This is a genomic window from Flavobacterium poyangense, from assembly GCF_011751075.1.
In the GTDB taxonomy this organism is placed as follows: Bacteria; Bacteroidota; Bacteroidia; order Flavobacteriales; family Flavobacteriaceae; genus Flavobacterium; species Flavobacterium poyangense.
The window spans coordinates 115344-230686 of sequence record NZ_JAALLN010000009.1; the positions used below are offsets into that span (position 1 = coordinate 115344).

General features: G+C 34.4%; 55 protein-coding genes and 2 pseudogenes (2 of these 57 cut by a window edge). 38 read left to right on the forward strand and 19 right to left on the reverse strand.

Annotated features, from left to right (window positions below; genetic code table 11):
- From G3A47_RS24755 to G3A47_RS15090, 19 genes and pseudogenes are all read left to right on the forward strand, one after another.
- Positions 1-1696 (forward strand): annotated as a pseudogene (locus G3A47_RS24755) (non-ribosomal peptide synthetase) (its annotated part extends 1712 nt beyond the left edge of the window); the annotation flags it as partial.
- 680 nt (positions 1697-2376) lie between these two features.
- Complete coding sequence (locus tag G3A47_RS15005) at positions 2377-8760, forward strand: non-ribosomal peptide synthetase (RefSeq protein ID WP_166923722.1); 6384 nt, start codon at positions 2377-2379, stop codon at positions 8758-8760.
- A gap of 8 nt (positions 8761-8768) precedes the next feature.
- On the forward strand, positions 8769-12164 hold the full coding sequence (locus tag G3A47_RS15010) for a non-ribosomal peptide synthetase (protein WP_166923724.1): 3396 nt from the start codon (positions 8769-8771) through the stop codon (positions 12162-12164).
- 1 nt (position 12165) lies between these two features.
- Positions 12166-16638 carry a MupA/Atu3671 family FMN-dependent luciferase-like monooxygenase gene (locus G3A47_RS15015; RefSeq protein WP_166923726.1) on the forward strand — a complete coding sequence of 1491 codons (4473 nt, stop codon included), beginning with the start codon at positions 12166-12168 and terminating at the stop codon, positions 16636-16638.
- Positions 16639-16690: 52 nt separating this feature from the next.
- Positions 16691-21094 carry a type I polyketide synthase gene (locus G3A47_RS15020; protein WP_166923728.1) on the forward strand — a complete coding sequence of 1468 codons (4404 nt, stop codon included), beginning with the start codon at positions 16691-16693 and terminating at the stop codon, positions 21092-21094.
- Between the two features lie 9 nt (positions 21095-21103).
- Positions 21104-24496, forward strand: coding sequence for a non-ribosomal peptide synthetase (locus tag G3A47_RS15025; RefSeq protein ID WP_166923730.1), 3393 nt, complete (start codon positions 21104-21106; stop codon positions 24494-24496).
- Positions 24497-24651: 155 nt separating this feature from the next.
- Positions 24652-29022: a type I polyketide synthase gene (locus tag G3A47_RS15030; RefSeq protein WP_166923732.1), complete on the forward strand. Its 4371-nt coding sequence runs from the start codon at positions 24652-24654 to the stop codon at positions 29020-29022.
- Positions 29023-29043: 21 nt separating this feature from the next.
- A pseudogene (locus G3A47_RS15035) lies at positions 29044-35400 on the forward strand (amino acid adenylation domain-containing protein); the annotation flags it as partial.
- A 255-nt stretch (positions 35401-35655) separates the two neighbouring features.
- A complete protein-coding gene (locus G3A47_RS15040; protein ID WP_166923736.1) occupies positions 35656-46758 on the forward strand; it encodes a non-ribosomal peptide synthetase in 11103 nt (3700 codons plus the stop codon).
- A 38-nt stretch (positions 46759-46796) separates the two neighbouring features.
- A complete protein-coding gene (locus G3A47_RS15045; protein WP_166923738.1) occupies positions 46797-50423 on the forward strand; it encodes a beta-ketoacyl synthase N-terminal-like domain-containing protein in 3627 nt (1208 codons plus the stop codon).
- Positions 50424-50480: 57 nt separating this feature from the next.
- Entirely contained in the window at positions 50481-52871 is a 2391-nt protein-coding gene (locus tag G3A47_RS15050) for a TonB-dependent receptor domain-containing protein (RefSeq protein ID WP_166923740.1), read from the forward strand.
- A 44-nt stretch (positions 52872-52915) separates the two neighbouring features.
- Positions 52916-53641 carry a thioesterase II family protein gene (locus G3A47_RS15055; protein WP_166923742.1) on the forward strand — a complete coding sequence of 242 codons (726 nt, stop codon included), beginning with the start codon at positions 52916-52918 and terminating at the stop codon, positions 53639-53641.
- A gap of 26 nt (positions 53642-53667) precedes the next feature.
- Positions 53668-55305 (forward strand): cyclic peptide export ABC transporter, encoded by a 1638-nt coding sequence (locus G3A47_RS15060; RefSeq protein ID WP_166923744.1) that lies wholly within the window; start codon positions 53668-53670, stop codon positions 55303-55305.
- Between the two features lie 105 nt (positions 55306-55410).
- The gene (locus G3A47_RS15065; RefSeq protein ID WP_166923746.1) at positions 55411-59856 is read left to right on the forward strand and encodes a non-ribosomal peptide synthetase; all 4446 of its coding nucleotides are present in this window, start codon (positions 55411-55413) and stop codon (positions 59854-59856) included.
- 38 nt (positions 59857-59894) lie between these two features.
- Positions 59895-61835 (forward strand): alpha/beta fold hydrolase, encoded by a 1941-nt coding sequence (locus G3A47_RS15070; RefSeq protein ID WP_166923748.1) that lies wholly within the window; start codon positions 59895-59897, stop codon positions 61833-61835.
- Positions 61836-61906: 71 nt separating this feature from the next.
- Positions 61907-63277, forward strand: a complete 1371-nt coding sequence (locus G3A47_RS15075; protein ID WP_166923750.1) for a hypothetical protein — start codon at positions 61907-61909, stop codon at positions 63275-63277.
- Positions 63278-63304: 27 nt separating this feature from the next.
- Positions 63305-63958: a 4'-phosphopantetheinyl transferase family protein gene (locus G3A47_RS15080; RefSeq protein ID WP_166923752.1), complete on the forward strand. Its 654-nt coding sequence runs from the start codon at positions 63305-63307 to the stop codon at positions 63956-63958.
- 562 nt (positions 63959-64520) lie between these two features.
- The gene (locus G3A47_RS15085; RefSeq protein WP_166923754.1) at positions 64521-65708 is read left to right on the forward strand and encodes an FAD-dependent oxidoreductase; all 1188 of its coding nucleotides are present in this window, start codon (positions 64521-64523) and stop codon (positions 65706-65708) included.
- A gap of 13 nt (positions 65709-65721) precedes the next feature.
- Positions 65722-67485, forward strand: a complete 1764-nt coding sequence (locus G3A47_RS15090; RefSeq protein ID WP_166923756.1) for a flavin monoamine oxidase family protein — start codon at positions 65722-65724, stop codon at positions 67483-67485.
- A gap of 200 nt (positions 67486-67685) precedes the next feature.
- Here G3A47_RS15090 and G3A47_RS15095 read toward each other — a convergent pair whose 3' ends face one another.
- Both G3A47_RS15095 and G3A47_RS15100 read right to left on the reverse strand, forming a co-directional pair.
- Complete coding sequence (locus G3A47_RS15095) at positions 67686-68711, reverse strand: hypothetical protein (protein WP_166923758.1); 1026 nt, start codon at positions 68709-68711, stop codon at positions 67686-67688.
- A 141-nt stretch (positions 68712-68852) separates the two neighbouring features.
- Positions 68853-70385, reverse strand: coding sequence for a sulfatase-like hydrolase/transferase (locus G3A47_RS15100; protein WP_166923760.1), 1533 nt, complete (start codon positions 70383-70385; stop codon positions 68853-68855).
- A 986-nt stretch (positions 70386-71371) separates the two neighbouring features.
- Here G3A47_RS15100 and G3A47_RS15105 point away from each other — a divergent pair.
- Positions 71372-72268: a cyclase family protein gene (locus G3A47_RS15105; protein WP_166923762.1), complete on the forward strand. Its 897-nt coding sequence runs from the start codon at positions 71372-71374 to the stop codon at positions 72266-72268.
- Between the two features lie 320 nt (positions 72269-72588).
- Here G3A47_RS15105 and G3A47_RS15110 read toward each other — a convergent pair whose 3' ends face one another.
- A complete protein-coding gene (locus G3A47_RS15110) occupies positions 72589-72858 on the reverse strand; it encodes a hypothetical protein (protein WP_166923764.1) in 270 nt (89 codons plus the stop codon).
- 126 nt (positions 72859-72984) lie between these two features.
- On the opposite strand from G3A47_RS15110, the gene G3A47_RS15115 reads away from it, so the two are divergent.
- Complete coding sequence (locus G3A47_RS15115) at positions 72985-73311, forward strand: helix-turn-helix domain-containing protein (protein ID WP_166923766.1); 327 nt, start codon at positions 72985-72987, stop codon at positions 73309-73311.
- Positions 73312-74205: 894 nt separating this feature from the next.
- Here G3A47_RS15115 and G3A47_RS15120 read toward each other — a convergent pair.
- A complete protein-coding gene (locus G3A47_RS15120; RefSeq protein ID WP_166923768.1) occupies positions 74206-74892 on the reverse strand; it encodes a DUF4386 domain-containing protein in 687 nt (228 codons plus the stop codon).
- Between the two features lie 537 nt (positions 74893-75429).
- On the opposite strand from G3A47_RS15120, the gene G3A47_RS15125 reads away from it, so the two are divergent.
- Together G3A47_RS15125 and G3A47_RS15130 are read left to right on the forward strand one after the other, a co-directional pair.
- A complete protein-coding gene (locus G3A47_RS15125; RefSeq protein ID WP_166923770.1) occupies positions 75430-76773 on the forward strand; it encodes a hypothetical protein in 1344 nt (447 codons plus the stop codon).
- Between the two features lie 763 nt (positions 76774-77536).
- Positions 77537-78184 (forward strand): M15 family metallopeptidase, encoded by a 648-nt coding sequence (locus G3A47_RS15130; protein WP_166923772.1) that lies wholly within the window; start codon positions 77537-77539, stop codon positions 78182-78184.
- A gap of 266 nt (positions 78185-78450) precedes the next feature.
- Here the strand turns inward: G3A47_RS15130 and G3A47_RS15135 are convergent, their stop codons facing one another.
- The 9 genes from G3A47_RS15135 to tsaD all read right to left on the reverse strand — a co-directional run bounded on the left by G3A47_RS15135 (position 78451) and on the right by tsaD (position 86919).
- Positions 78451-79020: a hypothetical protein gene (locus G3A47_RS15135; protein ID WP_166923774.1), complete on the reverse strand. Its 570-nt coding sequence runs from the start codon at positions 79018-79020 to the stop codon at positions 78451-78453.
- A 2-nt stretch (positions 79021-79022) separates the two neighbouring features.
- On the reverse strand, positions 79023-80204 hold the full coding sequence (locus tag G3A47_RS15140; RefSeq protein ID WP_166923776.1) for a THUMP-like domain-containing protein: 1182 nt from the start codon (positions 80202-80204) through the stop codon (positions 79023-79025).
- A gap of 2 nt (positions 80205-80206) precedes the next feature.
- Positions 80207-81298 (reverse strand): AI-2E family transporter, encoded by a 1092-nt coding sequence (locus G3A47_RS15145; RefSeq protein WP_166923778.1) that lies wholly within the window; start codon positions 81296-81298, stop codon positions 80207-80209.
- A 111-nt stretch (positions 81299-81409) separates the two neighbouring features.
- Positions 81410-82372, reverse strand: a complete 963-nt coding sequence (locus G3A47_RS15150; protein WP_166923780.1) for a zinc metalloprotease — start codon at positions 82370-82372, stop codon at positions 81410-81412.
- Positions 82373-82771: 399 nt separating this feature from the next.
- Positions 82772-83734: a zinc metalloprotease gene (locus tag G3A47_RS15155; RefSeq protein ID WP_166923861.1), complete on the reverse strand. Its 963-nt coding sequence runs from the start codon at positions 83732-83734 to the stop codon at positions 82772-82774.
- Positions 83735-83894: 160 nt separating this feature from the next.
- A complete protein-coding gene (locus G3A47_RS15160) occupies positions 83895-84389 on the reverse strand; it encodes a TrmH family RNA methyltransferase (RefSeq protein ID WP_166923782.1) in 495 nt (164 codons plus the stop codon).
- Between the two features lie 10 nt (positions 84390-84399).
- Complete coding sequence (locus G3A47_RS15165) at positions 84400-85038, reverse strand: DUF4159 domain-containing protein (RefSeq protein WP_166923784.1); 639 nt, start codon at positions 85036-85038, stop codon at positions 84400-84402.
- 145 nt (positions 85039-85183) lie between these two features.
- Positions 85184-85894 carry a 16S rRNA (uracil(1498)-N(3))-methyltransferase gene (locus tag G3A47_RS15170; protein ID WP_166923786.1) on the reverse strand — a complete coding sequence of 237 codons (711 nt, stop codon included), beginning with the start codon at positions 85892-85894 and terminating at the stop codon, positions 85184-85186.
- Between the two features lie 2 nt (positions 85895-85896).
- The gene (tsaD, locus tag G3A47_RS15175; protein WP_166923788.1) at positions 85897-86919 is read right to left on the reverse strand and encodes a tRNA (adenosine(37)-N6)-threonylcarbamoyltransferase complex transferase subunit TsaD; all 1023 of its coding nucleotides are present in this window, start codon (positions 86917-86919) and stop codon (positions 85897-85899) included.
- Positions 86920-87122: 203 nt separating this feature from the next.
- Here tsaD and G3A47_RS15180 point away from each other — a divergent pair, with 203 nt between their 5' ends.
- From G3A47_RS15180 to G3A47_RS15200, 5 genes are all read left to right on the forward strand, one after another.
- Positions 87123-91610, forward strand: a complete 4488-nt coding sequence (locus tag G3A47_RS15180; protein WP_243860471.1) for a translocation/assembly module TamB domain-containing protein — start codon at positions 87123-87125, stop codon at positions 91608-91610.
- Positions 91611-91919: 309 nt separating this feature from the next.
- On the forward strand, positions 91920-92906 hold the full coding sequence (pfkA, locus tag G3A47_RS15185) for a 6-phosphofructokinase (protein ID WP_166923790.1): 987 nt from the start codon (positions 91920-91922) through the stop codon (positions 92904-92906).
- Positions 92907-92988: 82 nt separating this feature from the next.
- Complete coding sequence (gene gap / locus G3A47_RS15190; protein WP_166923792.1) at positions 92989-93993, forward strand: type I glyceraldehyde-3-phosphate dehydrogenase; 1005 nt, start codon at positions 92989-92991, stop codon at positions 93991-93993.
- Positions 93994-94124: 131 nt separating this feature from the next.
- Positions 94125-94976, forward strand: coding sequence for an N-acetylglucosamine kinase (locus G3A47_RS15195; protein WP_166923794.1), 852 nt, complete (start codon positions 94125-94127; stop codon positions 94974-94976).
- A 9-nt stretch (positions 94977-94985) separates the two neighbouring features.
- Complete coding sequence (locus G3A47_RS15200; RefSeq protein ID WP_166923795.1) at positions 94986-95345, forward strand: methylglyoxal synthase; 360 nt, start codon at positions 94986-94988, stop codon at positions 95343-95345.
- Positions 95346-95698: 353 nt separating this feature from the next.
- Here G3A47_RS15200 and G3A47_RS15205 read toward each other — a convergent pair whose 3' ends face one another.
- Both G3A47_RS15205 and G3A47_RS15210 read right to left on the reverse strand, forming a co-directional pair.
- Positions 95699-96079 (reverse strand): RidA family protein, encoded by a 381-nt coding sequence (locus tag G3A47_RS15205; RefSeq protein WP_166923797.1) that lies wholly within the window; start codon positions 96077-96079, stop codon positions 95699-95701.
- Between the two features lie 78 nt (positions 96080-96157).
- Positions 96158-98875 carry a putative LPS assembly protein LptD gene (locus G3A47_RS15210; RefSeq protein ID WP_166923799.1) on the reverse strand — a complete coding sequence of 906 codons (2718 nt, stop codon included), beginning with the start codon at positions 98873-98875 and terminating at the stop codon, positions 96158-96160.
- 82 nt (positions 98876-98957) lie between these two features.
- Between G3A47_RS15210 and G3A47_RS15215 the strand changes: the two genes are divergently transcribed.
- The 7 genes from G3A47_RS15215 (at position 98958) to G3A47_RS15245 (ending at position 106113) form a co-directional block, all read left to right on the forward strand.
- Positions 98958-100085: an N-acetylmuramoyl-L-alanine amidase family protein gene (locus G3A47_RS15215; RefSeq protein ID WP_166923801.1), complete on the forward strand. Its 1128-nt coding sequence runs from the start codon at positions 98958-98960 to the stop codon at positions 100083-100085.
- Between the two features lie 50 nt (positions 100086-100135).
- Positions 100136-101101, forward strand: a complete 966-nt coding sequence (locus G3A47_RS15220; protein ID WP_166923803.1) for an MlaD family protein — start codon at positions 100136-100138, stop codon at positions 101099-101101.
- A gap of 5 nt (positions 101102-101106) precedes the next feature.
- Entirely contained in the window at positions 101107-102444 is a 1338-nt protein-coding gene (locus G3A47_RS15225) for a (Fe-S)-binding protein (RefSeq protein WP_166923805.1), read from the forward strand.
- Positions 102445-102541: 97 nt separating this feature from the next.
- On the forward strand, positions 102542-103333 hold the full coding sequence (locus tag G3A47_RS15230) for a (Fe-S)-binding protein (RefSeq protein ID WP_166923807.1): 792 nt from the start codon (positions 102542-102544) through the stop codon (positions 103331-103333).
- Between the two features lie 150 nt (positions 103334-103483).
- Positions 103484-103966 carry an ABC transporter ATPase gene (locus G3A47_RS15235; RefSeq protein WP_166923809.1) on the forward strand — a complete coding sequence of 161 codons (483 nt, stop codon included), beginning with the start codon at positions 103484-103486 and terminating at the stop codon, positions 103964-103966.
- A gap of 560 nt (positions 103967-104526) precedes the next feature.
- The gene (gene bshA / locus G3A47_RS15240) at positions 104527-105663 is read left to right on the forward strand and encodes an N-acetyl-alpha-D-glucosaminyl L-malate synthase BshA (protein ID WP_166923811.1); all 1137 of its coding nucleotides are present in this window, start codon (positions 104527-104529) and stop codon (positions 105661-105663) included.
- A gap of 27 nt (positions 105664-105690) precedes the next feature.
- Positions 105691-106113 (forward strand): protease complex subunit PrcB family protein, encoded by a 423-nt coding sequence (locus G3A47_RS15245; protein ID WP_166923813.1) that lies wholly within the window; start codon positions 105691-105693, stop codon positions 106111-106113.
- Positions 106114-106508: 395 nt separating this feature from the next.
- Here the strand turns inward: G3A47_RS15245 and G3A47_RS15250 are convergent, their stop codons facing one another.
- Positions 106509-107006 (reverse strand): hypothetical protein, encoded by a 498-nt coding sequence (locus G3A47_RS15250; protein WP_166923814.1) that lies wholly within the window; start codon positions 107004-107006, stop codon positions 106509-106511.
- Positions 107007-107406: 400 nt separating this feature from the next.
- Positions 107407-108231 (reverse strand): UDP-2,3-diacylglucosamine diphosphatase, encoded by an 825-nt coding sequence (locus G3A47_RS15255; protein ID WP_166923816.1) that lies wholly within the window; start codon positions 108229-108231, stop codon positions 107407-107409.
- 188 nt (positions 108232-108419) lie between these two features.
- Here G3A47_RS15255 and aroC point away from each other — a divergent pair, with 188 nt between their 5' ends.
- From aroC to G3A47_RS15270, 3 genes are all read left to right on the forward strand, one after another.
- Positions 108420-109478: a chorismate synthase gene (gene aroC / locus G3A47_RS15260; protein ID WP_166923818.1), complete on the forward strand. Its 1059-nt coding sequence runs from the start codon at positions 108420-108422 to the stop codon at positions 109476-109478.
- Between the two features lie 55 nt (positions 109479-109533).
- Positions 109534-110820 (forward strand): dicarboxylate/amino acid:cation symporter, encoded by a 1287-nt coding sequence (locus G3A47_RS15265; protein WP_166923820.1) that lies wholly within the window; start codon positions 109534-109536, stop codon positions 110818-110820.
- A gap of 657 nt (positions 110821-111477) precedes the next feature.
- Positions 111478-113586, forward strand: coding sequence for a response regulator (locus tag G3A47_RS15270; protein WP_243860473.1), 2109 nt, complete (start codon positions 111478-111480; stop codon positions 113584-113586).
- On the opposite strand, the gene G3A47_RS15275 is transcribed toward G3A47_RS15270, so the two are convergent.
- Both G3A47_RS15275 and G3A47_RS15280 read right to left on the reverse strand, forming a co-directional pair.
- Positions 113583-114833 carry a DEAD/DEAH box helicase gene (locus G3A47_RS15275; RefSeq protein ID WP_166923824.1) on the reverse strand — a complete coding sequence of 417 codons (1251 nt, stop codon included), beginning with the start codon at positions 114831-114833 and terminating at the stop codon, positions 113583-113585. The genes G3A47_RS15270 and G3A47_RS15275 overlap by 4 nt on opposite strands.
- Before the next feature lie 284 nt (positions 114834-115117).
- On the reverse strand, positions 115118-115343 hold the 3' end of the coding sequence (locus tag G3A47_RS15280) for a formimidoylglutamase (RefSeq protein ID WP_166923826.1). The gene runs 812 nt beyond the window's last position; only the last 226 of its 1038 coding nucleotides appear in the window; the start codon falls outside the window, past its right edge; the stop codon is at positions 115118-115120.

Consider the following 115343-nt stretch of genomic DNA (forward strand, 5'->3'; position numbering starts at 1 on the left):
CAATAAAAAAGCCAATCTACAGACGCGACGAGTTGCCTTGCTTTTAAATCACAATGAAACCTGTGTAATCGGAATGTTGGGAGTTCTTAAAGCGGGATATGCTTATGTGCCTATAGATGCCAACAGTCCGTTGAGCAGAATTCAGTACCTTATTGAAGATTCGGGTTGTACGCTTCTGGTTTGTAATGCGACTACCTTAGAAAAAGCCCGACAATTAGAGCAGGAAGTACCACAATTAGCTGTTATAAAGATATCTGAAAATTATAGTCTTCCCAAAATCTCAAATCCAGAGAATAGTACAAATGCTTCAGCAGAGGCTTATGTTTTGTATACTTCCGGTTCAACAGGTTTGCCAAAAGGTGTTTTGCAGAATCAAAGAAATGTACTTCATTTTATAAGAATCTATACTAATAATGTTCACATTGCCATAAAAGACAACTTAAGTGTTTTTTCTACTTATACATTTGATGCTTCCGTAAAAGATATTTACGGTGCTATTTTAAATGGTGCTACGGTTAGCATTTACGATATCGTCGAAAATGGACTGGATCCACTTTCAGATTGGTTATTTACTCAGAATATCACCATTATACATATGGTACCGACAATCTATAGGAATTTCTTAAAAGGACTGGGAGAAGACAAAGTCTTACCGACAGTACGATTGATTGATTTAGGAGGAGAGTCGTGTCATAAACCCGATTTGGATTTATTTAAAAAACACTTCCTTGAAGGAGCCTTTTTAGTAAACGATTACGGGCCAACCGAATCTACTATTGTGGCCCAGAAATTCTTAAAGCACAGCTCACAATTAACGAGAAATAATGTGCCATTAGGGAAAGTAGTAGCAGAAACGGGTATTTTCTTATTGGGTGAAAACAATCAGCTAAGAGGGGTTTATCAAACCGGAGAAATTGTTTTCAAAAGCGACTATCTTTCGTTGGGATATCTAAACCGACAGGAATTAACAGAGCAGGTTTTTAGAACAGATCCGGTTACAGGAGAAGGAAGAGTGTATAAATCCGGCGATATCGGAAAGCTGCTTCCTACGGGTGAAATTGAATTTTTGCAACGTAAAGATTCTCAGGTCAAAATCAACGGATTTCGAATTGAACTATCTGAAATAGAATATCAATTAGAACAAATTGAATGGATAAAAGAAGCCGTAGTTTTACTTAAAGAATTAAACGGAAATAACCATATTACGGCATATATAAAAGTAACTGAAGTTATAGAAGTAGCTAAAATAAAAGCGCTTTTAGGGCAAATATTACCTAAATATATGATTCCGACAATCTATATAACCCTCGAAGAATTTCCATTAACAAGAACCGGAAAAATAGAGCGAAAATCATTGCCGGACCCTAAGGTATCTGATTTGAAGACCGTGCCTTATGTAGCTCCCAAAAATGATATAGAACATACATTGGTCACTATTTGGGCTGAGGTTCTGAAACTCGATTCGGAGATCGTAGGTACAGAAGATAATTTCTTTGAATTGGGCGGAAACAGTTTACAGGCAGTTGTTCTGATCAATAAAATAAATAAAACGTACAACACGGTCTTTTCGATAGCAAATCTTTATGAAACTCTGAATATTCGGGATTTATCGGCCTTACTGAATTTCTCTATACTACAGAACAATGAAGATGATTCTGTTTTTCAGGAGTTGGATCAGGACGAAATTATTTTGTAAGCTGAACTCGATTGTTTCTAAGATTTTTTTTGCCACTAATTGCACGAATTTGCACGAATTGTTTTGTTTTTATTCTGCCACAGATTAAAAGGATTAAAGTGATTTTTTAAGTTTTTAAAACCTAATTCGTGGAAATTCGTGCAATTAGTGGCTATTTCTTTTTTGCTGCGATTTTGATTGTTTACTACTCAACGAATAATTGAATTTTGGTTTGTAAGTTTTTTCTAGAATAAAATTCAGTTTTTTTCTTAATTCTTAAAAGAATTGATTTTTTTTGGGCGCAATTTGCATGTTTATTTGATTGATTGTTAGTGATTTATAGGCTACAGTGAAAAGACCGTAAATTACACATCAAAAGTCCGTAATTTTTATAGATAGCTTACTGATATTTTTGGGTAGAGTATTTTATGAGTAAATATTTGAAAGGATTTTTTGAAATCAACTTGTTGTAAATGAAGTTGATAAGTTTTTTTTTGAAGTTTGAAATTTTGCATAATGGCAAGTTTACAAGGGTTGATATTTTGATATAAGTTAACGTTTGTAGGAAGTAAAAAGCTTGCAAAGTTTAAAAAGGCATCAGTTATTTTTTAACAATAGTTAAAAAATAAAGTAAATGAAAAAGAAGAAAATAATCTGGAAAATAGAATACAATACAAGGCTAGATTTAAACTGCTTTTTTTATGAAAAATGAAATTATTAATAAGCTTCTTTCTTTAGGAGTTCAGTTGAAAATAATTGACGGAAATCTTAAGGTGAATGCTCCAAAGGGAGTATTGACAAAAGAGTTGCTGGAAGAGATCAAAGAACACAAAGCATACTTAATAAGTTTGATCTCTTCAAATACTTCAATTTCTAAAGCGAAGGTACTAGAAAGTTACCCTTTGACCCCGACACAATACTTTATGTGGTTTACACATGAATACCTGGGAGGAAACCGGGCTTATAATATTACTTCAACACTGAAGTTGTGCGGAAAACTTGATGCGGCACTTCTGGAAAAAGCATTTCAGAAGGTTATTGCTCGACATGAATCGCTCAGAACCATTTTTAGAAAAAATCAAGAAGAAGAAATACAACAATACATCCTGGCTAAGGAAGAAGCCAATTTTAAGCTTCAGATCGTAGCTTCGGAGGACTCGTCTGTAGAGCAGTTTCATAATCAGATAAAACAAGAATATCAAAAAGCTTTTGATCTGGAGAAAGATCTTTTGCTGAGCGCTACTTTATTCAAAAGAAATGAGGAAGAGCACATACTTTTATTTGTATTACATCATATTATAGGCGATGGCTGGTCTTTACAAATTCTGACCAGAGAAGTAATGCTGGTTTATACGAGTTTAGCCAACAAAGAAGAAATTAAGTTAGCCGAACTGTCTATACAATACAAAGACTATAGCGAATGGCTCAACGAAAAGTTGACAAGCCCTGAATATTCCAACAAATTAGACTATTGGAAACAACAGTTTGAAACCAAATCTCCGGTACTGAATCTTGTTCCCGGAAAACGTCCGGTTATGAAAACCTATAACGGGAATATTCGTCAGCACGAATTTTCAAAACCGTTTTTAGCAACATTAAATGCATTTGGTAAAGAGCAGCAAATGACCTTGTTTATGCTCTTGGTTGGAGGTCTTAATGGATTGTTTTCCAGATACACAACTCAGACCGACATTACGCTTGGTACTACAGTTGCAGGAAGAGAGCATTCTGATTTTGAGAATCAGATTGGTTTATACTCTAATGCTTTGCCAATTCGGACGCAATTTAATAAAGAAGACAGCTTTTTGGAGTTGATGCAGAAACAAAAGCAGACACTTATTAAGGCCTATGAAAATAAAGAATACCCTTTTACCGCACTTGTAAATCAATTAGCTCTCCCGAAAGACCAAAGCAGATCGCCCTTGTTTGATATAATGGTGTTATTGCAAAACCATCAGGGATTGGAACTAAACGATCAAAAAGGAATAGATGGGATTACCGCTACCGAATACAGCGAAATAGAAAGAGGGGTTAGCCAACTGGATATTAGTTTTGTATTTGTAGAAAGTGAAAAAGGATTAACCCTAAACGTAGAGTACAATACAGATATCTATACGGAAGATTTTATAGGTAATTTGTTAGATCATTTCGAAGCATTTTTAACTGCAGGTTTGAGAAAACCGGAGCAGGCCATCCATGCGATTGAAATTGTATCTCCGGTGGAAAAAAATAAAATTCTTAACGAATTCAATCCGATTGTAACGCCTTATGATGCTTCTTTGACGGTTGTAAATCTTATACAAGCAGAGGCTAAGGAAAACCCAAATCAAGCTGCATTTGTACATCAGGGAGAGAAAATCAGTTATGCACATTTAGAAGAATACAGTACTAAACTGGCCAATTGTCTCGCACAACAATTCAATATTAAAAAAGGTGACTTTGTTGGAATTGAGCTGGAAAGAAATCCGTGGATGATTATTGCAATCATAGGCGTATTAAAAGCAGGAGCGGTCTACGTACCCATAGATCCTGCTTATCCCGAAGCAAGAAAGAATTATATACAACAAGACAGCGAATGCAAACTTGTTATCAATACAGAGATCGTAAACGAGTTTAAAAGTAATTTAGATAAGTATGCCGAGGAATCTTTTGTGACAATATCTCCAAAAGATCTGGCCTATGTGATTTACACTTCGGGATCGACCGGAAATCCGAAAGGAGTTCAAATTACACATGAATCTTTTGTGGATTATGTGTTAACGTTTAAAAATCATTTTCAATTAACGGCTCAGGATAGCGTGGTGCAACAAGCCAGCATTTCTTTTGACACCTCTATAGAAGAAATATTTCCGATTCTTATTAGCGGAGGAACCTTGTTTTTTCACGATGATAAAGGTGATTTTGAAGCCTTGTTCAGACTTTGTGAACAACATCATATAACCGTTTTGAGTACGAATCCGTATGCCTTGCAATACCTGAACGATGTATACGATCAGTACAATCTTAGTCTTAGAACACTGATTAGCGGTGGTGATACTTTACAAGCAGACCATATTAGTAATTTATGGGACAAGTTTGCTGTATTTAATACTTATGGTCCGACAGAAAGTACTGTTTGCGCAACCTATTACCAAATAACAAAAAAAGAAACTGTTATTCCGATTGGGAAACCGATTGTAAACAGACAAGTCTATATTTTGGAGTCTGATACCACTCAATTAACTCCGGTTGGAATTATTGGTGAGCTCTGCATTTCCGGAAAAGGAGTAGCAGCCGGTTATTTGAATCAGCCTGAATTAACCAAGGAAAAATTTGTAACCAATCCTTTTAAGACTGATGCGGTGATGTATCGCACAGGAGATCTTGGCTATTGGATGTCGGATGGGAACATAGGTTTTATAGGCCGAAAAGATCATCAGATAAAAATTAGAGGGTATCGTGTAGAATTGGGTGAGATTGAACATGCTTTGCAAGAAGATCAAACCGTAACAACAGCAGTAGTACTGGCCAAAGAGCGTGCAGGAGAACTAGTTCTCGTGGCCTATGTGGTGGGTGTAAATATAAATATTGAAGTTTTAAAAAAATCTTTAAGATCAAGTTTGCCGGAATATATGATTCCGGGATTTTATGTTGAATTGGAGTCAATTCCTTTAACATCTAATGGGAAAATAGACAAAAAAGCGTTATTGGCTATTGAAGATCTTGGGGCAAAAAATATCGAGTACGTTGCCCCAACGAGCGATCTCGAATCTCAAATGGTTTTGTTGTGGGAAGAGATTTTAGGAATATCCAAAATCGGAATTACCACCAGCTTTTTTGACCTGGGAGGACACAGTTTGAAAGTGATAAGACTCATAAACAAATTAGAAAAACTAGGTTACAAATTAAAAGTCAAAGATGTTTTTGAGTCCCCAACGATATTGGGAATTATAGAAAAATTACAACAGTCTTCGAGCGCACAAATTATCAAAGTACCAGAGCAGGAATTTTATCCGGTGACTTCTTCACAAAGACGTTTATGGACTTTAAGTCAGTTTGAGGGAGGAAACGCGGCGTATAATATTGCGAATGTGTTGGAATTGAAAGGTAAATTAGATCTGTCCTTGTTTCAACAATCTGTAGATAAACTTATTGAGCGACATGAAAGTCTTCGTACCGTTTTTAAAGCAAATGAATCCGGAGTATTGAGCCAATACGTTTTGGGTACACAATCGGTTAACTGTCCGATTGTAGTACATCACGGATTAAACGAGGAAGAGATAGCAGAAACCGTAAACCGTCATGTAAACCATGCTTTTAATTTGGGTGTAGCACCACTGTTAAAAGTAGAAATTATAAGCCTTAACGAGGCACATCATTTACTGTTGTTCAATCTTCACCATATTGTTGGAGACGGTTGGTCTATGGAAATTTTATCCAGAGAAATAGTAGCAGAATACAACAATTTAAAGCAGGCTTCAGGAATCAAATTAGCGGAGCTGCCAATTCAGTATAAAGATTACGCACATTGGTATAACAGCGCGGCAAATCAGGAAAAAGTAGCAACATCAGGAAACTATTGGCGTGAGCAATTTGCCGGTGATCTTCCGGTATTGGAACTGTCGACAATGGCAACGCGACCAAAAGTAAAAACGTACAATGGTGCTAATGTTTCACATACTTTTTCTATAGATTTTATCTCTAAAGTAAGAAGTTTTTGCCAACAAAACGAAGCTACTTTGTTTATGGCTTTAATGGCAGGATTAAACGGATTGTTTTACAGATACAGCGGACAAACGGATATCGTACTCGGAACTCCCGTTGCCGGAAGAGCGTATCCTGATTTAGAGGATCAGATCGGACTTTATCTGAATACATTGGCGATTCGAACTCGTTTTGAAGTTGCTGATACTTATGCAAGTCTGGTAAAAAAACAAAAAAACGTACTGCTGGACGGTTATGATAATCAGTCGTACCCATTTGATGTTCTGGTAGAAGAATTGCAATTAAAGCGTGACCTTTCAAGATCGGCATTATTTGATGTGATGGTTGTTTTACACAATCAGCAAGATCTATTTTCTGAGGAAGAGACTTTCGCAGAAATAGAAATAGCGCCTTATAAAAAAATACAAAAGACTACAAGTCAGTTTGATTTGAGTTTCTCTTTTGCAGAAGGAAAAGAGAGTTTGAGTCTGACATTGAACTATAATACCGACATCTATACCGAAGATTTTGTACAAAAACTGATACAGTATTTAGAAAGGTTTATTGCTGAAGGTATAGAGAAACCGGCTCATAACATTGCTAAAATCGACTTTGTTCCTGCGGAAGAAAAACAACGTTTGTTGTACACGTATAATGCAATTGATACAGATTATCCGAAAAACAGAACAATAGTAGATTTAGTAACCTCTCAAACCCGTAAAACACCGGATGCCATTGCTCTTGTTTGTGAAGATAAAACGATTACATACAAAGAGTTGGCTGAAAAATCAAATCAGCTCGCACAATATCTGTTGCATCACAGTTCGGTAAGTCCGGGAGATTTTGTAGGTATAAAAGTAAAAAGAGACGAATGGTTGGTGATAGCCATATTAGCGGTATTAAAAGCCGGGGCGACCTACGTTCCTATAGATTTAAATTATCCCGAAGAACGAATCGCTTATATAGAACAGGATAGTTGTTGTAAAGTTGTCATAACGGAAAAATTGTTGCAGGATTTTAAGCAGGCAGTTATACCGGTGGCAGACTTAGCTGAAATTAAAATAACTTCTGATTCATTAGCATACCTAATCTATACTTCGGGTTCTACCGGAAAGCCAAAAGGAGTTATGTTAACTCATGATAACGCTGTGGCCTTTTTAGATTGGAGCATGGAAGAATTTGCAACTGCTGATTTTGAGATTCTGTATGCCGCAACCTCACACTGTTTTGATTTATCGGTATTTGAAATGTTTTATCCTTTGAGTACCGGAAAAAAAATCAGAATCATAACAAATGGATTATCCATTGCCGATTATGTAGACCAAGACGAAAAAATACTAATAAACACAGTTCCGTCTGTCGTTGATAATTTACTGGAAAGAGAGATTTCTTTAAAAAATGTTTCGGTACTAAACATGGCGGGAGAACCTATTCCGATTGCCTTGAGCAATGCCCTGATTAAATATCCGATTGAGATAAGAAATTTATACGGTCCGTCTGAAGATACAACCTATAGTACTTGTTACAGGATCGACAAAAGACACGAGCATTCGCTTCCGATTGGAAGGCCAATTTCTAATACCCGTTTTTACATCGTATCGGAAGAATTGGCATTGCAGGGAGAAGGCTTAATAGGCGAGATCTGTATTTCCGGAAGAGGATTAGCCGTAGGTTATATGAATCAACCCGAATTGACTACAGAGAAATTTATACCCAATCCGTTTGATTCCGGAACCCTAATGTACCGAACAGGAGATTTGGGCTATTGGATGCCGGACAAAAACCTGGGTTTTGCCGGTCGAAAAGATGATCAGATAAAAATACGCGGATACCGTATAGAACTTGGCGAAATAGAGCATGCTTTACAAGAAGAAGAAAACATAAGCAATGCAGTAGTCCTCACTAAGGAACATGACGGAGAAAAGCAAATAGTTTCTTATTTAAAAGGCGAAAATATTGATATCCAGCAAATACGCAGCAAGCTGTCAAAAAAAATACCGGGTTATATGCTGCCAACCTGTTATCTGTTGTTAGACGAAATACCCTTAACAGCTAATGGAAAAGTAGATAAAACGGAACTTTTAAAACTGGAAGTCTTTAAAATTAAAACTTCAGATTATGTAGCGCCAAGTTCAGAAACAGAAGCGAGAATAGTCGAAATATGGCAGGAAATTCTTGGTTTGGAAAAAATAGGCGTAACAGATGATTTCTTCGATTTGGGCGGACACAGTTTAAAAGCTACAGAACTATTATCGGTTCTGCAGAAACAATTTGATGTATCGATCAATATTCAGGAATTATTTATGCGTCCTACCATTCAGAATTTGGCCGTAAATATTGAAAATGTAAAATGGCTCGAAGAAATGAATAACGAGCAGTCTGTAAAAAAAATACTAATATAAAATTACACATGGAAACAATCTTTTTAATAAAAGAACTAAGAGAAAAAGGGGTAGCGGTAAAGCTAGTCGAGAATCAGTTAGAAGTATCTCTGTTAAAAGAGAATGTGGAGGATGAGGTAGTGGAAATAGTAAGAAACAATAAAGAACAGATCATAAGTTATCTACAGTCTATTTCGATCAATAAATTTAAGGAAATACCTAAAGCAAAAGAAGCACTTAGTTATCCTGTATCTAATGCACAGTTTAGAATTTGGTTTGAGTCACAGTCGACTGCGGCTTCTACTGCCTATCATATTCCTTTTGAAGTTCAGTTAGAAGGCGATTACGATAGAAATCTTTTAGAAGAAGCCATACGTTATGTAATCAACCGACATGAGATATTACGAACCGTATTTCGCCTGAATTCAGACGAAGAAGTACAGCAGCATATTCTGTCGGTAGAGGAGTTAAATTTTAGTTTAGCTTACCAAGATTTTACAGCAGTTGAGGATTCTTTGTACCAAGTAAATCAATACATCAAGGAAGATTTAAATATCTCTTTTGATTTAGAGAATGGACCGTTGCTTAGAGCAGCTTTATTAAAATATGAAAATAATAAGTACCATTTCTATTGTAGTTTACATCACATTATCTGTGACGCTTGGTCAATTCCTATTTTAAAGAGCGAAATACTAACGGTTTATACGGCTTTACAAACGAATAAGGTGCCGGCCCTACAAGAATTAAGAATTCAATATAAAGATTATACGGTATGGAGTTTAGAAAACTTGAAAGGAGAATCTTCTTTAAAACAAAAGACCTACTGGTTAGACAAACTTTCGACTGAAACACCGATTTTAGAATTACCTGTTACCAGTACGCGCCCATCCGTAAAAACATATAATGGACAAACGCTGAAAACGTATTTTAATACCAACATTTCTAATGCGGTAAATGCCTATCAAAAAAGCAACGAAGGTTCTTTGTATATGGTCATGTTAACCACATTACATATCATGTTGGCGAAGTATAGTAGAACTAAGGATACTATTATAGGAAGTCCGTTTGCGGCCAGAGAGCATATGGATTTAAACAATCAAATTGGGTTTTATACCAATACTCTGGCAATTAGAAACAGAATAGAGCAATCAGACTCATTTGATACTTTTTTTGCGGCTGTAAAACAATCCGTATTAGAAGCACATAATAATCAGCAATATCCTTTTGAAGAAGTAGTAAGGGATTTGAATCTAAAAAAGGATGCTTCCAGAAATCCTCTTTTTGATGTGATGTTGGTGGTTTTGCCAAAAGAAGGAGCAAAAAATAGTGAACAGTTTGACAGTGAGGCCTCTTTAGATACAATTACAGTCGAAAAAAATACCACCAGTAAATTTGATTTATTAGTATATGTAGAAGAGACCGAAAATGACTTGTTATCGCTTAAGGTAGAATACAATACCGATTTGTTTGAAGAAAAATTTATAGCGCAGTTTATAACGCATTATAAAAATTTGGTTCATTTATTATTGACGCAACATACAGAAAGAATAGGAGCACTAAACTATCTTACTGAGAATGAAAGCGTACTTAAGCAGGAAGCTGAAACGGAAAAGTATTTAAAAAACTGCGTGATAGAATTTTTTGAAAATCAAGTAAAACGCACGCCTGAAAATGTAGCTGTTCAGTACGAAGATATTTCATTAACGTACAAAGAAGTAAACGAATACACCAATCAATTAGCACATTGCTTAAGAGAAAAATACAACGTAACTCCACAAACCAATGTGGGAGTAATTTTGGGACGTTCGCATTTAAATGTTCTGGCAATGATAGGCGTTATAAAAGCCGGAGGATGTTATGTTCCAATTGATCATAAATACAATGTTGAACGTAAGAAGTATATCTTAGACGATGCCGAAATAAAAACGGTAGTTTCAACAACAGATTTATTTGACGAAGAATTATCAGAAAAGGCAGCCCTAATCAATTTAGATCAATTTGTTTTTTCTGAATGGAATGGCAGTAATCTGAATATAGTAAATCAATTAGATGATCCTTCCTTTGTTATTTACACCTCAGGATCTACCGGGCACCCTAAGGGGGTTGTACAAACCCATAGAATGTTGAGTAATTTAATTCAATGGAATATTTATGATTCGGGTATAGAAGCCGGATTAAGGCATTTGCAATATACCTCCTTTAGTTTTGACGTTTCTTTACAGGATTGTTGGTTTGTGTTAAGTAGCGGAGGGATACTGTTTATAACCCCGGAATCATTGAAAACGGATTTCAGCATGCTTTTAGATTACATTGTTGTCAATGCTATCGAAGTGTTGTGTTTTCCATTTTCAGCCCTGACTAACTTTTTTGATTTTCCAAAAGAAACACTTGTTAAAAACCATAAGATAAAACACATTATATCTTCCGGTGAGCAATTATTGGTGAATAGCACCTTACAAGAATTTTTGGTGCAAAACCCTAAAGTAAAACTGCACAACCATTATGGGCCTTCCGAAACCCATGTGGTGACCAGTTTTACAATGAGTAGTGAAGAAAGCGAGATTGTAACGTATGCGCCAATAGGAAAACCTGTAGCCAATACGACTGTATACATCTTAGATAAGGATCAGCAACCGGTACCTAAAAAAGTAATAGGGGAGATCTATATTGGAGGGGAACATGTAGCGCATGGATATTTAAATTTACCTGATCTGACTAACGAGCTATTCATTGCAAATCCGTTTGAAAAAAACGAGCGTTTATACAAAACAGGAGATCTAGCCTATGAAGATTACACAGGCAATATTATTTATTTAGGCAGGAATGACAATCAAGTAAAAATTAGAGGATATAGAATCGAATTAGAAGAAATCAAAAATGTTATTCTGGTTCAGGAGCATATAAGTCAGGCTTTTGTTGATGTGGTGAATAAAGAAAATGAGCAACTGATAGTGGCTTACATTGTAACAAATGAACCCATTGACAGGCTTCACCTAAAAAAGCAATTAAGCAAGGTTCTTCTGGACTATATGTTACCTTCTCATATCATATTATTGGATGAGATTCCGCTTACATCTAACGGTAAAATCGATAAAAAAGCATTACCTGAGATTGATGACCATGCATTAGTTACTGCACAATATACAGCTCCGGAAACCATCATAGAAAAGCAATTAGCAGAAATCTGGAAAAACCTGTTGGGGGTTGATAAGATAGGAATTCACGATAATTTCTTTGAGTTAGGAGGGCATAGTCTGAGGATGCATAAGCTGTTAAATCAGATAAAGTCAGAGCTAGCTACTGAAATATCATTCGAATTGTTTTTAAGTAATCCAACTATTGAATCTGTAGCGCTACATATTGAAAATTTAAAGTCGTTACAAAATCCGGTAACATTAACAGAGAAGAAAAAAATTCTTATATAAAATGAAAGCAGCCTCTATTTTAAAAGAAATAAGATTAAAGGGTTTAGATGTGAAACTATCCGGGGAAAATCTTGAATTGATTTTTCAGGAAGAAGATATCGATAATTCGCTCATTGAACTGGTAAAAGAAAATAAAGAAAGTATTCTCGATTACTTAAAGAAAATAACATTAGTTGGTTCTCCTAATAAAATTCTTAAAGCAGCTAAAAAAGAGTTGTACCAGGTAACCTCTTCTCAATTGCGATTTTGGATTTTATGCCAAATGGAAGAGATCAATAGTGCCTACAATCTGCCTCTTGTTTTAAAACTGGAAGGGAATATAAATACCGACAAATTACAGGAGGCTGTTAATGAGCTTGTGATGCGACATGAGGTTTTAAGAACGCATTTTGTAACACAGGAAAATGGCGAAATAGCGCAAAGAATTTTAGAAGAGAGTGATTTTCAAATGGAAATCAAAAACAATTGTTCAGATGAAGAAATTAAAGTTACGGTAACTGATTTTATAAAAGCACCGTTTGAACTAAAAGAAGCTTCTTTTCTAAAAATGCTGTTACTGCACAAAAGTAACAATGAATATTATCTAGGGATTAAAATTCATCATATTATATCTGACGGAGCCTCGTTAGAAATTTTGCTGTCTGATTTAGCACAAATCTATAATAATTTAGTTTCCGAAAATTTGGTTGATTTACCGGAGCTGACGATACAATTTAAAGATTATGCCGAGTGGATTAGTGATAAAGAAAATGTAAAAAGTGAAGAAAAATATTGGTCAGAAAAATTTTCAGGAGAATTACCGGTCATTAACTTACCAACATACCAAACCCGACCATCTTTAAAGACCTATACCGGATCTAGTTATACGCATACAATAAGTCAAAAAAATCTAAAAAGCTTACGAGTGTTTTCAAGCGAAAACAAAGGAACTCTTTTTATGGCATTGATGGCTTCTGTAAATGGATTATTGTATCGATATACCTCTCAAACGGATATTATTTTAGGGACTCCTGTTTCCGGAAGAAATTATGCTGAACTTCAAAACCAAATTGGCTTGTATATTAATACGTTGCCGATACGTATGCAATTTCAGGAAGATAGTTCTTTTTTGGATTTATTCAATCAGCAAAAACAAACCTTAGAAGAAGCGTATTCAAATGCAGGTTATTCGTTTGGAGACCTGGTAAATAAACTGAATTTAACCAGAGATGTAAGCCGCTCTCCTTTATTTGATATTCTGGTGGCGCATCAACAAAAAAATGACGAATTAAGTAGTGCTGATTTGTTTTTTGAAGGGGTACAATGCTCCTTTTATAACAATTTTGAGAGTGCAGTCAGCAAGTATGACTTAACCTTTACTTTTTTTGAAGACGAAAACAATTTAAGCCTATCTATAGAGTACAATACAGATCTCTTTCAGAAAAAATTTATTGAAGACCTGGCTGTAAACTATGAAAACTTCATAGAACAAAGTGTCAAAGAGCCACAATTGCCTATTAAAAGCACCAAATATTTGGATAGTAAGCAAATAGAGGAGCTTTTAAATCAATTCAATGCAACTGCACATCAGTATGATACAAAAGAAACAATTGTTTCTTTGTTTCAAAAGCAAGCACTGCTGTTTCCTGATAAAATTGCTCTGGTATGCGAAGGAAAAGGGATGACGTATAAAGAACTTGATGAAAAATCGACAAGATTGGCGTCTTATCTTCACAAACAGAACGTATTATCCAATACTACAGTAGGGGTTTGTCTGGGGCGTTCTACAGAAATGATGATTGCTATTCTTGGAACATTGAAGTCAGGAGCTTCTTATTTGCCATTAGATCCATTTTACCCGTTGGATAGGATTGATTATATCATAGAGCACAGTAAAACAGAAATTGTTTTAACAGACCAACAGACTCAAAATATAATTTCTAAAAACGTTAAAACCATTTCCGTTGCTGCATTGGATATGGAGTCATCAGAAGAGTTTTACTTACCTGAAATTGAAAGTACATCATTGGCCTATGTTATTTATACATCAGGATCTACCGGTAAACCAAAAGGGGTAAAAGTATCCCATAGGAATCTGGTAAACTTTATGGAGGGAATGAATCTGAAGTTTAATCAGACAAGTCAGTCTGAAGTGTGGTTAGCGATGACCAGTATAAGTTTTGACATTTCAATTCTCGAATTGTTATGGACCTTAACGCGTGGAAGTAAGGTGGTACTTCATTTAGAAAGACCGGTTCCTATTCTTCCTAAACCTGCAATGGATTTCAGTTTGTTTTACTTTCCTACCGGAACAACTTCTGAAACCAATAAATACAAATTACTTATTGAAGGGGCTGGTTATGCCGATAAAAATGGGTTTGAAGCGATCTGGGTTCCGGAGAGACATTTTCATGATTTTGGAGATCAATTCCCGAATCCGTCTATAGCAGCCGCGGCAGTTTCGACCATTACAAAAAATATAAAACTTCGTTCAGGAAGTGTGGTATTGCCGCTACATGATCCTGTAAGAGTTGCCGAAGAATGGTCAATGATTGACAATTTATCGGAAGGAAGAGTAGAATTATCAATTGCTTCCGGATGGCATCCAAACGATTTTGTTTTAGCACCCAATGATTATCAGAATCGTCATCAATTGATGCATGAAAAAATTGATGTTCTAAAAAAGTTATGGAGAGGAGAATCCTTAACCCGAAAAAACGGAATAGGGAAAGACTTTGAATTTAAAATACATCCTACACCGGTACAAAAAGAACTTCCAATCTGGGTAACAGCCGCAGGAAGTGTAGAGACGTTCAAATATGCAGGACGCATTGGTGCCAATGTACTGACACATTTGTTAGGTCAGAGTATTGAAGATTTAGGAGAGAAAATAGAAGTATACAGACAAACGCTTAAAGAAAACGGATATGATCCGCAGAAAGGAAAAGTAGCATTGATGTTACATACTTATGTAGGAGATAATGTTGATGAGGTAAAGGCTATAGTAGAAGAACCCTTTAAAAATTACCTAAGGCATTCGCTGGATCTTCTAAAGCCTCTTGCAGAAGAGCAAGGGTTAAACTTAGACAGTGACCAGGACACATTATTAGATATGGGTTTTCTGAGGTTTTACAAAAGCAGTAGTTTGTTTGGAACTCCGGAAAGCTGTTTAGAAATAATAAACCGTGCTTACAATATTAATGTTGATGAAATAGCCTGTTTGATTGATTTTGGAGTAGATGAAAATAAAGTACTGGAAAATCTGGATCATTTACACAGCTTAAAAGAATTGGTAAGAAGAGCTAAAGTTCAGCATGACTTTATTGTAAATCGCATGGATAGATTGACGTCTGAAGAAGAGGCGACAACACTTATTCAGCAACATGAGGTTACACACCTGCAATCGACACCATCGTTTTACGAAGAATTTTTGTTGAATACCAAAGGAAAAGAAGCACTACAGCAAATAAAAACTCTTTTAGTTGGCGGAGAAGCATTAAAAAAAGCGCTTGCAGAAAAGTTGCTTAGTGAAGTGAATAATGATATTTATAATATGTACGGACCTACAGAGACAACTATTTGGTCTGCTGTAAAAACCGTAGCAACAAGCAACGATGTAACGTTAGGAAAGCCTATTGCCAATACAAAAATTTATATCCTGGATGCTTACAACCAGTTATGTCCGGTTGGGGTATCAGGAGAGTTATGCATAGGCGGAGATGGGGTGTCTTTAGGGTATTTGCATAATGAGGAGTTAAGCTTATCAAAATTTATCGATAGTCCTTTTGAAGACAACCAAAAAATATACAAGACAGGTGATTTGGCTTGTTGGCTTTCTAATGGAGAGCTGGTATATCAGGGAAGAATAGATAGCCAGGTAAAAATTAAAGGGCACAGAATTGAGTTAAAAGAAATAGAAAATGTAATTCTTGAGCACGAAATGGTAACTCAAAGTGCTATTTCGACTTTCGAAAACAAAGGACAAACTTTTCTTGTTGCTTATATAAAAACAGCAAGTTATACAGAAGAAGACAGGATCAAAGAATTCTTAAGATTGCGTTTGCCTCACTACATGATACCGCAATATGTAATAACACTTGATGACTTTCCGCAAACACCAAATGGCAAAATTGATTATAAAAAACTACCTCTTCCCAATGAAGAAATTAGTGTAAGTAAAAACTATGTTGCCCCAAGGAATGAAACGGAAGAAAAGCTGGCAACGTTATGGGGTGACTATTTAAAACTGGAGCAAATTAGTATTGATGATAACTTTTTTGAAATTGGAGGTAACTCAATGAAAGCATTTCAGTTACTGGTACTATTGAATACCGCTTTGAATACAGATCTAAAAATTATATCCTTTTTTCAATACCCTACGATACGAACTTTGGGTGAATACCTGAATCAGAGTAAATTATCCAATAAAGTGAAAATAGAAGAAAATGAAATGGAAGATGTTGAGGAATTGATGGATTTTATGAGCGATTTATAAGAGCAATAAAAAAACTGGCGAATTGATTGAAAAATCTAATGTTACTTACTAAATGAAAAAAGATATAGCTATAATTGGATTGTCCGGAAGGTTTCCAAAATCAGAAAATATAGAGGAGTTTTGGAAAAATCTGGTTGAAGAAAAAGAATTAATACATTTTTTTACCGACGATGAGTTGGAAGAAAAAGGTATTGATAAAAAAGTATTTACCCGTAAAAATTACATAAAAGCGGCCTCTTTTGTAGCCAATACGAATTTCTTTGACTACCCGTTTTTTAAATATACATTGGACGAAGCGAGAATAATGAATCCACAAACAAGAATGATGCATCATTTGGTTTGGGAAGCTTTAGAAGATGCGGCATGTGATATAGAGCGATATACTAAAAAAATCGGAATCTTTTTAGGTGCCAACAAGGATTTAAATTGGAGTTTATATACCTCTTTGACACATGATGTTAATGTGGATGAATTGACTAAGAGCAAGATGTCTAACCCAAATTTTATGACCTCTCTGATAGCGCATAAATTAAATTTCAAAGGACCTTGTTATTTTATTGATACTGCTTGTTCAACATCATTAAGTACGGTGCATCTGGCTTGTCGTAGTTTGCTTTTAAACGAATGCGGATCTGCCGTAGTGGGTGGTATAAGATTACTTTCAGAAAATGATTACGGCTATAAATATCAGGAAGGATCGATCATGTCAATCGACGGACATAATCGAAGTTTTGATAGTAAGTCATCGGGAACAATTGGTTCTGATGGTGCCGGTGTAGTCATTTTAAAAAGATTGGAAGAAGCGATTAAAGATAACGATACTATCTATGCCGTTATAAAAGGTTCTGCCATGAATAATGACGGAAGTGCTAAAGCCGGATATACAATGCCGAGTGTTGAGGGACAAATAGAATGTATAAAGCTGGCTCATAAGGTAGCGGGAGTTGTGCCGGAAGATATTTCTTATATAGAAGCTCATGGTACAGGGACAAAAATTGGAGATCCTATCGAAATAGAAGCTCTTAATATTGCATTTAATAATACGACTAGCCATAAGTGTGCTATTGGTACGGTAAAATCAAATATGGGGCATGCTGACGAGGCAGCAGGGATTACAGGATTAATAAAAACAGCTTTGTCGCTAAACCACAAAACGATTCCGGCAAGTTTGTATTATGAAAGTCCAAATCCAACGATCAATTTTAATGAAGGCCCGTTCTATGTAAATCATTCTTCTAAAAAATGGGAAAATGTTGATGGAAAAGCTCTTACGGCCGGTGTTAGTTCGTTGGGAATTGGCGGAACAAATATTCATGTCATTCTTCAGGAAGCACCCGTAAACGAAAATAAAAAAGTAAAATCTAGCTATAAATTAGTTCGATACTCTGCTCAAACAGAAAATGCTTTAGAGGGGTATGAAGAGAAACTTTTAAAATTTGTTGAGAATAAAAAAGAGCTAAGTATCGAAGACTTGTCTTATACCTTACAAATTGGAAGAAAACAATTTGATTTTAGAAAATATCTGGTAGTAAAAGATAGTGATGATTTGATCAGATCGCTCAAGGATAAGAATATATTTTCGACAGCTATTCCTCCTAAAAATCATGTCATCTTTATGTTTTCCGGTCAGGGAAGTCAATATGTGAATATGGGTAAAGATCTTTATGAAACCTACCCTTTATTCAAAGAAACTTTAGACCAGGGGTTAACGTATTTAAATGAATTTAACGATTTTGATTATAAAAGTATCCTGTTTAATTCCAGTGAAGTAGCGGATACGAGAATAAACGAAACGTTGTTTACGCAACCGATTCTCTTTTTGTTTGAATACGCACTCGCTCAATTACTGATTTCTTTTGGTGTTAGACCTAATTACATGATTGGTCACAGTCTGGGCGAATATGTGGCAGCTACCATTGGAGGGGTTTTTACCTTTAAAGATGCTTTGAAAATTGTCGCTAAAAGAGCGGAATTAATGTCAAAAGTGCCAAAAGGCGAGATGTTAAGCATAGGAATATCAATTAACCAAATTAAAAAAGAAATAATTGAAGGCGTTTCTGTGGCGGCAATAAATTCTCATGATTCTTTTGTTGTTTCCGGAACAGAAACAAGTATAGCTTCAGTAAAAAAACAATTAGAAAGCGAAGAAATTCCATTTGTAGTATTAAAAACCTCACATGCATTTCATTCCACAATGATGAATGAAATACTGGAAGATTTTGAAAATGAATTAAAAAGCATAACACTCCAAAAGTCTGAAATACCATTTATTTCGAACCTAACCGGAAAGTTTATAACAGATGAAGAAGCCACTTCAACAAAATATTGGTCGAATCATATAGTAGAAGCCGTACAATTCGAAAAAGGAATCAAAGAACTTATAACACGCAATAATTCTTTATTTATAGAAGTGGGGCCCGGCAGAACACTGGCAACATTCTACAAAAAGAGTCAGAATACCAATTTGGATAATGAAGTAATAACGACAATAAAACACCATAAAGAAACAGGAGATGACGAAAAGTATTTTGTAGATTTTCTAGGGCAATTATGGAGCAATGGAATAGACATTAATTGGGATGTTTATTATGAGGCAGGAAAACCAAACAGACTTTCAATTCCTACCTATGAATTTGATCGTTATGATGTTCCGTCTAAAGTAACTATAGATGAAAATTTTCTAAAGAGAGATACTTTGGAACAGAGAAAAAAAGAAATTTTTGAATCTTTCTATACGCTTTCATGGAAATATGTGCCAAGAAGTAAAAACAAAGGAACTATATTTTCTAAAGCAGAAAACTATCTTTTTTTTAATGATGGATCAGCATTTAACAATGAATTGATAAAAAAATTAAAGGCAGAGGGAAAAGCTGTAATTGAAATTATCAAAGGAGAACGGTTTGAAGAAGAAAATCCTAATAAGATAATTATAAATCCTGTTACGCCAGGAGATTTTGATGCAATTAACTCGTATTTAGGAGCAGTAAATTTCAAGTTTGATTTTATTATTTATGCTTGGGAATTATCTCCTAAAAATGCTGCGAAAGTACATAGTAATTATCAGGGCTATAACCTCAAGTATAATACGATTCTAACAATTATTAAGACTTTTAAGTTAGACGAAACAACTGAGCCTAAGAAAATAGTTGTCATTAATGATAAAAATAATATAGTTACCGGAGCTGAAAACAGTACTAATATCAATCAACATACCGATGCGATGTTAAACGTTTTAACTCAGGAGTTTGTGGATCTGTATGGTACTTCTATAGATATTGATGTAAATGATAATCTCGAAAAAACAGTTCTGGAAGTATCCGCAGAATTAGAACTGGAAACCAAATATCATAAGGTAGCCTTCAGAAATGGTCGTAGATGGATCCCGAATTACGAATCTTTAGATATAGGACAAAATGATAGTTATAGAACGTCAATCCTAAAAGAAAAGGGGAATTATTTGATTGTAGGAATGTTAGATGATATCGAATATGCTTTGGCCTCTCATCTTTTAGAGGAGTATCAGGCCAATGTAATAATCTTGTCTAATACATCTCACCAACAATGGAATGAGAAACAGAGACAATTGTATGAAAAACTAAAAGAGCATTCCGGGTCCATAACTGCTCTAAATGCTGATATAACAGATTATGAAAGTTTTTTACTGGCATTTGAAAGTATTGAAAGCGAACATGGAACTATTCATGGTATTGTGCATACGGCCAGGAATATGGATATAACAGAAATAGCATTAGTAAATAATATTACAGACCACATAATAGAAAAGCACTTTTCGCCAAGAGTAAACGGATTTTTAAATATTGAAAGAGTTACCAGAGACAAAAAAGTTGATTTTGTAAAAGTGATTTCAAGTCTGTCTTCCTTTTTAGGTGGAATATCTTATGGTGCCTATGCTTCTGCGTCTGCCTTAATGGATAGTATAGCACTGCAACAGACTAAGGCAAATTGGTCTATTATTAATCTGGATAGAGTACAGGAAGAAGAGCCTTGGATAAATCAAAAAGAATTGGTGACCATTTTTCATAACTCATTTATTTATGAGGATATAAAACAAATTATAATCTCCAAAAGGGATATTCATAAGCCAATAAGTACCAATAAAAAGGAGGTTACGCCTACAATAAATGCTGAAATAAACAGAAAAACACTTAAAACCAGCTATGCAGCACCCAAAACGGAACAGGAATTTCAAATTGTGAAACTCTTTGAGGATTTATTTGGTTTAAAAGGAGTGGGAACACAAGATGATTTTTTCTCATTAGGAGGTGATTCATTAAAAGCGATGGTGCTTATTAATTTATTGAGGAAAGAAACAGGGATCGCAATTACAATTTCTGAAATCTTTTCAAATAAAACGGTATATGACCTTTCGTTGTTAATAGAAGAGAAAAAATGGTTACAAGAAGATAAAATACAGGTTAATCAATTGATAATTTGAGGCTAAGCAATGAAAAATTTATTAAAAGAATTAAGAGAAAACGAAATTTATATTTCATTAGACGGAGAGGATTTAAAACTAAAATTTAACCAGCAGGAAATACCGCAAGAGCTTATTTCCAGAATCAGAAAAGATAAAGAGGCTTTAGTTTTATACTTAAAAGAGCAAATAACAGCTAGTGATACAGAATTGGCAATTGCTCCGGCACCGGTATCTGTTGATGGTTACGAGTTATCATCGTCACAACAGCGTCTTTGGGTATTAGATCAATTCGAAGAAGGCCTGGCTTCCTATAACATAACACATCAGGCAGAATTAAAAGGCGACTATGATATAAAGCTTTTTCAAGATGCCGTATTTGCCGTTATAGAACGTCATGAAATTTTAAGAACCGTTTTTAAAAAGAACAGTAAAGGCCAAATAGCACAATGGGTTCTGAATAGTGATGAGGTAGATTTTTTTATTGGGTATGAAGATTTTTCAAATGAAGACCAACCAATGAATGCCGTATCCTCCTATATAACAGAAGATAAAGCGAAGACATTTAATTTAGAAAAAGGACCTTTATTAAGAGCCGCAATACTTAAGACTTCATCAGATCAATATGTTTTTCATTACAATATGCATCATATTATTGGTGATGGTTGGTCTATGGGCGTATTAGCAAACGATGTCATGGCATTTTATAAAGCCTTTACGACCAAAGAAAAAGTGCAATTAGCACCGCTATCCATTCAGTACAAAGATTACGCAGCTAATCAGGTAAAAGAATTGAACAAACCGGAAAAGCAAGGGCATAAAAAATATTGGTCAGAGGTGTTGTCGGGAGAATTACCAATAATAGATTTACCAAGCAGTACAACAAGACCGCCTGTAAAAACTCAAAATGGGAATACTTTAGAGGTCTATTTGTCAAGTGAGTTAACTACTGCGCTAAAGTTTTTTACAAAAGAGCAGGAGGGGAGTTTATTTATAAGCCTACTGGCACTTTGGAATGCTTTGGTTTACAGATATACAGGACAGGATGACCTTATTATGGGGACTCCTGTGGCTGGTAGAAATCACATCGATCTGGAAAATCAAATCGGATTTTATGTAAACACCTTGGTGTTGAGAAACAAAATTAATCCGGAAGATGATTTCTTAACGCATTACAAGAAAACCAAAGAGCAGGTATTAGGTGCTTTCTCACATCAGGAATACCCATTTGATCAGATTTTAAATGACTTAAATACCAAAAGAGATATCAGTAGAAGTGCCATTTTTGATATGATGATTGCGCTTCAGAATACCGGCGAAAAAATTAAAGAGGTCTATGCTATCGAGACGAATACTATTGTAGATAAGGGTGAAGAGTTATCTAAAATGGATTTGGAAATCAACTTTGCCGAAATTGGCGATAAGTTGCTTTTTAAACTAAACTACAATACCGATATTTATAGTAAAGTCACTATTTCCGGACTAATGAAACATTTTATTCAATTGGCTGAAAATAGTATCCTGACGCCAAATGTTCCGGTAAAGTCATTGAATTATTTGAGCACATCTGAAAAAAGTCTGTTAATTAATCTTTTTAACAAAACAGAGGTCCCTTTCCCTAACGAAAAAACAATAATCGATTTATTCTCTGAGCAAGCCTTAAAATATCCTGAGAGAATTGCTTTAACGTATGAGAATTTCTCCTACACCTATAAAGAATTAGATGAATTGTCAAATCAACTTTCGCACTATTTGATTGACAACTATGTTATTCAGCAAGAAGATTTAATAGGTCTTTTAGTGGAGCGAAGCCAATGGGTGGTGATAGGAATACTGGCAATATTAAAAACCGGTGCTGCCTATCTGCCTCTAGGAATCGATTATCCGACGGAACGATTGAATTATATTAAAAAAGATAGCGGTATAAAAGTATGTATCGATGCTGAGGTGCTTGCTAAATTTGAAAAGGAGAAAGACAAATTTGCCAAGACCGGTCTTGATAAAAAGATCAATCCAAATAACTTAGCCTATGTTATTTACACCTCAGGAACAACAGGTAATCCTAAAGGTACTTTAATAGAACATCGCAACGTAGTTCGCTTATTTTACAATAGAGACTTTCAGTTCGATTTCAACGAAAATGATGTTTGGTGTCTTTTCCATTCTTATTATTTCGATTTTTCCGTTTGGGAAATTTTTGGAGCTTTATTGTTTGGTGGTAAGGTAGCGGTTGTGACAAAAGAAGATACAAAAGATTTTAATGCTTTTGCGAACTTCATATCGGAGCAAGGTGTAACTGTATTGAACCAGACGCCAACAGCTTTTAAACATCTTCAAAAAATAGTTTTAGCCTCAGATAAATCTTTTAGAACTCGTTATCTTATTTTCGGAGGAGAAGCTTTGATGACATCTTCTGTAAGAACCTGGAAAAATCAGTTCCCTGATTGTAAAATAATCAATATGTACGGTATTACAGAAACAACCGTGCATGTAACGTATAAGGAAATAACTAAAAAAGAAATTGATTCAATCGAAAGTAATATTGGACAGCCGATACCAACATTAGGCTGTGTGGTATTAGATAAATTTCAACAAATAGTGCCTTTTGGAGTCGTTGGGGAATTACATGTTTACGGAGAAGGATTGGCAAGAGCCTATCTAAATAATAAAGAGCTTACCGATACTAAGTTTGTAACTCAGGAAATTGAATCGATTGGTAACGTTAGACTGTATAAGACCGGAGATCTGGTTAAATGGTCAGAAACAGGCGATTTAATTTATCTGGGAAGAAAAGACAATCAGGTTAAAATTAGAGGGCATAGAATCGAATTAGAAGAGATAGAGCATTATTTGATTGAAAAAGAGGATATTGAAGAGGTTAAGGTCATTGTGAATAAAAACAACGAATCAGAAAATGAGTTAATTGCCTATTTCGTTTCGGGTAAAACTCAAAATACCTCGGACCTTAGAAAATACCTTGCAGCCAGAATACCGGATTATGCTATCCCTTCCTATTTTGTTCAGTTAAATGGTTTTCCTCTCACTTCGAACGGAAAAATTAGTCATAAAGATCTTCCGGATCCTAAAGATTATAAGGTAGCTACTAACGAAAATTATGCAGCAGCCAGAAATGAAACGGAACAAAAATTAGTTGAAATTTTAGCCAAGGAACTCGAAAGAAGTCAACAGGAAGTAGGAATTCACGATAACTTTTTCGACCTGGGAGCAAATTCTATTAAGCTTATCAAGATATTGAATGAGATTAACACACAGCTTAATACCACTATTAAACCTGTTTTATTATTTCAATATGCTACTATAAGTGATTTAGTGGAGCATGTATTCCATCAATCAGAAGAGGAAGATGAAATGGAGAAAGCCTCTTTTTCTGATGAAATCGATGAAATTATAGATTTTCTATAGGAACAATTTTGCGAGTGAGAGCAAATCATAATATTAAAATTTTAAACCCCGTTTTTTTTATTTATCAAAAGTAAATGCTAAAAAACAGATTGTAAATGTGCATCGTAGATTCTATCTGCTGATAAATTAATTTTTATAAAGACCTTCTTCTAATAATGGAAAGTAAATTAAATAGTGTAAGAAAAAAAGATATTGCGATTATTGGAATGTCCGGTAAGTTCCATAAGTCAGAAAATATCGAGGCTTTTTGGAATAATCTTGTAAAGGGTCAGGAACTGATTCATTTTTATAGTGATGAAGAATTAGAAAAATTGGGTATCGGCAAAGAGTTGCTAAAAAATCCTAATTACATTAAGTCAAATGCCTTTATGGACAATTCCGAAAGTTTTGATTATTCTTTTTTTGGTTATACAAAAGAAGAAGCAGAACTTATGGATCCCCAAATAAGAATCATGCACGAACAGGTTTGGTTGGCATTAGAAGATGGAGGCTATAATCTGGATCAATACAAAGAGAAAATTGGGTTGTATTTATCTGCATCAGATAACCTAAACTGGAGAGCCGAAACGTTACTAAATCCAAATAGTTCTGTAGGTTCTTTTATGACAGCGAGGCTGGCAGATGAGAATTTTATTAGTACGCTAATTTCATATAGTTTAAATTTTAAAGGGCCCAGTTATTACGTAAATACAGCCTGTTCCAGTGCCTTAACATCTTTGCATATTGCCTGCAGAAGTTTGTTGTTGAAAGAATGTTCAACGGCTTTGGCAGGTGCGGTAAGCATCAATACTACAACGGAGTACGGTTATTTGTATGAAGATGATTTGATATTTTCAAATGACGGTCACTGCAGAACATTCGACAAAGATTCCTCCGGTACTACTTTTGGAGATGGAGTGGGTGTTGTTGTTTTAAAAAGACTGGAAGATGCTTTAAATGATAAGGACCATATTTATGCCGTTATCAGAGCAACTGCCGTAAATAATGATGGTAAAAGAAAGGTAGGATATACGGCACCAAGTGTTATCGGTCAGGCGGATTGTATCAAATTAGCACATAGTTTTGCGGGAATAGCCCCTGAAGATGTCAGTTATATAGAAGCACATGGAACCGGAACCAAATTAGGAGATCCTGTTGAAATAGAAGCTTTAAACAAAGCCTTTAATTATAACACAAACCATTCTTGCGCCATTGGCTCTGTTAAATCAAATCTGGGCCATCTTGATGCGGTTGCAGGGATTGTTGGCGTTATAAAAACGGCTTTGTCACTCAAAAATAAAATGCTGCCTCCTTCTATAAATTATAACGAAGCAAACCCGGAAATCAATTTTGAATCGGGACCCTTTTATGTAAATAATACACTGCAAAAGTGGGTGTCTGCAAATGACCAATTATTAAATGCCGGTGTAAGCAGTTTTGGTATTGGAGGCACAAATGTTCATGTTGTTCTGGAAGAAGCTCCGGAATTAAAAGAGAATTTCGGTTCAAACATATACCAGTTAATTACTTTTTCTGCTAAAACCAAAACAGCGCTTAAAAATTATGAAACAGCGCTTAGAATTTTCCTGGAAAAGAAAGAAGAGGTTAAGATTCCGGCTCTGGCCTATACGCTAAACACGGGGCGTAAAGATTTCAGATACAAAAATTATATCGTTTGCAAAAATAAAGAAGAAGCGATAAATCAATTGATGCAGCTTGAGAAAGCTCCGGAGAAGACGATTGGCAATAACAAGAAAAGAAAAACAGTTTTTATGTTTTCCGGTCAGGGCAGCCAGTATTTTGGTATGGCAAAACAAGTGTATTTAGATAATTCTTTCTTTAAATCAGTAATTGACGAAGGCTTTAAAATACTAACAAAATTAACCGGAATAGACTATAGTTTAATTTTAGGATATACCGACAGCGAAACCGTTACTAAAGAACTCATTAATAATACTTTTTATACACAGCCATTATTATTTTTAGTAGAATATGCTTTTGCAAAACTCTTATTAAGATTAGGTGTTAAGCCTGATAATATGATAGGCCATAGTTTAGGAGAATATGTAGCGGCTTGTATCAGTGAGGTTTTTTCATTTGAAGATGCTCTGTATGTACTTACAAAAAGAGCGGAGTTAATGGCAAAAATCGAAGAAGGGGATATGATTGGTATTGGGGCAAATCTGGATGAGATTAACCATTTATTCCCAAAAAATGTGTCTGTTGCTGCGGTAAATACGGCAAATTCATTTGTCGCGTCCGGAACAAAAAAGGCTATTTCAGAGTTTACGGAGGTACTTATTCAAAATAACATTAGTTATGTGCCTTTAAAAACCTCTCATGCTTTTCATTCCGATATGATGGATAGTATACTTGAAGAGTACGAAGAAGTTATTAAAAAAATAACGCTTTCTTCTCCTAAATATTCCTTTATATCTAATCTGACCGCCAAAGTAATAACCAAAGAGCAGGCGACTTCAGCAAAATATTGGGTTGACCATTTAAGAGGGACAGTGAATTTCTTTGAAGGTATAAATTACTTATTACAAGAAGGCGACGGAATCTATATAGAAATTGGCCCTGGTCATACTTTGACTTCTTTTCTGAAACAAAATCAGTATTACAATTCAGATCAGATCGCTATTGATTCTATCAGGCATATAAAAAATGATGTCGATGATTATAAGTATTTTAACGAGTCTTTAGGCCGCATGTGGGAACACGGCCTTGAGGTGGACTGGGAAGCGTATTATGATTATCAAAAGCATTATAAAATACCGGCTCCTACTTATGTATTCGACAAAACAACATTACCCGTTAAAGTAAGTCCGATTTTGCAATTGATGCACAATGGAGGTGCTTTTAAAAATGCAGAAAGAAGCCTTTTCAATTCCTATTATGTAAATAATTGGAAAAAATCGTTAATCGAGATCTCAGAAAAAACTTCCGAAGAAAAAGGAGCTTATCTGATCTTTTCGAATAATGGAAAAACCATAACAGCTGCAGAAAATCTAATTCGATCGCTTGGTAACGAGGTTGTTATTGTGAACAAAGGCTCCTCGTTTGTTAAATCAGATTCCGGTATTTACAGCATCGACCCTACTAATCGTACTAATTTTCAAGAGTTGTTTGATGATTTAAAAACAAATAAAATTAAAGTTGTAAACATCGTATATAACTGGTTGACTGATTGTTCAAAGGAAGATGATGTAAATTACAACCCAATAAAGTTCTTGTACGAATTGGTAAATCAATTTTCAATAAAAGTAACTTTCTTATCTAATTTCAATACCAAAGTATTAGGAAATGAAGTAAGCAATATTGCAATGGACATCACCATAAAGACGATGGATTTATTTGACAGTAAAGAAAGACTGTTTACTACTTATACACTAGATGTAGATCAAGATCAGGATAATCCGGTACTGATTGAAAGTATAGTTAATGATATATTATTTAACGAAAAAGATAGTAGGGTTGCCTATAGAAACAACAATCGTTGGGTATCCTTTTTTGAAAACATAAAATTAAACAGTACCAAAAAAAGCACTGAATTTGAAGGAGATAAAAACTACCTGATACTTAATTCTGTAGGTGGTATTGTGAAACCGATTATAGATCACCTGTCTTCTTTATCAAATAACATCAAAGTTATAGTGCTTAGCGGTACTACTGACTCAAATGATGATCAAGCAGCTGAAAACGTAGTAAAATATCAGACCAATTTAGAGTGCCCAAAACAATTTAAAGAAACGGTTGACTTCATTATTAAAGAACATGGCAGTATTTCCGGAATACTATGTAATCCTGAACTTTGGAACGATGAGGTTGTTTTAGAGACTTTAAATGCAGCTGATTTTGCAGCTGAAGTTAAGACTAAAACGATGTTTATTGATAATCTTTACGCTGCTATCAAAAATATAGATATCGATTTTGTTTGGTTGCCTCTAAGACTTTCTTCACTAATAGAACAGTCAACCTATAGACCGGGTATTTTATCTGAAGTCTACACAACTTTATTGAAGGAACAAAAGAGCGATGAACTTAGCCATTGGATCACAGTTTACTTGGATGATTTAACCGGTAAAAAATTAACCGATGATGAAATTATTACGGTGTTTAAAAACTCATTTTTGACTAAAAATATTTCGAGTTTAGTAGTATCTCATCGTGATCTGAATCACATCATAGCAACATCTAAGAAAACCGAAGAGCCGGAAGTAAATGCTAAAAATAGTGTAGAACGTCCAATCGTAGTGACTGCCTATATCGCCCCTGAGACCAAATTGGAAGAGGAATTATGTGAGATGCTACAAGATTTCTTTAATTATGAAAAAGTTGGAATTACAGATGATTTCTTTGAGTTAGGAGGAGATTCTCTAAAAGCCATGACTTTTCTGAAACGAATTGAGAAACAATACAATATTCAATTGGATTTGCAGGATTTTTATCAGAAAGCAACGGTAAAAATGATTGCAATGGAGATCGATTTGGCGACCAAGATCCTGAATGTTCAAACAGCTAAAACTAATATGATTAAGATATAAATTATGGAAATAATTGAATTAATAAAAGAAATTACCGATCATCAGATAAGCTTAACCTTAGATGGTGATGATTTACAAATAAGTTTTGACGGGGATCAATTGGACCCAAATATCATTGCAAAATTAAAAGAACACAAAGCAGAGTTAGTAGCCTACTTTAAAAAATATTCTTCAGTTAAAAAATTTGAAGAAATCAAAAAAATCGAAATTCAGGAAAGTTATGCCTTATCGCATTCTCAGGAGAGACTTTGGATTTTAAGCCAGATAGATAATGGTTCAATTGCTTATAATATGCCCTCCTCTATAGAATTAAAAGGGAATTATAATGTCGAAAATTTTAGTAAAGCGATACTTTCGGTAATAAAAAGGCATGAAATACTTCGTACTGTGTTTAGAAAAGACAGTAACGAAGAAATCAGACAATGGGTTATACCGGCTGAAAAGTTTGTTTTTAAAGTTGATTATCATGATTACAGATCAATTGAAAACAAGGAAGAAAACATAAGAACATACATTGAAAAAGATTCTTTTCGACCTTTTGATTTGATAAATGGCCCTTTATTAAGAGCAACTTTACTGCAAACTTCAGATACAGAATTTACTTTCTATTATAATATGCATCATATAATAAGTGATGGCTGGTCTATGAGAGTTCTTAGTGAAGATGTTCTGAAGTATTACAGCAGCGCTGAAGCAGGTATAAACCTTGAACTGGAGGAATTACCTTTTCAGTATAAAGATTTTGCAGCTTGGCAAACTAATAAATTTGTTAACACGTCAAAGGATACACTTATAGGTCATTGGAAGGACTTATTGTCAAATGATGTACCTACAATCAATTTGCCTTCTAATTTAACGAGACCAAATATTCAAACGTATAACGGACAACTGGTCGAAACTATTATTTCTAAAGCACTTACGGAACGCTTAAAACAATTTTCAAATCAAAATAAAGGGAGCCTATTTACTACTTTGTTAGGAATTTGGAACATATTGATTTATCGATATACGAATCTTAAAGACATAACTATTGGAACTCCTACAGCCGGAAGAGACAATGCTGATCTTGAAAATCAAATAGGACTTTATGTAAATACAATATTATTTAGAAACCAAATTAATCCGGAAATTGATTTTGATACTCATTATGAAGATTTTAAGTCAGGTACAATTGAAACATTAAGAAATCAATGTCCATTTGATTTCTTATTAGAAGAATTAAAAATAAAGAGAGATATCAGTAGAAATGCCATTTTTGATATCCTTTTTGCCGTACAAAATCAAGCAAAATCAGATGATAAATCAGATTTAGAAAATTTGGTCAATAAGATTGATCATAAAGGGAAGGCAATGGCAAAAGTGGATCTGGAAATAAATTTCTTTGAACAAGGAGATTATCTGTCTTTTCAATTAATTTATAATTCGGATGTTTATGAAAAAGAGATGATCTCGAAGTTAATGACTCATTTTATCTTGTTATCCGATGCCTTGCTGGAGTCTAAAACAGCAATTGGGAAAGTGAATTTTTTAACTGTTGAAGAAGAAAATTTTTATAGCAATTTAAACATAGAAAATGCAGGTTTTTATTCAGACAAAACGGTAGTGGATTTATTTTTGGATCAAGTAGCAAATCACCCTTCTAAAATTGCTGTTGGTTATCAGTCCAATTCTTTATCCTATTCAGACTTAGACAAAGTATCCAATCAGTTTGCCAATTTCCTACATCAGACATACAAGTTAAATCCGGAGCAATTACTGGGTATCATGTTGGATAGAAGCGAATGGCTGGTTGTCTGCATTCTGGGCGTTTTAAAATCCGGTTGTGCTTACTTGCCTTTTGATCTTAATTCTCCACCACAAAGAAAAGCCTATATTCAAGAAAACTCTAATTGTGAGACTATTATTGACCAAACGGTATTAGAAGCGTTTCGTAAATCTATAGATAATTTTGATACTACTTTTAATGGGAAAAAGCCAACCTCTACAGATTTAGCCTATGTGATTTACACATCCGGATCAACGGGCAATCCTAAAGGAGTGATGATCGAACACAGAAATGTTGCTTCTTTTTTTGATAAAATAGACACGCAGTTAGGATACAATAAGTACAATATTGTAGGAGCAACAACTAATATATCTTTTGATATTTCAATTCTTGAACTTTTAGGAACGCTATGTTTAGGAAAACAGTTGATTGTATTTGATGATAAAGAAATATTAGATGTGAAACTTTTTATGGAAAGAGTTAGACTATCTGAAATTGAAGTATTGCAGTTGACGCCTTCAAGAATAAAGCAATTGTATAGTGATTTAATTGAAAATAAACCGGAATCACTTCGTTGTCTAATAGTGGGAGGTGAGCCATTTCCGGCAGAATATTACCAGAATTTTAAAGAAAATAAAGAGCTGTCCGTAGTAAATGTATACGGGCCTACAGAAACCACTATTTGGAGTACTTATTTGAATATAGGTTCAAGTAGCAGACTCAATATCGGTAGCCCTTTAGCAAATGAAAAAGTCTATATTCTTAACGACTATGGCGCAATTCAACCAATTGGGATAGTGGGAGAAATACATATAGCCGGATCCGGATTGGCAAGGGGATATATAGGAGATTTAAATTTGTCGAATCAAAAATTTATTCAAAATCCACTAGATAAAAACGAAATAATATACAAAACCGGAGATTTAGGAAGTTGGAAGAAAGACGGAACAATCGATTATTTCGGGCGTAAAGACGATCAGATAAAACTTAGAGGATACAGAATAGAGCTAAGCGAAATAGAGTATCATATACAACAGATATCAAAAATTAGCCAGGCAGTAGTATTGTTAAAAGAAATACAAGGAGAGAAAGAATTGGTTGCCTATGTAACTGCTGAAAAAAATACGACAATTAAGGAGCTAAGAGCCATTTTGAAAAATGATCTGCCCCAATATATGATACCTTCAAAATTTATCTTTATTGATTCAATGCCCTTACAGGCAAGTGGTAAGATCGATAAGGTTCTTTTAAAGCAGAGGGAAAATTATGAAAATGCTTCAGAAAGCATAAAAGTAAAGCCATCAAATAAGATGGAAGAGAAAATAATTGAGATCTGGACAAAAATCTTAGGAGGTGCTGAAATTAGCATGAACGATGATTTTTTTGATCTAGGTGGACATAGTTTAAAAGCAACTAAGCTCATTTCAGAGTACCAAAAAGAATTTGGGAAAGAGATTAGTTTAATTGACCTTTTTACAAATACAACAGCTATTTCGCATGTCAATCTTATAAACGAAGGGAGCGCTAAAAAATATGCCGAAATTCCGTTGGCAGAAGAGGCAGAATGTTATCCTTTGTCTGATGCCCAGAAATCAATTTGGCTTATGTGTCAACGTCCGGAGGGTGCGTTGTCCTATCACATTCCTATAGCTCTGGATTTTGAGATTGAAGACTATTCTTTGATAGAAGAAGTGGTGCAGAAGCTAATGAACAGGCATCATATATTAAAGACCGTTTTTAAAAATGATAAAAATGACGAAATTAAACAATGGATCTTAAACGATTTAGAAGTTAAAGTTAAGTATGACGACTTTAGAGGCGTAGAAAATGCTGAAGAAAAAGCGCGTGAGATTATTTTCAAAAAGGAGCTCTTTGTTCACTTTGATCTGGAAAACGGACCTCTTTTTAAGGTAGGTGTGTTTCAACTTGAAGCGAATAAATATCTGATTTATATGATTATTCATCACATAATTACAGATGGACTTTCTATGAATATTATATTTAATGATGCTTTTAGTATTTATCAATCATTATTAAACAATAGTGACGAAAGTTTACCAAATCTTCCTATCCAATATAAAGACTTTTCGGTTTGGCAGCAATCAGAAAACAGCAAATTGGAATTGCAGAAAAAATACTGGTCAGAGAAATTATCCGGAGAGTTAACTCTTTTGGAATTGCCTAGTTCAAAAGTTAGACCAGGCATAAAAACGTACAATGGCGAATATCTGAATACCTATTTTGACAAAGTTCAAACGGAAAAATTAAGGGATTTTAGCAAAAATATGGGAGGAAGTGTTTTTATATCCTTAATGACAGTCTGGAACATATTAATACACAGATACAATAATAAAAACGATATTGTAGTAGGTACAGCTTTGGCAGGAAGAGATCACCTGCAGTTTGAAAACATGATCGGATGTTTTGTAAATAATCTTGCCATCCGTAATGAGATTTGTCCTACTGACACCATTATCGAGTGTTATAAAAAAATCCAAAAATCAATATTAAATGATTTTGAGAATCAATTATATTCTTTTGATAAAATTGTTGAAGACCTGGATATTAAAAGGAATTTGAGCCGAAGCCCGGTTTTCGATTTTATTTTGGTTCATCAAAGAATGAATGAAAATCAAAAAGATATTAATCTGGATTCTAATGAGAAAAATCAAATCATAAGTTTGGGAGATCGATATGCCAGATATGATGTTGAGCTTGGTTTTTTTGAAATGAACGAACGCTTAATGTTCAGAATAAAATACAATAAGGATATCTATGACAGGAGTATGATTGATCGCCTGATGTTGCATTTTATAAAATTGACGGAAGTAATTGGTGATAATCCTAAACAAAAAATAAAAGAAGTTGATTTTCTTTTAGAAGAGGAAAAATATAAACTTATTAATGAATTTGTTAGTAAGGATAATCGTGATAAGAGTAAAATTGTATCTGTTGTTGATAAATTTAGAGAACAACTGATTCTAAACCCAAATAAAAATGCCTTAGTATATAATGATACTAAACTTTCCTATAGTCAATTAGATGAAGTTTCAACTCAACTGTCCCATTTTTTAATTCAGAAACATGGTATTGAGTCTAATGATCTTGTGGGGATTAAACTGGAGCGAAACGAATGGACTATTATTGCTATTCTCGGAATATTAAAAGCAGGTGCTGCCTATGTGCCTATTGATATTGAATATCCAAAAGACAGAATTGCTTTTATTGAATCAGATGCCAATTGCAAAGTTCTTATAGATCAGGAAGAATTAGAGGATTTTAAAAATAACTTAGATCGTTATTCTAAAAATTACTTAGAGAAGCAAATTGATTTTGAAAGTCTGGCTTATGTAATTTATACGTCGGGATCTACCGGAAAACCAAAAGGGGTTATGATTACACATTCTAACTTGGCACATTCTAACAATGCCAGATTTTTAACTTATGGTAATTTAAATTCTTTTTTACTGACGTCACCTATTGCTTTTGATAGTTCTGTAGCAGGTATATTTGGAACTTTATGCAGCGGAGGAACTTTGCATTTAAGCAATAAAAACTTGCTGGATAGTGTTGTTGGTATCACCAATTATATCGTACAAAATAGAATTTCTCATCTTTTGTCAATTCCGTCTTATTTTAAATTAGTACTGGAGGAATTAGCAGATAAAGCGAATAGCTTAGAAGGGGTTATCGTGGCTGGCGAAACCTGTCCTCTTTCTTTAATAGATCTTTTTCATGATACACAAACGCTTGAAAAATGTAATTTGTTTAACGAATATGGACCAACCGAGTGCAGTGTTTGGAGTACAGTACACCAATATGACAGAAACGAAAAAGCATTTTCTACAATTGGAAAACCAATTATTGGAAGCAAAATCTACATTTTTGACGAAGAAATGAGATTGTCTCCTAATGGCCATTTTGGAGAAATGTATATCGGAGGAGCCGGAGTAGCAAAAGGGTACCATAACCAAGAAATACTGACCGCAGAAAAATTTGTTAAAAACCCTCTTAATACAGAAGAAGTTTTATATAAAACCGGAGATATAGCTAAATGGCTTAAAAATGGTGAATTAGAGTTTTTGGGTAGAAAAGATGATCAGGTTAAAATTAATGGGTACAGAATTGAGTTAGAAGAAATTCAAAAGCAACTCGAATTACATCAGGATGTTAATTTAGCGATAGTCTTAATTAAGGAAGGAAACACAGCAGATGATAATCAGATTGTGGCATGGGTAAATTCAGATATTCAAATCAATATCGATGAATTAAAGGAATTTATAGCTAAAAAAATTCCGCACTATATGATTCCGGCCGTAATAAGTAATATAGAAAAAGTACCATTAACTCCCAATGGCAAAATTGATAAAGCAAAACTATTAGGATCATTAGTTATTACTAAAGAAACGGAAATAGTTAAACCAACTAATCAAACAGAAGAGTCTTTGCTTGACTATTGGAAAAAAGTACTAAACCGGGAACAAATAAGTACAAAAGATAATTTTCTGGAATTGGGAGGGAACAGTATTAAAGCGATCAAATTACTGTCTGAAATAAACAAACATTTTGAAACGAATATCAATTTAGGGGATCTGTTTAATAACCTTACCATTCAGCAGTTAAGTGTAGTTGTTGAGAATTCTCTCAAAGAAAACGAACTGCGATTAAATAAAGATAATTTGATGGAGATAGAATTGTAACCTAACGTATGAAATCTAAAAAAATGAATAAGGCTACACAGTAGGCAATCTGAATAAATAATTCGCAAGAAACTTTGTAAGTCAATGTGCGCATAAGGAATACGTCCAAAGACAAAAGACGCAAATAATGATATATCTAAAAACAATATATAAAAATTTCAAAAAGCAATGAATAATCTAGTAAACGAACTTGTCGAGGCAGGCATATTGCTTGAAGTTAAGGATGGGAAATTAAAAATGTTCTCTGCTAATCCCACTATAAATGAGGACTTGGTAAATAAAATTCGTGAGAACAAACAATCTTTAATCGATTATTTAAATGCAAAAAGTCAAAAAACAAATTCTGAAATCGATACAGCTGATATAGCCGATTTGTATCCTGTATCTTATGCTCAGAAAAGAATGTGGATTTTAAGTCAGCAAAGTGAAGCTTCTTTAGCTTATTCTATGCCGATGACTTTTAATCTGAATAATGAAATAGATATAGAAAAGTTTGAGAAGGCTATAGGTTCAGTTATTAAAAAACATGAAATACTTAGGACCGTTTTTATACAAAAGGATCTGGAAGTTTTTCAGAAAGTAGTGCCTTATGAGAATAGTAACTTTAAATTGAGATTTATTGATTTAAGTACCGGTAAAGATTCGGAAGAGGAATTTAGAAAAATGGTGCAATTTGAAAATTCGATAATCTTCGATTTAGAGAATGGACCTTTGCTGAAAGCTATTTTATTTAAACTTTCAGATGCCAGATACATATTTTATTACAATATGCATCACATCATATCTGATGGATGGTCACAAGGTATTATTATAAAAGATGCCTTGGCGTTTTATGAATCATATAGCAACGAAAATTTACCGGAAATTTCTGAATTAGACATTCAATATAAAGATTTTACGCTATGGCAAATAAAAGAGCTTAAGAAAAACCAATCCGGACATATTTCTTTTTTTGAAACCTATCTGGAAGGAGATTTACCAAGAATACAACTGCCCGGTACTACAGGCAGACCAAAAATAAAATCGTACAATGGTACTATTTTAAGAACTTTATTGCCTGCTGAATTGACTGATAAGGTGCATTTGTTTTGCAAAGAAAATGACAGTACGCCATTTAATCTTTATTATGCACTTTTTAATGTTTTATTGTATAAATATACCTATGAAACTGATATCGTAATGGGGACTCCTATTGCCGGAAGAAGTCATCATCAATTACAGAATCAAATCGGATGTTATATCAATACGATGGTTTTAAGAACCAAACTAGATCCGGAAGCTGCATTTATAGACAATTACAAAAGCATTAAAGCAAATGTGCAGTCTGTTTTTGAGCACGAAAATTATCCTTTTGACTGTTTAGTTGAAGATTTAAATATTAAATCAGATCCTAGCAGGAATTTGCTATTTGATATACTATTTGTTTATCAGAATTTTAATGAGAACAATACAAAGAAAGAGGCAGTAAGAAAAGAAGGAGTCCAAAATTTAGGGGAGTCAAAATCAAAACTGGACTTAGAAATTGTTTTCATTGAAGAGGAAGGAAGCTTAAGTTTAAATATCAATTACAATGTTGATTTATATACCGGAGAAGTCATTACTTCTTTGATGAATCACTTTATCAAAATTTGCGAAGTTGTAATTGAAAATCCGAAAATAGAACTAAAAAACATTACTTTTTTATCGGAATCAGAGCAGATTGAATTGTTAAACGAATTTAATACGACTACTGTACCCTACCCAAAAGATAAAACAGTTGTTGAATTGTTTGAAGAACAGGTTAGAAAAAATCCAAAAGGAATTGCTGTAATGGCAAATGATTCTATCATTACCTATGAGGAGTTAAATGCGAAATCGAATCAGTTAGGAGCCTATTTGCGAGAAAAGTATAATGTAGTTCCGGATGATATCGTTGGTGTTGCGTTGCAAAGATCAGAAACTCTTATGCTGGCAATATATGGGATTTTAAAAGCCGGGGCAGCCTATGTGCCAATAGACCCAAAATATCCAAGTGAGAGAAGATTGTATATTGAACAAAATTCAAAATGTAAATTAGTTATTGATGATAGTTTTATAAAGGAATACGAAACAGAATCAGAATGCTATGCTACAGATAATTTAGAAATAAATTGCAATCCTAATTCTTTACTCTATACTATTTATACCTCTGGGACAACAGGTAATCCTAAAGGAGTAATGATAGAAAATCATTCTTTAATAAACCGATTGATCTGGATGCAGAAGGCCTATAGTCTTGATGAATCTGATGTTATCCTGCAAAAAACAACTTTTACTTTTGATGTTTCCGTATGGGAATTATTTTGGTGGAGTATTTTTGGCTCTAAAGTTTGTTTGTTAGCGCCGGACAAAGAAAAAGAACCAAGCGCAATCATTGATACTATCGCGTCTAATAAAGTCACCGTGATGCACTTTGTACCTTCTATGCTGTCTTCTTTTTTAGAGTATTTAGTTCATTTCCCTGAGGAGGTAGTCAAACTAAAGTCATTAAAACAGGTTTTTACAAGCGGAGAAGCACTTTCTAAAACAGACAGCGATTTGTTTTTTGATTTGCTGCCGGAAGTTTCATTAATGAATTTGTATGGCCCAACAGAAGCAAGTATAGATGTTACTTACTATGATTGCGGAATTAAAAGAAATGATCAGATAATACCAATAGGAAAACCTATTGATAACACGCAAATTTTAATTTTAGATTCTTATGGAAATATAGTTCCAAAAGGAGTTAAAGGCAGATTATATATTGCAGGAGTCGGTTTAGCAAGAGGTTATCTTAATAATGAAAAACTAACGAAAGAAAAATTTATTAGTAATCCTTTTAAAAAGAATGAGCTAATTTATGATACCGGAGACGTAGCCGAATGGTTAGAGGACGGAAATATTAATTTCCTGGGTAGAATTGATGATCAGGTTAAAATAAGAGGTTTTAGAATAGAACTTGGTGAGATAGAGTATTATTTAAAATCTAAAAATGATATTGATAACGCTGTGGTTCTGGCTAAAGAAACTGCAGGTGGAGAGAAAAGTTTAGTGGCCTATATTGTTTCTCAAAAAGAGCAAAACGTATCCGATTTAAGAAACTTTTTGATGGATAAGTTGCCTAATTATATGATTCCTTCTCAATTTATACAAATTGAGCAAATTCCGTTGAACGCTAGTGGAAAGGCCAATAAAAAAGAATTATTACTATCAGATCAAACAGAGTTAACTAACAATGTTCTTTATGCAGAAGCTGAAAGTATCGAAGAAAAAGCGCTTATAGATGTCTGTAAAGACATTTTAAATAAGGAAAAAATTAGTATCAATGATAGTTTTTATAATGTTGGGGGAGATTCTATAAAGTCAATTCAAATCGTATCACGTTTAAAACAAATGGGATATGCATTAAAAGTTGAAGATGTTTTGAGAACGCCAATTTTAAAAGAATTAGCAGCACTTTTGAAAACCGATGTGCAAAAGATTGATCAGTCAGAGGTTTTTGGAAAGGTAGATTTAACGCCTATCCAACATTATTTGTTTGAAACTTTTGAGCTGCCTCACCATTTCAACCAATCTATTTTACTCAAAAGTAAAAATCAGGTCAATGTAGAGTTGTTGCGTCAAAGTTTAATAATGATGTTAACAAACCATGACGCATTGAGAATAACTTTTAATCAAAACAATGACGGATGGGAGCAAATTAATGGTTCCTCTGAAAGTATAGACCTTCAAATTCCGACATACGATTTAACGACTTCGGAGGATCCATTGAACAAATTAAAAGGGATAGCCGAAGAACTTCAATCATCGTTTAATCTCAGTAGCGGATCTTTAATTAGAGTGGCACATTTTAAACTCAACGATGGAGATCGAATTGCCATTATAATACATCATTTAGTTGTAGATGGTGTTTCATGGAGAATATTGATTGAAGATCTTTTTGCACTATACAAACAAGGATTGGCAAATGAAACGTTTAAGTTGCCTTTAAAAACGGACTCTTTTCAGCGCTGGGCTCTACTTCAAAAAGAGTATGCTTACAGCAGCGAAGTATTGAGTGAAGCAAAGTATTGGGAAGCAATTTGCGAGAAAAATATAGCTACAATAAAGAGTTTTGATAAACGAAAAGAGCAAATCAAAGAAAAGATAGACTTTAGTTTAGATGAAACAAGCACACAATTGCTGCAAACTAATTTTCATCAAATTTACAATACCGAAATCAATGATGTTTTGCTGGCCGGACTTGGTTTGGCAATAAAAGAGATCTTCAATTGCAACCAAACCATTTTAAAAATGGAAGGGCATGGTAGAGAAGAAATCATTGACAAAGTAGATATCAGCAGAACAGTGGGATGGTTCAGTACTTTTTACCCTGTAGTGTTAGATTTGACTAATACGAGTGATGCCGTTGAGGTTTTAACAAAGGTGAAAGACGATTTAAGAAAAATACCTAATAAGGGAATTGGTTTTGGAATTTTAAAATATTTAAATGAATCCTACCATCATTTATCCTTTTCTCCTTCCGTTCTGTTTAATTTTCTGGGTGACTTTGATTCTTCTTTTAAATCAAATAATAATGACGCCGAGTTTGTTTATTCTAATGAATCAATAGGTCAGAATATTTCCGGGAAAAATACAGATGGTGTTCTTCTTGATGTATCAGGTTCAATAGTATCAGGTAAATTGTATATGAGTGTTACTTTTGATACGGCCAGTTTTGTCAGAGAAGAAATAATATCCTTAATGGCAGCTTACAAAAAGTATCTTACTGATCTTATCCAAAACGTTTCAAGTAAAAAACACAGCAGCAAGACTCCTTCTGATTTAACGTTTTCTGATTTGACAAGCAAAGAATTAGAACTGATAAATTCAGATGGTACTATTGAAGATGTATATGAGTTATCTCCTTTACAAAAGGGAATATATTTTCATTGGTTAACCAATAGTTCTAAATCGTTGTACTTTGAGCAGATTTCTTATAAACTAAAAATAAGTCAGATTGGAATTGACGTTATTGCTGACGCCTATCAGAAATTAGTTGATTCTCATTCCGTATTGAGAACTCATTTTAATAATGATCTGGTGGATATTCCTTTGCAAATTGTTCGTAAAGAAGTAAAGGCAAATTTTATCTTTGATGAGGTAGATCCTAATTTAAAGGGAAGTAGTCTTGAAGATTATATCGAAAAGTATAAGGTTGAAGACAGAGAAGAAGGCTTTAATTTGTCTGATGATTCATTGATGCGCCTAAAAGTGCTTAGTTTAGGAAACAACCAATTTGAATTTATATGGAGTCATCACCATATTCTTATGGACGGATGGTGTATGAGCAAATTAATCGGCGATTTTAACCTAATACTAAAAGCAATAAATCAAGGTATTCCGGCTGATATCCCGAAACCTAAACCCTATTCAGATTATATTAAGTGGTTAAGAAAAGTAAATACAGTCGATTCTTTTGCCTATTGGAAAAATCAACTTCAGGATTATAGTAACAGTGCCGCTATTCCGTTCGTTAAACAAAAAGCGAATAAGGAGTATAGAGATGCTATAGTAGCACTAAAAATAGAGGGTAAGTTATTTAAACAAATAGATGAATTGTGTAAAAAAATATCGGTTACACAAAATGTATTCTTACAAACTGCCTGGGGAGTACTTTTATCAAAATATAGCAATGATAATGACGTTGTTTTTGGATCAGTAGTTTCGGGTCGACCTGCGCATTTAAACGGAGTTGAGAATATGATAGGATTGTTTATTAATACAATTCCGGTCAGAGTCAAATACGAAAACGAAAGTACGCCTGTACAACTTTTGGAAGAAATACAAAAAGAAGCTATTGATAGCAATTCACATCATTATGTCAGTTTAGCCAAAATTCAGTCTCAAAGCGAATCAGATTCAAGTTTGATTAATCATATAATGATTTTTGAAAATTTTCCGATAGAAGAAACCGTATCGGCTTCAGGATCTGATATTGGGACTGAAGAAAAAATAACAATTGAATCTGTTGGTGTATTTGAGCAAACAAATTATGATTTTAATATTCTTGTAGTACCGTCAAAGGAGTCTTTACAAATTCAATTTAAATTTAATAGCAATAAATTTGATGAAGAGTTAATGCAAAATCTGTCAACACATTATTCTAATGTTGTGCATTATTTTGTTGATTCTGCTAATAAAGCAATAGGGGATATTGCCTGCATAACCGATGATGAAAAAGACATCATTTTTAATAGATTTAATGCTACCGAAACTGATTTTGGAAGAAACCAAAAGAGTCTTTTCTCTACTGCAAATAAGGAAAACATTTCTGGCAAAACAGCTGAAATAAATACTTTCCCGGAAGAGAAAGAAATCACTTTATTAGACCTGTACAAGGTTACAGTTTCTAAATTTCCAAATAAAACAGCAGTTTCTTGTAGCAAAACTGTATTAAGTTATTCTGAACTGGATACGGTTACAAGTCAATTAGCAAATTATCTTCGAACACTTCATGCTGTTCAATCAAATGATTTAGTAGGGATAAAACTGGAGCGCAGTTCCAATATGCTTGTTGCAATATTAGGAATTTTAAAAGCAGGTGGGGCTTATGTTCCTGTAGATACAAGTTACCCTGAGGAGAGATTAGAATACATCAAATCAGACAGCGGATATAAACTCTGCATAGATGATGAATTCCTGAAAACTTTTGAAATCGAAAAAGACAATTATGCAAAAACAGTTGAGGGTATCAGCATTTCCGGAAGCAATACGGCTTATGCTATTTACACCTCAGGGTCGACCGGTAATCCAAAAGGGGTATTAAATAACCACTCAGGGCTTTACAACAGATTATTATGGATGCGTGATGATCTTAAAATTAGTCCGGAGGATGTAATTTTACAAAAGACACCTTATACTTTTGACGTATCGGTCTGGGAACTTTTAATGCCGTCTATTACAGGATCCTGCCTGGTATTTGCAGAACCCGAAGGGCATAAAGATCCGTCCTATATTCAGGATTTGATAGCGCGTTCCCAGATAAGTATCATGCACTTTGTTCCTTCGATGTTAGGAATTTTCCTTGAAGAGTTAGACGCAGAAAAGTGTAGGAGCTTAAAACATGTGGTTTGCAGCGGAGAAGCCTTACCGGGTATTATGGTAGAGGAGTTTAAACAGAAATTACCAGGAGTTCATATTCATAATTTATATGGCCCGACTGAAGCGGCTATTGATGTTACTTACATCGATTTAACAAATGTAGACACAAATGAGTCAGGAGTTACTATAGGTAAACCGGTTGCAAACACTAGTATATATATAGTTGACAGGCAGCTGTCACTTCAACCGATAGGAGTTCCGGGCGAATTGCTAATAGAAGGCGTACAGGTTGCTCAAGGTTATCTGAACAGACCTGAGCTGAATGCTGAGAAATTTATTGCCAGTCCTTTTAAGGAAGGAGAACGAGTATATCGCACGGGAGATTTGGCTAAATGGCTACCAAATGGCGAAATACTTTATATGGGCAGGATCGATAACCAGGTAAAAATAAGAGGTAATCGAATAGAGCTTGGAGAAATAGAAACCAGAATATTAGAATCCGGCTCTGTTGATAATGTTGCTGTTTTAGTTAAGGGAGAAGAGCTTGCAAGAAAGTATCTCGTTGCTTATGTGATCCCAAAAGAAGGATACCAGCAAGAAGAGTTATTTACTTATTTAAAGGGGCGATTACCGGAGTACATGCTACCGGGGGTGGTAATCGAGATGGATAGTTTTCCATTAACGTCGAGTGGTAAACTCGATAGAAAACTGTTGCCTGAATCCAATCGGGGGGATTTGTTTTCAGAATCATTTCAGGCACCAAGAAATCAGATAGAATCAGAATTGGCAGCTATTTGGGAAGAAGTTTTAAAATTAGATAAAGTAAGTATTCGCGATAACTTCTTTCGTATAGGAGGTGATTCTATTGTTTCTATACGACTGATCAGCAAGATTAATAAAGCGATTAAAAATAAAATTACAATCGGAGATTTGTACGAAAACAATACGATAGAAGCTTTAAGTAACTTAATAGCTAAAACGGAAGGGATTTCGAATCAGGATGATCGTTTAAGCGCGCAAATCATTGAGAAAGTTGAGAAATTAAAATACGAGGTATTAAATGTAATTGAAGATAGTGACTTAATCGAAGACATCTATCCGATGCATGATATTCAGAAAGGGATGGTCTTGTTGTCGTCAATTAATCCGACGAATGGAACTTATCATGATCAGTTTGTATTTCAGATTCCAAAAGTTGATTTGCAGTTATTTGAGCAAGCCTTATCAAAATTAGTAGCTAAACATGCTATTTTGAGAACCGGTTTTGATTTGGTAAATTATAGCGAAGAAATTCAAATTGTCCGAAAAGAAGTTGATTTTAAAATCATTCAATCAGATATTCAAACTCTAAATTCAAAAGAACAGGAAGTATTTGTTAATGATTTTATGGTTTCAGAACGTAAAGTTCCTTTTGATGTTACGGCTGCGCCACTTTGGCGAATTAATTTATTTACTGTTTCACCTTTTAATGAAGTGTTATTGTTTCAATTCCATCATTCTATTTTAGATGGATGGAGTGTTGCTTCTCTTTATACGGAGTTGTTTCAGATTTACAAACAAGTATCAAACAACCCTGATTATCATGTAGATGCTCTAAAAATGTCTAATAAAGAGGCTGTCATTGAAGAGTTGTTTAAAAAGCAATGTCAAAAAAATATCGAATTTTGGGGTAATGAAATTAAAAGTGTTCAAAACCTTAACATTTTTAATACTAAAGCTACTTACCAGCAATTTTCAAAAAGTTACGATGTAGCTATTAAAGAAAAATTGCAGAAAAAATGCAAGGAAGATCATATTTCACTAAAAACTCTAATTTATGGTGCATTGGTATACACTATAAAATTGCTGTCTACTGAGAATGATTTTATGATTGGTTTAGTAGGCAATAATCGTCCCTCACTTGAAGATGGAGATAAAGTATTAGGGTGTTTTTTGAATACGATACCGGTTAGAAACAAACTGGAGGATATTGACAACATTAGCTGGAAAGAATATTTTAGAAGTATTGATGACAAATTAATTAGTTTAAAAAGTTATGAAGATTTGACTTTTTTAGAAATTAATAAACTGGCTAATGCAGCAGCAGGGAATCAATCACAATTAGTTAATGTGCTTTTTAATTATGTTGATTTTCATATTTATGATGAATTGGAAACTAATGTAGTTGATAAAAAGGACCAGAAAACGACTCAAAATTATTTGAATATTAAGTCGCACGAGACAACCAACACTTATTTTGACGTAGATGTAAATGCTTCAGGAAACAGGTTTGTGGTAAATTATACTTTGCAAAGAGAATTTAAGAATGATTTCACCTTAGAAAGAATTCATAATTTTATTGATAACATTATTTTAAGTTATATCGATGCTTCTGAAAATACAGTAGATAAAACCGCTCTTATTTCTCGTGAAGAAGAACATGAAATTTTAACTGTTTTTAATAAACCATCCATACCTTACACGCAGAACACCATATTGGAATTGTTTAGTGAGAGTGTTCGTAAGCATCAATCGAATAAAGCGATTATAGATAGCAAGGTCACATTTACCTATAGCCAACTTGATAAAGAGATAAACCAATTTGCCAATTTCTTAAAAGAAAAATTTGAAATCTCTAATGGAGATGTAGTTGGAGTTGAGTTGAATAATGATAGCGCGATGCTTATATCTTTTCTGGCAATTCTGAAAACAGGAGGTGTTTATTTGCCAATAGACATTGATTATTCTGCTTCGAGAAAAGAGTTAATTTATGCAGACAGTAATTGTAAAGTAGTTGTTCAGGATCAAATTCTTCAGGATTTTAGAGACCATAAAGAGGACTATAAAGAGGAATTTGAAATAAACGTCAATTCAAATGATACCGCTTATATTATTTATACGTCGGGTTCAACAGGAAAACCTAAGGGAGTGCCTATTTTACACAGATCATTAGTTGATTATGTACTAACATTTAAAAATTATTTCGGCATTAATGCTGACGATTGTATTGTTCAGCAGTCAAGTACATCATTTGATACTTCAATTGAAGAGATTTTTCCAATACTTATTAGCGGAGGTTCATTGGTAATGAATGAATCGAGAAAAGATATTAATCATTTATTGGATTTATGCGAAAAACACAACGTTACTGTGTTAAGTACAAACCCTTTTGTTATCCAGTATATTAATGAAGTATACGATAATTATAATTTCAAATTCAGGGTTTTGATTAGTGGTGGAGATGTTTTAAAACCGAAATATATTGACAGGATATGGGACAAAATTAAAACATACAATACTTATGGTCCTACCGAAACTACGGTTTGTGCTACGTACCATGAAGTAAAAGACTTAAACACTTTTATTTCTATCGGGAAACCAATTGACAATCGTCAGATTTATATTTTTTATCCGGAATCTACCCATTTGACCCCTATTGGTTTATTCGGTGAAATTTGTATTGGGGGAGAAGGAGTATCATTAGGTTATTTAAACAGAGCAGATTTAACTTCAGAAAAATTTATTGATAACCCTTATAATTCTGAAACCAAATTATACAGAACCGGTGATTTAGGGCGCTGGTTACCCGATGGTAGCATCGAATTTTTAGGAAGAAGCGATTCTCAGGTCAAAATAAGAGGATTTAGAATAGAACTGGAAGAGATTGAACTGGCTATTCTTAATTCAGGCTATGTTAAAAATGCTGCAGTACTAACAATTGGTGATGAAGAAAATAAGCGAATTGTAGCTTTTGTTGTTCCGTTAGAGGGATACAGCAAGGAAAGTACAATAGAATATTTAGCGGCTCATCTTCCGGAATATATGTTGCCAAGTTTGATACTTAGCAGGGAAACTTTACCATTAACCATTAATGGAAAGTTAGATAAGGACGCATTGAAATTACCGGAAATAGATGATTTGTTTGCCGATACTTATGAGCCACCAAGCAATGATGTGGAGAGGAAATTGGTTGAAATATGGAAAAATTTACTGCAGGTTAACAAAATAGGAATAAATGATAATTTTTTTGAAATAGGAGGTAACTCTATTATGGTCGTTAAACTTCAAAATGATTTACAGAAAGAATTTGAAACTTTAATTAATATAGTTGAATTGTTTAATAATGTGACTATTAAAAAACAAGCATTCATACTCCAGAAAAACCTTAAAACAGATCAGGAAGAGGAAGTTGTAAAAACAATGAGTTTTTAGATTTTATCTTCTGGTATTAAATTATAATTCAATAAATTATGCAAGAATCAATAGCAATAATTGGAATGTCTTTTGAATTTCCCGGGATTAAAAACTGGAAAGATTTAACAGCGTCTCTTACAGACAGTAAAACATATATAGATCATTTGTCGTCTAATCGTTTAGAAGATATTTACAATAGATTTGGGAATTTAGAAATGTCTAAAGGCGGGTACCTGCCTCATATAGACCAGTTTGATAATAAATATTTTGGAACCACTGAACGCGAAGCCATAAAAATGTTTCCTGAGCACCGATTATTTTTATTGCATGCTCTAAGATCATTTTATGATGCCGGATATGTAGAAGAGGATTTAAAAGGCTCTAATACAGGGATTTTTTACACAGCATCTAAATCTGCCTATTCTAATTTTTCAGAATTATCTTTTAATGAATTTGATGCCTTATTTGGAATTGAAGGAACCAGATTAGCAAATTTTCTGGATCTGCGTGGACCGGTTATAGCTGTTGACACCACTTGTTCTTCTTCTTTGGTTGCTGTAAACAATGCAATCCACAGTTTAAATTTTAATGAATGTGACAAGGCTTTAGTTGGAGGTGTAAAATTTAGCGCAATTACTAAAGAAGCTGCTGATGAATCAACTGTGGTTTCCAAAAAACAGCATTGTAAGCCCTTTGATGAGGATGCAGATGGGTTAATGAATGGGGAGGGGGCAGTTTGTATTGTGCTGAAACGTCTAAAGGATGCAGAAAGAGATAAAGATCCAATTTATGCTATTATTAAAGGAAGTGGTATAAATCATGGAGGAGCCAGAATTTCAAGTTTAACAGCTCCAAGTTCAGATGCTCAGAAAGATGTAATTATAAAAGCATGGCATAATGCCCAGGTTTCTTCCAATGAGATTAAATTTATTGAAGCCCACGGAACGGGAACAATTCTGGGGGATCCTATAGAATTTGAGGGACTGAAAGCTGCTTTTTTAGAAGATAATCAATTCAACGCACTTTGCTCCATAAGCTCATTTAAGGGACAGGTAGGGCATTTAGATTATTTAAGCGGGTTAGCGGGTTTAATTCGTTTAGTAGCCGCCTTAAACAATAAAGTTCTGCCTGTACAGGCGAACTTCAAAAAATTAAATAAACACCTCAATACCGAAAATAGTCCGGTTAAAATTCAGGATACTACTGGTCGTTGGGAAAGTACAAATGGAGAACGAACAGGTGGCGTTAGCAGTTTCGGATTGACAGGGACCAATGTACACCTGGTGGTTTCCCAAAAAGAAATAATAAGACAGCCTAATAATCAAGAATTTTTCTATCTGCAAATCAGCGAGGACACTAAGGAAAGATTCGATAATTTAAAAAAGCAAATTTTAACAAAGGTTGAAAATTTAAACTTAGAGCAAATAAGTCAATTTTGCCATAAAACAAATCGTTTGTTTCAGTTAAAAGACAAAAATCAGGCCTATGTTTTCTCTTCGTTGGATGCACTGAAGAACGATTTAAAAGCAGATGAAAAGAGTACTTCTAAAAATGCTGTTTTTTATATTCTTGATTTGGATGTATTAGAGTATAACAGAGAGATAATTACGACGATACTCGAGGAAAATGAATTGATTAGCCTGCAATGGGATAAAAACATAGCCTATTCAATAGATGCGATAACGAATAAAAAAGTTCTTACTGTACTTTTTCAGTTTGTTTTATATAAATATCTGATAGCTAATCTGAATAAAAAAATAAATTTTATTACCAGAAAAGGAGAAGGTATTATCGAACAGTTGATAAATAAAAAAATAACTCCTCTTGAACTCCTTTCTAATCCTGAATTATACATTACTAATGATAATTTTTTCGATGAAGAAGCATTCAAAAAATATTTAGAGACAGCCAATTCCTCAGATAAAGTAATACTGCTGGATTTTTCAAATAAAAATCCTGATCGATTCGATGATTTAAAGTTAGAGGTAGTAAATATAAGCGGTACACTAACCGATTTGCAACGTTTTAAGCTTTACAGCGAAATAGTAATAGCGGGAGCCAGTGCTCTTAAAAGTAAAATTAATCCGTTGTTTCATGATTCAGAGCTTCCTTATTTTGATTTAAAAAGATTTTGGCCGGAGACAAAACAAATTGTTCAGGAAAAAGTGAGTTCAACTATTGTTACAGGAATAACAAAATATGAACTATCGCAAGTTACAGAGATTGTCAAAGAGGTTTGGTGTGAAATACTGGAAACCACAGCAATTGAAGTAGAGGATGATTTTTTTGATTTAGGTGGAACATCTCTTACAGCATTAGATATGATGAGTGAGGTGGAAAGTAAAATTAATGGAGTTAAGATTTCTTATGAAGAAATGTACAATCATACCACTATCAAAGGATTGTCTCAATTTATTTTGAATCAGATAAATGCTAAGGATTTAGTTAAAACGGTGAAGAAAGAGGTTGTTAATGTGACTGATGATGAAATCAGGAAGAATGATTACGAACTGTTAAACAAAAAGATCGAAGTTGAAGAGTACAGCAAAATTATACCGAAAAAAATAGTAGTCACAGGTGCTACAGGTTTAGTCGGCTCATTTTTGACAGAGTATTTACTTAAGAATACTAACGCTCAAATTGTATGCTTAGTAAGAGGAGACGATAACAATTCGGTGCATGATAAATTTTGGACGATATTGAATCAGAATTTTAAAATTCAACATAGTTCAAGAATTCAAATTGTCAAAGGAGATTTAGCATTAACCAATTTTGGGGTTGAACAAAACGATTTACTTGCAAATGTTGATACTGTTTTTCATGTGGCAGGTTCACCATCTTTTGTCAGTCAATACAAAGCTGAAGATCATATCAATTTCATAGGAACCAAAAATTGCATCGATTGGGCAAATGCCAATAACGTTCAAAACTTCAATTTTATCTCAACGATAGGAATAGTAGGTCAAACAATGCCAAAAGAAATTAAAAATTTCTATGAAACAGATTTAAATGTCGGTCAGGAGACAAGTGGCTTAATTCACGCTTCTTCAAAATTATTGGCAGAAGAGTATCTTAAAGATAATTTTAAAAATAATGCAAAGGTATTCCGTATTCCAAACGTAGGAGGAAGATATGAGGATGGATTTACTTCTTCGGATTTAAGTAAAAATTTAATGAGCCTTAAGTTAAAATATTTTCATGACATGGGGTATTACTCAAATGAAATTCTGAAATGGTATCCGGGAATCATTTTTACTCCTGTTGATCATTTGGCAGGTTTAATTGTAGAAATGGCCCTAACTAATATTAGCTCCCTTAAAACCTATCATCTCAATATAGAGAAAGGTTTTTCATTTGGTGAAATTGTATCTTCTTTTCTGAAAAATGATATTTATCTTGAGAAAATTGAAGATCATGAGCTTGTTCAAAAGCTAGAGCAAATAAAGAAAAATTCTATGAACGTCGGGTTAAATTTATATAGAATTGGACAAAGTGAATCGGAAGAGGAGCATAATTTTAATTTTCAGAATGAAGCTACGATGAAGATAATTGCCAAGCTCGATATGGCTTTTGTAAACAGTTATGATCGTCTTCACTATTTAGACAATATTGTTAAATTCAATCTAAAAGGAGACCTTAAAAATGAAAATAAAAATGAGGTATCTGAAGTCAAAATTTTATAAAAAGCTATAGATAAAAAAGCATTTCGGCAGTATCAACAATAAAACGCAAAATTTAAAATGAATTTATTTAAAGGAACAATAATCACAGTATTTTTTTTCTTATCACTAAGCGCTAATTCGCAAGCAATCAAATCGATATCAGGTACAGTTCTTAATTCAAAAAATGAACCGGCTTTCGGAAATGTAGTAGCACTTTCGGTAATTGATTCTACAATTATCAAAGGGAGTAGTTTCTTAGATGGGAAATTGTTACTAACGGACATAAACAGTGAAGAGGTAATTATTAAACTATCTTCAATAGAGTTTGTCGATACTTTTATAAATGTCAAAAATCAAGGTAAAGCTAATATTGAATTGGGAAACATTAAGGTAAAAGACGGCGCTCTTAAGCTTAATGAAGTAACAGTGAGTTCAAAAACTCCTTTGGTTAAACAAAAAGCAGACGGAACACTGGAAGTTAAGGTTGCCAATACGGTGCTTGCGGCCAGTAACTCTCTCAATGAAATATTGAGTAAATCACCAAGTCTAATTGTAGATGCAAGTGGAGTTTCAGTTTTTGGTAGAGGTCAGGCAGTAATTTATTTAAATGGCGTAAAAATTACCAGCGAGCAATTTTCTGCTATAGCGGTCTCTCAGATAGATAAAATAGAAATTATATCCAATCCTTCTGCCAGATACGATGCAGAAGGAAATGCTGTTGTGAATATTAGAACAAAAAGAAATACCGATGCAGGGTATAAAGGCTTAGTAAATCAGAATGTTTCTTATTCAGATTTTGCCGGATTCAACACTTTTACAAGCTCTAACTTAAATTATAAATCGGGTAAACTTTCTTTATTGGGTAACTATTCTATTCAGTTGGGGAGGGACCGTGAAATATTAAAGACTACAAGAAAAAGAGATGCTCAGGCAGACTTTTTGATTTCTGACTTAAAAACAGAATTTAACAGGAACTTAGATAACTATTCTAATTACGGAGTAGGAATGCAATACGATATCAATGATAAAAACTACATCTCTGCAGAATATAGCGGCTATCTTGAAAAATTAGGAGGAAATCAGGAAAGTGTTAATAAGATTACAAACAATTCCGGTGTGGGGTTATATACGAGTGATATTAGAAAAAATAACGGAACTTATAATAATTCGATATCATTAAATTATAATTCAGTTCTGGACACATTGGGATCTTCACTTTTTATTGGTACGCAATCTTCCGGTTATAAATATAATATTGACGATATTATATTTGCAAAAAGTGAAGGAAACACTAATTCGTCAGAGGTTCTTAAAAACGAAATAGATCATAAAATATTTATTTCAAGTAGTCAAATAGATTATACTAAAGTATTCAGTAGCGGTACTATATGGGAAGCGGGTGCTAAAATCAGTTATGTGGACAACAAATCTGTTTTAGGTTTTTTTAGTTCCGATGATGGTAAGGATTTTACGCTTGACCCTTCTCTTTCAAATGACTTCAAATATGTAGAAAATATTACGGCGGCCTATTTGAATTTTAGAGGGAAGTTTAATGATAAAATTTCTTATGGTATAGGAGCAAGAACAGAATACACCGATTTTTCATTAACAGTAGAGTCACAACAAGCACAGGATCTAATAAAAAAAACGTATTGGAATGTCTTCCCAAATGCTTCGTTAAATGTAAAACTATCAGATAAAATAAGTTTAAATACATCTTACTCTTCAAGAATAACCAGAGTACCCTACAGATCACTTAATCCTAATATCGTATATCAGGATCAATTTACATCTATTCAGGGTAATCCGGATTTAGTACCTGAAAAAACTCATTCTTTAGAAATGAGTACTAACTATAATAGTTACGGTTTCAAAATTGGTTATGACTATACAACCAATCCAATCGATGCAGCTGCATTAAGAGGTAGCGATGCTAACAGTTATGTTTTAAAAGGAATTAATTTAAAAGAAAGACATAATTACTTTTTAACAGTTTCGAAAAGTATTTCTAATAAATGGCTGACTTCTACAAACAATATAAGTCTTCGTTATACTGATTTAATCGATGATCAGTTTAATTTTCAAATAATGTCTGCAAAACCACAAATCTATTTGTATACGAACAACACAATTAGAGTTCAAAATTTATTTAATATCGAGGTCTTAGCCTGGTATCTGGGCGAAAAATATTATGGACTATACTATGATAAAAGCAGATACAATGTAACTATTGGTTTAGAAAAAAGCTTCTTTGATAAATCATTACGATGCCGATTAATTGCCAATGATATATTTCATTCCATCATAGCTTCCGGTGATTATAATGTAGGTGAAACTCAAATATATTATAATCGAGAGTACAATACAAGTTATGTTAGAGTTGCCTTGTCTTATAATTTTGGAAAGCTTAAAAAAATAACGTACAAAAATACAGCAACAGGAGAGTCCGAAAACGACAGGGTTAGATAAAAAGTAAAAGATTTAGTTATTAAATGCTTAAAAAACACAATCACATGCAATTATTTTTACTCCATTTTGCCGGCGGAAATTGTTATTCCTATGATTTTTTGAAAAAAAAATTAAAGGCTAAAGATTTCAGTGTTTACGCTTTAGAACTTCCGGGCAGGGGAAAAAGATACAATGAAAACCTCCTATTAAATAAAAAAGAGGCGATACAGGATTACGTAAAACAAATAAAAAATTTAAGGAATAAGGAGCCTTACATCATTTACGGACATAGTATGGGAGCCACATTAGGATTCTCAGTAGTCAGGGAAATGGAACAGGAAAAGGATGCCCCGTTACAATTGATAGTCACCGGTAATGCCGGACCGGGACTGAAAGTATTTGAAGAGAATGATACCAAAATAAAAAAAGACCGATACACCTTACCGGATCCGGAATTTAAAACAGTGCTTAGAGAATTGGGCGGAATTCCTGAGGAAGTTCTTGAAAATCAGGAATTGTTTGATTTTTTTAGTCCGATTATCAGAGCAGATTTTCAGGTACTCGAAACAGGTGGATTTATAGAGCAAAATACTAAAATAGATTGCCCCATACATGCCATAATGGGAGATAGTGAAAAAAGGGCTCATCGCATCGACAATTGGAAAAAGTACACCACAGCCAATTTTAAAAGCCAAATTTTACCGGGGAATCATTTTTTTATACACGATCACCCCGAAGAAATAGCAAGCATACTAATAAAAGGTGCTAATTACGGACAGTTAACAATTTAATAATTAAGATTAAAACAGATTTAAAAATGTTAAAATTAAAACCTAAAGAGATAGTTTATCTGCTATTGTATGCCATTCCAAATACCGTTTTAAGCTTTGGTATAGTCTATATTATTAATAATATAATGGCCGGAAATGAGCGTTTTACTAAGGATTATATGGGGATCGCTTTTGTCTCGATAATAGTTTACAATTATTTATTGAATGTTATTTTTCAAAAAAGACTCAATAAATTTTCCTTTAAACTGCTTTATGCCAACGAAAAACATATTTTTTCGCAGATCTTAAAAGCACCACTGCAAAGGCTTGAGAAACTGGGGTCCCAGCGTTTTTTTACCGCAGTAGAAGATTTGCGTACTTTTTCGCTTTTACCCTATACTGTAACGCATACCGTAAATTCATTATTAATGCTGGTTTTGTGTATGATTTATATGTTTACACTTTCAACAATTTCCGCTTTAATTGTGATCGCGCTTATTGTTCTGGTTGCCGGATGCTATTTTTTAGTCATGAATTCTATGTCCAAACAAGTATCACAATTAAGAGGATACAATGAGAATTATTACAAGTATGTAGACGATGTGATGAAAGGATTTAAAGAATTAAAACTAAGTTTTTTCAGAAGAGAAAGCCTGATGAATAATTTTCTGATTCCCAATAGAGATCAAGCTATGGAGTTGGATTTTAAAATCAACTATATCTTTTTGTCTATCAATTTGATAAGTCAGTACGGATTGTATTTTGTAGTAGCCGTAATTCTTTTTGTTCTTCCAGGATTGGGATTGCTGTCAAGAGCAGATGTGATCTCTTATGTAGTGATCATATTATTTATATCCGGGCCAATCAATAACCTGATCAATTTGCAACAACTGTATACCCGATTTATGGTAGCCAATGCAAGAATAAAAAAGTTTATTAACGACTTCGAAATTGTCGATGATGCCTATCATTCTAAGATCAAAGAAAAGAATGACTTTCAATCGTTAAGTTTTAACGACATTACATTTTCCTATCATAACGAAAATGAAGAAGCGGCATCCTTTACTTCAGGCCCAATAAATTTCGATATACAACAAGGCGAAACCATCTTTATAGTAGGAGGTAACGGATCGGGTAAAAGTACTTTTATCAATTTACTTACCGGTTTATATAAACCTACCGGAGGATCTATGTTAATGAACGGAGTAGAAAAAGAAGACGTTACTGAAATAACGCAAAGTTTAATTTCGGCTGTATTTACAGACAATCACCTGTTCTCTCATAACTACGATGATTACAAACTTGAAAATAACGAGGAATATGCTGACTTGTTAAAAACAATGCAACTAAACGGAATTGTTGAAAATGACAAAGAAGAATCCGCCAGAAGAAGATTCTCTAAAGGGCAGAGCAAACGAATGTCGCTCATTTTTGCTTTACTCGAGAAAAAACCAATACTGGTGCTTGACGAATGGGCAGCCGATCAGGACCCTCATTTTAGAAAATACTTCTACGAACAATTAATACCAAAACTTAAAGAAGAAGGAAAAACAATAATAGCGGTGACACATGATGATGCTTACTTTCATCTTGCAGACCGAATTGTAAAATTTGATTACGGAAAAATTGTCAGAGATTTAAAAACAACTACAAAAGAAGAACTAACTGAAAATCTTTGGGTTTAACGTTTTTCTGTCTGAATAAGAGGGCTAATAAGGCATTTTTAGAGACTTCAAATCAACGAAGAAGACAGAGAATTGGTTCCTATAATTGTTTTAATATTAAAAAAAATGAAACTCACACTTCCACAACAAGATGTTTATTTTGAGCAACTTATGTATCCTGAAGATCCTATTTATAATATAGGAGCAAAAATAATAATTAAGGGATCTATTGTTTTCGAAGTATTAAATCAGGCCTATATAGAGCTCATCAATCAACATGATACCTATAGAAGTTTTCTCGATCTGTTGGATACAGAGGTAAGAATACAGACTATTGAGGAGCATGTGATGACATTAGAATTTGTTGATTTTTCGGCAAAGAAAAACGCAGATGCTGAGGCCAATGAATTTATGCAAAACACCTTTGAAATTCCTTTTCAGTTAAATGAAAAAAAAGTACTGCATAAATTTATTCTCGTAAAAGTAAATGATACGCTTCATTATTTATTTTCCGTATATCATCATATCATAACCGATGGATGGGGAACCTCCTTAATGTTTCAAAGATTAGTAAAAAACTACAATGAACTTTCAACATTCGGCAAAGTTGTAACAGAATACCCTTTTACCTATAAGGACTTTATTAAAGACGATAGCGCGTATGCAGTATCAGTTGATTATGAAGAAAATAAGTTGTATTGGAAAGAAAAATTCGAAAAACTTCCTGAAAGATTATTCGAAAGAATAGAACAAAACAACAAACCCAACCAGAGTAAAAGAAAAGAAATAATAGTCAAACGTGCTGTTTACAACCAATTAGAGCAAGTTGGTAAAGAGTTGGGAGCAACCACATTTCATGTGATTTTAGGAGTACTGTATCTTTATTTTGGCAGAAAACATCAGAATAAAGATTTTGCAATAGGGCTTCCAGTATTAAACAGAGGAAAATCGATATTCAAAAAAACAGTAGGATTATTCATGGGAGTATCGCCGCTGCGAATTCAATTTGATTTTGAGGATAATTTCGGGGATCTGGTAAAAAACATCAAGCAACAATTGCGACAAGATTATCGTCATCAGCGATTTCCTTTAGGAAAACTGATTAAAGAGCTCGAGTTGTTTCAGGAAAAGGACCGACTTTTTAATATGACTTTATCGTACGAAAAGCAAAATTATGCCGATCATTTTGCCAATTCAGAGACGACAGTAGTACCCTTGTCCCACCAATCAGAACGTGTTGCTCTGGCTATCTACATTCGGGAATTTGATGCGTCGGAAGATGTTAAAATTGACTTTGATTATAATGTCAACTATTTTAGTGAATCGGATAGTTTAAAATTGGTAACTCACTTTGAAACCTTGCTTACGGCTGTCATTTCTAACCCGGCTGAATTGCTTTCAAAATACCAGTACCTTACAGAATCAGAAAAAAAAGAGCTGGTAGAAGACTTCAATAAAACACAATTCAGTTATTCTGACGAGGCTACTTTTATTACTCTTTTTAGGGAACAGGTAAGCAAAAATCCGGGTAAAATTGCAATAGTAGATGAGCAAAGAGAATATACGTATAGCGAGTTGGATGCGCTATCAAACAAAATAGCAATCTATTTGCAGAAAATTAACAAAGAGCAGAATACTGCTCCTGTTGCGGTTTTAATGGATCGTTCGGCTAATCTGGTTGCGACTTTACTGGGAATAGTAAAATCAGGTAATGCTTATATTCCGTTAGATCCTTCTTTTCCAAAAGAGCGTTTAGAGTATATTGTCGCACATAGTGGCGTACAACAAATTATAGCAACCCAAAATCTAAAACACATTCTGAATCTGGAGGACAGAGTTATAGATATTGAAGTTATTATAAAGGAAGAAACTGCTTTAGAACAAACCGAACCGGAAAAAATATCGGCTGCGTCTACGGCCTATATCATCTATACTTCGGGCTCTACAGGTAACCCCAAGGGAGTAGCGATAAGCCACAGCTCATTGTTGAATTTTTTAATTAGCATACAGCATAAACCTAAAGTTGAAGAACAGGATTATCTGTTTTCGGTAACCACTCAATCCTTCGATATCTCGATCCTTGAATTTTTTGTACCCTTAATTTCGGGAGCTAAATTATACATGGCAAGCCAGGAACTTTTAGCTGATCCTTTAGCTATTGTTGCAAAGCTGGGTGAATTAAAACCAACCATGATTCAGGCGACACCAAGTTTTTTTCAAATGCTTTACAATGCAGGCTGGAAAGGAAATAAAACGCTCAAAATTTTATGCGGAGGCGATCTGTTAAGTGAAACATTAGCCGAAAAACTAATAGAAACTAATGCTGAATTATGGAACATGTACGGGCCAACAGAAACTACAATCTGGTCCAGCTGCAAAAAAATAACTCAGCCAAATGAGGCCTCAAATATCGGTAAGCCTATTCACAATACGCAATTGTATATTCTTGATGATTGTATGCAATTACTGCCTGTTGGGAGTGTTGGAACTATTTATATCGGTGGTGATGGATTAGCGCAGGGCTATTTTAAAAACGAAGAGTTGACCAACGAAAAATTCATTCCAAGTGTATTTAAGGAAAACGAAAGAATGTATAATACAGGTGACTTAGGAAAATGGAATGAAAAAGGAGAAATAGAATTTCTGGGACGCAACGATAATCAGGTAAAAATAAGAGGATATCGCATTGAGCTTGGGGATATAGAAACAAAGCTAAACCAAATAAAAAATATTAAACAAGCCATAGTCATTGCACAGCAAAAGGCAGGGCAGGAAGCGGTGTTAATTGGGTATATAATTGCAGAAACCGATACATTTAATGCCGATGCAATCATTGATGCATTAAGAGAAGAATTGCCGGAATATATGATTCCGCATGCATTGTTTTCTTTAGATGAATTTCCGTTAACACCTAATAAAAAAGTAGATAGAAAAGCACTGTCACAGGCCAAAATTACCCCGGAAAAAATAGTGCATTCTGATGAAAGGCCAACTACAGAAATTGAAAAGAAGCTCTGTAAGTTTTACGGAGAAATATTAGAAATAGAGGTAGAAATTGGCATTACTGATAATTTTTTCCAGCTTGGCGGTCACTCCTTAAATGCGGTAAAATTAATAAACAGTATAAACGAAAAATTACAGTACAGAATAACTTTAAAAGATATTTTTGATTATCCGACCGTGCAAAAATTAGCGAAGTATCTGGAGAAAAAAGAAACCGTACAAACAACTTCTATTGTTCCTTTAGCAAAGCATTTGTATTATGAAATTACTTCTTCTCAATACAACATATGGCTGGCATCGCAACTAAAAGAAAAATCGATATCCTACAATATGTCGGCTGTATTTAAAATACAAGGTCAAATCAAAAAAGCGGTATTAGATCAGGTGTTTTTAGAGTTGCAAAAAAAGCATGAAGTAATACGAACAAATTTTGTTGAAATAGAAGGAATTCCAAATCAAAAAATTGCTTCTGAAGAGGTAATGCAGGTAGCAGTTGATGAATTTTTCTATGAAGAAAAAGAGAGAATAAAAGCGATACAGGATTATGTAAACAAAGCATTTGATTTAGAAAATGAAACGCTGCTGAGAGTGGCATTATTCCATCAGAAAAACGGAGATTCGTATTTGGTTTTTTGTACACATCATATCATTATGGATGGATGGTCTTTGGAAATTTTGGTAAATGAGTTTGTCAACAAATACCAGCAAATAGAGCAACAACATACGGTACAGGAGCACAAACTGAAGTTTCAGTTCAAGGATTATGTCGTATGGCATAAGGAACAGCAGAAAAATGCGAATGAGACCAATTTAAAATTCTGGAAAACATACCTGGAAGGGCATACCTGGAAAAACAGCATCCCTTTTGACAAGGAAGATTATGAAGAAAAACACCTGGGAACCGATCATGATTTTGTGTACGACTCTATAAAATTTTCGGAATTAAATGAATTTGCGCAACAGCAAAACATATCTCTTCATTCCCTATTGGTGGGCACCTTTAGTATGCTTATGCACAAGATGTATGAAGAAGAGGATTTTTGCGTAGGAACAGTTAATTCGGGAAGAACCCATTCTGAACTGCACAATCAGTTAGGAATGTTTGTCAAAACTTTACCCTTAAGGAATCGTATAAACTCAAACGATAGTCTTAGTGAAATATTAAAGAAAACACATCAAAATCTGTTGAGGATAGACGAGCACCAGGATCTTCCTGAAAGCATGCAGAATAAATTGCGATTAGATGTACTGTTGGTATTGCAAAACCCCTCGTTTAGTTACACAAACATTGCAGTCAACGAGAACCTGCATTTGAATTTAACTCCGGTAAACAGTTCTTATAGCAGACTACCTCTGTTGATCAACTTTGCCGTAAACAAAGGAAATGTTTCGGGAACAATAAGTTACAATACAGCAAAGTATGAAACAGCAACAATTGAGCTCATTCAATTAAAATATGAAAAATTACTTCGGGAAATTGTCGAAAACGCGAACCAGTCTTTAGAAGCAATAGACATAGAATTAGCGATTGAAAAAGAAAGAATGATAGACATAGGATTCAATTTTTAGACTTGAACAAATACCAGAAAAAATATAACACAACCATTATGAAATTAAGAAAAACAATTATTACGATTTCTTTTTTATTTGCAATACTCATCGGGAATTTGAATGCCCAAAATGTGACTTTTGAGAAAAGAACCGCTTTCATGCCTCAGTTTAAAGAATCTGATCCAAAAAGAATTAGCTGGGGATATCTTACAGTTCCTGAAACATGGGGAGTAAATAATGGTAAAACAATAAAAATTGCAGTAACCGTATTAAAAAAGAATTCAACAGCAAAAGATTCAAACGCAATAGTTTTTATACAGGGAGGCCCGGGTGCAAGTGGTATTGATAATATCTGGTTATGGCTTAATCATCCGCTACGTGAAAACAATGATATCGTATTGTTTGATGTTCGCGGAACGGGATATTCGCAGCCAAGACTGGATGGGGGATTAGGAAAGAAATTTTTAGAAATTCTGGCAAAGAACCAATCCGAGGAAGAAGATGAAAGACAAAAAACAAATGCGGCAATGTCCAGCAAGCAAGACCTTATTAATAGAGGAATTAACCTTGATGCCTATAACAGTCAGGCCGTTGCCAATGATCTTCACGCGTTAAAAGCAGCTTTAAAATACAAGAACTGGAATGTATATGGGGTATCTTACGGAACCTATATGGCACAGGTATATGCAAATAATTTTGCAGGAGATGTAAAGTCATTACTATTAGATTCTCCGGTTTATGATATTTCGACCTATTATGTTGACAATACGTCTAATTATATGAATAGCTTACAGAAAGTATTTAAAATCTGTAAAAATGACAAAACCTACGACAAGCAATATCCTAACCTAGAAAAAATATACTACGAAGTAATCGCCGATTTAGAAAAAAATCCGCTTACTGTGACTGTCGATAAAACAATAATACCTTCTGGGACATTTACGTACAATGCCGAAGATTTTAAAGTAGCGGTTCAACAAGCCCTGTACAATAAAAAGTTAGTAGAAGTTATTCCGCTATTAATTTACCAATTTCATGAAAGAAAAGGAGAATCTTTAGGAAATCTGGTAAGCGCTTTCTCTACCTTACTGGCGATGGATTATGGTGTGTATTATTGTGTGAGTTGTAATGAGACGCTTCCTAAGAATGATTTTGTAAAGTATCAAAACAATGCGGCACAATTTGAGGGATTAAATGGAGGAATTTCATTCTACAAATCCGATTTTAAAGTATGTGATGCCTGGAACAGTAATCGTACAGTAGCTGCAAAAAAAGGTTCTGATCTGGCAAATCTTTCGTCCTCTGCCTATCCTGTATTGGTTTTTTCAGGCGAATTTGACCCAATCACCCCACTGGATAACGCAAAAAAAGTAGCACAAAGATTTCCTAAAGCCAATTATATCGAAGCCAAAACGTATGGCCACGTTCCCAGTTTTACAAAAATCGGATACAAGGTTGTAGAAAGTTTTATCGATAACCCGAATCAGCAACCGGATCTAAGTAGTTTTAATAAAGCCGATAAAGTTAGACTTGTTACCGGAATTACAATAAACAAAGGTGTTTCTAACACAGGTAAAAGTCTCGGAGAACAAGATCCTATCTTTTTGTTCCCATTAGTAACGGCATTATTATTAATGATCGGGTTTATTTTTGCATACCTTATAAAATTAATAAAAAAGAGATACACGACGATTCAGGATAAAATAGTAAGAATTGGGGTAACGATTACTTCTATTTTTGGCTTAGCGCTTTTCGGATGTTTGCTTATGGCAATTTTAAAAGTCTCAGAGCAGAACTATTTTATTTTGGCATTTGGTCTGCCGGAAACCTTCAACTACATCTTTCTGTTGATACTGATCTTTTTTGTATGCCTGATTTTGACTTTGGTATATTACATTGCTACCATAAAAAAAACCGATGCAAGAAGCGTTGTTTTCTCGGTAATTTTTTCGAACATATTATTAGCAACCTATCTCCTTTATTGGGGAATATTCTAAATATAAAAGCAGGTTCTTTTGCCTGTTTTATTTCAATTTGATGAACATATATTTAAATAAAAACACTTTTTATGATAAAAAATACGACTGAAGAATATACCATCCTTTCTGAAAAATTTTCAGAATTTGAAGGTAATAAAGATATTCCCGCAAGAATAAATACCAATCACGATTCGGTTCCTGATGTGTTTAAAAGTTACAAATACCCTGTAAGCGGATGGCCGGTGCTCATCAACAAACAAATGACACAGGAGTTAACTGAGTTATCTATAAAAATTCCTGCCCTGTTAAAACAAATATCAACTTTATACTTTGAGGATAATATTAAGGAATTGGCTGATTTTTATTTCGGAGGAGATGAAATGATGGCAGAATTTGCCATGTTATGTCATAAAAAAGATCTCGAAATAGGCTGTAGATTAGATTTGACTTTTACCGAGGACGGATTTAAAGTTTTAGAAGCCAATATAGGGTCTTCAATTGGAGGATGGCAAATACAAAGTTTTGAATCGCTAATAAGAAATAACCATCCCGAATTGGTAAATAAAGACAAAGTTTCGGATTATAAAGGAAGGAACACCTTGCAAATTTATATGAGATTCCTAATCGAACAAATTATCAAGCAGCTTGGTAAACAGGACACCGTCAACATATTTATGGAAATGGGAGATATGGAAGATGACGTTGAAAAAAAGGTAAGCCTTGATTTTTTTGATCGTCTGTTTAAGGAAGAACTATCCAGTTTCGGATTAAATGGAGGAGCATATGCAGGTGATATGAATTCGCTGGTACTAACCAACGGGAATTTATACTTTGGAGATAAAGTGATTCACAGTTTGATCGTTTTAGCAATGGATATGAATGTTACACCTGCAGTATTCAGAGCCTTTATGATGGACAGAATCTATCTTCCGGATCATCTGGGAGTTAGAATGCTTGGTGATAAAAGAAACTTATCTATTTTGTTGGAATTGGCTCAAGCCGGAAAATTTTCACCGGAAGAAAATGAATTAATACTTAAAAATATTCCATGGACATCTTTTATTGAAAATAAAAAAGTCATCTTCAAAGGCACAGAATACAATCTTCCGGACTTATTGAAAGCCGATAAAGATAAATTTGTGATAAAGGTGGCGAGAGGATTTCAAGGAAAGGATGTTTTTATAGGCAAATTTTCAAGCGATGAAGAATGGGAAGAGGCACTGGAGCTGGCATTACAAAACAATGCATTTATTGCGCAGGAATTTAGTGATTCGGTAGATTTTTTAGCACCAAACAGAGAGAACGAATGGACATTGCATAAACTGATCTGGGGTTCATTTGGTTTTGGTGATTGTTATGGAGGCGTTTGGGTAAGAATGTCAGAAGTGAAAACAGATGTTGGGGTAATTAACTCCGCCACAGGTGCTGTTGAAGCAATAGTGTTTGAGATTGCCAATTAATGTTACAGATAAAATACGAATACAAAAATGACTCAAATTTTATACGCTTACATTTCTGAAGAAAATCATCATCACCTTATAACGAATTACCTAAATGGATTTTCAGCTGATTTTCAAAAAAAGATATTGGCATACAGGCGTTGGCAGGATAGTCAGCTTTCCTTACTGGGAAGATTGCTATTGCGCCATGGCCTTCAGAAAATGAGTAAAAATTTCTCAGAAGCAGATCTTAGTTATACACTTTACAGTAAACCATTTCTAAATGACGATACTACTAAGTTTAACATATCACATTCAGGAGAAATTGTCGTTTGTGTTTTGTCAGATAAAAGCGATGTTGGAATAGACATTGAAATAATCCAAAATATAGACCTCGATGGATTTGAGTCGCAAATGACAAAAGAAGAATGGAATAGACTCTCGCTTAAGGAAGATTCTTCCGGAGCTGCTTTTTTTGAGTATTGGACACAAAAAGAAGCAGTGATCAAAGCAAATGGAAAAGGACTTTCGATTCCCTTAAAATCCTTTGAGGTAACGAATCATTATGCTAAAATAGAGGAAGAAGGTTTTTTTGTGAAGGAAATTTTTCTGGATAAAAAGTACAAATGTCATTTGGCCTTTAAAGATAAAATAGACACCATGATTCTTGGCCCTGATATTATAATGATTCAAGATTTATAGTTAGTAAAAAACCACTCGATTGAGTGGTTTTTTTGTTTTTAAGGCTTTCTGTGTGATTTTTAGAAGTCGGGTGATCAAAGAAAGAAGTTGTTTATAATTTCTATATGAAAATCTATATGAAAATAGAGATAAAGTTAAGGCATCGCTATACAAGAATAACACAATCTTCAATAGTCCCCAGCTTCAGCTGGGGTGGCGTAATATAGACAATGAACAAGGTTTGGTCCAATATTGAGTAAAGAATGACAACCAGTTTCAATAGCCCCCAGCTTCAGCTGGGGGATGTAATTTAGGTATTCAACAAGGCTTTAGCCGAATATTGCGGAAAGTTTGGCTAAAGCCATTTTCCTCATTAACCAATTACTGGGTTGAGGTTCAAAACACTCATTCATAATAATAGAAAATCAGGTATATACACGCTAAATTCGACTTCATAAAAGTTTTATTTTTGATTGAATATGTCTTTTTTAAACAATGCTATTCTTACAAAAAAAGCACAGTCTAAATAGAGTACTACCCATTCAATAGCACAAACAACCATAACAAATAAAACAAACAACAAATGATTAGAGAAAACTACGACGTAATTGTCATTGGAGGAGGAGCGATCGGCTTAGCCACTGCGAATCATCTTGGTAAGCGACAAGCAAAGACTTTAGTATTAGAACAATTCACTTTTGTCAATCAACTCGGGAGCTCTGCGGGAGTATCGCGCCAATTCCGTATTCCGTATCCGGATGAATATATGGTGCAAATGGCTTTGGACTCACAACCGTATTGGGATGAACTGGAAAAAGAAACCGGCAAGCAATTGCTTGATAAGGTTGGAACACTTTGGTTTGGAGATCCCTCAGTACAATCCACCGAGGGGAATATCGCGGAAGCCGAAGAAGCACTAAAAGCTTTAAACGTTCCCTATACTTCATTGACTTCAAAGGAGATTGAAGAAAAATACCATTTTAGAAACTTACCTGAAGAATATACGGGGCTTTTTCAGGCTGATGGGGCAAGTATCAATTTTAAAGCGACGATAGAAGCGTATTTAGAACTGTGTGAGAAACAAGAAACGGTACACTTAGAAGAGAATTCTCCTGTAATCAAAATCAATCAATTGGGGAAACTCTTTGAGATTATTACACCAAAAGGGGCTTACATTACCGAGAAACTGGCTTTGGTTCCGGGACCATATATTAATAGTGTTATTAATTTATTGAATTTTAACATTGAAGCTACCTATTGGAATATGTCTTCGGCTTATTTTAAAAAAACCGATCCGGACATACAATATCCAACCTGGTTTGTATTCCAAAACGCAGAAGGCCAAAACGGAAATCAGTTTTACGGCTTCCCTGAAGTCGATTGGGATCACCCGGGTTATATTCGTGTGGCGCCTGATTTTGTTATAAATCCTATTGAGGAGCCAAACGACAGAACCTTAATTCCAAATGCTCAGGAGCTCGGTTATACTTCAGATTGGGTAAAGCAGCACATGACCGGATTAAATGCAGAACCCGAATACACTTCAACCTGTCTTATTGCCTTGAGCAATATACCAAATAAAGAACTGTTGATTGATTTTGCGCCGAGTTATGTGCCAAATCACGAAAATATTGTGCTGTACGCAACCGGATGGGCGGCAAAATTCACTCCTTTCTTAGGGAAAATCATGTCAGATCTTGTACTCGACGGCTACACCGATTTTGATATTACGCCTTTCCAACTTGGACACAAATTCTTTAGAGCACTTTAAAAAATATACTCTTATGAACAAAAATACACCCTTAAATACAGGAATGAGTCCTGATTTAAAAATAGAAGTAGCTGTTATTGGAGCCGGAACTTCCGGATTATACACCGCTTATCGTTTAGTAACCGATAAAAAGTATACGGCCAGCGAAGTCCAAATCTTTGATATGAACAATAAACTGGGTGGTAGACTAGAATCGGTTATTATGCCGGGAATGAATTTCTGGGGCGAACTTGGTGGTATGCGTTACCTGACTTCACAGGAAATTGTGACCACATTAATTGAAGGCTACCCGCTTACTGAGCCGGATCCGGCCAAACGTATTCCTGTTCTCAATGACAGAATGACACCGGTCCCGTTTCCTATGGGAGATCCGTCAAAATTGTTAATGTATCTTCGTAAAGACCGTTGCAAACAAGATGCCTGGAACGTTGCTCAGGATGCAGGTGATAAACTAATCACCCGATATTACCTGAATGATGATGATTTGGGTTTTAGTTCAGATCAATTGTTCAATAAAATTATTTATGATGTTTTAGTTGCAGACCCCTGGGTAGTTCAGAATTACGGAGATAAAATTATTAAAGGAGATTCAATTTATGATTATTCTTTTGAATTAACCAGCAGAGATTGGGATGATATAAAACCTAAGCTGATATACAATTTCCCCGATACTCCCTATTACAGGCGTAAAGTAAATGATTTAGGATTCTGGAATTTGATTAAAGATCAGGTTTCAGAAGAAGGATACTCCTTTTTAGCGAATGCCGGAGGCTATTATTCCAATACAATCAATTGGAATGCAGCTGAGGCTTTTCCTTATATGGTGGGTGATTTTTCTGCCGGAACAGTTTACAAAACTATTGAAGAAGGGTACGACAGTATTGCTTATGCATTGGCTAATTCGTATACAGATAATGAAGGTGCGACTATTTGGGCTGAAAATAAGTTGTTGACTTTTACAAAAGAACATCCTTCAAGCCAAACACATAAATACGAATTAACTTTTCTAAATCTAAAAACCAATACACAGTGGAAAGTGTACGCTAACACTATAGTTCTGGGTATGCCGAGAAAATCTTTGGAGCTTTTAGATCAGAACAATTTCTTTTTTGATGTGAATGAAAATTCGGTTCTTAATGAAAATATCCGCTCTGTAATTATGGCGCCTGCCTTTAAAATATTAATGGGTTTTGATTACCCGTGGTGGAAAGAGTTGGGAATTGATTCAGGACATTCTATCACCGATTTGCCAATGAGACAATGTTATTATTTTGGAACAGATTCTGAAAATGACAATTCGATGTTGTTGGGAAGTTATGGCGATATGGTAACCCAAACCTTCTGGAAAGCCCTTTCCGATGACAGAATACTTTTTGAAGTGAGAGCTAACAAATCGGCATCATTAAAAGAACTGCATGAACTGGATGACGTTCAGGCCACCAAAATGATGGTAGACGAATTAATAAATCAACTTCGCGAATTGCATGGTTCCGATGTAACTATACCCGACCCTTATGTAACCTATTTTAAAGATTGGACAGACGACCCTTTTGGCGCAGGATACCATGCCTGGAAAGCCGGCTTTTCTGTAAAAAATGTAATGGAATACATGAGAAAACCCGATGCCAACGAACAAATCCATATCATCGGAGAAGCCTATTCAGATCAACAAGGATGGGTAGAAGGCGCTTTTTGTGAAGCCGAAAAAATGCTACAAAAATACTTCGGACTGAATCGCCCAATCTGGTTAAGCCCGACTTATTATTTGGGATGGTAACAGAAGGATATGAAAAGAAGATAAGAAGAGAAGCAAAAAAAATCCGTTTTTATCCGTGTCTTTACAAAGTAAACCCGCGTCATCCGCGTAAAAATAAGCGCTCCTATTATCCGCTATAAAATAAAAAGCGGTTAAGATTGAAAACTTTCAACTTAACCGCTTTATAATAAATCATTATTTAGAGGACTATTGCCCTGTATTTACAAATGGACTCTGGCAACATAAGACGAAACTGTCACTGAACCCGAATCATCTTTGACCGTATAAACGCCTAAGATAGTATTCTGATAAGCGGTATTGGCAGTCGTACTGCTTGCGTTCGGAAACTCAATATCAGACCAGGTTGCATCTCCAAAAGAGCCATCAGGGTTTCGTTTTACAGCCACTAACGATGCCCCCATATCATTTGCGCTAACCCAGTCGGCAGGCATATGATAGCCGTTGTCTTTGGCAGCAGTAATCCCTTCAAAATGATTAATTACTGACAAAGCCGTTTCGTTTTTGTAACTAAATGATTTTAAATTGCTGGTTTTCTTAGTTTTGGAATCATAATCAGCCAGAAAACCCTGACTCAGTTTCCCTGCTTCATCAGTAGAGTAGCCCCCGGCCAGAGTATAATGATCACCTCCGTTGTGCCAGATACCATATAAGGTAGTCGTTAAAGCATCGGGCACTTTAAAATCTGTATATTCTTTAGTGGCAACATCATATAAAAAAGCATATCCGTTTTTGTCGTTATCAACATCATAATTCCCAACTGCTATGCCTCCCATTATACTGTGAACGAATACGTTATTGGTATTACCTCCATTTGGTATTACCTGAATCCAGACTCCGGAGCCATCAACAGGTCCTTCATAATAAAAACCAAGATTCCCACTCGGAGCTTTACCACTGGAAGCTGATATTTTATAAGACCCTACGATTTGTACAGCGCCGTTTTGTCCGTTATTTGGTCCGTAACAAGACGTGTTGATTACTGTTGCTGTTGGCGTACTGGGGAAATTAATAATATTCCATTTGCCTTCAGTACCACTTCCTTTAAGTGGCCCTTCGTAAATTAATCCCTGAACAATTTCATTTTGGCCTATTAAACTGCCTGAGATGTACACATGATCTGATCCTGTTACACCTCTAACACCTTGTATGCTGGTTTCGCCACCGCTGGGGTAGCTGAATTCGGCATATTTTACGGTATTGACCTCTAAATTTATATTTTCTGACATGATTTCTTTTTGTTTGTTAGTATTACTTAAAATCTTGTTTTTAGCCTGAATTCAATTATTGAATAACAATATTGAATTAGAAAAAACTAATTCGTGAAAATTCGTGCAATTTGTGGCAAACTAATCGCTAAGAGTTGCTTTTTAGTTGAACGTTGTGGTACTAAAAACATCTTTAGGTGCATTTACCCAAAGTTTTTCTACTTCAAGTTGATGCAATTGCTCCTCAAGTTCTCTTCTAATCTCGCTATAAGCAGGATCGTAAGCCAAATTTGTAATTTCCAACGGATCATTTACCAAATCATATAATTCATATTGTTTAAAGTAAGCTGTAGCAGCATCAAAATAGTAATCAAATTTCCACTTTTCTGTTCTGATACAACGAATGCGATTAGCCGCTCTTATAATGTTCCAGGTGCTGTTAGAACCCGCCTTAATGTCGTCGTAAGTAAACAAAATACTGTGCTGAACAGGCGTGTTGTCTTCTATGATAGGCAACAAACTCGTGCCTGCAAGTCCAGTTGGCGGGTTGGCGACATTGGCTATCTCAATAAAAGTAGGAAGAATATCCGCTAAAGTTGCTAAGGCCATTGATTGTTTATGATCCCGATCTTTAAACAGGATTGGATTTGAAATTACCAGCGGTATTCTCAAAGCTTCTTCGTAAGCCACAAAAGTTTTCTGACGTAAGCCGCCATGAGCTAATCCCATTTCTCCATGATCAGATGTCATCGTTACAATAGCCGTATCTGCCAATCTCTTTCCGTTTTCATCTTCTCTGTATAATTCTTTAATAAAATAACCAAGTTCATTATCGACATGACTTAACAAATTGCCATAAAAATTAATATAATTTAGTTTTTCTTCAGGAGAAGCAATGGCGCCTAAAGTGAAAGCCATATTAATCAAAATCTGCTCCTGCGCCATTGGTTTTTTGTTTTCAAGTAAATTTTCACCTACGGTAGCCGGAAGCCCAATTTCTCTACTCGACCAACTATCCGGATGGTATCCTGAAGTAGCGGCTGTGTTCGGATAAGCCAAAACATCATGCGGATTTACCAGTGAAAGAATAAGACAATAGGGTTTATGATCTCCTGTCGCCCTTCTGGCCTTTACTTCTTTTAGATATCTTATAGCTTCAGCGGTATATCTTGCATCATGATTGGCATATCCGCCGCCAAAATTAAGTGGGTTAACATCTTCACCCGCATCCGGAGCCACCCAGCCCATTGCACCGTACAGTGAAATGTCTGCTGCTGTTAAGTCTTCGTAATTCGTTTTAGTCCCATTTGGTGCTACTCCTTTACTCATATGCCATTTACCTCTGTATTGTACGTCATAGCCATCGGCCCAAAGCACATTCATGAGATTCGGCAGAGAATTATCAAGTGTTGGTTCTTGCGGAGATAAAAGACCTCCTTCTGTTAAGGTTTGGCTTACACCATGTTTGGCCGGATAGATTCCGGTAAATAAAGTCGTACGGCTCGGAGAACACATACAGGTGTTGCAGAAAGCCCTGTCAAAACTAAATCCGTTCTTTTTTAGAAAGGTAAGGGTAGGAAGATTTTTTTCCTCCCATCCCGGTGGGAAATGTTGTGTAGCACGTTGCTCATCTGTAATAATAAGAATCATGTCCGGCTTTTCGCCAATTTGGTTAAGTTTGTCTTTTAGGTTCATTGTTTGTTGTTTTTAATGGTTAATAAAAAATATAATTATACAAGCACCGGATAGATAGCAAATGCGACCTAGCGGTTTAGGATAAACTAATAATCAACTGTTTCTGGAATTTTCTTAAAGAATATAGGCGTAGGTGATTGGTATTGGGGTATTCTAATTGTGCCTAATAACCATAAACAATAGCTTGGCTTTTAATCTTGTAACACACCTTTAGAAAGGATCAGCTTTTTATATTTCAATAAAATGTATGTTCGCTTTCTTTATTGGTTTTTTAGAAATGGCAGTTAAGAAATGCGGGCTTATTAAAAATCTATTGGGCAAAAATCAATAAGTGTAAAATAGGTTAGTTGTTGATATACAACTCACTACAAACTCGTTATGTAGTGTTTTATTTTGGTTTATAAGAATAAAATTACAATAAGAATCCAAGCCCACGCAACGTATAAATACCTGTTTTAGAGCATTATACCAAATAATTCAAGTTGCTAGTTGCTAGTTGTGAGATGTGAGTTTGAAATTTGATGCGTTTTGTTTTAGGGGTTTATTCTCTAAGATAAACATTGCGAGTAATAGAGTTTGTAAGAATTGTCGAAGTACAGTAATTACCAACAACTTCATGTTTGGTTCCTAAGTAAGATGTTAAATTATTGAAATAGAAATCAGTATTGTTTTTTTTTGCTTTTTCAGGCATTCTGTTCATTAAGGTTTGGTTGTTGTATAAAAACGGATAATTTCTCAGACTCCCTTTTTACATTTTACATTTCACAACTAGAAACTTGAGCTAAATAATAGTAAATGCTATTGCTTTCGAGTAAATAGCGGTTATAAGTATAGAAAACGGGTCCGTTTTTTGCACAATTTTCTATTTTTTTGTCTCATTTTTTCTTAGACTTTTTCAATATATTTGTAAGTAATAGGTGTGAAAAAGTCCACTATACAAATCTGGTGAAGAGGCATTACAAGTACTAAATAGCTGATAATTAATTATGGATAAAAGAGTAAAATTTGATTTCGAAATTTATTTCACAAACGGAGGAAGTATTAAAGGAGAAGACTTCCGACTTGACATTTCAGGAGACACGATTTCAGACAAAGAGCTTGCAGATTATATTGTAGAGGACTTACGACTGCTTATGGTCGGACAAACTAAAATACTGAATAAGGAGATTTTTAACGAAGCCCATAAAAGAAAGCCAATTGATGAAAAAATTGGAACAGAATTATTAATTGATCTAAGTCATACTATAGAGGATGGATTAATAACGTATAAAGGATTGCCTGCACCAATTGTTTGCGATTATTTGAGCAGAGAAAACTCAAAGCAGATTTATGAAGAAGGTACTGAGTTTCAAATTGGCAAAATAGAAATGGTTACCAATACGGGAACATATTTAGACTGTCCTTTTCATAGATTTGAAAACGGAAAAGATCTTTCAGAAATCGGATTAGAACATTTAACAGATTTGGAAGCAATTGTAATCAGAGTGCCCTTTACCGAAACTCTTGAAATAACCGAAAATCAGTTGAAGAATTATGAAATTAGAAATCGTGCTGTTTTAATTCATACCGGTTGGGACAGTTATTGGAATACTGAAAAATATTACGAGAATCATCCTTATCTGAACGAAGGAGCTGCCCGTTATTTAAAAGACTGCGATGTTAAATTGGTTGGTATAGATTCTCATAATATAGATTGCACCTCAGGAAAAAGCAGACCTGTACATACGACACTTTTGGGAGCAGAAATTTTAATTGTCGAACACCTTTGTAATCTGTCTTTATTGCCGACAGCTGGTTTTACATTTAGCGCAATTCCTCCAAAATTTAAGGGTGTTGGAACATTTCCTGTAAGGGCAATGGCAAAACTGACCAATAAAAGTTAAGCACTATACTTTTTTATTAATATCCAATTACAGATGAAACACAATTAAGTTTGTGAAAACATTCGTTGTGATATCTTGTTCCTTCAATATATTGCTGAGGTGACATCCCATATAGTGGCATACTAAGATCTAAATAGATTGCTTTAATGCTACAGGAAATTTCATGACTATTTTCAAGGGGAGTAAATTGTTTCTTATGTAATTCCGGTATAGCCGAAGAATTTATTTTGTCTAAATTTCCGTTTGGCATGGTTAGAGACTTTGAGTAGTTAAACACCTATATATATTTATGAAACCCCAACTTTTACTATACTTTACTTCTAAGTAGTTAATAGTTTTATTTTTTCAATAGCTATTTTATTGTCGTTTGCTACCTCGACTAATGCCAGAAGAATATCATTTCTGAGAATTATTTTGTTTCTTACATTTCTGATGATCGTTTTACTAGGTGATTTATGGCCTTTTTTTAGTAAACATTCAATAGTTAGTTCTACATAAGTATACGGTAAGTGCTCATCTATAAATTTATAAGCCTTTTCGTTATGCGAATACTCATCTTTGATCTTATTATTTTTTATTAAATTTGACATATGTTTATTATTTATTACTTAATACTACTATCTGAATTGTAAAAGTAAGAAAAATAATATACAAAATATGTCTTTTGTAATATTAAATATACAAATAGTTCTAATTTATAACAATTTTGAAAGATTATGTATAGCGAAAAATTAATTAAGTTCTTTAAAGCTAAAGGGCTTAAACAAAAGGAAGTTGGTCAGATTTTAGGTTTCAGTCCGGCCATGACAGGAAGATACTTACACGGAACCGCAAACATAGGCTCAGAGTTTTTAATTAGTTTGAGCAGGAATTTTCCCGAGTTAGACTTGAACACGCTTTTTATGGATGATAATAGGGAGCTTGACACCGTTGGTGAATCGGGAGAGAAGTATGAAAGTACTATTTTGACTGACATTTTAGAAATTGAAGACAAGTTACAATTGCTAAAAGAAAAATTAGCACGCATAAATGTCAAAGATTAAAAAAGCAACTTTTCCATGTAGCTTAGTGAACTTTGCGAGTAGTAAAAGCAAAAATATTGTGTCTTCCTATGTTTACCAAGTATTTTTTCGCGCAGATTTAGCAGATTTATTTGGATTGTTTTTATCGAAAAGATAAACAAAGGGATCTGTGTAATCAGCCAAATCTGCGTGAATAAAAATAGCTTAGCGAATTCTTTTTGATTAGCGAAAGCAAAAGTTTTGCGTTCCGTCTGCGGGGAAATTTTTTCACGCAGATTTAGCAGATTTATTTGGATTGTTTTTATCGAAAAGATAAACAAAGGTATCTGTGTAATCAGCCAAATTTGCGTGAATAAAAGTAGCTTAGCGAATTCTTTTTGATTAGCGAAGGCAAAAGTTTTGCGTTCCGTCTTTGGGGAAATTTTTTCGCGCAGATTTAGCAGATTTATTTTGATTGTTTTTATCGAAAAGATAAACAAAGGGATCTGTGTAATCAGCCAAATCTGCTTGATTAAAAGTAGCTTAGCGAATTCTTTTTGATTAGCGAAGGCAAAAGTTTTGCGTTCCGTCTTTGGGGAAATTTTTTCACGCAGATTTAGCAGATTTATTTAGATTGTTTTTATCGAAAAGAGAAACAAAGGTATCTGTGTAATCAGCCAAATCTGCGTGAATAAAAATAGCTTAGCGAATTCTTTTTGATTAGCGAAGGCAAAAGTTTTGCGCTCTGTCTGCGGGGAAATTTTTTCACGCAGATTTAGCAGATTTATTTGGATTGTTTTTACCAAAATAGTAAAACAAAAATATCAGCTAAATCAGCTAAATCTGCGTGAATTAAAAAACTTTGAGAATTGGTGAGCAAAAATAGCGTCATCTGCGTGAACCTTTGCGCCCTTTTCGGTAAAATCAACAGATTACTTACTCAATAATCTTGCTTTTGACACCTTTTATCAAAAGCCAGAAAACCATTGCAATTTCAGCAGTTGCAGATGTTATGCCCACTAAAATTCCGGTTTTAGAATGATACTCAGGAAACAGTACAAAAGCGGTTGTATCTATCAAATAACATATACCGCCAAGAATTAAAAGGATCCCCAATATTTTCGGGATAAATTTCGATTTATAAGTTAATTGTCCAAAAGGAATAAGCCACAGTCCCCAGAAAATCCCAATAATAACATTTCCATTGCTATACATTTTTAAGCTTAACATTGCCAAGGTGTTTTGCTGAATGGAAGAAAAGTTGGTCATAAAGTTTTCTTTCAGAATTAATAGTAAATAGTATTCATTAAAAATGATGAAAAAAGCTATTGGAACGCCAACTATAACTAAAGCAACCAAAGTCCGGGCTAAGTGAGCGCTGACATTCTTAAATAGGTTGTATAAAGTCAAAGCTAAAAAGACAAAGGTTGTTTGACAAACTAAATTGCTAAAGACTCCAAATCGGAATAATAATTCGTTATCTAAAATATTTTTTGAGGTCAGATTTACATCTCCACTTACAAATAATTGTGTTGGAACATACATAAGTCCAAACGCGCCCGTGATTGCAATTATCAAATACAATATACCGGCTATTCTTGCTGTTTTTTTTGCTGGGTTCATAGTTTTTTTTGGTTGGTTATTAAAGGAGTAGACGACTGCAATCGAAAAATGTTACAATCGGTTTTTTTAAGAGTTTTTATCAGAACTTTTAAAGAAGATAAGGTCAGGACAAAATACAATCTTATGTTAGCATACTTCACTAACGACATGCTGAATCAAGGAGTAAGTCATTTCAAAATGAACTTTATATTTTAACGATAAACACTTTTGTTAACTACTTAAGTGTCGATAGTGACATGCTTACAACCATCCCGAGTTGGTTTGTGATACAATTAACTTTGTTTGTATTTAAAATATCAGTAAACCAGATAATTAGTAACGTAAATTAATAAAATTCTTTCAAATATATATAAGTATTGTTAGTTTTAATAAAATTGTACGAATTTTACTATATGTTGATATTATTTTATAGAAGTGATAAAAAGGCAATGATTATCAATAGACTAAAACAGTGATAGGTTTTGTTTAAGAATAGTATAGAATAGTATTCGAATGTAGAGCAAGTAAACAGTTTGTATGACTAAAAAAATGAAAGCAATGAAAACAATAATTACAATAGGGGGCATTTTTTTTGCCAGTTGTGTGGGATATACACAAACCGTTCAGAAAATAGGGAATAATCCAATGGAACTTAATAGCTCAGCCGCTTTTGAAATCGAGTCTGTAACTAAAGGTTTTTTGCCGCCACGAATGACGACAGCACAAAGGAACGCCATTGTTCCCGTAAGTGGTTTGACAATTTATAATACCACAAGCGATGTCTTGGAAATATGGAATGGAAAGGATTGGTATAGTACTTCGTCTCGTGGGCAATATGTACCCCTTGGTGGAGGTACTATGACTGGTTTATTAACCTTGTCAAAAGATCCAACCTCGAATTTAGAGGCAGCTACTAAACAATATGTTGACACAAAAGTGACATCGGTCGCCGATGCAACAACCACAACAACAGGAAAAATACAATTAGCAGGAGATCTGTCCGGTACAGCCAGATCTCCCACAATTAAGTCGGCATCATTAACAGAAGCGGGCAAAGTTAGATTGGCAACTGAGACAGAAACGGCAGCAGGTACATCTACAACATTGGCTGTTCAACCGGCAGGATTGAAAGCGGAGTTAGAGAAAAAAGCGTCTATCGTTGCTCCAACATTCACAGGAGATGCCAAAGCAGTAACACCATTAGTAGCAGATAATGACACTTCTATTGCAACAACCGCTTTTGTAACTACAGCAGTAACCAATGGGAAGGACAATTTAGGGAATCATATTGTTCTACAAGATTTGAATATGGCAGGTAAAAATCTGATCATGAAAGATAGAGCGACAGCAAATATCAAAGAATTTCAATTGTATAAAAATCTGGGAAGATTTACGATTTATAATAAAGATAGAAATTTCGATGAACTTTTTATTGATGAAGTAACAGGTAGAACCACATTAAGTTCATTAGCAATCACGAAAGGTTCAGACAAAGCACTCCCAATAGCAGGTCAGGTTGCAACCGCGGCAGATGCAAGCGGTAATGTGGTGTGGAGATCAACTGTAGAAACTTTTTTCATCGATTTCGATTTAAATATAGATTTTACTTTCTCTACTACGACTAGTCAGTTGGTTGTTATCGATGGTCATTCAGCAACGACTAAGGCACTTTATCTGCCCAATAATGCTAAATCCGGTCTGGTACACCGTGTAATTAATCTATCATTTAGAACAGTTAAAGTTTATGCCGCAGATGGTTTCGCGGGAACTACCGGTACTATAGATTATAGAGATAGTAACTTGAATCAGTTAAGCTATAACTTAGGGGGCTATCAAAAGATAGAATTTGTTTTTTTCGACGGTAAAGGAGGCCTGGTGACACCTTCTTGGTATACTTTTTAGGAGGCATAGTAAGAATGTATCTTTAATTGTTTAATTTATATAAGTGCAAATTTTACTTAAATAGAGAGTACTATTAAGGGTACATTTTTATTGAATAATTCAAGTTGCCGGTTGATTACTTTGCTTAACCGTAATTAACTCAAGTTGCTAGCTGAATAATAATGTATACTGTAAAATGTGTATTGTAAAATGTGAAAAGTAATAAGTAATAAGTAATAAGTAATAAGTAATAAGTAATAAGTAATAAGTAATAAGTAATAAGTAATAAGTAATAAGTAATAAGTAATAAGTAATAAGTAATAAGTTTTGGTTAATTGACTACTATCTTACATCGGACGAACACATAGTTGTGTCAGATCACTGAAATTCTAACGCTTCAGTTAAAAGGAAGAAAATCCATTAATTAAAGCCTCGCTCTTTCAGACTATCATATCACGTTTTACATTTCACATTTTACAACTAGTAACTTAAATTAATTAGAAAAAAATCGTTTAAATCAGTGAAATCTGTGGCAGCTTTTATTTTTTGCCACTGATTAAAAGAATTAGAATGATTATTTCTTAGTTTAAAAATAATTCGTGAAAATTCGTGCAATTGCTTCGCCTGTTCGCTATCGCTCGAGTTGTGACGAGTTTTGTTTTTAGTCTGAACTCGATTGTTGAATGGTTACATTAATAGAATAATAATCAAGTTTAGGTTAAACAGTGAATTTTGCCGGATTTAAAGCTTTTTTGACTACTTTTAATTTTATAAAAACCTGTTTATGCTTTTATCTGTCAAAACTTCTTTCCTTATTGGTGGCCTTTTCTTCTTTGTTTCTGTACAAGCGCAACATGAAACTTATGCTTCAGCCCCGACATTAGCCGATACGACTTTTGTTAACCTGAAGGCATACAGCAATGATTTTGTATATGATATGAAATATGCAACTGAAGATAATTTTCTCAAAGCAAAAGTGTACGATTGTGCAGAATGTCTTTTGCGTTTAAAGACTGTTGAAGCCTTAGTTTCAGCCAACGCCGATTTTATGAAAGACGGTTATAAAATCAAGCTTTTTGACTGTTACAGACCCTTATCCATTCAGAAAAAAATGTGGGAAATTGTATCAAATCCGGAGTATGTTGCTGATCCAAAAAAAGGTTCCATCCACAATAGAGGAGGAGCGGTTGATATTTCGCTTGTTGATGCAACCGGAAAAGAACTGGATATGGGAACTCCTTTTGATTTTTTCGGAATTCAGGCGAGTCATAACTATACCGAACTTTCAAAAAAAGTACTTTCAAATAGAAAATACCTTAAAAAGGTAATGAAGAGACATGGTTTTAATTCTTTTGATTCGGAATGGTGGCATTATAATTTAAAAACGGGTTTGAAAGATGCCGTTTCGAATCAGAAATGGAATTGTGAGTAGTTAATTTAAGTTGCTACTAGTTGTAAAATGTAAAATGTAAAATGTATACTGTAAAATGTGATATGCTAGTCTGAAAGAGTATATATTTTGATTAACAGATTTTCTTACCTTTGGGCTAAGTGCTAAAATTTAGATAAATTGTTACTGTATTTCAGTGATCTGGCACAATCATATGTTCGTACAAAGTAAGATAGTAATCAATAAAACAAAACGTATTACATTTCACATTTTACAGTATACATTTTACAACTGACAACCGGAATTAATTATTGTTCCACACATCTGATGTTATCCATAAAGTACGTATTAGGATGATAAGTTTTACCATTCATTTCAGATACTAATTCACTTTTTACAATATAATCTTCGGTGTTGGTCAGGTATTTAATACGCATAATCGAAACCGGGGATTTTTTTAGATCTTCATAATTATCTTTCAGGAACATAAAAATACCGGTATTTACGCGATTGTCAAAACCTTTTTCGTCACGAATAAGAGTACCACAGGTTTCCTGATTGATATGTTTTAAAGTAACGATTTTTCCATTTTCTAGCTGCAGATATACTTTTGAATTTTGATCAAAACAATTTGCTTTTATAAAGTCTTTGCTTTTTTGTATCAATTGGAAGTTTAGTGTTGGTAAACCATCGGTCTGTGCTAAAGTAAAGAAAACATAATTGAAGCTTCCTCCAAAGTACTTCTCGCTCATCAGGAACTCATTTGTTAATTTATAACTACCAATGGAGTCATTGATGTTTGCGCTGTATTCACATGGTTTTTGTGCAAATGCTGTAAAGGTTAATAGAAAAAAAGTTAGTGTAATTAGTTGTTTCATTTTTAAGTTATTTTTCTGCAAATTAAAACTATTTTGTTATCATTTTTATCAGTTGTGAAAAAACAATAGAGATTTCCGCCATTTTTTATTTTCCACTTTTTTCTAATGTTTTCTACGGTGTCGGGAAAGTTTCTCGTAGTAACATTTGCCTGCTGATTTAACAGTTCCGTTTTCATATCGCTTTTGTTGTACGAAATGGTTTTTTCGATCTCAAAAACTCTTCCGGGAAAATCAATTAACTCGTCTGCAGTGTATAAATGCGAATGTTTGTGGAGTTTGTTTATTTGATATACGGTACTAACTTCATCAAAACCACCGGATTTCATGATCGCCGAATTGGGTTCGTACAAATATTTTTGAGGTAAATGATAAGTAGGGAAATCAGAATCATTGTCTAAAATAAACTCGAATGTTTCCTTTTTATCTTTTAAAAGATTAACTGTCTTAATCGTTATTGGACCTGAATACTGATTGTGAATTTCAAAAAGCAATTCTTTTACTTCATTTTCAAGTGCGATAATATGGATGTTTTTTACAAATTTTAATTCAGATAAACCCGCTGAAATATCTAATAGCGGAGCCGTTTTTATTAAAATTGAATTTGTTTTCTCAAAATAAAAAGGAAGCAATTCCGGAACATTTGGCAAACAATCCCTGAGCATAAATACTTTGCCTTTTGCATCATTTCTTCGGGACGGATCAATATACATCCAATCCCATTTTTGGTTTGATTCACTTAGGACTGTAGTAGAATCTGCTGCGTAAAAAATACAGTTTTTAACTTGTAGTTGTTCAAAATTATGTTTTACTATAGCCGATAAATCTTCATTGATTTCGCAATGAGCTATCGTTTCGAAATTTTTTGAAAAGTAATAATCATCTACTCCAAAACCTCCTGTAAGATCAATTAGACTTGCTCCCGAAATTAAAGACGTTTTATAAACTGCCGTTTTTTCTGAAGAAGTCTGTTCTACAGAAATTTTACTTGGATAAATAATATTCTCTGTAGAAAACCAGCTAGGCAGTTTGTCTTTTGCCTTAGATTTGGCTTCGACTTGATTTAAAATTAAAATCCAGTCTACTTCCGGAAATGGGTTTTTCTGAAGTGCTAATTTTGAAATGGAGACACCACTATTTTGAGTTATAAAGTCTTGAATAGGTTTGCTTAAAATAGAAATGTTCAATGTTAGATTCTTTCGGTTAATACAGAGACAATTTTGTTGTTAGGGAAAAACTCTTTTAAAATTACTTTTACCATAGTAAATACCGGAATAGCGATAATCATACCCACAATTCCAAAAGTAATTCCACTGATTAAAATAACCAAAAAGATTTCTAACGGGTGCGAATTTACGCTTTTTGATGATATTATAGGTTGGCTGATGTTATTATCAATGGCCTGAACTACTAAAAATCCAATGATTACATAAATTGTAGTTGGTAGAATTTCGGATTGAAAGTCTTTCCCGATTAAACTGATCATAGTTAGAATTCCGGCTAAAGTGGTACCTATAATTGGACCGATATAGGGAATCACATTTAAGATAGCGCACAAGAAGGCAATAACGAAGGCGTTTTTATTGCCGAAAATGATTAATACAATCAGATAGAGAATAAATACAACGGTTAGTTGTAATAATAGACCTATAAAGTATCGGGTTAGTAAATGGTTAATTTTAGTTATGGAGTTTAAAATTTTATCCTCATTGGTATCCGGAATAACTCTTCTGGCCTGATCTTTAAAAGTATCCTGATCTTTTATGAAAAAGAAGGTAATAAAGAATACAGAAACCAATCCCATACCCATATCGGCCATAAATCCCATAATCGAATTGATAAAACTTGTAAAATAACTGAAATCCAACATTGAAGTTATTTTGGATTCTTTCAGTACTTTATTTAAATCTACATGTTGAATATTGAAGTAAGTTTCAATACTTTTTTCCGTCTCTATAAATTGCTGTTGCAAATGATTGGTGTCTAACAAAGACAGATTATTGGCCTGAGAGATAATCAAAGGAACAAAAAGCAGAATAAAACCAATCAGCATTAAGATAAAGAAAATGATTGTAGTTGAGGCAGCCAGTGAATTACCGAATTTTAGTTTATTCTTTAAAAACTGCACCAAAGGATTTGCAATCAGGCATAATATCAGAGAGATACAGAGGTATACAATTACGGTTTGTATCTCGTATAAAAAGTATAAGAGCGCTCCGGTTAATAAAATGGTGGCAAGAGCTCTTAAAATTCCGTTTGATATTGTTTTCGATGTGATCATATTTGGGCTTTAAAATAAAGTAAATATAGGAAAAGCTTTTTAATTTATTGTGAATGCAAAAAAAGCGGGATGAATGCCATCCCGCTTTTAAGTTTATTTTCAAATTTTGGTTTAGATTCCAAAAGCTGCTCTTGAACCACCGGCAACAAAAATGGCTGCCATTCTGCTTTTTTGTCCGTTAGAGAACATATACATACCAGCATCATCTGTGTAATCCATGTAGTTCATCGTCATTTCTACAGGAGTACCTGAACAAGTACTGTAGTGAGGATAAGCAGGGATTCCGTAGTTTGCTGTGTTGTGAGTTGGTGTATCAGAAACTAAGTCACTTCCGCAAGTTGCATCTCCCCAGATGTGACGTAAGTTCATCCAGTGACCTACTTCGTGAGTACCAGTTCTTCCTAAGTTAAATGGTGCATTAGCAGCTCCCGATAACCCGAAATATTTAGAATCGATTACTACACCATCTGTAGCAGCTGCTCCTCCAGGAAACTGAGCGTAACCTAAGATTCCACCACCGATAGTACAAGACCACATATTAAGTTTTGTAGTAGGTGAAGTTGGCGCTATACCACCTTGAGCTGTTTTTTTCATGCCGTCACTTGTACCCCATGAAGTTTTTGTAGTAGATTTTCTGATCACCTGATCTAAAACAAATGAAATTCCAACATTAGCTTTCACTCCTGCAAATAGTGCTGGTACACTACCGTAGTCTGAATTTAATGCGTTAAAATCTTTGTTTAATACATCAATCTGAGATTGAATTTGTGCTGCTGAAATGTTTTCTGCAGCTGTTCTGTATAAAACATTTACTACAACAGGAATTTGAACTTTACCGTTTACCAGTTTACCGGCACGGCCATTAAGAATTTGTTCAGCAGTAAAAGCCTCAATTTCATTCATTCTGATCGCTAAAGTCGGATCAGCTTTCATTTGAGCTGCTAATACTTCTTGAGATGCACATCCGCGATGCGCAGCCGCACTTGCTTCCGGGTTAGCTGAAGCGTCAGTTTGGTCATTTTGACATGAAAACAGCAAAAGTGCTGTTAATGCAGATAAGAAAACTTTTTTCATAATAAAAGGGGTTTTTGTTATAAAATTGTTGATTAGTTAAACAATATGGCAATTTTATAACTAAATATTTAGTGTAACAAAAATTTTACAATAAATATTTTGTGAGAATTTTACAATCCCTTGTATAATCTAGTTCTTACAAAAAAATGTCGTATTTTTTTAAGGAGAAATTTCTTTCAAAACTATTTTTTTGTCGTCTATTACCTTCATAATGCATTTGTTAGCAAACCTTTTTTTGCGAAAAATCTGATAGTATTTTTATAACAATTTGGCTTAATTATGTTAATTTTAGTTAAAATGCATTTTTGTTTTCAGAAATGTTGACTTAATAATAGAATTTAGAGATAAAAAAAATCGGGAAGCAATGCATCCCGATTTAAGTTCAATTTTTGTGCTGTTTTATAGTGCATATGCAGCTCTTACGCCACCGGTAGCAAATATAGCAAGCATTCTGGCTTTTTGTCCGTTAGAGAACATATACATAGAATAGTTGTTCGTATAATCCATATAATTCATTGTCATTTCTACAGGAGTTCCTGCACAAGTACTGTAATGTGGGTATGCCGGTGCACCACTATTTGAAGTATTGTGAGTAGGAGTGTCAGCTACTAAATCGCTTCCGCAAGTTGCATCTCCCCAGATGTGACGTAAATTCATCCAGTGACCCACTTCGTGCGTACCAATTCTTCCTAAATTGTAAGGGGCATTTGCAGCACCCGATAATCCAAAGTTTTTAGGGTCCAGTACCACTCCGTCAGTTGCGGCTGAACCTCCCGGAAATTGTGCATATCCAAGAATTCCGCCACCGATAGGGCAAGACCAGATATTAAGTTTTGTCGTTGGTGAAGTTGGAGCCAATCCGCCTGTTGCTACTTTTTTCATGGCATCGCTGGTTCCCCAACTGGTTTTTGTAGTAGATTTTCTAATGACCTGATCCAATACAAACGTGATTCCTACATTTGCTTTCACAGGAGCAAAAAGAGCCGGAACACTTCCGAAGTCAGAATTGGCACCATTAAAATCTTTGTTTAGTACATCGATTTGTGATTGAATTTGTGCATTTGAAATGTTTTCTGCTGCAGTTCTGTACAATACATTTACTACAACATGAATGGTAATTGGACCTGCCAATGCACGACCGGTTGGGTTTGAAAGTGCTTGTTTGGCTGTAAAGGCTTCAATTTCGTTCATTCTGATCGCTAATGTCGGATCAGCTTTTAGTTGTGCTTCTAGTACTTCTTGTGTGGAACACCCAAGATGTTCTTCAGCGGCAGCAGTTTCTAATTTTGAAGAGTCAGTTTGATCATTTTGACAAGAAAAGAGCAAAAGAGCAAAGAATGATGATAATAAAACTTTTTTCATAATAATAGGGGTTTTTTTCATAATTGTTGGTTTTTAGTTAAATAATAATGCAACTTTATGATAAAAAATTATTGTAAAAAAATATTTACATCAAAAAAATATGTAAGAATTTTACAATCCCTTATATAGCGTAGTTCCTACAAAATTATAATCATCTTATTTAAGAAGTAAATTCATACAAAGCAATGCTCGCTGCTTGTACTACATTCATACTGCTGTTGTTACCAAACATGTTTATATGAACAATTTGATGAGATATTTTTAATAAGTCGTCTGAGATACCCTCAATTTCACTTCCTATTAAAAGAGCAATCTTTTTGTTTTCAGGAATTTTGACTTCTTTAAGAGGTTTGCTCGTGCTGGCAATTTCCAAAGCGATAATTTCGAAGTCATTTTCGATTAAATAAGAAACTAAATCGTCTGTTTTCTCAATTATGGTATGAGGTACGTGAAGATGTGTGCTTCTTGAAGTTTTGTTGATTTTTCGGGGTGTCAGAGGAATGTCCTTACCTAAAAAGATAATATTTTCAACTCCAAAAGCTTCCGAAATTCTAAAAAGCGAACCAATATTCTGCTGAAAATAGATGTGATCACACACCAAGGTTATCGGAAACGTTTTTCTTTCAAATTGATTTTCTTCGTGAGTAAGCTGCACTTCTTAAGGATTAATTGGTAAAAATGTAATTGATAATGTTAGCGCCCATTTTTAGAGCTTTGTCTCTTACGGCAATCGGATCGTTATGTACTTCCGCATCTTCCCAACCATCACCAAGATCACATTCATAAGTGTATAAAAGCACTAATTTGTTGTCGATAAAAATTCCAAAAGCCTGGGCACGGGTTCCGTCATGTTCGTGAATTTTAGGAAGTCCGTTGGGAAATGGAAAAGGCTTCTGAAAAATAGGATGAGTAACCGGAAGCTCAATCAGATTATTGTTAGGGAATATTTTTTTGATCTCTTTTCGAATGTATTGATCCATTCCATAATTATCATCAATATGAAGAAAACCGCCACCTGTTAAGTAGTTTCTTAAATTGCTTACATCACTATCGCTGAAAACTACATTTCCATGTCCCGTCATGTGTACAAAGGGATAGGACAGTAAATCAGGATTGCCCGGCTCAACCGTAGAGGGTTTTGGTTTTATTCTGGTGTTAATGTTGGCGTTGCAAAACTGAATTAAATTTGGCAGCGAAGTAGGGTTGGCATACCAATCACCACCGCCACTGTATTTTAACAAAGCAATTTCCTGAGAAAAAGAAGAAACAGAAAAAAGTAATAACAAGTAAAATATTTTTTTCATACAATTATAAATTATCAGGTAATTTTTCTTTTAGTAAAAGTTACTTTGTATCATTTCGACAAAGAAGAAATCACATTATTCGAAACTATTGTTACCGAATGTCGAATGTGATTTCTATCAAAGACAAGGCGTACCGTCATCTTAATCAGGACAATTCATTAAAAAACACTACACTGTGGCAAGCTACAATTGCAGCTGTTTCTGTGCGTAAACGTGTATTTCCAAGCGTAACAGGTTTGAAATTATTTTCTAAAGCCAGTGCAATTTCTTTTTCTGAAAAATCTCCTTCAGGACCAATCAGTAAAGTAACATTTTCATTTGGTTTTAAAACTTCTTTCAATGATTTTTTAGCTGTTTCTTCGCAATGTGCAATCAACTGTAGGCCATCCTTTTTTTGTTTCATAAATTCTTTAAAAGAAATTGCCGGATTGAGCTTCGGTAAAAAAGTTTCATTGGATTGTTTCATTGCCGAAAGGATGATTTTTTCAAATCGTTCCGGATTTATTGCTTTTCGCTCAGAGCGATCGCAAAAAATAGGCGTGATTTCCTGGATTCCAATTTCAGTTGCTTTCTCCAGAAACCATTCGTAGCGATCATTCATTTTGGTTGGTGCAACAGCCAAATGCAAATGAAATTTTGGTTCAGCAGCTTTTTTTACTGATAAAACCTGAACCGTACATTTGTTGTCGGAAGCCAAAGTGATTTCTGTTTCAAACAAAAGACCTGAGCCATTGGTAACGTGTAAAATATCCGAATCTTTTTTTCGCAAAACCTTTATGATATGTCGGCTTTCTTCTTTATCAAAAGAAAAGCTTTCTGTAGTTTCGTCTATATTCGGATTATAAAATAATTGCATAATTAAAATTGAATTCGCGCTTTCGAAACTACGGCAGAAGTTTCAAAACGATTTGATAAATATTTTTGATAACCTACAATTCCAATCATTGCGGCATTATCTGTGGTGTATTCGAATTTGGGAATAAAAGTTTTCCAGCCGTATTTGCCTTCACTTTCTTTCAATCGGGTTCTGATACCCGAATTGGCAGAAACACCACCACCGATGGCAATTTGTGTGATTCCGGTTTCTTTAACGGCTAATTTTAGTTTGTCCATTAAAATTTCGATAATCGTATATTGTATGGAGGCGCAAATGTCATTTAGATTTTCTTCGATAAAGTTTGGATTTTCTGCTTTATTTTTTTGAATAAAATAGAGAATTGCAGTCTTTAAGCCTGAGAAACTAAAATCCAATCCCGGAACTTTTGGTTTTGTAAAGGCAAAAGCTTTTGGATTTCCTAATTGAGCATATTTATCGATAAGTGGTCCACCAGGATAAGGAAGTCCAAGAATTTTGGCACTCTTGTCAAAAGCTTCTCCCACGGCGTCGTCTGTGGTTTCGCCGATAATTTCCATATCAAAGAAGCCATTTACTTTTACAACTTGGGTATGTCCGCCACTGATAGTTAAGGCTAAAAAAGGAAAGTCAGGTTTGTCAAAACCTTCTTCGTCTATAAAATGCGCTAAAATATGGGCATGCATATGATTTACAGCAATTAGCGGAATCTGTAAAGCAAGGGATAACGATTTACTAAAAGAACTCCCCACCAAAAGAGAACCCATTAAACCGGGTCCCTGCGTAAAGGCAATGGCTGTTAACTGTTCTTTTTGTACATTTGCCTTGCGAAGTGCCGCATCTATTACAGGAACAATATTTTGTTGATGTGCTCTTGAGGCCAGCTCAGGGACAACACCACCATATTGATTGTGAATTAGCTGATTGGCAACAACATTGGAGAGTACTTTATCGTTATGTAAAACTGCAGCAGCAGTATCATCGCAGGAACTTTCGATGGCAAGAATAAAAACCTCTGAATTTTGCATATAAAGGCACGATTTTGGATTATATTTGACAAATCAAATTTCTAAATTTCTTTGATTGCCGGAAACGCCAAAATTAAAGAAATTTTATCAAAACAGCCGTCCTTTGTCTGTTCAAAATAAAATTAAAAGAAAACTAAAATTATAGAGCTATCAGAAAAGTAAAAAAAATAATATCACGAACCCTAATTGGGTTAATTTTACTTTTGTTGGCACTGGCTATAACGCTGTCTTTGCCCGTCGTTCAGACAAAAATTGCAACCTACGTTACAGAATCACTTAACTCCGATTTTAAGACTAAAATTAGTGTAGACAAAGTTGCGATCAATATTTTTGGTGGCGTTAAACTTAAAAAAGTCCTTATTCTGGATCATCATAATAAGACTTTAATCTACTCGGATATTATTAACACAGATATTGCAAGCATAAAAAGATTACTGGATGGTGATCTGATTTTTGGCGATGTTCGTTTAACCGGATTGATTTTTAATCTTAAAACTTATAAAAACGAAGACGAAAACAATATTAATAAGTTTGTTAAATTGTTTGAAACGGGTAAACCTTCTCAATCAGACAAACACTTTTTGCTGACGGCCAAAAATGCCTATATCTCCAGAGGTACTTTTTCGGTAGTAGATGAGAATAAAAAAACGCCTAAATTTTTAGATTTTAAAAAACTTAACGCCTACATAAGCGATTTTAAATTGTATGGTCCTGATGTGAATACCACAATTCACCGATTTTCATTTTTAGATCATCGCGGTTTATATGTTTCTAATTTCGCAGGAAAATTCAGCTATACCAAAAAACAAATAAAGGTAGAGAACCTGGCGATTAAAACGAAGAGATCTTCTATTTACGGTCACGCGATATTGAATTACAAAATAGAGGATTTTTTACATTTTACTGATAAGGTAAAGTTTGATGTTGCATTAGATTCTGCTTCGATTGCTACAAATGATATTCGCTATTTTTATGATGGATTGGGTAAAAACCAGCATTTTAAAATAAAGACAAAAATAAAGGGGACACTGAATAATTTGAATCTAAGACGATTAAGACTTAGTGATACCAACGGTTCAAAGATTATTGGATCGATTAACTTCAGGAATCTTGTGGGAAGCGAAAATCAGAAGTTTTCTATGGACGGAAAGTTTGATAAATTGCTTTCGAGTTATGATGATCTGGTGATTTTACTGCCGGGTGTTTTAGGAACCAAACTTCCAAAGGAAATTCAGAAGTTGGGAAGATTTAATATGGTGGGTAAAGCCAAAGTTTCGACTACCGCTTTAGAAACCGATTTTAAAATGACAACCGGTTTAGGAAACGGTCAGATCGATCTGCATATGAACAATATGGATTTTATCGATAAAGCTTCTTATTCCGGAAATATTATATTAGATAATTTTGATGTAGGAACTTTACTGCAACGGAAAGATATTGGCAGAACCACATTAAATTTGGATGTTGATGGAGTTGGTTTTACCGAGAAATACCTTAACACAATTGTAAAAGGAGATATTGCTAAACTAGATTATAATAAGTACACCTATAATAATATTGTAGTAAACGGGAATTTTAAATTGCCCTATTATAAAGGACAGGTTTCTGTTAATGATCCGAACCTGAGTCTTACATTTGATGGTTTGGTCGATTTGAGCAAACGAGAAAGTAAATATGACTTTCATATCAATGTTGAAAATGCCGATTTGCGAAAGCTTAAATTTGTAAACGATTCTATTTCCCATTTTACAGGAGATGCTGTTGTGGAACTGACCGGGAATTCTATTGAAAATCTTCAAGGGAATGTTTATCTTAAAGATGCTGTGTATCAAAATCCAAAAGCTACTTATATTTTTGATGATGTAACAGTAAATTCTAATTTTGATAAAGACCGATTGCGTACGATTAATATAAACTCTTCGGATGTTGTTAATGGCGAAATCGTGGGGAAATTTCAGTTTAAGGAACTGGGTAGATTGGTGATGAATTCGGTGGGAAGTCTGTACACGAATTACAAACCTTATAAAGTAAAAAAAGGACAATTTTTGCGTTTCAATTTGCATGTCTACAATAAGGTAGTTGAAATGCTGTATCCGGAAATCGAAATTGACTCCTCTACCGTTTTGCGTGGGAAAATTGATTCGGACTTAAATGAATTCAAATTTAAATTCAATTCTCAAAAAATCACTGCGGCAAAAAATACATTCGATAATATCAGGATCAATGTCGATAATAAAAACCAGCTTTATAATGCTTACATAGAGTTGGATAGTATTAAAACACCTTATTATAAAGTACGCGATTTTAGTTTGATTAATGTAACTTCAAAAGATACGTTGTTTGTTCGTTCGGAGTTTAAAGGAGGAGATCAGGGTGAGGATTACTTTAATCTGAATTTATACCACACGATAGATAAAGAGAAAAATAATGTTGTAGGGATTCATAAATCGGAGATGAAATTTAAAGACTATTTATGGTATTTAAATGAAGATGCTGAAAAAGACAATCAAATTGTTTTTGACAAAGAATTAAAAAACTTTAAGATTGATAATATTGTTTTGTCACATGAGAATCAGAAAATTGATTTAAACGGAGTTTTAAAAGGAAAAGATTATAAAGACATCGTTCTGAATTTTGAAGATGTAGATATAAATAAAATCACACCATTTAATTCGAAGTTTGTTTTTAATGGTAATTTGAACGGGAGTGTTAATTACAAGCAGAATAAAGATGTCTATCAGCCCACCGCATCTGTTGTAATTGATCATCTTAATTTGAATAAAATAGACTTAGGAACTTTAAATTTTGACATTGCAGGTGATGAAAGTTTTAAAAAGTTTACGGTAAATTCATCCATACAAAACGGTTTTACGGAATCGTTTAAAGCAGATGGAACTTTTGCGATCGAGAACAAAGAGACTGTTTTAGATATGAATCTGAAGCTCGAGGGCTTTAATCTGGCTACTTTAGGAACTGTCGGTGGCGAAGTTTTGTCTAATGTAAGAGGAACTGTTTCGGGTAATGCTGCTGTTGTGGGAAATCTGAAAAAACCAGAAATCAATGGTAGGTTGTATGTAGAGAAAGCTGGTATGACGATTCCGTATCTCAATACCGATTATGAGCTGAGTGATCGTACTGTGATTGATTTGACCGATGAGAAGTTTTTGTTTCGAAATAATCAGCTGACCGATACGAAATTTGGCACCAAAGGCTTGCTGAACGGTAGTATTGAGCATCATAATTTTGCAGATTGGAAGCTAGATTTAAATATTACTTCTAAGCGATTATTGGCATTGGATACAAAAGACAGTGAAGATGCGGCTTATTTTGGTACTGCTTTTATTAATGGTACAGCAAGTATCAAAGGTCCGACAGAAAGTTTGTTCATAAAAGTGGATGCCAAATCGGAGAAAGGAACCCAGGTTAAGATTCCTATTAATAATGCGCAGAGTGTTGGTGAAAGCAGCTTTATTCATTTTGTGACGCCACAAGAGAAGTATAATTTAGAGAACGGCATTGTCGAAAAGACAAAAAATTACGGTGGTCTTGAACTAGAATTTGACTTTGATATTACACCCGATGCCGAAGTCGAGGTAATTCTGGATCGAAATTCTGGACATGGTATGAAAGGAAAAGGATACGGATCGCTGTTGTTTAAAATTAATACATTGGGTAAATTTAATATGTGGGGAGATTTCCAGGCATACGAAGGAACCTATAATTTTAAATATGGCGGTTTAATCGATAAAAAGTTCGCAGTTAAAAAAGGAGGATCAATTATTTGGGAAGGTAACCCGCTGAAAGCCCAGCTGAATCTGGAAGCGATTTATAAGACCACTGCGAATCCTGCTGTATTGTTAGAAAACTCTTCTTTTAATAAAAAAGTACCGGTTGAAGTGGTTATCGGATTAAGAGGAGATTTAACAAGTCCGGAGCCTAATTTTGATATTCAGTTTCCATCGGTAAGTAGTGTTTTGAAATCGGAAATACAATACAAATTAGATGATAAAGATGTACGCCAGACACAGGCCTTGTATTTACTGTCTACAGGTTCGTTTATGAGTCCTGACGGATTCAATCAAAGCGATTTGTCGGGAACATTTGCCGAAACAGCGGCCAGTTTGTTAGGCGGAATTATAAAATCAGATAATGATAAGTTCAATATCGATTTAAACTTTATTTCTGCAGATAGACGATTAGGGCAGGAGGCAGACGGTCAGTTTGTAGCCAATATTACCTCTCAGATCAACGAAAGAATTACAATCAACGGTAAGGTTGGGGTACCGGTAGGAGGTGTCAATGAATCGGCTATTGTGGGTGATATCGAAATATTGTACAGGGTAAATGAGGACGGAACAATGAACCTGAGGCTGTTTAATAAAGAAAACGACATCAATTATATAGGACAGGGAATTGGTTATACTCAGGGAGTCGGTATTTCGTATGAAGTCGATTTTGATACTTTTAGCGAATTGGTCAATAAAATATTTAAAAGCCATAAATTAGAAAGAGCTTTGAAAAACAATACCGATGATTTGCAGGACTCGTATCTGAATCCCGATTATATGAAGTTCTCTAGTAAGAAAGAGGCCGATAAGAATAAAAAGAAAACAGATAAAAAAGAAGAAGAAAAACCACAACCAACAAATAACAACAATCAGGGGCTTATACCTGATAATGATGATTTTTAAGTTTGTGTTAAAAATATCCTATAGAAAACCATTACCTGTCGTAATGGTTTTTTTTATGCTTAAATTTAAAGATAAAACCTTTTTTGAAGCTGTTTCTGAAAAGAGGCAGTTTTATAACAGTTGCGTATTGTATTGTTAATTTTAGAGATTTAATTAAAAAAAGGGGCTTTTATTATTTTTAATGAATTTTTTGATATCAAAAAACTTATTAACGAAAACGTTTGAATTTAACATATTTTATTAATTTATTACAATCATAACCCGAAAAGTGGTGAATGTTTGCTAATTTTACACTTTAATACTTAAATAATGCCAAAAACAATAAAAAAAGTAGGTGTTCTAACCTCAGGAGGTGACTCACCAGGAATGAATGCCGCAATACGATCAGTTGTTCGAACATGTGCTTATCATAATATAGAATGCATAGGAATTTATAGAGGGTATCAAGGAATGATCGAAGGAGATTTTAAAGAAATGGGCCCTCGAAGTGTAAATAATATTGTAAACAAAGGTGGAACGATCTTAAAATCGGCTCGTTCTGTTGAGTTTAGAACCCCGGAAGGTAGAAAAAAGGCACACGATAATCTTGTGAAAGCAGGAGTAGATGCTTTGGTTGTCATTGGTGGCGACGGAAGTTTTACCGGTGCTTTACTATTTAATACAGAATTTGGTTTTCCTGTAATGGGAATTCCGGGTACAATCGATAATGATATTTTTGGTACCAGTTTTACCTTAGGGTATGATACGGCCTTAAATACAGTGGTAGATTGTATTGATAAAATTAGAGATACTGCCAGTTCGCATAACCGATTGTTTTTTGTAGAGGTTATGGGTAGAGATGCAGGGCACATTGCTCTTAATGCCGGAATTGGAGCCGGTGCCGAAGAAATTCTTATTCCTGAAGAAGATTTAGGTTTAGACCGACTACTTGATTCTCTTCAAAAAAGTAAAACTTCAGGAAAATCATCAAGTATAGTAGTTATTGCTGAAGGAGATAAAATTGGTAAAAACGTATTCGAATTAAAAGATTACGTCGAAGCTAATTTGCCTGAATATGATGTAAGAGTATCTGTTTTAGGACATATGCAACGTGGTGGTTCTCCATCCTGTTTTGATAGGGTTTTAGCCAGCCGTTTGGGAGTAAAAGCGGTCGAGTCTTTAATCGAAGGAAAATCAAATTATATGGTTGGTTTACAATCTGACAAGGTGACTTTGACACCGCTGGAACAAGCAATTAAAGCAAAATCTGAAATTGACAGAGAATTACTGAGAGTATCAGATATCATGTCGACATAAAAAATAAGTGAGAAAGAAATGAAGTTTATTGTGAGGAAATTAGACTTTAAATTAGCGTAATAAAAAACAAAAATTAAGTAAAATGTCAAAAGTAAAATTAGGAATAAACGGATTTGGACGTATTGGAAGAATCGTTTTCAGAGAATCTTTCAATAGAGATAATGTAGAAGTAGTTGCAATCAATGACTTATTAGATGTAGATCATTTAGCTTATTTATTAAAATATGATTCAGTTCACGGTCGTTTCAACGGAACTGTAGAAGTAAAAGAAGGAAAACTATACGTTAACGGAAGAAACATTCGTATTACTGCAGAAAGAGAACCGGCAAACCTGAAATGGAATGAGGTTGATGTAGATGTTGTAGCAGAATGTACAGGTTTCTTTACTACTCTTGAAACAGCAAATGCACACATTACAGGTGGTGCTAAAAAAGTAATTATTTCTGCTCCGTCTGCAGATGCTCCAATGTTTGTTATGGGAGTAAATCACGAAACAGCAAAAGCATCTGATACTGTAGTTTCTAACGCATCTTGTACTACTAACTGTTTAGCTCCTTTAGCTAAAGTTATTCACGATAATTTCGAAATTGTTGAAGGGTTAATGACTACTGTTCACGCAACAACTTCAACTCAAATGACTGCAGATGGTCCGTCAAGAAAAGACTGGAGAGGTGGGCGTGCTGCTGCAATCAACATCATTCCTTCTTCAACAGGTGCTGCAAAAGCAGTAGGAAAAGTAATTCCTGCTTTGAATGGAAAATTAACCGGTATGTCTTTCCGTGTTCCAACGGCTGACGTTTCTGTAGTTGATTTAACTGTAAAAGTAGCTAAAGAAACTACTTACGAAGAAATTATGGCTGTTTTGAAAAAAGCATCTGAAACCAATATGAAAGGTATTTTAGGTTATACAGAAGATGCAGTTGTGTCTCAGGATTTTATCTCTGATTCAAGAACATCTATCGTTGATGCTACTGCCGGAATTGGTTTGAATTCAAGCTTCTTCAAATTGGTATCTTGGTACGATAACGAGTACGGTTACTCTAGTAAATTGATTGATTTATCTGTACATATTGCAGGTTTAAAATAATAATACCTATTTTTACAAAATCCCGTTATGTCAAAGTAGCGGGATTTTGTTATATTGTTATTTCTTTAATTAATGTAAAAAAGACACTTTCTTAATTATTTGAAGAAAAACTAATCCAAAAACGAAATAAAATGAAATTAATAGTTGATAGTGGGTCTACTAAAGCCGATTGGATTGCGATTGATGATAATGGAAAAGTATTATTCACGACACAAACCCTGGGGTTAAACCCTGAAATTCTGGACGGTCCGGAAGTTATTGCAAGAATAAGCGATCGTTTTGATATTTTGCAAAATAAAAATGAAGCTACACATTTGTTCTTTTATGGAGCAGGTTGCGGAACTGAAAGAATGCAGACCGAATTAGCGCGAATTTTTCGTGACTTTTTTGAGAACGCAATTGTAGAAGTTCATGAAGATACTTATGCAGCGGTTTATGCGACTACTCCAAAAGGAGAAGCTGCAATTGTTAGTATACTGGGAACAGGTTCTAACTGCAGTTATTTTGATGGAAAAGTATTGCATCAGAAAGTACAATCTTTAGGGTATATCGCTATGGATGATTGTAGTGGAAATGTCTTTGGAAAAGAACTGATCAGAAAATATTATTTCAATAAAATGCCAAAAGAATTGGCGAAAGAATTTGAAAAGGAATATAATTTAGATCCGGATTTTATCAAAAATAAATTATACAAAGAGCCTAATCCAAATGCTTATCTGGCAACTTTTGCTAAGTTCCTGATCAAACATAAAGACACGGAGTTTTGCAGAAAAATTATCTTTAAAGGAATGAAATCGTTTGTTAAAAACTATATCAAACAATTTGATAACTGTAAAGAAGTTCCGGTACATTTTGTTGGTTCTATTGCTTTTTATTTAAAAGACGAACTGCAGGAAACGTTTAATAAATACGAACTTCAGTTGGGTAACGTCTTAAGAAGACCAATCGACGGATTGATCGCGTACCACGTTGCGAATCAATAGTTCAGTTTTATGGAAATAGCAATTATTGCACATGATGGCAAAAAAGCAGATATGGTTCAGTTTTTAAACAAAAACAAATCCCTTTTGCTTAAAGAAAATATTAAACTAATTGCAACGGGAAGCAAAGCAGAAAATGCAGGTTTTAAAGTACGGAAAATGCTTTCCGGGCCTTTGGGAGGTGATGCCCAGATTGCTGCAAGAGTGGCTGAAGGTAAAACGCAGATGGTTTTCTTTTTCAAAGATCCGTTGGCAAGCCATCCTCATGAAGTTGATATTAATATGCTGATTAGGGTATGTGACGTACATAATGTGCCGTTGGCGACCAATGAAGCTTCCGCGCAATTGTTGTTAAATGCTGTGACTATGTGATTGATTATAGCTCCGATGATAAAAAAATAGCGCAATCTATTTGCTAAGAACCGTTTCATTTTGTGAGGCGGTTTTTTTATGTTTTATTTGTTTAGTTTTTCCCCAATCTTGTCATTCCGAGGAACGAGGAATCGCACAAGAAACTCCGCACAGTATGTCGCCAATCGTTATCGAAATACTGGTGTGATTTCTCCTAAAGTCGAAATGACAAAGGATGCTTGATAATAAGAATCCGGAGAGGATTTCGTTTGTAATAGAAAAAAAGAGTCACCTTGTTAAGGAAAAAAAGAGGGGGGTATTTGTTAATTGTGCCGCTGATCAGAAAGAAAACAACGGCACAATTAGTGTAGTTGTTATTGTACTGCGATTACAGAAATCTCAACATTTACATTTTTTGGTAGACAAGCCACCTGTACTGTTTCACGAGCTGGAGCGGTTTTTTCGTCAAAATAGGAACCGTAAACGGTATTTATTGCACCAAAATTATTCATATCCATAATAAAGATGGTAGCTTTTACTACGTTTTCGAAAGTCATGTTAGCGGCTTCTAAAATAGCAGCAATGTTCTGCATTACCTGATCGGTCTCATCGTTGATGTTATCTGTTACCAATTCTCCTGAAGCAGGGTTGATTGCTATCTGACCGGAAGCATAAAGTGTGTTTCCTGATAATACTGCCTGATTGTATGGGCCGATTGGAGCCGGTGCTTTTTCAGTAAAAATTATTTTTTTCATAGTAGTTGATTTTAAATGCTGAAAGAGTTTTTTTGAGCAAGTTGTTAAGACGTATATTGTATCTCTTTAAATACGATTTTATCTATTCGAAACGCTTCGTTTGTTCCATTTGATATCACTAAGAACACCTGATTTAATTCCGATGAAGAAATTCCAGTTGGCGTTATCTCCAAGAGGGTTCCAGTTAAAAGCCATTCTCCAGCTTAATAAATCTCTCTCAAAACGGAATTGCGTGAAAGTAACTCCTTTTTGCACAAAGTCATAACCGGTAGAAACTCCACCTTTCCATTTTGGTGTGATATCCATATTGGCAGAAATCATAATAGAATTTCCGGTGATTTTGTTTTCGCGATTTATATTAGAATAGGTTAAAGAGTAAGCCATGGTCATGTCCCACGGAATTTTAGATTTAAAAAATTCAGTAATTACATTCTCGTCATCATCTTTTTCATTTGCAAACTGGCTGTTTCGGCTATCATTAAGATCGGTATTTGTACCAAATAAATCATCTTTACGACCACCATTTCGTTCACTTTGATTGTTTTCTTCTTTTCCGCCCTTATTAGAGAAGGAATAGTTCATTGTTACGTTGGCACTTGTCATTCTAAACAAACTTCCGCCATTGTCAATATTAAAGGTGTTAATTCTGGTTCCTGAATTATCGATAGCATAAGGATCAAGAGTTGCTCCAAAATTGACATTCATTTTATTGTCAAAAAATTGAGTTCCTCCGCTTACAAGTACGGGTTGCCATGCTAAAACCTGTTTTCCGTCGGCGTTAAAGTTATAACTTGTACTAAAGTTTAAATTGTTTAACAACATGATTTTCTTAGCCTCAGTCTTGGTGCTGTCTTTGTCTCTTACTTTGGCTTCAAAAGTATTGCTCAAAGAGAATCCTACTATGTTGGAATTGTCTTTAGAGGGTGCTCCATAAACACCACCGTCAAAACGGCTGTATGAATTGATGATTTTCCCGGAAGCATCTACAGCATAGTTGTCATAATATTTTTCGAAACTTGGAGTATAAGCATACGTTATCGAAGGTCTCATGACGTGACGAATCGATTGAATTTTTTTATCAGCGCCAAAGTTGAAGGTTCCGTAAATAGTCGTTCCTAAGTTGGTACTGAAGTTATACGTTCTGAAAGCATCAAAACCATTAATCGTTTTGTCTACAACTTTACTTTGGCTTACATCGTATTTTTTGCTAATCGTTTTAGTTACCCAGGTTTCCTGATAATTGGTAGAAGCACTGGCACTAAAATGTTTGAATAGCTTAAAATTGGTACTTAACGGGATCGAATGTTGCATACCAATCTTGGCATCTCTAAACATTTGGGGTTTAAAGAACAAAGAATCGGTTGTAACGATATCGTTTTTACCGTTTAAGTTATATTGTAAGTTTATGTTTTTAATAAATCCTTTTTTTACTCCGTCTTTTCCAACAAAAGGATAGACACGATCAATACTTGCCTGCAAAGTAGGTAGTGTCATATTGATTTGCTCCGTTTGTGTATTCTGAGAGTGTGTTGCCGTCAACGAAAGACGAGCTTGCGGAATCGTATTAAAAGTCTTGTTGTAAGATATCGAAGAACTCAGGGTGTTGTTCAGACCCGATCCTACGTTGACCTGGTTTATCGATTGCTTGAAATATTTACTACTACCCATATTCACAGAAGCAGAAAAGGTCGAATTTGGATTTGATTTAGAGTCTTTCGAATGCGACCACTGAATGTTGTAAATATTTTGTTTCGAATAGTCTGGATAACCTCTTTCGCTGTTTATTAAGTTTTCAAAACGTACATTTAGATTACCTCTGTATTTGTATCTCGTGGCATAGGCCGATTCAAATCGCATGGCATAACTTCCGTTGGTGTAATAATCTCCTAAAACAGTTAAATCGTAATTATCGCTCAGAGCAAAATAATACCCCATGTTTTGGAGTGAAAATCCTCTTGTATTAGAGTCGTTATAACTTGGTATGATAATTCCGGATACACTTTTTTCCTGGCTCATCGGGAAGTAAGCAAATGGCAAGGCCAAAGGAGTAGGTACGTCGGCAATAACCATGTTAGTTAGACCTGTAATTACTTTTTTTCCGGGAATGAACTTAACTTTATTGGTTTTGAAATAATACTCAGGATTGTCAATATCTTTAGAAGTTGTAAAACGGGCATCTTTTAAAAAGTAAACAGAATCGTTTTCTTTTTTGGTAATAGCTGCCTTTACTTTAAACTCGCCCTGTTCTGTTCTGGAATTGAAGATTAAAGCTTTTTTTGTTTTAAAATTAAATCGAATAGAATCGGGTTGCACTTCGCTTGAACCTTGTTTGAAGTTTGGATATTGCACCAAAACTCCCGCGGAATCTTTTATTCTTCCGGCATAAACTTCATCTTTGTCATAATCAAGTACAATAATACCCGATTTTAACTCAACATCTTTGTAGTATAATTCTGCTTCGTTGTAAAGGGTGATAGTCTTCTTTTTCTGATCGATCTTGGCATAATCTTTAGCCACATACCTCACTTTACCGTCTAAAAAAGTCTTTTTGGGTTTTACAGTATCCAGTTTTATAGTGTCTGTAATAGCAGTTTTAGATTTCTCTGTTTTTTTTTCGGCTTTATCTGTTTGTTTTCCAGTTGATAACGAAGTTTTTTTTGATTTTATCTCTTGGGAATATAGATTACCACATCCTAATGTTAGGAAAAATGATATTAAAACGATATTAAATAAGTTTGTATGCAAAGGTTTAAATGCTATTTTTGTAAAAGTATGGCTTGTTTTTTGACGTGTCAAACTTACATATAATTTTTTGTCAAAAATAATCAATTATAAAAATTATAGCAGTTGCATTTTATTAAAATTAACTTTTAGATTTATGAATATATTTAACAAAACTAGACTAATATTTAGTTTTTTTCTAACGATAATTACTTTTTGTTCTTACGGTCAGGCGAATGTTTTTAAGGTAACACTTGACGCCGGACATGGAGATCACGATTTTGGTGCTGTTTACAGCGGAAGAATAGAAAAAAACATTGCTTTGGCTATTGTGTTAAAAGTTGGAAAAATATTAGAACCTAATCCGAATGTTAGTGTTATTTATACCCGTAAAACAGATGTTTTCATAGATCTTGTTGAAAGAGCCAATATTGCGAACCGTGCCAATTCTAATATTTTCGTTTCTATACATTGTAATGCAAATAAAAATACAGCAGCAGATGGGACAGAAACCTATGTTATGGGTTTGAGTAAAGTGGCATCAAATCTGGAAGCGGCTAAGAAAGAAAACTCGGTAATTACTTTAGAGAAGGATTACAAACGTAAATACGAAGGTTTTGATCCCAATTCTCCCGAATCAATGATCGGAATGACACTGATGCAGGAAGAATATCTGGATAATAGTATTTCGCTGGCGAGTAAGATTGAAGATAATTTTGAAAAATTGGGAAAAAAATTGCGTCAGGGAGGGGTGAAACAAGCTCCTTTTATGGTACTTCATAAAGCGTATATGCCAAGAGTACTGGTAGAAACCGGTTTCGTTTCTAATCCTACGGAAGGGAATATTTTAAATTCGGAAGAAGGACAGAATGATATCGCCAGAGCTATTGCGGAAGCTATTTTAAGTTATAAAGCAGAATACTTTGGTACAGGAGTGCCTGAGACGGCGGATGTGAGACTGATTAAAGATACTTCTAGTTTAGAAAAACAAAAAACAATTGAAACTCCGGTTGCGACAAAAAATTCGCCAAAAGGAACCTTCTTTAAAGTGCAACTTATAGCGAGCATTAAAAACACACCATTGGAGCCTAAAAACTTTAAAGGGCTCAAAAACGTAACAATGTTATTTGAAAACAATATATATAAGTACTACTATCAGGAGACTTCGAGTTACGATGCAGCGCAAAAATATCTGCAAGAAGCTAAAGATAAAGGATATGGCGCTTCTTTTTTAGTTGCTTACAAGGACGGAGAAAAAATCAGTATCCAGGACGCTATTAAATAATAGTCGCAAGTTCGAATATTTATATTAATTTTGTACAAACACTTAGAATTTTGAAACTAACAAGAGAAATTAAAACGGCTATTTTAGTCATCGCGTCAATTTTATTATTTATTTGGGGCTACAGTTTTTTAAAAGGTAAAGATCTTTTTACGAATTATAAAACACTATATGCAGAATACGATAATGTTGAAGATTTATCTGCTTCGGCGCCTGTTACCTTAAACGGGCTTGTTATTGGTAAAGTAAATAAAATTACAATTAATGAAACCACAGGTAGATTATTAGTTGAACTTCAGTTGAAAACAGATTTTCCTATTTCTAAAACCAGTAAGATATCTTTATATTCTCCAAGTTTAATCGGAGGAAAACAGATTAAAATCGTACCTAATTTTGCTGATAAAGAGATTGCAGAAGACGGTCAGACTTTACCTTCTTCAGTTGAATTAGGATTGACAGAATCTTTGGGTGGTAAAGTTGAGCCAATACAGCAAAAGCTGGAAAAAATGTTGGTTAGTATTGATGTTTTGGTTACGGGACTAAACAATGTTCTGGACAAAAAAGGTCAGGAAGATATCAAGAAAACTTTGGCTGAATTAAGCCAGACTATGGAGCAGTTTCATAAAGCTGCCGGAAGTATTAATTCTATTTTAGATACTAATAAAGGACAGATTAACGGAGTTGTAACCAACTTTAATAAAATGTCAAGCAATTTTTCTAAAATATCAGATTCTTTAAACAAGGCCGATTTAGGTAAAACGGTTAAAACATTAAACCAGACTTTGGCTAAAGTAGATGGTTTGATGACGAATCTGAATTCTGGTAAAGGCACAGCAGGAAAATTATTAAACGACGACGCATTGTATAATAATCTGGCTAAAACTTCAAAAGAATTAGAACTATTACTACAGGATGTACGTCTTTACCCAACCCGTTATGTAAATGTTTCTCTTTTTGGAAAGAAAAACAAGCCTTATGTAGCGCCTACAGAGGAGACTAATTCAACGACTAAAAAATAATTAGAATGAGTTATTTAGATAATATTTTGTTCGCCATACTTCTTATAGTTGGTTTCGGTTTTTTTGCAAGGAGTGTAAAAAAGATCATCCGAAATATTAATTTGGGAGTAGATGTAAATCGAAAAGATAATTCTAAAGCACGCTGGAAAAACATGGCTATGATTGCTCTTGGGCAATCAAAAATGGTGAGACGCCCTGTTGCCGGAATACTTCATATTTTTGTATATGTAGGTTTTATAATAATCAATATTGAGTTACTCGAAATCATTATAGATGGATTATTCGGAACACATAGAATTTTTGCTCCTTATCTAGGAGTGGTTTATGATGTTTTGATTGCTTCTTTTGAAATTCTGGCAATTTTAGTTCTGGTAGCGGTAATTGCTTTCTGGATCAGAAGAAATATAATAAGACTGAAACGTTTTTTCAACCCTGATTTAAAAGGATTCCCTAAAAGCGATGCCAATTACATCTTGTATTTTGAGATGGTATTAATGACTTTGTTTTTATTGATGAATGCTACCGATTTGCATTTGCAAAATGTTCCGGGAGGATTTTCACACTTTCATAAAGCAGGAAGTTTCCCGATAAGTCAGTTTATTGCACCAATTTTCAATGGTATGTCGAATGAATTGGTAATGATATTGTGTGAAGCTTTTTGGTGGTTGCATATTGTAGGGATTTTGATTTTTATGAACTATTTGTATTTCTCAAAACACTTACACATACTTTTGGCATTCCCAAATACTTATTTTGCGAACTTGAAACCTGAAGGACAATTCGATAATTTAGAATCGGTTACCAAAGAAGTAAAGTTAATGATGGATCCAAATGCAGACCCGTTTGCGGCTGCTCCGGTTGATGAAAATGCTGCTCCGGCTAAGTTTGGAGCAAGTGATGTTCAGGACTTAAACTGGGTACAATTGTTAAATGCCTACACTTGTACAGAATGTGGTCGTTGTACCTCTTCCTGTCCGGCAAATCAAACCGGTAAAAAATTGTCTCCGCGTAAAATTATGATGGACACAAGAGACCGTTTACAAGAAGTAGGAAACAACATCGATGCCAATAAAGGTGTTTTTGTTCCTGATAACAAAACCTTATTAAACGATTATATTACAGCAGAGGAATTATGGGCTTGTACTTCTTGCAATGCCTGTGTAGAAGAATGTCCTGTAAATATTAGTCCATTGTCTATTATTATGGATATGCGTCGTTATTTGGTGATGGAACAAAGTGCTGCTCCGATGTCGTTAAATGCAATGATGACCAATATTGAAAACAACGGAGCGCCTTGGCAATACAGCCAACAAGACAGGTTGAATTGGAAGAATGAGAATTAATCTAGGAAACTAAGATTCTCAGGAATAAATTAAGAATTCAGATTTCAGATTAATAAATGAAACTTTGAACTTTAAACTTTAAACAAAAGAGAGAGAAATGTCAGAAAGTTTAGTAGTGCCAACAATGGCAGAGATGCTAGCCGAAGGAAAACAGCCGGAAGTATTGTTTTGGGTAGGTTGTGCAGGAAGTTTTGATGATAGAGCAAAAAAAATAACAAAAGCATTTGTGCGTATTTTAAATCGTACCAATGTTTCTTTTGCGGTACTGGGTACAGAAGAGAGTTGTACTGGAGATCCTGCAAAACGTGCCGGTAATGAATTTCTGTTTCAGATGCAGGCCATGATGAATATTGAGGTCCTGAATGCGTATGAAGCGAAGAAAATAGTTACTGCTTGCCCGCATTGTTTTAATACGATTAAGAACGAATACCCTGAATTAGGTGGTCAGTACGATGTGGTTCATCATACGGAGTTCTTAAAAACATTAATCGATGATGGAAGATTAGCGGTTGAAGGCGGACAGTTTAAAGGAAAACGTATTACGTTCCATGATCCGTGTTATTTAGGAAGAGCAAATAAAATATACGAAGCACCAAGAGACCTGATTCAGAAATTAGATGTTGAGTTAGTCGAAATGAAGCGTTCTAAAGCCAATGGATTGTGCTGTGGAGCCGGTGGAGCGCAAATGTTTAAAGATGCCGAACCCGGAAACAAGGAAATCAATGTTGAACGTACAGAAGATGCATTAGAAACAAAACCCGATATTATTGCAGCGGGTTGTCCTTTCTGTAACACCATGTTAACAGATGGTATTAAACATCAGGAAAAAGAAGCTTCTGTAAAAGTAATGGATATCGCAGAGCTGATCGCCAACGCACAGGATCTGTAGTTTTTTTTGAGGTTCAGAGGTACAGAGGTACAGAGGCGCAAAGGTTTGAAATGTGAAGTGTAAAATGTGAGATGAGAGATGTGAAACTTGAAACGTGAAACTTTTAAAAAAAAATCTAAAATCACCAATCTAAAATCTAAAATAAAAAAAATGTATATCCCTTTTGAAAATTTACCTGGTGAGTCCAGAATTTGGATTTATCAATCAAACAGAAAGTTTTCTGATGAGGAATTTTCTGAAATAGCTACTGATCTAAAAACATTTGTTGAAGGTTGGGCAGCACATGGAACAAGCTTAGAAGCTTCGTTTGAATTGAAATACAACCGATTTATAATTTTGGCTGTAAATCAGGAAGTACAAGCAGCAACAGGATGTTCGATTGATAGCTCTGTTGAATTTATTCAGAGTTTAGAGAAAAAGTACAATGTTGATTTGTTAGATAAAATGAACGTGACTTTCAAACTCGGAGAGCATATCGCACACAAGCCATTAATTGACTTTAAAAAGATGGTTAAAGATAAATCGGTATCAGAGAATACGATTGTTTTTAATAATCTCGTAAACAACATCGAAGAATATAACGAATCGTGGGAAGTTCCGGCAGCAGATAGCTGGCACAGTCGTTTTTTCTAAAAGATAAAATAGAATAATTTAAAAGGCATAAAATTTATATTTTGTGCCTTTTTTGCTGGAATAATCGATTAAACGGGAAAAGCCACTGTGTAGTGGCTTTTTTTGTGTTTTTGCCCGTATTTTGTCATCTCGAAGAAGGTGCTAATTGTTGTCCCTGATGCTTGTATTTTGTCATTTCAACTTTAGGAGAAATCACACCAGTAATTCGACAAAGATTGGCGACATGCTGTGTGGATTTCCTAGTGCGATTCCTCGTTCTTCGGAATGACAAGTAAGTGGTCAACTATACGGGAACACCGCAAGTATTGCATAACAAGATTGCGGATAAAAAATCCGTTCCTTTCCCCGTTTTTACAAAGTAAACCCGCGTCATTTACTTTAAAATGTACATTTCTATATGTCCTACAAACTCAAAGCAAAGAATTTCAAAGTATTATCGATTAATAACACCTAATCGGCAATACTAAAATAGAACAGTTCTAAAATTGACAAAATTCTAACATTTTAAAAGTCAAATTAAACGCTATTTTTAAGTACATTCGTAATACTAAATTTAATACATGAAAATAGCTATAGTTTGTTATCCGACCTTTGGCGGTAGTGGTGTAGTAGCCACTGAGTTAGGTCTTGAATTAGCCAGACGCGGACACGAAATACATTTTATTACCTACAGTCAGCCCGTGCGGTTGGCACTTCTGAATCCAAATGTGCATTATCACGAAGTAAACGTTCCTGAATATCCTCTTTTTCATTATCAGCCTTATGAATTGGCCTTGTCAAGCAAATTGGTTGATATGGTGAAATTGTATAAGATTGAAGTTCTTCACGTGCATTATGCCATTCCACATGCCTATGCGGGTTATATGGCGAAACAAATGCTGAAAAATGAAGGAATTAATCTGCCTATGATTACAACACTTCACGGAACAGATATTACATTGGTAGGGAATCATCCATTCTATAAACCGGCAGTAACTTTTAGTATCGATAAATCAGATTATGTGACTTCGGTTTCTCAGAGTTTGAAAGATGATACCTTAAAATTATTCAAAATCAAGAATAAAATAAAAGTGATTCCGAATTTTATTGAGTTGGATAAAATTGTAAAAGATCCGCAGGCACCTTGTCATCGTTATGTTATGGCTAAGGAAGATGAAAGAATCATTACACATATCAGTAACTTTAGGAAGGTAAAACGTATTCCGGATATCATTAAGATTTTTTATAACATTCAAAAGGAGATTCCCGCTAAATTAATGATGGTTGGGGATGGTCCTGAGAAAGAAAGAGCTGAGATTTTGTGTCAGGAATTAGGGATTCTTGACAAAGTAATTTTCTTCGGGAACAGTAATGAAATTGATAAGATTTTATGCATGACCGATTTATTTTTGCTTCCGTCTGAAACCGAAAGTTTTGGTTTGGCAGCATTAGAAGCAATGTCTTGTGGAGTTCCTGTAATTTCAAGTAACTCCGGGGGTTTGCCAGAAGTAAATTTTGATGGTGTTTCCGGTTATTTAAGTAATGTAGGTAACGTCGAAGAAATGGCTGCTAATGCGTTGAAAATCCTAAAAGATGATGAAACTCTGAACCAGTTTAAGGCAAATGCACTTGAAGTGGCAAAAAAGTTTGACATTAAAAATATATTGCCAATATATGAGGCTTTGTATCAAAAGGCAATAAACGATTATCAAAATTAGAGACACTAATCTTAAAACTAACCTTAGATGAAAAAAGTAATTTCAATCGTATCCGTTTTTCTTTTGATTTCGTGTGGGACAACAAAGACAGCAGATTCGAAAGCTTTGTTTGAAGTTTTAACAGAGCAATCTGATGGCGGTGGCAATATTAAATTCTTTGAAATTCTGACTGAACCAAACGAAATTAAAATGCTCGAAAATGATCCGCTTTTAAAAGATAAGATGAAACAGGGTGATATTAGTACTTCTAATTATGTTATTCTGAATATGGGCGAAAAGAATACAGGTGGCTATTCTATTGGTGTTGAAAAAGTAGAAGAAACAGATAAAAACATTATTATTACGGTAAAAGAAAATAGCCCTGCGCCGGATGCGATGACGACACAAGCCATTACCTATCCTTATACAGTGGTTAAAATTCACTCTAAGAAAGAAATTATTATTAAGTAAATTGTTGTGTGCTTATTTTTAACACATAGAAACATAGTTTTGAAAATGAAAAAAAGCTGCTAAAATCTCATGGTTTAGCTATGCGATAGAAACAAGTTTCTTTTTATATGAAATCTATGTTTTTCTGATGGTTGCCGAGTTTTTTTTTCACGCAGATTTGGCAGATTTATTTAAATCTTTTTTTGTAGAAATCACAAAATAAAATTATCGGCATAATCTGCTAAATCTGCGTGCGAAATTTTGCGAACTATGTGTTAAGTATAATTTTTAAAACCCAAGCGTGGTAAAATGGCGTAGTAATTGCATCTAAGTGTTAGGTAAATTTTAGAACAATAAAAAAACCTGTCCTTTTGAAGTGACAGGTTTTGCTTTTTACAATTTTTTTTAATTTTTGTTTAGAATTTAAATTTAACTCCTAAACCTACATCGAAACCAAAGTTGTCGTTGTCATAATATCCTGAACCAATTTCCGGTCTTACATCTAAAGACAATAAAATTGGCACTTTGTCAAAACCATATTCTATACCAACATCTCCGGCAGCAAAAACATAAGTACCACTATCGTTGTATCTTCCATTGTAGTAGCGATAATCGTATTCCCAGGCAGCTAAACCACCACCAACACCGGCATACCAGTTAAAACCACCCTCAATGTTCCAAACCCATTGGTAAAGAGCAACGGCTTTAATAGCATCTACGTTGTCACTATTTCTCCATCCTAAATCAAACTCTAATCGGTTGTTTTTGAATAAACCTCTTTGGTAAGATACTTCTCCTCCAAATCCGTTGTTATCTCCTAGACGAATACCAAGTGCATTTTTGGCGATTTCCTGAGATTGTGCCGTAAATGCTAATCCGAATAGCATCAGGGCAGATAAAATTATTTTTTTCATAAAAAGGTTATTAATTTGTTTTTCAAACTTACAATTACTGTAAAAACCGAGATGTATATGATTATTGTAAATTGTTATATAATTCACATTTTGGATGGGGGTGAGATGTGAGTTGTGAGATGTGAGTTGTGAGTTGTGGAGTGTGAGAAGTTAAAAGCACTATTGTATCTCGTAATGTTTGCCGAGTTTTTCTCACGCAGATTTGGAAGATTTGTTCAGATTGTTTTGTCGGAACTATAAAATAAAAATATCAGCTTAATCTGCCAAATCTGCGTGATAAATTTTGCGTTTTAGCGAGAAATTTTCTGAAGGGAGTAGTTTTTTTTCTTAGCGAACCTTGCGCAAAACCTTTGCGAACGTTGCGGTTAAATAAATACAAGGCTCGCCAAGATTTAGCAGTTTATTTGCTTTTTAAAATTGAATTAACCAGGTGGCTGCTTAGAATATCTTCCATTTCAAAAAGATTCTCCTCTTCTGTAAAATTGCTTTCGGAGTAGGAGAATAATTTCCAACGTTTTTTATGGTATTCTAAAGCGGTTAAATTTTCGACCCAGTCGCCTGAATTCAGGTATAAAGTAGATCCGTATTTGTTTTCTTTTTCAATTATTTTTGGCTCGTGAATATGACCGCAGATAACATAATCGTACTTTTTTTCGATTGCCAAATCAGTGGCTGTTGTTTCGAAATCTGAAATAAATTTGACTGCTTTTTTAACGCTGGCTTTTATTTTTTTAGAAAAAGAGTAAGGTTCTTTTCCTAGTTTAGACAGACACCAGTTGACGAAACGGTTTGTGAGAATTAAATAATCGTAGCCTAAACCGCCCAGTTTTGCAATCCATTTGGAGTGTTGTACAGAAGCATCAAAAACGTCTCCATGGAAAATCCAGGCCTTTTTGTCGTCGAGTTCTAAAATTAATTTATCTACTAAAGCAAAATTTCCCATATTCATGTCGCTGAATTTTCTGAGAATTTCATCGTGATTTCCGGTAATATAATACACTTTAGTGCCTTTAGAAGCCATTCCGATTATTCGCTGGATAACCCTTAAATGGTTCTTTGGGAAATACGATTTTCTAAATTGCCAGGCATCAATGATGTCGCCATTTAAGACCAGTGTTTTAGGCTTTATGCTTGATAAATAATTGTTTAGTTCTTTGGCATGACTGCCGTATGTTCCTAAATGGACATCTGAAATAATGACCAGTTCAACATTTCTTTTTTTCAATTTTTACTGATTTGAAGTTTTACAAATTAAGTAAAGTCGATTCGGACTTATTTTATGGAAAGGTTATCAATTTGTTTGCAACTTTAATAAATTATCATTTTTAAAGAACTAAGTCTTTGTTTAATATTACCAGTTTTAAATTTTTTAATTTAATTCTTAAAACTTACATTTGCTCAAAACTAATTACAATGGCAGGAAATAGCTACGGCACCTTATATAAAGTGACTACTTTTGGGGAATCTCATGGTGAAGCTTTAGGTGGAATTATCGACGGTTGCCCATCAGGAATAGAACTTGATCTGGAAGCAATTGAAGTTGAAATGTCCCGCAGAAAACCAGGACAATCCGCAATCGTAACACAAAGAAAAGAACCGGATAGCGTTCAGTTTTTATCAGGAATATTTGAAGGTAAAACAACCGGAACTCCGATTGGTTTTATCATTCCGAACACCAACCAAAAATCAGACGATTATTCTCATATAAAAGACAACTACAGACCGAGCCATGCTGATTATGTATACGATCAGAAGTATGGTTTTCGCGATTACCGCGGAGGAGGAAGAAGTTCCGCTCGTGAAACTGCTAGCAGGGTAGTGGCTGGTGCCATCGCCAAACAAATGTTACCGGAAATTAAAATTAATGCCTATGTTTCTTCTGTAGGGCCAATTCATTTAGATACGCCATACCAGGAATTGGATTTTTCAAAGACAGAAAGCAACCCGGTGCGTTGTCCGGATGAAAAAGCAGCGGCAACAATGGAAGAATACATTCGTGATATTCGCAAGCAAGGAGATACCGTAGGAGGGATTGTTTCCTGTGTAATCCAAAATGTACCGGTGGGTCTGGGAGAACCTGTTTTTGATAAACTACATGCAGAATTAGGAAAAGCAATGCTTTCTATTAATGCAGTAAAAGGTTTTGAATACGGAAGCGGTTTTTCAGGATCTGAAATGAAAGGAAGTGATCATAATGATTTATACAATCCGGACGGAACTACCCAAACCAATCTTTCAGGTGGTATTCAGGGAGGAATCAGTAATGGGATGGATATTTACTTTAGAGTAGCTTTTAAACCTGTTGCGACTATCATGCAGACTCAGGACTCATTAGATAATAAAGGAAACATTACACCAATGACCGGAAAAGGGCGTCATGATCCGTGTGTAGTGCCTCGTGCAGTGCCAATTGTTGAAGCAATGGCAGCGATTGTTTTGGCTGATTTTTATTTAATCAACAAAACATATTAATAAATTGTAAGGCAGTGAGGGCCTTATGTTTTAATTATAAATAAATAATAAATTGATGCAAAGTACAGAAACCAAAAAAAAATCATTTCTTTCAGGATTAACAGGGCAGATTTTAATTGCAATGATTCTTGGAGCAATTTTAGGGATTATATTACACAATTATATTTCGCCTGAGGCTGCGAAAGCATTTAGTGTAAAAATTAATATGCTGGCAACCATTTTTATCCGTTTGGTGCAAATGATTATTTCTCCTTTAGTTTTCACAACTCTTGTGGTTGGAATTGCTAAACTAGGCGATATAAAAGCGGTTGGAAGAATTGGAGGAAAAGCTTTAGGCTGGTTTTTTACCGCTTCTTTTATTTCTTTATTAATCGGATTGTTTTATGTTAACCTTTTACAACCGGGAATTGGTTTAAATTTAGGTCACGTAGATTTGGCAACTGCCAGTGAAGTAACAGAAAAAACACAATCGATAACTTTTGAGAATTTTATTGTACATATTGTTCCAAAGAGTATAGTGGAGGCAATGGCAACGAATGAAATTTTGCAAATCGTAATCTTTTCTATCTTCTTCGGATTGGCTGCTGCATCATTAGGTGAGAAGGTAAAGCCGGTAGTGAATGCTTTTGATAAGATTTCTCATATCGTTCTAAAAATGGTTAACTACGTAATGAACTTTGCGCCAATAGGTGTTTTTGGAGCTATTGCGGGAGTTTTTGCTGTGAAAGATTTTCAGGAACTGGCCGTTTTCTACTTCAAATTTTTCGGATCATTTTTAGTTGGAATAAGTACGTTATGGGTTGTGCTAATTGTAGTAGGGTATATTTTCCTGAAAACCAGAATGAACGAATTGTTAAAACGTATTGTAGGTCCGTTAGTGATTGCTTTCGGAACAACAAGTAGTGAGGCTGTTTTCCCTAAATTGACAGAAGAATTAGAGAATTTTGGAGTAAAAGATAAAGTTGTATCATTTATGTTGCCACTGGGTTATTCGTTTAATCTTGACGGAAGTATGATGTATATGACATTTGCGAGTATTTTTATCGCGCAAGCTTATGGTGTACATTTAGATTTAGGAACTCAAATGGTAATGCTTTTGGTTTTAATGTTAACCAGTAAAGGTATTGCAGGCGTTCCAAGAGCAAGTTTAGTTGTTGTGGCAGCTACATGTGGAATGTTTGATATTCCTGCTGCAGGAATTGCTTTAATCTTACCAATCGATCACTTCTGCGATATGTTTAGAAGTGCTACGAATGTTTTAGGAAATGCTTTGGCTACATCAGTAGTTGGCAAGTGGGAAAATGACCATGAAAACAAATCTGAAGTGTCAGTAGAGAACTAAAAAGAATATTTTAAGCATAAAAAAGCCGTAATGATTTTATTATTACGGCTTTTTTAGTATGTTTTAGTTTCCCCGGTCATTTTGAAGTTAGTATACTGCAAAAGCAACCTTCGAATAACTTATGTGACAACTTTTTCTTTTCCTGCTTCAATCACCACTTTTTATTGTTTTTTGTTCTTCTTTGCTTAGTTTTTCAACTTCTTCTAATTTTAAAAAATTTTCGATCATGTTTTTAGGGGTTTTAGTTGCTCCAATCTTATAAAAACACTTGGCGCTTGTGTTTGTAAACTTTGTTAAAGATAAAATTATTTCTTATTTATTGTCTTAAAGTTCTGGTTATTTTTTAGAGATAAGGGTTTTTCGGTATTAATTGTTCTTAGCGCCTACATTGATTGGTGTTGTCTTTGTTTTTTTGCAATTTTAGAGTAAAGAAATAAATATTTTTATAGGGAAAAGCTACTCAGAAGGATCTTACAGAAGGAAGAGACAGAATCGTTCAGTATTAAATTAACTTTGTTAAAAAATCAACATATTATTTTCTGTCTTAATAATGTATATTTGAATAAATATTTTCAAAGTATGTTTCGATTTCGAATCTTTTTATCATGTTTTTTAGTATTGTTTTTTTTTCCATTTAATATATGGGGACAAAATAATTTGTCATCGGTACAGATTGATAAATTAATATTGGAAGCTTTATCTGATTTAAGAGAGTCTAATTTTGAGAAATCATTAATCAATTCAAGAGTGGCCTTAGATCACTCCACTAAAACTAAAAACGATTATTTTATTGCCCGTTCTTATAATATTATAGCGGCTAATTACAATGAATTAGGAGAATTTGATAAAGCAATTTTCTTTTATAAAAAAAGCCTGCTTTATGCTTACAAGGCTAAAAACAACAGTTTTAAAAACATGTTGTATAATAATCTGGGTAATATTTATTGTTTTGAAAAGAAACAATATAGCCGCGGTATAGAATTTTATAAAAAATCTATTGAGCTAAGTTTAAAAATTAAGGATTCCACGCAGATTTATTTTACTTATGTCAATATTGCGTGGTCGTATTTCGATGTTGGCCAGTTCGAGAAAGGTTATCCCTATTTAAAGTTTATCAATGCCAATCAGAAAAAGTTTCAGTTTGATGATACGGTTGTTATTACAAACATGTTAAATGGAATGTACAGCAGTTATAGGAAAGAGAATCAAAAAGCAGATGATTATTTTAATAACGCAATACGTTTAGGAAAGAACTATATAGAAAAAACGGACCTGTCCAATGCACATCTGGAATATTCAAAGTTTTTAAATGCAGATGGCAGATATAAAGAAGCTTATGCCAATTTAGATGCTTACAACAAAATAACAGAACAGATTTATAATGACGAAAAGCTCAAAAATGCTTCTATTGCGGGTTTTAATCTGGAATTAGATGAGTATAAAAGGCAGATTGATAAAATTGAGAGCGAGAAAGATTCTCAATATCAGAGTCTTAAGAAATCAAGGATTATTGTGGTTTTGTTTGTGGTGACTTCGTTTATTCTATTGCTGTTGATCATTACGTTAGTTAAAAATATCCGATTTAAGAAAAAACACAATTTAGAGCTCTTAGAGGCAAAAGAAATCGCAGAAGAGGCTTCGCTACTCAAAACACAATTTATTTCGACTATAAGCCACGAATTGCGTACTCCGCTTTATGGAGTTGTGGGAATAACCAATATGTTATTAGAGGAGCACAAAGAGTTGTCAAATAGTCATCATTTGAGTTCCTTAAAATTTTCTGCCAGATATTTGTTGTCGTTGGTAAATGATATCCTTCAGATTAATAAAATCGAAGAAAATAAAGTGGTGCTGGAAAGTCTAACATTTAATATTTCAGATGAAATTGCAATGATTAAAAATTCCCTTTCTTTTTTATCTCAAAAAAACAACAATAAAATTTCAATAGCAATTGATGATACTATTCCGGAATATCTAATTGGCGACAAGTTAAGACTGGCACAAATCCTGATGAATTTGGTGAGTAATGCGCTGAAATTTACCAAAGAAGGAGAGGTTGAGATTATAATCAATCAGGTGAAAGTGGAAGGGAAAATGCACTTTTTAGAGTTTAGAGTAAAGGATAATGGGGTAGGAATTGCTGCAATAGATCAGACGAAGATTTTTGAAAAGTTTGTTCAGGTAGGAAGAAAAGATGAAGATTACCAGGGAACAGGGCTTGGTTTGAGTATTGTAAAAAGACTTTTAGGGCTTTTTAATACTACTATAGATTTGAAAAGTAAAGTAGGAGAAGGGACATTATTTACCTTTACAATCCCTTTTGAATATGATCCGGAGAAAACAAAACGTATTATAGATGAAATTCAGGTGGATCTGACATCGAATGAAGTTTTTAAAATTTTGGTTGTTGAAGATAATGTTATAAATCAGTTGGTTACTAAGAAGATTATCGAAAAGAATAATTACATCTGCAAAGTTGTCGATGACGGTTTTGCTGCTCTGCAGATTCTTGATAATGAATATTTCGACCTGGTTTTAATGGATATTAATATGCCTATGATGAATGGTTTTGAAACTACAAAAAGAATTCGTCAGTTGGGGATTAAAACGCCTATTGTGGCGTTGACTGCTTTTGATAAAGATGAAATAACGGATGAAGCGATTTCTTCAGGAATGAACGATATTATTATTAAACCTTTTGAGCCGGTTAAGCTGTTTAAAATAATCAATTATCTGGTATGTGAAACAAAAAGCGTTGGTTATTAATACCAACGCTTTTTGTTTTGTTTAGATGCATTTGACTTTCTCGATTTATGAGCGCCACCGCTTCGGTTTGAATTTCTGGGTTTTTCTGCCGTTGCGTCCGGACTTCCCGAATGCCAAGGGTACGGATGATCGGTAACGATATTGACGTCTACTTTTATTAGTTTTTTAATGTCTTTCCAGTATGGTTCTTCATCTTTACCGCAAAAAGAGATAGCGATTCCGCCATTTCCGGCACGTCCTGTTCTTCCAATTCGGTGTACGTAAGTCTCCGGGATGTTTGGTAAATCAAAGTTAATTACAAATGGCAATTGATCAATATCAATTCCTCTTGCCGCAATATCAGTAGCCACAAGAACACCAACTTCTTTGTTTTTAAAAGCATCCAGAACACGTTGTCTGGCATTCTGCGACTTATCTCCATGAATGGCTTCTGCGGGAATTTCTTTTTTGCGCAATGCTTTTACGACATTATCAGCTCCGTGTTTGGTTCTGGAGAAAACCAATACGTTTGATAAATTTTCGTTTTTAATTAAGTGGTAAAGTAAATTTCTTTTTTCTGTTTTATCTACAAAATAAATGCGTTGTTCTACATTTTCAGCAGTTGATGAAACCGGAGAAACTTCAACTTTTGCCGGGTCTTTTAGGAACATTTCTGCCAATTCACGGATGGCAATAGGCATCGTAGCAGAAAATAATAGGGTTTGACGGTTTTTAGGCGTTAGTTTTACGATCTTTTTTACATCGTTTATAAAACCCATATCCAACATTTGATCCGCTTCATCTAAAACCAAAGTATGCAGGTGATCTAAGTCAAGAAAACCTTGTTTCTGCAAATCCAGTAATCTTCCCGGTGTGGCAACCAATATATCGATTCCCTTTTTTAAACTATCAACTTGCGGGTTCTGAGAAACTCCTCCGAAAATCGTTAATTGTGTTAGATTGGTGTATTTGGCATAAGTGTCAAAACTTTGTCCAATCTGAACAGCAAGTTCACGTGTCGGAGTAACGATAAGCGCACGAATTTGTTTGGCTTTTTTAGATGAGCCTACAATTCGGTGTAACTGATGTATGATAGGAATAGCAAATGCAGCTGTTTTTCCCGTACCGGTTTGGGCGCAACCAATTAAATCTCTTCCGGCCAGGACAACCGGGATAGATTGTTCCTGAATTGGGGTAGGATTTAGGTAGCCTTCTTCAAATACGGCTTTTTGTATACTTTTTGAAAGTGATAAATCTTCGAATAACATATCTTAGGGATTAAGAATTTAGTTTTTAGTACTAAAATGCTGTGCAAAGATAGCTTTATTCGGTCAATCGTTTATTTGAATCCGCTTTTATTTGGTAAATGGTTTGATTTTGGACTTTTACGGTCTATTTTTTGAAAGCTTCTAAGTTTCTAAGTTTCTAAGTTTCTGAGTTTCTAAGTTTCTGAGTTTCTGAGTTTTTTTATTTTTTAAATTTTTGATGGTGTGCTCTTTTAAAGAAAAGCTTAGACCCTTAGAAACTCAGACCCTTAGCCACTAACTTAAAATTACACATTTTCGTTGTTGGCTTTAATAAAATCGGTTATCAGATATCCGATTAGTTTTCCGATTAAGTGATTGTTTGGAGATTGGTCTAAGTCCGGTGCTCCTTCGCAGATATGCAAATAAGTAGCATTTTTATGTTCTCCGAAAAAGGAAATAAACTGACGCAATTCTTCTATTGAAAATCCGCTGATAGTCATGGCACTGCTGGCGATGTTTGGTATGGCATCC

What these genes read in the sequence shown, in the direction of transcription:
- G3A47_RS15005 (WP_166923722.1), top strand. Translation starts at nt 2,377, where the DNA reads ATGAAAAATGAAATTATTAATAAGCTTCTTTCTTTAGGAGTTCAGTTG.
- G3A47_RS15010 (WP_166923724.1), top strand. Translation starts at nt 8,769, where the DNA reads ATGGAAACAATCTTTTTAATAAAAGAACTAAGAGAAAAAGGGGTAGCG.
- G3A47_RS15015 (WP_166923726.1), top strand. Translation starts at nt 12,166, where the DNA reads ATGAAAGCAGCCTCTATTTTAAAAGAAATAAGATTAAAGGGTTTAGAT.
- G3A47_RS15020 (WP_166923728.1), top strand. Translation starts at nt 16,691, where the DNA reads ATGAAAAAAGATATAGCTATAATTGGATTGTCCGGAAGGTTTCCAAAA.
- G3A47_RS15025 (WP_166923730.1), top strand. Translation starts at nt 21,104, where the DNA reads ATGAAAAATTTATTAAAAGAATTAAGAGAAAACGAAATTTATATTTCA.
- G3A47_RS15030 (WP_166923732.1), top strand. Translation starts at nt 24,652, where the DNA reads ATGGAAAGTAAATTAAATAGTGTAAGAAAAAAAGATATTGCGATTATT.
- G3A47_RS15040 (WP_166923736.1), top strand. Translation starts at nt 35,656, where the DNA reads ATGAATAATCTAGTAAACGAACTTGTCGAGGCAGGCATATTGCTTGAA.
- G3A47_RS15045 (WP_166923738.1), top strand. Translation starts at nt 46,797, where the DNA reads ATGCAAGAATCAATAGCAATAATTGGAATGTCTTTTGAATTTCCCGGG.
- G3A47_RS15050 (WP_166923740.1), top strand. Translation starts at nt 50,481, where the DNA reads ATGAATTTATTTAAAGGAACAATAATCACAGTATTTTTTTTCTTATCA.
- G3A47_RS15055 (WP_166923742.1), top strand. Translation starts at nt 52,916, where the DNA reads ATGCAATTATTTTTACTCCATTTTGCCGGCGGAAATTGTTATTCCTAT.
- G3A47_RS15060 (WP_166923744.1), top strand. Translation starts at nt 53,668, where the DNA reads ATGTTAAAATTAAAACCTAAAGAGATAGTTTATCTGCTATTGTATGCC.
- G3A47_RS15065 (WP_166923746.1), top strand. Translation starts at nt 55,411, where the DNA reads ATGAAACTCACACTTCCACAACAAGATGTTTATTTTGAGCAACTTATG.
- G3A47_RS15070 (WP_166923748.1), top strand. Translation starts at nt 59,895, where the DNA reads ATGAAATTAAGAAAAACAATTATTACGATTTCTTTTTTATTTGCAATA.
- G3A47_RS15075 (WP_166923750.1), top strand. Translation starts at nt 61,907, where the DNA reads ATGATAAAAAATACGACTGAAGAATATACCATCCTTTCTGAAAAATTT.
- G3A47_RS15080 (WP_166923752.1), top strand. Translation starts at nt 63,305, where the DNA reads ATGACTCAAATTTTATACGCTTACATTTCTGAAGAAAATCATCATCAC.
- G3A47_RS15085 (WP_166923754.1), top strand. Translation starts at nt 64,521, where the DNA reads ATGATTAGAGAAAACTACGACGTAATTGTCATTGGAGGAGGAGCGATC.
- G3A47_RS15090 (WP_166923756.1), top strand. Translation starts at nt 65,722, where the DNA reads ATGAACAAAAATACACCCTTAAATACAGGAATGAGTCCTGATTTAAAA.
- G3A47_RS15095 (WP_166923758.1), bottom strand. Translation starts at nt 68,711, where the DNA reads ATGTCAGAAAATATAAATTTAGAGGTCAATACCGTAAAATATGCCGAA.
- G3A47_RS15100 (WP_166923760.1), bottom strand. Translation starts at nt 70,385, where the DNA reads ATGAACCTAAAAGACAAACTTAACCAAATTGGCGAAAAGCCGGACATG.
- G3A47_RS15105 (WP_166923762.1), top strand. Translation starts at nt 71,372, where the DNA reads ATGGATAAAAGAGTAAAATTTGATTTCGAAATTTATTTCACAAACGGA.
- G3A47_RS15110 (WP_166923764.1), bottom strand. Translation starts at nt 72,858, where the DNA reads ATGTCAAATTTAATAAAAAATAATAAGATCAAAGATGAGTATTCGCAT.
- G3A47_RS15115 (WP_166923766.1), top strand. Translation starts at nt 72,985, where the DNA reads ATGTATAGCGAAAAATTAATTAAGTTCTTTAAAGCTAAAGGGCTTAAA.
- G3A47_RS15120 (WP_166923768.1), bottom strand. Translation starts at nt 74,892, where the DNA reads ATGAACCCAGCAAAAAAAACAGCAAGAATAGCCGGTATATTGTATTTG.
- G3A47_RS15125 (WP_166923770.1), top strand. Translation starts at nt 75,430, where the DNA reads ATGAAAACAATAATTACAATAGGGGGCATTTTTTTTGCCAGTTGTGTG.
- G3A47_RS15130 (WP_166923772.1), top strand. Translation starts at nt 77,537, where the DNA reads ATGCTTTTATCTGTCAAAACTTCTTTCCTTATTGGTGGCCTTTTCTTC.
- G3A47_RS15135 (WP_166923774.1), bottom strand. Translation starts at nt 79,020, where the DNA reads ATGAAACAACTAATTACACTAACTTTTTTTCTATTAACCTTTACAGCA.
- G3A47_RS15145 (WP_166923778.1), bottom strand. Translation starts at nt 81,298, where the DNA reads ATGATCACATCGAAAACAATATCAAACGGAATTTTAAGAGCTCTTGCC.
- G3A47_RS15150 (WP_166923780.1), bottom strand. Translation starts at nt 82,372, where the DNA reads ATGAAAAAAGTTTTCTTATCTGCATTAACAGCACTTTTGCTGTTTTCA.
- G3A47_RS15155 (WP_166923861.1), bottom strand. Translation starts at nt 83,734, where the DNA reads ATGAAAAAAGTTTTATTATCATCATTCTTTGCTCTTTTGCTCTTTTCT.
- G3A47_RS15165 (WP_166923784.1), bottom strand. Translation starts at nt 85,038, where the DNA reads ATGAAAAAAATATTTTACTTGTTATTACTTTTTTCTGTTTCTTCTTTT.
- G3A47_RS15170 (WP_166923786.1), bottom strand. Translation starts at nt 85,894, where the DNA reads ATGCAATTATTTTATAATCCGAATATAGACGAAACTACAGAAAGCTTT.
- tsaD (WP_166923788.1), bottom strand. Translation starts at nt 86,919, where the DNA reads ATGCAAAATTCAGAGGTTTTTATTCTTGCCATCGAAAGTTCCTGCGAT.
- pfkA (WP_166923790.1), top strand. Translation starts at nt 91,920, where the DNA reads ATGCCAAAAACAATAAAAAAAGTAGGTGTTCTAACCTCAGGAGGTGAC.
- gap (WP_166923792.1), top strand. Translation starts at nt 92,989, where the DNA reads ATGTCAAAAGTAAAATTAGGAATAAACGGATTTGGACGTATTGGAAGA.
- G3A47_RS15195 (WP_166923794.1), top strand. Translation starts at nt 94,125, where the DNA reads ATGAAATTAATAGTTGATAGTGGGTCTACTAAAGCCGATTGGATTGCG.
- G3A47_RS15200 (WP_166923795.1), top strand. Translation starts at nt 94,986, where the DNA reads ATGGAAATAGCAATTATTGCACATGATGGCAAAAAAGCAGATATGGTT.
- G3A47_RS15205 (WP_166923797.1), bottom strand. Translation starts at nt 96,079, where the DNA reads ATGAAAAAAATAATTTTTACTGAAAAAGCACCGGCTCCAATCGGCCCA.
- G3A47_RS15215 (WP_166923801.1), top strand. Translation starts at nt 98,958, where the DNA reads ATGAATATATTTAACAAAACTAGACTAATATTTAGTTTTTTTCTAACG.
- G3A47_RS15225 (WP_166923805.1), top strand. Translation starts at nt 101,107, where the DNA reads ATGAGTTATTTAGATAATATTTTGTTCGCCATACTTCTTATAGTTGGT.
- G3A47_RS15230 (WP_166923807.1), top strand. Translation starts at nt 102,542, where the DNA reads ATGTCAGAAAGTTTAGTAGTGCCAACAATGGCAGAGATGCTAGCCGAA.
- G3A47_RS15235 (WP_166923809.1), top strand. Translation starts at nt 103,484, where the DNA reads ATGTATATCCCTTTTGAAAATTTACCTGGTGAGTCCAGAATTTGGATT.
- bshA (WP_166923811.1), top strand. Translation starts at nt 104,527, where the DNA reads ATGAAAATAGCTATAGTTTGTTATCCGACCTTTGGCGGTAGTGGTGTA.
- G3A47_RS15245 (WP_166923813.1), top strand. Translation starts at nt 105,691, where the DNA reads ATGAAAAAAGTAATTTCAATCGTATCCGTTTTTCTTTTGATTTCGTGT.
- G3A47_RS15250 (WP_166923814.1), bottom strand. Translation starts at nt 107,006, where the DNA reads ATGAAAAAAATAATTTTATCTGCCCTGATGCTATTCGGATTAGCATTT.
- aroC (WP_166923818.1), top strand. Translation starts at nt 108,420, where the DNA reads ATGGCAGGAAATAGCTACGGCACCTTATATAAAGTGACTACTTTTGGG.
- G3A47_RS15265 (WP_166923820.1), top strand. Translation starts at nt 109,534, where the DNA reads ATGCAAAGTACAGAAACCAAAAAAAAATCATTTCTTTCAGGATTAACA.
- G3A47_RS15275 (WP_166923824.1), bottom strand. Translation starts at nt 114,833, where the DNA reads ATGTTATTCGAAGATTTATCACTTTCAAAAAGTATACAAAAAGCCGTA.